Annotated in this window: 100 protein-coding genes, 6 tRNA genes and 3 pseudogenes (2 of these 109 cut by a window edge); 80 read left to right on the plus strand and 29 right to left on the minus strand. The window is 43.0% G+C overall.

All coding sequences use genetic code 11. From position 1 onward, the window contains the following. The 5 genes from HMPREF9446_RS18800 to HMPREF9446_RS15410 all read left to right on the plus strand — a co-directional run. A tRNA-OTHER gene (locus HMPREF9446_RS18800) sits at nucleotides 1-33 on the plus strand (it extends 82 nt beyond the left edge of the window). A 43-nt stretch (nucleotides 34-76) separates the two neighbouring features. Then, a tRNA-Leu gene (locus HMPREF9446_RS15395) sits at nucleotides 77-160 on the plus strand. A gap of 14 nt (nucleotides 161-174) precedes the next feature. Further along, nucleotides 175-247: transfer RNA gene (locus tag HMPREF9446_RS15400), tRNA-Gly, on the plus strand. 31 nt (nucleotides 248-278) lie between these two features. Further along, nucleotides 279-360 (plus strand) — tRNA-Leu (locus HMPREF9446_RS15405). Nucleotides 361-391: 31 nt separating this feature from the next. After that, nucleotides 392-464 (plus strand) — tRNA-Gly (locus HMPREF9446_RS15410). Nucleotides 465-541: 77 nt separating this feature from the next. Here the strand turns inward: HMPREF9446_RS15410 and HMPREF9446_RS15415 are convergent. Further along, nucleotides 542-1,135, minus strand: coding sequence for a DUF4923 family protein (locus HMPREF9446_RS15415; RefSeq protein WP_009126657.1), 594 nt, complete (start codon nucleotides 1,133-1,135; stop codon nucleotides 542-544). A 13-nt stretch (nucleotides 1,136-1,148) separates the two neighbouring features. Continuing rightward, nucleotides 1,149-1,754 carry a ribosome biogenesis GTP-binding protein YihA/YsxC gene (yihA, locus tag HMPREF9446_RS15420; protein ID WP_009126658.1) on the minus strand — a complete coding sequence of 202 codons (606 nt, stop codon included), beginning with the start codon at nucleotides 1,752-1,754 and terminating at the stop codon, nucleotides 1,149-1,151. 148 nt (nucleotides 1,755-1,902) lie between these two features. Between yihA and recR the strand changes: the two genes are divergently transcribed. From recR to HMPREF9446_RS15435, 3 genes are read left to right on the plus strand one after another with little or no spacing between them, the layout of a single operon-like run. Then, the gene (gene recR / locus HMPREF9446_RS15425) at nucleotides 1,903-2,520 is read left to right on the plus strand and encodes a recombination mediator RecR (protein WP_009126660.1); all 618 of its coding nucleotides are present in this window, start codon (nucleotides 1,903-1,905) and stop codon (nucleotides 2,518-2,520) included. 50 nt (nucleotides 2,521-2,570) lie between these two features. Then, on the plus strand, nucleotides 2,571-3,017 hold the full coding sequence (locus HMPREF9446_RS15430; RefSeq protein ID WP_039969793.1) for a hypothetical protein: 447 nt from the start codon (nucleotides 2,571-2,573) through the stop codon (nucleotides 3,015-3,017). A 35-nt stretch (nucleotides 3,018-3,052) separates the two neighbouring features. Next, nucleotides 3,053-3,583 carry a GNAT family N-acetyltransferase gene (locus HMPREF9446_RS15435; protein WP_009126662.1) on the plus strand — a complete coding sequence of 177 codons (531 nt, stop codon included), beginning with the start codon at nucleotides 3,053-3,055 and terminating at the stop codon, nucleotides 3,581-3,583. On the opposite strand, the gene HMPREF9446_RS15440 is transcribed toward HMPREF9446_RS15435, so the two are convergent. Together HMPREF9446_RS15440 and HMPREF9446_RS15445 are read right to left on the minus strand one after the other, a co-directional pair. Continuing rightward, nucleotides 3,584-4,177, minus strand: a complete 594-nt coding sequence (locus tag HMPREF9446_RS15440) for a YqgE/AlgH family protein (RefSeq protein ID WP_009126663.1) — start codon at nucleotides 4,175-4,177, stop codon at nucleotides 3,584-3,586. Nucleotides 4,178-4,375: 198 nt separating this feature from the next. Then, on the minus strand, nucleotides 4,376-5,692 hold the full coding sequence (locus tag HMPREF9446_RS15445; protein WP_009126665.1) for an aminotransferase class I/II-fold pyridoxal phosphate-dependent enzyme: 1,317 nt from the start codon (nucleotides 5,690-5,692) through the stop codon (nucleotides 4,376-4,378). Between the two features lie 166 nt (nucleotides 5,693-5,858). Here HMPREF9446_RS15445 and HMPREF9446_RS15450 point away from each other — a divergent pair. After that, nucleotides 5,859-5,932: transfer RNA gene (locus tag HMPREF9446_RS15450), tRNA-Asp, on the plus strand. 97 nt (nucleotides 5,933-6,029) lie between these two features. Here HMPREF9446_RS15450 and HMPREF9446_RS15455 read toward each other — a convergent pair. The 10 genes from HMPREF9446_RS15455 to HMPREF9446_RS15500 form a co-directional block, all read right to left on the minus strand. Next, nucleotides 6,030-6,923, minus strand: coding sequence for an energy transducer TonB (locus HMPREF9446_RS15455; protein ID WP_009126666.1), 894 nt, complete (start codon nucleotides 6,921-6,923; stop codon nucleotides 6,030-6,032). Further along, entirely contained in the window at nucleotides 6,920-7,987 is a 1,068-nt protein-coding gene (locus HMPREF9446_RS15460) for an immunoglobulin-like domain-containing protein (protein WP_009126667.1), read from the minus strand. Before HMPREF9446_RS15460 ends, HMPREF9446_RS15455 begins: the two co-directional genes overlap by 4 nt. 1 nt (nucleotide 7,988) lies before the next feature. After that, nucleotides 7,989-8,426, minus strand: a complete 438-nt coding sequence (locus HMPREF9446_RS18480; protein ID WP_009126668.1) for a hypothetical protein — start codon at nucleotides 8,424-8,426, stop codon at nucleotides 7,989-7,991. A gap of 210 nt (nucleotides 8,427-8,636) precedes the next feature. After that, nucleotides 8,637-9,083, minus strand: coding sequence for a hypothetical protein (locus HMPREF9446_RS19225; protein WP_009126669.1), 447 nt, complete (start codon nucleotides 9,081-9,083; stop codon nucleotides 8,637-8,639). Between the two features lie 121 nt (nucleotides 9,084-9,204). Further along, nucleotides 9,205-10,551, minus strand: coding sequence for a MobV family relaxase (gene mobV, locus HMPREF9446_RS15475; RefSeq protein WP_009126671.1), 1,347 nt, complete (start codon nucleotides 10,549-10,551; stop codon nucleotides 9,205-9,207). Between the two features lie 183 nt (nucleotides 10,552-10,734). Beyond that, the gene (locus tag HMPREF9446_RS15480; protein ID WP_009126672.1) at nucleotides 10,735-11,703 is read right to left on the minus strand and encodes a toprim domain-containing protein; all 969 of its coding nucleotides are present in this window, start codon (nucleotides 11,701-11,703) and stop codon (nucleotides 10,735-10,737) included. Nucleotides 11,704-11,908: 205 nt separating this feature from the next. Then, the gene (locus HMPREF9446_RS15485; RefSeq protein ID WP_009126674.1) at nucleotides 11,909-12,979 is read right to left on the minus strand and encodes an AAA family ATPase; all 1,071 of its coding nucleotides are present in this window, start codon (nucleotides 12,977-12,979) and stop codon (nucleotides 11,909-11,911) included. Between the two features lie 11 nt (nucleotides 12,980-12,990). Then, nucleotides 12,991-13,299, minus strand: coding sequence for a DUF3853 family protein (locus HMPREF9446_RS15490; RefSeq protein WP_007759946.1), 309 nt, complete (start codon nucleotides 13,297-13,299; stop codon nucleotides 12,991-12,993). 220 nt (nucleotides 13,300-13,519) lie between these two features. Then, on the minus strand, nucleotides 13,520-14,548 hold the full coding sequence (locus tag HMPREF9446_RS15495) for a hypothetical protein (RefSeq protein WP_009126676.1): 1,029 nt from the start codon (nucleotides 14,546-14,548) through the stop codon (nucleotides 13,520-13,522). Between the two features lie 10 nt (nucleotides 14,549-14,558). Continuing rightward, nucleotides 14,559-15,845 (minus strand): site-specific integrase, encoded by a 1,287-nt coding sequence (locus HMPREF9446_RS15500; protein ID WP_009126677.1) that lies wholly within the window; start codon nucleotides 15,843-15,845, stop codon nucleotides 14,559-14,561. A 292-nt stretch (nucleotides 15,846-16,137) separates the two neighbouring features. Here HMPREF9446_RS15500 and HMPREF9446_RS19330 point away from each other — a divergent pair, with 292 nt between their 5' ends. The 7 genes and pseudogenes from HMPREF9446_RS19330 (at nucleotide 16,138) to HMPREF9446_RS15540 (ending at nucleotide 22,331) form a co-directional block, all read left to right on the plus strand. Continuing rightward, nucleotides 16,138-16,269 carry a hypothetical protein gene (locus tag HMPREF9446_RS19330; RefSeq protein ID WP_262360208.1) on the plus strand — a complete coding sequence of 44 codons (132 nt, stop codon included), beginning with the start codon at nucleotides 16,138-16,140 and terminating at the stop codon, nucleotides 16,267-16,269. A 60-nt stretch (nucleotides 16,270-16,329) separates the two neighbouring features. Next, nucleotides 16,330-16,863 carry a Pvc16 family protein gene (locus HMPREF9446_RS15510; RefSeq protein ID WP_009126679.1) on the plus strand — a complete coding sequence of 178 codons (534 nt, stop codon included), beginning with the start codon at nucleotides 16,330-16,332 and terminating at the stop codon, nucleotides 16,861-16,863. A 14-nt stretch (nucleotides 16,864-16,877) separates the two neighbouring features. Next, a complete protein-coding gene (locus HMPREF9446_RS15515; RefSeq protein ID WP_039969798.1) occupies nucleotides 16,878-17,756 on the plus strand; it encodes a hypothetical protein in 879 nt (292 codons plus the stop codon). 122 nt (nucleotides 17,757-17,878) lie between these two features. Continuing rightward, nucleotides 17,879-18,364 (plus strand): fimbrillin family protein, encoded by a 486-nt coding sequence (locus HMPREF9446_RS15520; protein WP_148345848.1) that lies wholly within the window; start codon nucleotides 17,879-17,881, stop codon nucleotides 18,362-18,364. 195 nt (nucleotides 18,365-18,559) lie between these two features. Then, a pseudogene (locus HMPREF9446_RS15530) lies at nucleotides 18,560-18,889 on the plus strand (TOTE conflict system archaeo-eukaryotic primase domain-containing protein); the annotation flags it as partial. 438 nt (nucleotides 18,890-19,327) lie between these two features. Then, entirely contained in the window at nucleotides 19,328-20,893 is a 1,566-nt protein-coding gene (locus HMPREF9446_RS15535; protein ID WP_009126685.1) for an AAA family ATPase, read from the plus strand. Further along, nucleotides 20,880-22,331, plus strand: coding sequence for a vWA domain-containing protein (locus HMPREF9446_RS15540; RefSeq protein WP_009126686.1), 1,452 nt, complete (start codon nucleotides 20,880-20,882; stop codon nucleotides 22,329-22,331). The genes HMPREF9446_RS15535 and HMPREF9446_RS15540 overlap by 14 nt, the downstream gene beginning before the upstream one ends. Nucleotides 22,332-22,338: 7 nt before the next feature. On the opposite strand, the gene HMPREF9446_RS15545 is transcribed toward HMPREF9446_RS15540, so the two are convergent. The 4 genes from HMPREF9446_RS15545 to cdd all read right to left on the minus strand — a co-directional run bounded on the left by HMPREF9446_RS15545 (nucleotide 22,339) and on the right by cdd (nucleotide 26,660). After that, complete coding sequence (locus tag HMPREF9446_RS15545; RefSeq protein WP_039969834.1) at nucleotides 22,339-23,742, minus strand: aldo/keto reductase; 1,404 nt, start codon at nucleotides 23,740-23,742, stop codon at nucleotides 22,339-22,341. Between the two features lie 40 nt (nucleotides 23,743-23,782). Next, nucleotides 23,783-25,282 carry a 4Fe-4S binding protein gene (locus HMPREF9446_RS15550; RefSeq protein WP_009126688.1) on the minus strand — a complete coding sequence of 500 codons (1,500 nt, stop codon included), beginning with the start codon at nucleotides 25,280-25,282 and terminating at the stop codon, nucleotides 23,783-23,785. Between the two features lie 26 nt (nucleotides 25,283-25,308). Further along, on the minus strand, nucleotides 25,309-25,848 hold the full coding sequence (locus HMPREF9446_RS15555; protein WP_009126689.1) for a flavodoxin family protein: 540 nt from the start codon (nucleotides 25,846-25,848) through the stop codon (nucleotides 25,309-25,311). A gap of 302 nt (nucleotides 25,849-26,150) precedes the next feature. After that, a complete protein-coding gene (gene cdd, locus HMPREF9446_RS15560) occupies nucleotides 26,151-26,660 on the minus strand; it encodes a cytidine deaminase (protein ID WP_262360212.1) in 510 nt (169 codons plus the stop codon). A gap of 920 nt (nucleotides 26,661-27,580) precedes the next feature. Here cdd and HMPREF9446_RS15565 point away from each other — a divergent pair. From HMPREF9446_RS15565 to HMPREF9446_RS18815, 25 genes are all read left to right on the plus strand, one after another. Next, on the plus strand, nucleotides 27,581-28,114 hold the full coding sequence (locus tag HMPREF9446_RS15565; protein ID WP_009126692.1) for a UpxY family transcription antiterminator: 534 nt from the start codon (nucleotides 27,581-27,583) through the stop codon (nucleotides 28,112-28,114). Between the two features lie 117 nt (nucleotides 28,115-28,231). Then, nucleotides 28,232-28,711, plus strand: coding sequence for a UpxZ family transcription anti-terminator antagonist (locus tag HMPREF9446_RS15570; RefSeq protein ID WP_009126694.1), 480 nt, complete (start codon nucleotides 28,232-28,234; stop codon nucleotides 28,709-28,711). Between the two features lie 46 nt (nucleotides 28,712-28,757). Further along, nucleotides 28,758-29,723: a Gfo/Idh/MocA family oxidoreductase gene (locus tag HMPREF9446_RS15575; RefSeq protein WP_009126695.1), complete on the plus strand. Its 966-nt coding sequence runs from the start codon at nucleotides 28,758-28,760 to the stop codon at nucleotides 29,721-29,723. Nucleotides 29,724-29,745: 22 nt separating this feature from the next. Then, on the plus strand, nucleotides 29,746-30,882 hold the full coding sequence (locus HMPREF9446_RS15580) for a DegT/DnrJ/EryC1/StrS family aminotransferase (protein ID WP_009126696.1): 1,137 nt from the start codon (nucleotides 29,746-29,748) through the stop codon (nucleotides 30,880-30,882). A 6-nt stretch (nucleotides 30,883-30,888) separates the two neighbouring features. Continuing rightward, nucleotides 30,889-31,461, plus strand: coding sequence for an acyltransferase (locus tag HMPREF9446_RS15585; RefSeq protein WP_009126697.1), 573 nt, complete (start codon nucleotides 30,889-30,891; stop codon nucleotides 31,459-31,461). A gap of 37 nt (nucleotides 31,462-31,498) precedes the next feature. Beyond that, nucleotides 31,499-32,788 (plus strand): nucleotide sugar dehydrogenase, encoded by a 1,290-nt coding sequence (locus HMPREF9446_RS15590; RefSeq protein ID WP_009126698.1) that lies wholly within the window; start codon nucleotides 31,499-31,501, stop codon nucleotides 32,786-32,788. A gap of 10 nt (nucleotides 32,789-32,798) precedes the next feature. Further along, on the plus strand, nucleotides 32,799-33,752 hold the full coding sequence (locus tag HMPREF9446_RS15595; protein ID WP_009126699.1) for an NAD-dependent epimerase/dehydratase family protein: 954 nt from the start codon (nucleotides 32,799-32,801) through the stop codon (nucleotides 33,750-33,752). Further along, complete coding sequence (locus HMPREF9446_RS15600; protein WP_009126700.1) at nucleotides 33,752-34,858, plus strand: DegT/DnrJ/EryC1/StrS family aminotransferase; 1,107 nt, start codon at nucleotides 33,752-33,754, stop codon at nucleotides 34,856-34,858. Before HMPREF9446_RS15595 ends, HMPREF9446_RS15600 begins: the two co-directional genes overlap by 1 nt. Further along, entirely contained in the window at nucleotides 34,846-35,733 is an 888-nt protein-coding gene (locus HMPREF9446_RS15605) for an NAD-dependent epimerase/dehydratase family protein (protein WP_009126701.1), read from the plus strand. The genes HMPREF9446_RS15600 and HMPREF9446_RS15605 overlap by 13 nt, the downstream gene beginning before the upstream one ends. Then, on the plus strand, nucleotides 35,711-36,382 hold the full coding sequence (locus HMPREF9446_RS15610; RefSeq protein ID WP_009126702.1) for a metallophosphoesterase family protein: 672 nt from the start codon (nucleotides 35,711-35,713) through the stop codon (nucleotides 36,380-36,382). Before HMPREF9446_RS15605 ends, HMPREF9446_RS15610 begins: the two co-directional genes overlap by 23 nt. A 1-nt stretch (nucleotide 36,383) precedes the next feature. Next, on the plus strand, nucleotides 36,384-37,451 hold the full coding sequence (locus HMPREF9446_RS15615; protein WP_009126703.1) for an ATP-grasp domain-containing protein: 1,068 nt from the start codon (nucleotides 36,384-36,386) through the stop codon (nucleotides 37,449-37,451). A gap of 5 nt (nucleotides 37,452-37,456) precedes the next feature. Continuing rightward, nucleotides 37,457-38,641, plus strand: a complete 1,185-nt coding sequence (locus HMPREF9446_RS15620) for a glycosyltransferase (protein ID WP_039969804.1) — start codon at nucleotides 37,457-37,459, stop codon at nucleotides 38,639-38,641. Continuing rightward, the gene (locus tag HMPREF9446_RS15625; protein WP_039969805.1) at nucleotides 38,641-40,092 is read left to right on the plus strand and encodes a lipopolysaccharide biosynthesis protein; all 1,452 of its coding nucleotides are present in this window, start codon (nucleotides 38,641-38,643) and stop codon (nucleotides 40,090-40,092) included. Before HMPREF9446_RS15620 ends, HMPREF9446_RS15625 begins: the two co-directional genes overlap by 1 nt. Further along, the gene (locus tag HMPREF9446_RS15630) at nucleotides 40,089-41,387 is read left to right on the plus strand and encodes a glycosyltransferase family protein (protein WP_009126706.1); all 1,299 of its coding nucleotides are present in this window, start codon (nucleotides 40,089-40,091) and stop codon (nucleotides 41,385-41,387) included. Before HMPREF9446_RS15625 ends, HMPREF9446_RS15630 begins: the two co-directional genes overlap by 4 nt. Next, nucleotides 41,371-42,315, plus strand: coding sequence for a glycosyltransferase (locus HMPREF9446_RS15635; protein WP_009126707.1), 945 nt, complete (start codon nucleotides 41,371-41,373; stop codon nucleotides 42,313-42,315). Before HMPREF9446_RS15630 ends, HMPREF9446_RS15635 begins: the two co-directional genes overlap by 17 nt. A gap of 5 nt (nucleotides 42,316-42,320) precedes the next feature. Next, entirely contained in the window at nucleotides 42,321-43,304 is a 984-nt protein-coding gene (locus HMPREF9446_RS15640; protein ID WP_087943588.1) for a glycosyltransferase family 2 protein, read from the plus strand. Then, nucleotides 43,301-44,461 carry an O-antigen ligase family protein gene (locus tag HMPREF9446_RS15645; RefSeq protein ID WP_009126709.1) on the plus strand — a complete coding sequence of 387 codons (1,161 nt, stop codon included), beginning with the start codon at nucleotides 43,301-43,303 and terminating at the stop codon, nucleotides 44,459-44,461. The genes HMPREF9446_RS15640 and HMPREF9446_RS15645 overlap by 4 nt, the downstream gene beginning before the upstream one ends. Continuing rightward, nucleotides 44,458-45,273 carry a glycosyltransferase gene (locus HMPREF9446_RS15650; protein ID WP_009126710.1) on the plus strand — a complete coding sequence of 272 codons (816 nt, stop codon included), beginning with the start codon at nucleotides 44,458-44,460 and terminating at the stop codon, nucleotides 45,271-45,273. Before HMPREF9446_RS15645 ends, HMPREF9446_RS15650 begins: the two co-directional genes overlap by 4 nt. 263 nt (nucleotides 45,274-45,536) lie before the next feature. Beyond that, nucleotides 45,537-45,695 (plus strand): hypothetical protein, encoded by a 159-nt coding sequence (locus HMPREF9446_RS18810; RefSeq protein ID WP_009126711.1) that lies wholly within the window; start codon nucleotides 45,537-45,539, stop codon nucleotides 45,693-45,695. A gap of 6 nt (nucleotides 45,696-45,701) precedes the next feature. Continuing rightward, the gene (locus tag HMPREF9446_RS15655) at nucleotides 45,702-46,235 is read left to right on the plus strand and encodes a GNAT family protein (RefSeq protein WP_009126712.1); all 534 of its coding nucleotides are present in this window, start codon (nucleotides 45,702-45,704) and stop codon (nucleotides 46,233-46,235) included. Between the two features lie 15 nt (nucleotides 46,236-46,250). Further along, a complete protein-coding gene (locus HMPREF9446_RS15660) occupies nucleotides 46,251-49,148 on the plus strand; it encodes an FAD-binding and (Fe-S)-binding domain-containing protein (protein WP_009126713.1) in 2,898 nt (965 codons plus the stop codon). Nucleotides 49,149-49,177: 29 nt separating this feature from the next. Continuing rightward, nucleotides 49,178-50,398: a DegT/DnrJ/EryC1/StrS family aminotransferase gene (locus tag HMPREF9446_RS15665; RefSeq protein WP_009126714.1), complete on the plus strand. Its 1,221-nt coding sequence runs from the start codon at nucleotides 49,178-49,180 to the stop codon at nucleotides 50,396-50,398. Further along, nucleotides 50,398-50,985: a sugar transferase gene (locus HMPREF9446_RS15670; protein ID WP_039969840.1), complete on the plus strand. Its 588-nt coding sequence runs from the start codon at nucleotides 50,398-50,400 to the stop codon at nucleotides 50,983-50,985. Before HMPREF9446_RS15665 ends, HMPREF9446_RS15670 begins: the two co-directional genes overlap by 1 nt. Before the next feature lie 482 nt (nucleotides 50,986-51,467). Further along, complete coding sequence (locus HMPREF9446_RS15675) at nucleotides 51,468-51,968, plus strand: HU family DNA-binding protein (protein ID WP_039969809.1); 501 nt, start codon at nucleotides 51,468-51,470, stop codon at nucleotides 51,966-51,968. Between the two features lie 83 nt (nucleotides 51,969-52,051). Next, nucleotides 52,052-52,144 (plus strand): smalltalk protein, encoded by a 93-nt coding sequence (locus HMPREF9446_RS18815; RefSeq protein WP_157243336.1) that lies wholly within the window; start codon nucleotides 52,052-52,054, stop codon nucleotides 52,142-52,144. 77 nt (nucleotides 52,145-52,221) lie between these two features. Here the strand turns inward: HMPREF9446_RS18815 and uvrB are convergent, their stop codons facing one another. Further along, nucleotides 52,222-54,279 (minus strand): excinuclease ABC subunit UvrB, encoded by a 2,058-nt coding sequence (uvrB, locus tag HMPREF9446_RS15680; protein WP_009126717.1) that lies wholly within the window; start codon nucleotides 54,277-54,279, stop codon nucleotides 52,222-52,224. Between the two features lie 195 nt (nucleotides 54,280-54,474). On the opposite strand from uvrB, the gene HMPREF9446_RS15685 reads away from it, so the two are divergent. From HMPREF9446_RS15685 to HMPREF9446_RS15730, 10 genes are all read left to right on the plus strand, one after another. Then, a complete protein-coding gene (locus HMPREF9446_RS15685; RefSeq protein WP_009126719.1) occupies nucleotides 54,475-55,773 on the plus strand; it encodes a phenylacetate--CoA ligase family protein in 1,299 nt (432 codons plus the stop codon). A 21-nt stretch (nucleotides 55,774-55,794) separates the two neighbouring features. Next, complete coding sequence (locus HMPREF9446_RS15690) at nucleotides 55,795-56,220, plus strand: amino acid-binding protein (RefSeq protein ID WP_009126720.1); 426 nt, start codon at nucleotides 55,795-55,797, stop codon at nucleotides 56,218-56,220. Between the two features lie 112 nt (nucleotides 56,221-56,332). Beyond that, complete coding sequence (locus HMPREF9446_RS15695; protein ID WP_009126721.1) at nucleotides 56,333-57,136, plus strand: outer membrane protein assembly factor BamD; 804 nt, start codon at nucleotides 56,333-56,335, stop codon at nucleotides 57,134-57,136. A 54-nt stretch (nucleotides 57,137-57,190) separates the two neighbouring features. Further along, nucleotides 57,191-57,526, plus strand: coding sequence for a DNA-directed RNA polymerase subunit omega (locus HMPREF9446_RS15700; protein WP_009126722.1), 336 nt, complete (start codon nucleotides 57,191-57,193; stop codon nucleotides 57,524-57,526). After that, nucleotides 57,526-57,984 carry a DUF4293 domain-containing protein gene (locus HMPREF9446_RS15705; protein ID WP_009126723.1) on the plus strand — a complete coding sequence of 153 codons (459 nt, stop codon included), beginning with the start codon at nucleotides 57,526-57,528 and terminating at the stop codon, nucleotides 57,982-57,984. The genes HMPREF9446_RS15700 and HMPREF9446_RS15705 overlap by 1 nt, the downstream gene beginning before the upstream one ends. A gap of 392 nt (nucleotides 57,985-58,376) precedes the next feature. Continuing rightward, on the plus strand, nucleotides 58,377-58,922 hold the full coding sequence (locus tag HMPREF9446_RS15710; protein ID WP_009126724.1) for a UpxY family transcription antiterminator: 546 nt from the start codon (nucleotides 58,377-58,379) through the stop codon (nucleotides 58,920-58,922). Between the two features lie 19 nt (nucleotides 58,923-58,941). Continuing rightward, nucleotides 58,942-60,054 carry an MraY family glycosyltransferase gene (locus tag HMPREF9446_RS15715; RefSeq protein ID WP_009126725.1) on the plus strand — a complete coding sequence of 371 codons (1,113 nt, stop codon included), beginning with the start codon at nucleotides 58,942-58,944 and terminating at the stop codon, nucleotides 60,052-60,054. A gap of 2 nt (nucleotides 60,055-60,056) precedes the next feature. Continuing rightward, nucleotides 60,057-60,851 carry a polysaccharide biosynthesis/export family protein gene (locus tag HMPREF9446_RS15720; protein WP_009126726.1) on the plus strand — a complete coding sequence of 265 codons (795 nt, stop codon included), beginning with the start codon at nucleotides 60,057-60,059 and terminating at the stop codon, nucleotides 60,849-60,851. Between the two features lie 69 nt (nucleotides 60,852-60,920). Then, nucleotides 60,921-63,302, plus strand: coding sequence for a GumC family protein (locus HMPREF9446_RS15725; RefSeq protein ID WP_009126727.1), 2,382 nt, complete (start codon nucleotides 60,921-60,923; stop codon nucleotides 63,300-63,302). Nucleotides 63,303-63,316: 14 nt separating this feature from the next. Continuing rightward, nucleotides 63,317-64,042 (plus strand): tyrosine-protein phosphatase, encoded by a 726-nt coding sequence (locus tag HMPREF9446_RS15730; protein WP_039969810.1) that lies wholly within the window; start codon nucleotides 63,317-63,319, stop codon nucleotides 64,040-64,042. Here the strand turns inward: HMPREF9446_RS15730 and HMPREF9446_RS18485 are convergent. Next, nucleotides 63,957-64,187: pseudogene (locus HMPREF9446_RS18485) on the minus strand (N-acetylmuramoyl-L-alanine amidase); the annotation flags it as partial. The gene HMPREF9446_RS15730 and the pseudogene HMPREF9446_RS18485 sit on opposite strands and share 86 nt — an antisense overlap. 4 nt (nucleotides 64,188-64,191) lie before the next feature. On the opposite strand from HMPREF9446_RS18485, the pseudogene HMPREF9446_RS15735 reads away from it, so the two are divergent. From HMPREF9446_RS15735 to HMPREF9446_RS15820, 18 genes and pseudogenes are all read left to right on the plus strand, one after another. Continuing rightward, nucleotides 64,192-64,491: pseudogene (locus HMPREF9446_RS15735) on the plus strand (hypothetical protein); the annotation flags it as partial. A gap of 177 nt (nucleotides 64,492-64,668) precedes the next feature. Then, nucleotides 64,669-65,058 carry a hypothetical protein gene (locus HMPREF9446_RS15740; protein ID WP_009126731.1) on the plus strand — a complete coding sequence of 130 codons (390 nt, stop codon included), beginning with the start codon at nucleotides 64,669-64,671 and terminating at the stop codon, nucleotides 65,056-65,058. A gap of 49 nt (nucleotides 65,059-65,107) precedes the next feature. Then, nucleotides 65,108-66,322: a UDP-N-acetyl-D-mannosamine dehydrogenase gene (gene wecC, locus HMPREF9446_RS15745; protein ID WP_039969811.1), complete on the plus strand. Its 1,215-nt coding sequence runs from the start codon at nucleotides 65,108-65,110 to the stop codon at nucleotides 66,320-66,322. After that, nucleotides 66,322-67,443: a glycosyltransferase family 4 protein gene (locus HMPREF9446_RS15750; protein WP_009126733.1), complete on the plus strand. Its 1,122-nt coding sequence runs from the start codon at nucleotides 66,322-66,324 to the stop codon at nucleotides 67,441-67,443. The genes wecC and HMPREF9446_RS15750 overlap by 1 nt, the downstream gene beginning before the upstream one ends. A 33-nt stretch (nucleotides 67,444-67,476) precedes the next feature. Next, nucleotides 67,477-68,799, plus strand: a complete 1,323-nt coding sequence (locus HMPREF9446_RS15755) for a hypothetical protein (protein WP_009126734.1) — start codon at nucleotides 67,477-67,479, stop codon at nucleotides 68,797-68,799. Nucleotides 68,800-68,822: 23 nt separating this feature from the next. Continuing rightward, nucleotides 68,823-69,890: an alpha-1,2-fucosyltransferase gene (locus HMPREF9446_RS15760; protein ID WP_009126735.1), complete on the plus strand. Its 1,068-nt coding sequence runs from the start codon at nucleotides 68,823-68,825 to the stop codon at nucleotides 69,888-69,890. Between the two features lie 110 nt (nucleotides 69,891-70,000). After that, nucleotides 70,001-71,296, plus strand: coding sequence for a lipopolysaccharide biosynthesis protein (locus tag HMPREF9446_RS15765; protein ID WP_157243337.1), 1,296 nt, complete (start codon nucleotides 70,001-70,003; stop codon nucleotides 71,294-71,296). Between the two features lie 79 nt (nucleotides 71,297-71,375). Then, entirely contained in the window at nucleotides 71,376-72,017 is a 642-nt protein-coding gene (locus HMPREF9446_RS15770; protein ID WP_039969813.1) for a DapH/DapD/GlmU-related protein, read from the plus strand. 16 nt (nucleotides 72,018-72,033) lie between these two features. Beyond that, nucleotides 72,034-73,092: a glycosyltransferase family 4 protein gene (locus HMPREF9446_RS15775; protein ID WP_009126738.1), complete on the plus strand. Its 1,059-nt coding sequence runs from the start codon at nucleotides 72,034-72,036 to the stop codon at nucleotides 73,090-73,092. Between the two features lie 18 nt (nucleotides 73,093-73,110). Continuing rightward, the gene (locus HMPREF9446_RS15780; RefSeq protein WP_009126739.1) at nucleotides 73,111-74,178 is read left to right on the plus strand and encodes a glycosyltransferase family 4 protein; all 1,068 of its coding nucleotides are present in this window, start codon (nucleotides 73,111-73,113) and stop codon (nucleotides 74,176-74,178) included. A gap of 17 nt (nucleotides 74,179-74,195) precedes the next feature. Then, nucleotides 74,196-75,587, plus strand: coding sequence for a phenylacetate--CoA ligase family protein (locus tag HMPREF9446_RS15785; protein WP_245532294.1), 1,392 nt, complete (start codon nucleotides 74,196-74,198; stop codon nucleotides 75,585-75,587). Between the two features lie 132 nt (nucleotides 75,588-75,719). Then, complete coding sequence (locus tag HMPREF9446_RS15790; protein ID WP_216593949.1) at nucleotides 75,720-76,757, plus strand: hypothetical protein; 1,038 nt, start codon at nucleotides 75,720-75,722, stop codon at nucleotides 76,755-76,757. After that, nucleotides 76,750-77,748: a glycosyltransferase family 4 protein gene (locus HMPREF9446_RS15795; protein WP_009126742.1), complete on the plus strand. Its 999-nt coding sequence runs from the start codon at nucleotides 76,750-76,752 to the stop codon at nucleotides 77,746-77,748. Before HMPREF9446_RS15790 ends, HMPREF9446_RS15795 begins: the two co-directional genes overlap by 8 nt. 48 nt (nucleotides 77,749-77,796) lie before the next feature. Then, nucleotides 77,797-78,495, plus strand: coding sequence for a WecB/TagA/CpsF family glycosyltransferase (locus HMPREF9446_RS15800; protein WP_009126743.1), 699 nt, complete (start codon nucleotides 77,797-77,799; stop codon nucleotides 78,493-78,495). A gap of 6 nt (nucleotides 78,496-78,501) precedes the next feature. Continuing rightward, the gene (wecB, locus tag HMPREF9446_RS15805) at nucleotides 78,502-79,662 is read left to right on the plus strand and encodes a non-hydrolyzing UDP-N-acetylglucosamine 2-epimerase (RefSeq protein ID WP_009126744.1); all 1,161 of its coding nucleotides are present in this window, start codon (nucleotides 78,502-78,504) and stop codon (nucleotides 79,660-79,662) included. 8 nt (nucleotides 79,663-79,670) lie between these two features. Then, the gene (locus HMPREF9446_RS15810) at nucleotides 79,671-80,567 is read left to right on the plus strand and encodes a YjbH domain-containing protein (RefSeq protein ID WP_009126745.1); all 897 of its coding nucleotides are present in this window, start codon (nucleotides 79,671-79,673) and stop codon (nucleotides 80,565-80,567) included. Next, nucleotides 80,564-81,355 carry a YjbH domain-containing protein gene (locus HMPREF9446_RS15815; RefSeq protein WP_009126746.1) on the plus strand — a complete coding sequence of 264 codons (792 nt, stop codon included), beginning with the start codon at nucleotides 80,564-80,566 and terminating at the stop codon, nucleotides 81,353-81,355. Before HMPREF9446_RS15810 ends, HMPREF9446_RS15815 begins: the two co-directional genes overlap by 4 nt. Before the next feature lie 70 nt (nucleotides 81,356-81,425). Continuing rightward, entirely contained in the window at nucleotides 81,426-82,862 is a 1,437-nt protein-coding gene (locus HMPREF9446_RS15820; RefSeq protein ID WP_009126747.1) for a carboxypeptidase-like regulatory domain-containing protein, read from the plus strand. A gap of 67 nt (nucleotides 82,863-82,929) precedes the next feature. Here HMPREF9446_RS15820 and HMPREF9446_RS15825 read toward each other — a convergent pair whose 3' ends face one another. Together HMPREF9446_RS15825 and HMPREF9446_RS15830 are read right to left on the minus strand one after the other, a co-directional pair. Continuing rightward, complete coding sequence (locus HMPREF9446_RS15825; protein WP_009126748.1) at nucleotides 82,930-83,628, minus strand: porin family protein; 699 nt, start codon at nucleotides 83,626-83,628, stop codon at nucleotides 82,930-82,932. 56 nt (nucleotides 83,629-83,684) lie between these two features. Next, nucleotides 83,685-85,469: a LysM peptidoglycan-binding domain-containing protein gene (locus HMPREF9446_RS15830; RefSeq protein ID WP_009126749.1), complete on the minus strand. Its 1,785-nt coding sequence runs from the start codon at nucleotides 85,467-85,469 to the stop codon at nucleotides 83,685-83,687. A gap of 220 nt (nucleotides 85,470-85,689) precedes the next feature. On the opposite strand from HMPREF9446_RS15830, the gene uvrA reads away from it, so the two are divergent. The 3 genes from uvrA to HMPREF9446_RS15845 all read left to right on the plus strand — a co-directional run bounded on the left by uvrA (nucleotide 85,690) and on the right by HMPREF9446_RS15845 (nucleotide 90,604). Continuing rightward, on the plus strand, nucleotides 85,690-88,521 hold the full coding sequence (uvrA, locus tag HMPREF9446_RS15835; protein WP_009126750.1) for an excinuclease ABC subunit UvrA: 2,832 nt from the start codon (nucleotides 85,690-85,692) through the stop codon (nucleotides 88,519-88,521). A 5-nt stretch (nucleotides 88,522-88,526) separates the two neighbouring features. Further along, complete coding sequence (gene ybaK / locus HMPREF9446_RS15840) at nucleotides 88,527-89,000, plus strand: Cys-tRNA(Pro) deacylase (protein ID WP_009126751.1); 474 nt, start codon at nucleotides 88,527-88,529, stop codon at nucleotides 88,998-89,000. Nucleotides 89,001-89,080: 80 nt separating this feature from the next. Further along, nucleotides 89,081-90,604: a peptide MFS transporter gene (locus tag HMPREF9446_RS15845; RefSeq protein WP_009126752.1), complete on the plus strand. Its 1,524-nt coding sequence runs from the start codon at nucleotides 89,081-89,083 to the stop codon at nucleotides 90,602-90,604. Nucleotides 90,605-90,675: 71 nt separating this feature from the next. Here HMPREF9446_RS15845 and HMPREF9446_RS15850 read toward each other — a convergent pair whose 3' ends face one another. Next, nucleotides 90,676-91,173 carry a GNAT family N-acetyltransferase gene (locus tag HMPREF9446_RS15850; protein WP_009126753.1) on the minus strand — a complete coding sequence of 166 codons (498 nt, stop codon included), beginning with the start codon at nucleotides 91,171-91,173 and terminating at the stop codon, nucleotides 90,676-90,678. Between the two features lie 172 nt (nucleotides 91,174-91,345). Here HMPREF9446_RS15850 and HMPREF9446_RS15855 point away from each other — a divergent pair, with 172 nt between their 5' ends. Then, nucleotides 91,346-92,434, plus strand: a complete 1,089-nt coding sequence (locus HMPREF9446_RS15855) for a sialate O-acetylesterase (protein WP_009126754.1) — start codon at nucleotides 91,346-91,348, stop codon at nucleotides 92,432-92,434. On the opposite strand, the gene HMPREF9446_RS15860 is transcribed toward HMPREF9446_RS15855, so the two are convergent. Continuing rightward, nucleotides 92,369-93,577 (minus strand): ROK family transcriptional regulator, encoded by a 1,209-nt coding sequence (locus tag HMPREF9446_RS15860; RefSeq protein ID WP_009126755.1) that lies wholly within the window; start codon nucleotides 93,575-93,577, stop codon nucleotides 92,369-92,371. The two genes, HMPREF9446_RS15855 and HMPREF9446_RS15860, sit on opposite strands and share 66 nt — an antisense overlap. 253 nt (nucleotides 93,578-93,830) lie before the next feature. On the opposite strand from HMPREF9446_RS15860, the gene HMPREF9446_RS15865 reads away from it, so the two are divergent. From HMPREF9446_RS15865 to HMPREF9446_RS15880, 4 genes are read left to right on the plus strand one after another with little or no spacing between them, the layout of a single operon-like run. Continuing rightward, the gene (locus HMPREF9446_RS15865; protein WP_009126756.1) at nucleotides 93,831-94,748 is read left to right on the plus strand and encodes a dihydrodipicolinate synthase family protein; all 918 of its coding nucleotides are present in this window, start codon (nucleotides 93,831-93,833) and stop codon (nucleotides 94,746-94,748) included. A gap of 5 nt (nucleotides 94,749-94,753) precedes the next feature. After that, nucleotides 94,754-95,941, plus strand: coding sequence for an AGE family epimerase/isomerase (locus HMPREF9446_RS15870; RefSeq protein ID WP_039969817.1), 1,188 nt, complete (start codon nucleotides 94,754-94,756; stop codon nucleotides 95,939-95,941). Nucleotides 95,942-95,961: 20 nt separating this feature from the next. Beyond that, nucleotides 95,962-97,197, plus strand: a complete 1,236-nt coding sequence (locus tag HMPREF9446_RS15875; RefSeq protein WP_009126758.1) for an MFS transporter — start codon at nucleotides 95,962-95,964, stop codon at nucleotides 97,195-97,197. A gap of 13 nt (nucleotides 97,198-97,210) precedes the next feature. Then, complete coding sequence (locus HMPREF9446_RS15880; protein WP_039969850.1) at nucleotides 97,211-97,657, plus strand: YhcH/YjgK/YiaL family protein; 447 nt, start codon at nucleotides 97,211-97,213, stop codon at nucleotides 97,655-97,657. Between the two features lie 278 nt (nucleotides 97,658-97,935). On the opposite strand, the gene HMPREF9446_RS15885 is transcribed toward HMPREF9446_RS15880, so the two are convergent. From HMPREF9446_RS15885 to HMPREF9446_RS15900, 4 genes are all read right to left on the minus strand, one after another. After that, entirely contained in the window at nucleotides 97,936-99,948 is a 2,013-nt protein-coding gene (locus HMPREF9446_RS15885; RefSeq protein ID WP_009126760.1) for a family 20 glycosylhydrolase, read from the minus strand. 204 nt (nucleotides 99,949-100,152) lie between these two features. Next, a complete protein-coding gene (nanU, locus tag HMPREF9446_RS15890) occupies nucleotides 100,153-101,721 on the minus strand; it encodes a SusD family outer membrane lipoprotein NanU (protein ID WP_009126761.1) in 1,569 nt (522 codons plus the stop codon). Between the two features lie 26 nt (nucleotides 101,722-101,747). Then, a complete protein-coding gene (locus tag HMPREF9446_RS15895; RefSeq protein ID WP_009126762.1) occupies nucleotides 101,748-105,026 on the minus strand; it encodes a SusC/RagA family TonB-linked outer membrane protein in 3,279 nt (1,092 codons plus the stop codon). Between the two features lie 83 nt (nucleotides 105,027-105,109). Then, a complete protein-coding gene (locus HMPREF9446_RS15900; protein WP_148345852.1) occupies nucleotides 105,110-106,594 on the minus strand; it encodes an alpha-L-fucosidase in 1,485 nt (494 codons plus the stop codon). 758 nt (nucleotides 106,595-107,352) lie between these two features. Between HMPREF9446_RS15900 and HMPREF9446_RS15910 the strand changes: the two genes are divergently transcribed. Both HMPREF9446_RS15910 and HMPREF9446_RS15915 read left to right on the plus strand, forming a co-directional pair. Then, entirely contained in the window at nucleotides 107,353-110,757 is a 3,405-nt protein-coding gene (locus HMPREF9446_RS15910) for a SusC/RagA family TonB-linked outer membrane protein (RefSeq protein ID WP_009126765.1), read from the plus strand. A 22-nt stretch (nucleotides 110,758-110,779) separates the two neighbouring features. Beyond that, entirely contained in the window at nucleotides 110,780-112,405 is a 1,626-nt protein-coding gene (locus tag HMPREF9446_RS15915; protein WP_039969819.1) for a RagB/SusD family nutrient uptake outer membrane protein, read from the plus strand. Between the two features lie 123 nt (nucleotides 112,406-112,528). Here HMPREF9446_RS15915 and HMPREF9446_RS15920 read toward each other — a convergent pair whose 3' ends face one another. Next, the gene (locus HMPREF9446_RS15920; protein ID WP_009126767.1) at nucleotides 112,529-114,592 is read right to left on the minus strand and encodes a GDSL-type esterase/lipase family protein; all 2,064 of its coding nucleotides are present in this window, start codon (nucleotides 114,590-114,592) and stop codon (nucleotides 112,529-112,531) included. A gap of 167 nt (nucleotides 114,593-114,759) precedes the next feature. Between HMPREF9446_RS15920 and HMPREF9446_RS15925 the strand changes: the two genes are divergently transcribed. Continuing rightward, nucleotides 114,760-115,343, plus strand: the 5' end (the start) of a protein-coding gene (locus HMPREF9446_RS15925) for a beta-mannosidase (protein ID WP_009126768.1). 1,981 nt of this gene lie beyond the right edge of the window; 584 of the gene's 2,565 nt are visible here — the first part of the coding sequence; its start codon is at nucleotides 114,760-114,762; its stop codon lies off the right edge, out of view.

Genomic DNA, 115,343 nt, shown 5'->3' on the forward strand with positions numbered 1-115,343 from the left:
AGAGGCATGCAGGTTCGAGTCCTGTTCTGGGCACAGGTAAAACAGTCGGTTCTTTGATTTTTTGAGTATATATGATGGAGAGGTGGCGGAATTGGTAGACGCGCTACTTTGAGGGGGTAGTGACAATTATGTCGTGGGAGTTCGAGTCTCCTTCTCTTCACATAATGATAGAATGCGGAAATAGCTCAGTTGGTAGAGCATAACCTTGCCAAGGTTAGGGTCGCGAGTTCGAGTCTCGTTTTCCGCTCTTTTGGAATCTATAATACGATGGCAGTAATGCCCAGGTGGCGGAATTGGTAGACGCGCACGTTTCAGGTGCGTGTGTCGAGAGGCATGCAGGTTCGAGTCCTGTTCTGGGCACTTTCTCTTTGTAAAAAGAGTGCCATCATTTGCGGAAATAGCTCAGTTGGTAGAGCATAACCTTGCCAAGGTTAGGGTCGCGAGTTCGAGTCTCGTTTTCCGCTCTTTCTCTTATTTTTTATTTGAGGCAAAAAGCCCCGCAGGTGAATCACCTGCGGGGCTTTTTGTGTTTCGTCGGTTATTATTTCCGTAAGGAAAATCCAAGCATCATGCCGTCGTAGCTGTCGGCCAGCGAGCCTATGGACTTTAAGGTAGCATTGCTGCTTTTGCTGGAAAGAAAAGTTATCAGTTTCAATAGCTTGTCCGATTCGAATAATAAATCCATATTGTCGGAAGTACAGTTCATTTTGGCGTTCATCCCTATCAGCTTTGCGAATTTCAGGTTCACCTTATGGGTAGATGCGTTGTAGGAATAGCTTCCTTTCATGTTTTTTTGTCCCAGCTTTGCACAGAAAGTGCTGTCGGCATTGAAAGTAAACGTCATCTGTCCGGCTCTGATTCCCACTTTTGCCAGTTGTTCGTCCAGTTTCTTCTCTGCGGTGGTGGCGGCGACGGCGCCTCCTGCTTTCTGTAGAAGGTTGTCTGATTCAAACTCAATGGCGGAACCTGTAAAGGACCATGTGCCTGTCATATCGGCGGTGTTTTTTCCCGTTACGGCATTGACGGCTTTCTCAATGTTCCCTTTGTTGAACAAATCTTTAAGGGATTGTGCCTGACTATTGGTGGTCATAAACACGGCAGCGACGAACAACTGCCAGAAAATAAATCTCTTCATTGTTTAATTGGTTTTACTTACTGTTCAGTTCTTTATTTATTTTTTCAATATAGTCTAATAACTCCTTACGTCCCATACGGTTTTCGGAAGAGGTGACGAAGTAGGGGGGGAGCTCCTCCCATTGTTCATGCAGCTTCTTGAGGTACAGGTTGATATGGGTATTCAGTCTGCCGCCTTTCAACTTGTCGGCTTTGGTGAATACTATGGAAAAAGGAATGCCGTTTTCGCCCAGCCACTCTATAAAGTCAAGGTCAATAGCCTGTGGGTCCAGGCGGCTGTCAATCAGAACAAAGAGATTGGTCATTTGTTTGCGCCGGAGTATGTAGCTCTCAATGATGCGTTGAATCTGTTCCTGGCCTTTTTGTCCTCGTTTGGCATATCCATAGCCGGGCAGATCGACAAGATACCAGTTCTTGTTGATAAGGAAATGGTTGATGAGCATGGTCTTTCCCGGTGTGGAAGAAGTCATGGCGAGTCCTTTACGCCCTGTCAGCATATTGATGAGGCTGGATTTTCCTACGTTTGAGCGTCCGATGAAGGCATATTCTGGAAACGTACCTGCGGGACATTTCTCTACGTCTGTGTTGCTGATGACGAATTCAGCGTTTGATATTTCCATCTGTTATGTCAATTAAATAGTTTGTTTTACGTTGTAAATAAAGCAAATAGCATTTTATTGCCTGCGCAAAGGTAATACTTATTTCAAAAACTTCATCCATAATGCGGAATTCTGTTTATCTTTGTCCACCAATAGGAAGTTTTTAGATATGAATGGACAATATCCCTCGATATTATTGGAGAAGGCGGTGAGTGAGTTTGCCAAATTGCCCGGTATAGGACGTAAGACTGCCATGAGGCTGGTACTTCATCTGTTGCGTCAAGATACGGCGGTGGTAGAGGCTTTCGGTAATGCCATCGTTACATTGAAGCATGAGGTGAAGTACTGTAAAGTATGCCATAACATCTCGGATACGGAGACATGCCGCATCTGTTCCAATCCGCAACGTGATTCTTCCGTGGTCTGTGTGGTAGAGAATATACGTGATGTCATGGCCGTGGAGGCCACCCAGCAGTTTCGTGGGTTATACCATGTGTTGGGAGGCGTTATATCTCCGATGGATGGGATAGGCCCCGGCGATTTGCAGATAGAAAGTCTTGTGCAGCGGGTTTCTTCCGGAGATATAAAAGAGGTGATACTTGCTTTGAGCACTACTATGGAAGGAGATACCACTAACTTCTATATTTATCGGAAACTGGAAAAGTTGGGTGTGAAGCTTTCTGTTATAGCCCGTGGCATTTCTGTCGGCGATGAATTGGAATATGCCGATGAAATTACCCTCGGACGAAGTATTGTTAACCGTACTCCTTTTACGGGAGTGACGTAGTGAGAGGCGGTAGCCTCAAATATCAATTGGACAAATCTCATTTAAATAAGATGGAACAACAAATAAAACAAGCCGCAAAGCGGACGCGGACTTCTTTCGCCTATTTCTGGGTGTTACCTATTCTTCTTGTCATATTGGGGGAGACCGGAGGTGCATGGGTGGGTGTCTATGCTGATGATGTACGTGCTACTTATTTTGCCGAAACGCTGACTATTCTGTTGACGGCCTCTTGTGTGCCCGTTTCCTTGAAACTCTTTTCATGGGTCCTTACAAAAAAAATAGACGTTGTGAGCATTTCACAGGCTCTCAGACTTTATGCCTTTTGGAGTGGTGTACGGTTGGCATTGCTGGCTGTGCCGGTGTTGGCAGGCTTCTTTACCTATTATATGATGTTGAGCAATAAGGGAGTGCTCTGCGCATTGATTGCCCTGACAGCCTCCCTGTTCTGTTTTCCTAGTGAGGAACGTTTGCGTAAGGAGCTGCATATCAATAAATAAGAATAAAAAATACTTGTACTGAACTGATTGTAAATATGAATACACCATATTTTATGGGTGAGTGTCTGCACCTCCGTGCAATGGAGCCGGAAGATCTTGAGATAATGTATGCCATGGAGAACGATCCCCGGACTTGGGACGTAACCAATTTCAATGTGCCTTATTCTAAATTTGTGCTCAGACAATATATAGAGAATTCGCAGTGTGACATGTTTGCTGACCGCCAGCTCCGTATGATGATTGAGCGCCGGGAAGATGCTGCTGTAGTAGGGACGATAGATATAACGGATTTTGCTCCTTTGCATTCACGGGGAGAAGTAGGTATCGCAGTCCGGAAGGAATACCAGGGTAATGGTTATGCCAAGGAGGCATTGAAACTTTTGTGTGACTACGCATTCGGCTTTCTTTTTTTGCGGCAGCTTACTGCACATGTTGCCACAGACAATGAAGTGAGTGTGCAACTGTTCAAATCCTGTGGCTTCAGCGAGTGTGGTCTGCTGAAAGAGTGGTGGTGTGTAGGTGGAAAGTTCAAGGATGTGGTCTTACTGCAGCGGCTTCGCGAATAATCAGTTCAATGCCGGTATTTGGGGGAAGCGTGACCACAGTTCGTATTTGCTTCCCAATCTTCCGAGTGAATTCTTCCAAAGTTCTGTACCGGCATTTTCATTCATAATGGTATCCTTGCTTTCTGTGCTTACCAGCCAAGTGTTTTCTTCAAGTTCTCGGTGTAGTTGTTCATATTCCCAACCGGAATAGCCTAGGAAGAAGCGTATTTTACCTTTTATGGGATTTCCCTGTAATATGTACTCTTTTATAGCGTTGAAATCACCATTCAGATAGAGCCCGTTGGAGATGGGGAGAGAGTCGGTTATACCCTCCAGCGTGTGCAGGTAAAATAAGGTGTCTGTACTTAGCGGCCCGCCTTTATATATAGGTATGTTCTCTTGGTAGTTGAAATCCTGTAATATATCATTCAAGAATAAGGGTAGGGGCTTGTTCAGCACTAATCCCATTGTTCCTTCTTTGGTATGATCTACAAGCAGGATTACGGAACGTCCAAATATGTGATCACACAGAAACGGCTCGGAAATTAAGATTTTCCCTTGAGCAGGAACTATATGATTAGTTTCTATTTTGAATATGTCCGTATTGCTATACATGCCACTAATATACAAAAGATTTAGTGAAAGACAAATTATATCTCTTGTTTTTCACCTAAAAAGGCTCTTTCTTAACTATTGGGGGAGATAGGACCTGAATCTGCAGCTTACGGCTATGGGCTGTGACGACCTCAATAAAAATACCGGTATCCCAATTGTGGCGGGATACCGGTATGGGCAAGTGAGATTCTGTCTCTTTTATTTTGTGGGATGATTTTCTGCAAAAACGGCCATGCGCTCGTCCAGTTGCGCATATTGATGGTCTTGGATGAAGGAGGTGCAGGCACGCAAACCTTCCTGATGGCTGCCGGTGGTTACCAATGAAATGGCGCTTACCCCATAATACATCAATTCTTTGGCAAGCTCTCCACTCGTCATGCCCGGATAGCCGATGGTAAAATAGAAACCGTCTGCCACAGGTTCGCCCAGATCGTTATCATATACCAGATGGAAACCATGACGCAGGAAGATTTCTTTCAGGCGGCGGGCACGTTCACCATAGACTTTCACTTCGTCAAGAAAATTATATTTTCCTTCATTGGCAGCTTTCAGCATGGCGGCAAGTGCATATTGCGCAGAGTGGCTTGTACCGGAAGAAAGTGCATAAAGTATGCGGTGAATGAATACGGTTCCGAATGTACCGCCTCCATACCGTTTTGTCAGTCCCGGGTAGGCACGGTGGTAAAGCTTGTCGGAGATGCAACTCACGCCAATGCGCTGTCCGGCATAGCTGAAAGCTTTGGAACCGGAAATAAGTAGTACATAGAGGTCTGTATAGTGTGCCACGGAAGGTTGGTAAGGTGCTTCGAACGGTTTACTCAAATCTTGACGGAAGTCCATGGCGAAATAAGCAAGATCTTCCAATACGATAACGTCATATTGAGTGGCGAGTTCGCCGATAATGCGCAGTTCTTCCTCTTTCAGGCAAATCCAGCTGGGATTATTGGGATTTGAGTAAACAATGGCCGAGATATTTCCTTTTTTGAGATAGCTTTCCAACTTTTCCTTCAATTTCTCACCGCGGTAATCATAAACATCAAATGTTTCATACTTCTGTCCCATAACTGCCAACTGTTGCTTTTGCACAGGAAAACCGGGATCAATAAAGAGAATTGTATCTTTTTCCCCGTCGCATTGGCTGCAAGTAAGGAAAGAAGCGAAGGTGCCTTGCATGGATCCAGTAACGGGTACGCAACCTTCGGGAGCAATTTCCACATTGATAAAAGCTTTGATAAAACGGGAGGCTTCTTCTTTTAATGCAGGCAATCCATTGATGTCGGGGTAGAGGCTGGCAATACCGTTCTGCAGAGCTTTGACCTCTGCTTCCACACCTACTGCAGAAGGTGGAAGTCCGGGTACGCCCATTTCCATTTTGATAAATTCTACACCTGAGGCTGCTTCTGCATTGGCTGCAATGGCTTTAACTTCGCGGATAGTAGCTTTGGAAAAGTCTGCTATATTGAATTTTTCAATGGTTTCATCGATTAATTTACGTTCAATTGGGGTATTTTTCATGTTTCTTGCTTTTAAAATTCTTATGCAAAGGTAATATAAATCTCTTATAATCAACCTATGTTAAAAAAAAGATGATTTTTTTTCTTCTTAACTGTTGCAGATATAAAAAAAATGCCTACCTTTGCAACCGCAATCGAGAGAGATAGCAATGATAAAATGAAATAATGGTGCGTTAGTTCAGTTGGTTAGAATACATGCCTGTCACGCATGGGGTCACGGGTTCGAGTCCCGTACGCACCGCAATAAATATTGATAATCAACAATTTACAAATTTAGCACCCAGTTTTACACCCGATAATGTAAAATTGGGTATTTTGTTTTATTTAAGATACCTTACTTACTCTGTCACACTGCGAGAGGAATTGCAATTTTCGAATATTATCGGAATAGTCCAAATAGTATCTTTATATTCGCCTTTTTCACGATGATGTATTGTTGGTATCCATCTTGGCATATTCCTGATTATTCGTATCACTTCTTCATCCAACTCTTGTACTCCACATCCTTTTATAGTTTTTGCTTCTTTTATTTCTCCGTATGAATCAATATGTAATTTGTACACTCCTTTGGCTTTTTGCTGTTTACCTAATAAACTGGCATCATACGTAAGATTTTGGTAAATATAATTTTGAGCCGACCATAGTTTTCCGTCTTGAAAACTCGCTTGTTCTTCCCATTCCACGAAACAATGCTTTAACTTTTCTTCCGCTATGCTGTCAGTCATTACTCTATCTCTATACCGCTGTGGCAAGAATGGGACATACACCGTATAAAGACATTCTATTCGCTTGCCGTTTTTATCCCGGCATGGTAAACAGTGGGGAAGTTCTCGGATAAGCCTAATAACTTCCTTGTCAAAGTCTTTATGGACTGTCGCTAAAATATTAATTGCGCGCGGCAAACCTAATGTGTCAAGAGAGAACATGGCTACAGAATATCCGGCTTGGTTCTTGCTCAATAAATGTGCAGGGTATTTCATTTGAGAAACAAAGTATCCTTCCAAATCATAATTCCATTTTGCCCATTTGGGAGCTTCTATGATTGATAAATCTTTAATAGGCTCTCCCGTTATTTTAGCTATACCGAGGTTCCAAATGTTCTCTTTACGCCATAGGCTGTCTAAATAGGCTTCTTGATTTTTATAATAAGAAGCGCTATCTATTTTATTCTCTTGCCCTTTTAAAACGGTAAAAGAAATTAATATTAATAATAGAAGTAATAAATATTTCATTGATTGTCAAGTTTAAGAACGGTTGGAATCGTATATCTAACTGCTTTTTTCGCTTCTTGTTGGTTGTCGGTTAGACGAAATTCGGTCATCATTAGAACATCACGGCGTGATATTGTGCCGGCATAGAACATTACTTCATAGAAGAAACGATAACGTCCCGATTTGTTAGGATGAATATTGGGATAAAGATTTGCTGTAAATAAACGGTGCTCACCAGGAAATACCGTGTAACCTATATCTACAGCTGCATCATTGATGGGCAGTTCACGCCAAGTGCCATTTTTGTCTTCATAAGTAATAAAATAGTGCTCGCCACACATTATTTCTTCATCTCCTTGGTTCAACAGAATGAAAGAAGCTGTAGATGAATTGGTGGAGTAAACGGAATATTCCGGATGTAGGGAAACTCCGAGTGTGTCAGTTATGCCAATGCGCTCGTTTATTATTGGTTGTTCCGGTCCTTCAAAGCGAATGGCGGGAGAGTCCATGAGTTTTTTCCGAAAAGCTTGCCTGGCTTCAGGAGTATTTAGGATGAAGCGGACATTAACGTATTGCAGTCTCATACCCCAGCCAACCATATTCTCTTTCAGATTCTCGTCTGTTAGAACTTCATATCGATGATTTAACTCATCTAAAATACTTTTGAGTTGTTTTTGTGAGTAATTGTTTTCGGTTATCTGTTCAAGTCGGAAAGCCTTGCTTTTTGCCGCTACCTCCAATATCTGTCTCGCTTGTACGGTATCGCCTTTCACTTGGAATACCAGTGTAGAACCATCAAAGAACATACCTTCCAAAAAAGAAGGACAACGAGAACTACCGATAAAATTTCCTATAATATTTGGCATATCTCCATACACTTTGCTTAATGATTCAATGATTTGCCATCCGACAGTTTGGTCAACAGTTCCTTTATCAGAAGTGTTTTTTGCAAAAGTAGATACATCCTCTTTCAATTCTGTATTTGTTACAGAATCCGAAACACATTCAATATTTGACTTTTGTGCTTTGTTTACACATCCTGTAAAAGAACAAAATAAAACACAGGTTAATATCTTTATTTTCATATCACCTGAAATTTAAAAGGTTTTCGAAATATTTGTCGTCAATACGAACGACTTTATATTTTACGCCATTCCGTACCTTTTCTCTAATTCGATTATTCCAAGAGTTCATTTCTTTTACTCTCATATCAAAGGCTTCTTCTGACACATTTATTTCCTTTCCACTTGAAATATTACAAGTTATAATACCAGCTTCGTCCATGGAACAATGTTTGTAAAAACGATACATCACAGCCATCATTTTGTAAAGATGCGCTTTTTCATCTTGTTTAGAATAAAAGGTTGCTTGTGTCATTTCTTCAGGAATAACATCAATAAACTCGTTGCTTTCAACATACTCTTTTACTGTTTTAATGGAAGACTGATTTGTTACAACTTGGCTACTATTACAGCTACATATTCCCAACCAAATCAGTGAAAGCAGAATTGATTTAAGTTTCATGGTTAATTAGAATTTGTTTAACTGCCATAAAATTATATAAAGCAATGGTATTAGCGAATAAAGAGAAATATTTAACTCTTTAAAGCTATTATATATTAGCGATTCGTTTTCATTTTCTTTTAAAGAAAGAATTACATTCTCAATACCTTTGGGACTTATTCTCCTCTTTTGAAGGTGTCATTCACACTCGTTTTTTTTCTTTGAGTTTCTTTATTTATAGTTTAACAAACCATTAAAATACCTCTCATCAAGACGAATAACCTTATACTTTGCACCTTCACGAATATTTTTCTCTATCATATCGTTCCAACCTTTCATATCTTTCAATCTAAATTCAAAAACTTCTTCCGAAATATTCAACTCTTTACCACAAGTAGCATTACAAGTAATAAAGCCTTTATCATCCATTGTACAATGTTTATAAAAACGATATGCAGCAGCTTTCATTTGATAATCAGCAGCCTTAATTTCTTCTTCGGACATTTTGCCTTTCTCACGTAATGAGTAGTATTCATTTGGTATTATATCAATAAACTCGTTACTTTCAATGTACTCCTTTACTGTTTTAATGGAAGACCGTTCCGTTAAAACTTGGCTACTATTACAGCTACATATGCCTAACCAAATCAGTGCAAGCAGAATTAATTTAGGATTCATGACTAATTAGAATTTGTTTAACTGCCATAAAATTATGTAAAGTAATGGTATATAGCAAATAAAGAGAAATATTTAACTCTTTAATGCTATATACTTGTTTCCATTCTATTCTGCCAAAGAATTACATTCTTAACCCTCTTTTCGGTGTATTCTCCTCTTTTTGGGTGTGGCTTACACCCAGCTTTTCTTTGAGTTCCTGAAATTTCATTTTAAACCATTCGAGTATCGGCATACCGTCAATACACAGCCGGAACTTTCCTTTCTCCTGCGGGTTCCTCTCTACGGTTGCTGTTGAGTGCTCCGTCCTGAACTTCTCGTTGTGCTCCTTCGAATAGAGCCTGCCTTTGAACCCTACGGGCTGCAGGCTGACGATTCGCCTTGTCAGTTCCTCGGTGAACCCCACTTCCCGGCATTGTTCGGCTATGGGCAGCAGTTCCGTTACGATAGGGAAATAGGTGTCTATCTGTTTCAGCCTATTGTCGTACCCTGCAATTTTCTGCTGGTAACTTCGCTCTATCCTGATTATTTCGCTGTTGTGGCGGTTCTCCATTTTTGTTTGCTCCCTCTGTTCGGCTTGTACTTGTCTTTGCAGATTGGCTATGTCTTGCTTCAAGCCCTCATTCTCCGCTTCCAGCCTCTTGACCTTGCTGCCGCCCAAAAGAGAACTTACCCCGTCCGCTATGGCTGTGGTTGCGTTCACCGCCGCCCCCTTCATCTTCTGCACGTTGATTTCTCCCTTGAGCTTTTTCAGTTTCTTCTGCGCTTCCTCTTCCAGCCCCAGCAGGGTTTCTATGTTCTCCTGCAGGCTGTCCTGTTGCTCTACCAGTTCCTTGTAGTATTGCATGGTGGAGATGTGTTTTGCCAGTGAACCGTCTATTCCTCTTTGCAAGCCATATTTGCTCATGGCTTGTGCATAGGTGTCCTGATAGTGTTTCAGCTTGTGCCTTGCCATGACGTCATCAGCACACAGCCGTACATCCTGTGGGCTCTTCTTTCTGTATTTTTTCTTCCCGTTCTGCTCATCTTGTTTGGCTTTCCTGCGTTCTCCCGTCACTATCGGTACGATAGTGGCGTGTATGTGCGGTGTCTTCTCGTCCATGTGCAGGACTGCCGATACGAGGTTCTGCTCCCCGTATGTTTCCCACAGCCATTTCAGGTTGTCGTTGCACCAGCCGTCAAGTCGTCCGTCCGCTTCCATTTGTTTCATGTCCTTGTTGCTTCCGGTGAGCAGCACCCGGATTGCCTTCACCTGGTTGGTGCCCACCTTGCGTCTGATACCTGCCGTTTCTATCCGGTGCGCTATCGCCTGCGTGCGGTTCTTCACTCCTTCGGGAAACTGCACCAGTTCCCGGTTCAGGTGCGTGCGCATTCTGTCCGCGTTCTTCGGGTGGACGGTGCGCTCTATGTGTGTGGACATTGCGCCGTCCGCACCCTTTGCCTTTTCCAAATGCAAAACTGCATATCCCATAACTGTAATACATTTTTTCGGTTAATACTTCCCCTGCCTTGCTCCCATGCCGCATGGCTCCGGGGTTTCAAAAGGGGCAGCGTCCCTTTTGCTCATTGGGGCTTTTTTAGCGATGCGTGCATTGCGTGAAGAAAAAGCCCTAATAAGCTATGGCTTTTTCAAAGCCTTCCGTTGGCTGTACGGTTACATCCTGATACCTTTGTTTTTCTTTTTCGGTTGCTCTTCCTGCCGTTGTCCTTTCTCCGGCTCCGGTTTCTGCTGCTGATGTTCGGATTGTCCGCTTTGCTTACCCCGCAGGAAGTCGTTCAGGTCGTTGTAGCCTCCGTATATGTGCGATGCGTCCCGTATGCGCAGCCCGTATTCCTCCCGCAGTTCCTGAACGGCTTCCATTCCCGCCTTGTCGTTGTCAAGAAAACAATGGATGCGTCCGTAATCGCCCAAAGGTCGGATTGCTTTGGATAGGTTGGAAGTCGAGTTCAGCACGATGTAGTCCTGCCCGTTAAGGTCGGGGCGTTCGGGACACCTTTCCAGCCGCAGGGTAAGGAAGGAGAGGTAGTCCATGAAGCCCTCGAAGAGGTAGCAGGTCTCCTTCGGCTGTTCCTGCCGTATGTGGGTGATGTCCTTCGGTGCGATGCACCCCTTGAAGAACTTGTTGCGTATCTCGTAGCCTCCCGAACGGTTGGGGAAGCCGACGGCAAAGTAGGGTTTGCCGTCGGTCAGATAGCGCACCTCCCTGCATTCTCTTTTTGCCAGTTCCGTATTTATTCCCCTCTGCCGCAGATAGGACAATAGGGCGGGGGAAGAAAGCGGCACCACCTCCAACTGTTGGAAGCTCGGTTTTGAGAGTGCCTGCTTGCCAAAAGAAAAGGAGACCGGGCGCACGCCGGGTGCCTGTTCTGCTATCCGTTCCAAAAGGTAGGGCAGGCTGTCGGACGCGTAGAGCTCCCGCGCCAGTGCGATGATGTTGCCACCCTTGCCCGCGCCAAAATCATACCATAGGTTGCGTTCGGTGTTCACCTTGAAGGACGGTTCTTGTTCGTCCCTGAACGGTGACTTGTACCATAGGCTGTTTCCCTGCCGTCTTACCGGGTTGTAGCCCAAACTGTGCAGATATTCCTCTATGCGTATCTGCTTCGCTTCATTCGTATTCATGTAGGTTTCTGTTTAAGTGGATATTGTTTTTTCTTTTCGCCCGTACCTTTCCGTATATTACGGGCTGTATCCACTTTACTTTACTTCCGTATATATATGGTACGGGAATAAAGTAAAGTGCTTTTATCAGCAACCGGAACACTTCACTTTACTCTGACATATATATATACCCTGACTAAAGTAAAGTGGTTTCCGGTCTGTGCCGCTAATAGTGGAAGTCGGGGTTGAAAGTGTATTTCCTGCCGTTCTCCTGCACTATCATCCGCTTGCTTTTGAGTACGGTGATGAGTTTTACCACCTTGTTGTCTCCAAGCGTGACACCGACAGAGGCGTATGCTTCCTGCAAGGCTTCCGCAAGTTCCTGATAGCCGTATTCGTCTTTCAGGGTGAACGCCGCTTCCAGTGCGATGCGGTGCTGCCGCTCGGTGATGTCCTTGTACGGGTCGAACTTCTCCCTGTTTCCTTTTGTCTCATCCTTGTCCTTGAACTGGTAGTCTTCCAGCAGTTCGGGCAATGCTTCCTCATTGATGCGGAATGCGAACGGTTCGAAGTCCACCGCCCTGATATGTGCGGTTTTGACCGTACTTATGTCGGGATTCTTGCTGTCCTTCTCCACTTGCAGCACCGTTTCCGCCTTGTTGCTTAGCTCGGTTCCGATGTGCCCCCTTGCGTTCTCGTCCCCCTTGTTCTGGTGCAGTATGGTATGGATGTGGATGTTCCTTTCCCCCGTCCATGTCATCAGCAGGGAGATTACCTTCGTGGATTCGCCGGGGCTGTTGATGTCGTACACCATGTCCCGTATTCCGTCGATGATTACCAGCCCGACGTTTTCAGTCCGGTAGATTGCCTCCTTCACGATTGCTATGCGCTCTTCAGGCGTGTATTTCCGCAGGACGAGGAACTCGAGGTTCTCATGGTTGCTGCCTGTCGGCAGTCCCGCCATGCGCAGGCTGCGCCTTGCCACTTTCGCACAGTGGTAGGAGCTCTGTTCGGTGTCCACATAGAGTATTTTCCGCTTGTTTTCGGGCAGTTCCGCCGTATAGTTCAGTACCGTCCCGTTTTTCAGCGCAGCCGCCACGATTGCGGAGACGTTGAATGTTTTCTTGCTTTTGGCTTTTCCGATTGACGCGCTGAAGTTTCCCAGCGTGCCGATGACGGAGCCCTGCACTTTCAGGATTTCAGGTGCCTGCTCATAGTCTTCCGAAAGGTCAAGCCGCGAGGCATGCCATAGGATTATCGCCTCTTCGGGCGTGATGTTTCTTTCCTTGTTTTCCATATGGCACCTCCCTATCTGCGTCCCCCGCTTTTACGTCCTGCCAGTTCCAGTGCCATGTCCGCATCGACGATGATTTTGCGCCCTATCTGCGTAATGGCTCTGTCTATCCTCCCGCTTTTCTTGATGCGGTTTGCAGTGGGTATGCTGCACCCGAACAGCCGGGCTATGCCGCCTATCCCGTACACGTATTTCTTGTCCTTGTCGGCTGCTGGCTGGGCTGGCTTCGTTTCGCTTCCCTGCAAGGCATGGCGGTTCAGGAATATGAACTCTTCGCCCGTCATCTGCCATACGGGCTTTGATAAAAGGTCTCTAATTTCCATATCAGAATGAAATTAACGTTTGTACTGCAAGCCTGCGCATGGGCTTTTTACCTCGTTCGAACAGTGCAAAGTTAGTTCCGGGTATGGGTGGTAAGGATGTGGATAGCGTGATTGGGGTATCACGCTATCTTGTTAAATATCAGAAAGTAATAAAAAGTGGTAGAATTTATTTTGAGTGGTAAAAGTGGTCGTGTCGTGGAATGTCGGGACATATCACCGGCTATCGGAATATTGACCGCATTTCCTTAGCAAATTCCTTATTGCTGTCACTGGGAAAATCGGAAACGGGCTCTTTGTATTTTGACTTGTAGTATGTATCGTCTATTCCCAGCAGGTTCATGATGTCCTCTTTCCATTTTTCTCTGTCCGGTTTGGGTAGCGTTTCACCCATAAGAAAAATGAGATAGCATACACGTGCCTTCTCCCTCGGTCTTATTTTCAGTCTGCCTTCGTATGGTTGCAGGTTCATGTTGGCGTAGAAGTCCAGTTCGGAAACGGCTTCGAACTGTTCACCGTTGCATTTCTCATAAATGGCTGACAGCAGTCGCATGGGGAAATAGGTGGGCGGGCTTGCCGGAGTGGTACCGGATGCGAACATTTCCTTTTCTTCCCCTTCCTTTTTCTTTTGGTCGGTCAGGTATTTTTCAAGGATTGCCAATAGTGAGCCTCCCAGCCTGCAAATGTCCCCGCAGCGGTTTTGCAGGCATTGCAGGGCTTCCCGCCTTGCCTGCTCCTTCTGCCTGTACAGTTCATCCAGCTTGGCTTTCTCCTTGTCGTGTTCCCGTTTGCACCGTTCGTACCTTCTTTCCAGCAGTTCCTCTTCCTGACGGTCGTGTTTCCTGAAACCTACCGCCTCCAAAGAACCATTCGCTTTCATGAGTTCCCGGTAATATCCGTTTGTGACTTTCATCTGTCTGTCAATACCCCAGTCAAAACGGCTTTCATGCTGTCGGCAGACATATTCGGTATCGAGACGGTCAAAAAACTCCTTGCAGGCATTGTAAGTCGAGATGTTGCTCTCAATCTCACGTTTCAGACTGTTCAGGAGTACGGAATAGTGTGTGGCGTCCATTTCAAGCATGAGGCTGATAAGTGCCGCCTCAAAGGTCTGCGTGTCTCCGTACTCTCTGTAAAAATCGGAAATGAACTGTTGTTTCTCAAAAGAGAAACTGCCACCGGACATTATTTCGGTGTATATCTTGTTGAGTTTGCCGTAGCGGGGTATCATTGATGTTATTCTTTCGTCCATAGTGTGATAGTTACAGTTGGTTGAATTTGCTCATTGCGTTCGCCTTCACGTCATCGGCTATGTCTATGTAGGGCTTCATCGCCTTGTAGTCGCTGTGCCCCGTCCATTTCATCACCACTTGTGCGGGAATACCGAGCGCAAGCGCGTTGCAGATGAATGTCCGTCTTCCGGCATGGGTACCCAGCAGCGCGTATTTGGGCGTAATGGTGTCTATACGCTCGCTGCCTTTATAGTAGGTTTCGCTTACCGGTTCGCTGATTTCCGCAAGTTCCCCCAGTTCTTTCAGGTAGTTGTTCATCTTTTGGTTGCTGATGACCGGGAGCGCCTTGTGCCCTTCAAACTCCACGTCCTTGTATTTGTCAAGTATCGCCCTGCTGTGGTTGTTCAGTTCGATGACAAGGCGGTCAGCAGTCTTTACGGTGGTGATTTCTATATACCCGTCCCGAATGTCGCTCCGTTTGAGGTTGTACACGTCAGAATAGCGCAGCCCGCTGAAACAGCAGAACAGAAAGACGTCCCTTACCCGTTCGAGATATTGCTTGGTCGGGGGTATCTTGTAGTCTTTCAGCTTGTTCAGTTCTTCCCATGTGAGGAATATCACCTTCTTTTGGACGCTTTTCAGCTTCGGGTTGAAGCTCTCGTAGGCGTTGTTCATGCAGTACCCTTTCTTGGTGCACCACCGCAGGAACCATTTCAGATAGGCTATCTGCTTCATGGTGGACGTGTTGCGCAAGCCTTCCACGTCCTTGAGGAAATTCACGTAGCTTGTCAGCTTAGGTTCGTCCAGTGCCTCGAAAGTCAGTTCCTTGTCGAACTTCTCAAGGTGTTTCTTTACTGCGGCGAACTTCTCATAGGTGGCGTCAGACCAGCCGTTCTGTGTGCCGCACTCCCTGATGAACTCCCTGAATACCTCCATAGGTGCGAACGTCAGGGGCTTCCGTTGTTCCTCTTCCCTTTTTTCGCTGTGCAGGTTGTTGAAAGCCTCCTTCACTTGTGCGGTGGTCGGCATGGTTCCCTGAACTTCGAACTCCTTGAAGATGTTCTGTATCTCTGTGTAGTAGCGCAGCAGGTCGGTGTTGATTTCGGATGCGCTTTGTTTCAGTTTGTTGGTGCAGCCCGGCTTTACACGCTGCTTGTCGGCGTCCCATTTGGCTGCATCGATGCGGTAGCCCGTTGTAAACTCGATGCGCTGGCTGGCAAATATCACACGCATACGGATAGGCACATTCTCTACGATTGGTACGCCGTTCTTCTTACGGCTCTCCAAAGAAAAGATGATGTTTCTCTTGATATTCATATTCGGGTGTAATTAAATTAGCACCCAAATATACACCCAATTATTGAGATAGCAAAAGATTTTGAGTGATATTTTACGATATATATCAATTGTAATAAGCTGTTTATTAGTAAATAGTTACGAGTTTATGATATTTTGTAAAATCGTAGGTTAAAGTACCGTACGCACCGCGAAAGCAAATAGCAAATAAAGGCAAAGCTCTGAAATTCAAGGATTTCAGAGCTTTTTCTTTTTCTCCGTTTCGGCAAAAAATAGTAGTTTTAGGCAGTAAACAATAAAAATTATAAGCTATATGAAACAAAACATTTTTCTGTATTGCCTCGGTCTGTTCGTCCTTGCCTCTCAAAGGAGAAAATACGATGGTCTCCTCAGAGAAGAGCGCATTGTACAATGTTACCGGAACAACCATCACCATACGGGGTGACGGCAAACTGACAGCTAAGGGTGGGTATAACGTATTAAAAAAGGAAAATAAACAAAGAAAATGATAAGACGCATCCTGACATACTACGCCGAGCGGCTGGACGAATATCTCTCCCGGCTGCACCACCAGCCCGAAGGCTTGGCGGAAGTCGGATTCATCGGCAACAGTGCGGACGAAAGACTCTGCAAACTGATTGTCTCGCTGGTCAACATCGAACGCGAAACATCGGGAGGCATCTCATCCGGCATCAGCCGGAGCGGTACGGGCTATGTGCAGACTTATCCGCCGCTGCTGAGCCTTGACCTGATGCTTGCAGCCGTTTATGATGACAGGCAGTACGCCCAATCGCTGTCCGTACTGAATGAAACACTGCTTTTTGCCCAGTCACATCCCTTCTTCGAGCTGGACGGACAGCGATATACAGTGGAACTCGTAATGCTGTCAGCCCAAGATACCAACAACATTTGGACCACACTGAGCGGACAATATTATCCATCGGTGATGTGCAAATTGCGCCGGCTTGTAGTGGATGCAAATGAAGCCTCCGGCAGTGGAGGCATTGCCCGGGAACCGTCAGTCAATATATTAAAATAGAAAGGAGAAAACAGATGAGTCGATATATACCTATAGCCATCATACGCATCGAACACACTTACTACGATTCGTTTATGAACCGCAATGTGATTCTGGAGCCGACATCCGATACCCGAAAGCTGATGAGACAACGGGGAGTGATGTTCGTGCCCACCGGCACGAACGAATGGCAATGGGCGATGCCCGATGATGCGCCGGGCTTTATGGATGATGATGTGCTGGAGGTATCCATGAGAGTGAAAGATCCCTATTTCCTGCAACAGATAGAGAGCAAGGGGTATGAGCCGGGAAGCCTTTACCTTTTCAGCATAGAAAACGGTGTGGTGGAAGTGAATGCCGATTATGTCTGGAAAAAGGAAACGAAGGAACAAAGACTGAAAAACGAGTTCTGCCACATGAAACTGGAACCGGTAAAGTCGGCACCGGAGAGACTGCAAAGACTCCATACGAAGATGGAACAACTGGAAAAGGAAGGCGACGGGAAAGAAACCGGGAAGCGGTTGGAAGCCGTAAAGCAAGAAATCAAGGAGCTGCAGGAAATCTGTTGCCCGAAGTTCACCCTCCGGTTTTCTTCACCTGCATATTATTGGGAATATCTGTGCATATTTAAGGATGAAAATGACATGCGCGGAGAAAAACTCAGCCTGCGAACCAGCGGTGACAAAGTGGCTTTCGGGCTGCCGGAAAAGTACGAGAAAAAAGAACTGGGTACCAATGTCTGGAGAATTGTTTCTACAGAGCGGATCATGCTGAAAAAGCAGTACCAAGTTCCAATCCTGCTTTACATCGGTACGCGGGTAGAAAGCCGGTTCATCTCACCCCCGCAACCGGGAAAGTTCCTGTCGGACTCTCCGCATACATTGAGAGAGATATGCTATATTAACGGACAATAATTGAGATTTTGACAACAATAAGTCCGGGAGTGCCCACGGTGCAGATTGGAGGGTAGGAATTTGATAACAAAAATAATATAAAAAAGACAAGGATATGAACAAGATTGTATCAAATATGATTTTTGGGGCGGCACTTGGTGCTTACCTCCTGTACGCAGGACGATGAACCGGGTGGCGACATCCTGCCTGAAGGCAAGTACCCCTTGCAGATAAGCGGCATCACTCTCGGCGCGGAAGTGAGCGAACAGCTGTGGAGTGCCGATGCCCCGCAGACACGAGTGTCGGAAAGCAAGGATCGGAACAGCAGCGTATGGCAGGATGGTGACCGGATACGTGTCGGCATCAAGGGGTATGCGGATAATGACAGCCGGATATATGAAATTCAGGTTTCGGACAATAAGGAGATAACCGTATCCCCATCCACCGATGGTCCCATCTATTGGAAAGATAAACAGACAAGCAAGGTGCGTGCCCGGTATCCTGCCGATGGTAATGTGGATTTGAGCAAACAAACCAAAAGTAATGGCCTTGCCTACGCCCTCTATGCCGAAACTGAAAACGACGTGGATTACAACATGACTGACATTAACCTTCCTTTCAAGTGTTGATTGGGAATCTGGAACGTGCCCTCACAATCATATTTGTAATAATAGGCCAATACGAAGCGGTCGGTTTTATTATAGCGGCAAAGTCCATACTAAGATTCAAAGACACGGACACCGCAAAAACGGAGTATGTCCTTGCCGGGACATTCCTAAGTTTCGGCATAGCACTTCTCTGCGGACTGTTGGCGGCAAAATGAAATGGAAAACCTTAAAGAAAAATACGACACGCTTGTCAAGAAGTATGATACCTTGCTTGCCGAAAACGAAGAGTTGAAATCAATTCTTCTGCAACATGGTATTGCATATTCCGACAAGAAGATTTCAGATGAGACGTCTGTGTTCTCTTCCGTCATGTTCCCTCCTGTCAATTTCTCTCTACATGATAAAATTGAGTTGTTCCGTAATTTCTTTAGAGGGCGTGAGGATGCCTTTGCCCGAAGATGGTTCAGCAAGACAACCGAAAAGGGCGGTTATCAGCCGGTCTGTATCAACGAATGGCGCAGGGGTGTTTGTGACAAGAAAAAATACATATCCCTCCCATAGAATATCAGGACAGCATACGGACCGGTAGCAATCTACTGGCTGTATGCTGTTTTCTTTTTTTTATTGTACCGACTTTTCCGTATTCTCGGTCGCTCCTGGTTCACTCTTTGCACTCCTTTCTTTCAAAGTTTTTAATTCATCACAAAGTTAAATTTATTTTCGGCTACAAATCTAAGGTCAGTCGCTTGTTTTCGCTGCCATCGGCCTCCATTGTACAGACGTGAAAAGGAAAAGGTTTTCGGGCTGAAATCGCAGAGTTGCGGCAGAGGGAATTTGTCCCCAGTCGCATGGCTCTGCGTTTCATGTTTATATTTGTTGCTCTAAAATTTCTACAAAAGAAACTAAAATAAAAGCAAACCGTTATCCAACCAACTCAATTTCTATTTTCTATCTTTGCACTTTCTCAATAAATACAATCTAACAGTGAATACTAAAGGAACTGAAATCACGCAGCGTATCCGGCTGCTGTTATCCGAAATGAATCGTGGAGTCTATGAGAAAGAGACCGAGATAAGTTTGTCCTTACTGGCCGCTCTGGCAGGCGAGAGCATCCTGCTCCTGGGTCCTCCGGGAGTAGCTAAATCCATGGTGGCACGTCGGTTGAAAGAAGCTTTTGTCAATGCTGAGGCTTTTGAATATCTGATGTCCCGCTTTTCTACTCCCGATGAAATATTTGGTCCGGTAAGTATCAGCCGCCTTAAAGAGTCCGATAAATACGAACGGGTGACGGAGGGATACTTGCCCACGGCAGATGTCGTTTTTCTGGATGAAATATGGAAAGCAGGACCGGCTATACAGAATACGTTACTGACGGTGATCAATGAGAAACTTTTCCGCAATGGGGATAAAGAATTGAAACTGCCTTTGAAACTGTTGGTGGCGGCAAGTAATGAACTGCCTGCCCAGGGAGAAGGCTTGGAGGCTTTGTGGGACCGTTTCCTGATTCGTGTCATCTGTACGTGTGTCAAGGAAGAAGAAGAGTTTTATAAGATGCTTTTGGATGATGACAATGAACGGGAAAGAAGAAGTCTTGAAGGGCAGATTTCTGACGAGGAATATGCCGGATGGCAAAAAGAAATAGGCAAAGTCACGGTATCACCGGAAGTCTTGCCGTGCATCACGGCCATCCGTAAAGCCTTGACGAGTGTGGAGATGCAAGACACCGAAATACGTAGGAACATATATGTCAGTGACCGACGATGGAAGAATATTGTCCGGCTGTTGAAAGCTTCCGCTTTTATACATGGGCGTAAGGAAGTGTGTATCATAGATTTGCTTCCTATCTACCATTGTTTGTGGAGCGAGCCGGATGAATGTGCCGAAGTCCGTCAGATTGTTATCCGGGCCTTGTTCGTTCTTTATGTAAAAGAAATAGCTTCCATAACTACCTCTTTGAAATCCGATTTGAAGGTCAGCCGGGTACGGGAGGCGTTGGACAAGGCGCGATTGAACGGAGACCGCCGTGACGATGACCTTCTGATAACGGATCATTTTTATTATCAGGTGGAGAATCATGGTACAGGCAACACCTACATCTTCATTGTAGATTATAAGAATATGAAAGAATACCATCCCAAAGATACGCCTACCATAGGCGTGATGTACCTTGACCCCTTGAATCCGAAGCGGACGATTATCCGTGCCTTCTCCGACACCGGCCGGATGAAAGAGCAGAAAATGGAACGTGTCACGCTTTACCGGGACGACAGGCATCTTTATATAAACGGAGTACGTTTTCCGATGAGACGTCTGAAGAGGGGAGAGGAACAACAGCTATGCTTTGGAAATCTTTCTGTTACAGACAGGGACTATGAAACGGAATTGGAAACAGTTTCTGCCCGGATAGACAAGCTGGTGAAGGATCTGTCAGACAATATCTTTGTTTCTGAGGATGACAAGAAAAGTGTGAGTGAATATGCTGCTACCCTCCGCAAGGAGATAGCCTGGGCACGTGTTGATGTACGAAAGTTAAGATATGGCGATGAGTAGCGGCAGGTATGATTCGGGATTCTACGTGCAGGTGTTGGACAGGTATGTCGAAACCGGCGAATGTGCGGAAACGGATAGTGAACCGTTGTATGCCTATCTGCTTTCCGTGATGAACGAACCGATGGTCAGGCTCCAGGTATTGAATGATGAAATCTGTGCCCGGATCTTTTATGATACCATGGTCCAGTTTATTCAGTTGAATTTGGAAAAGGAAAAATATAATCTGCAGAAAAGCCAGTCGGAACGGAATGAGATGAGACTGGTGTTGGAATGGTCGGTACAGAAGCGTAAAGATGGTTGGCAGGCTTTGTTGCAGAAGATTGCCGACAAATATGCAGGTTATGGCTTTGAACAGCGTTTTTACCGGGGGCAGTTTGGCTGTGAAGGGAAGTATGCCGACGACGATGTCTGGGAAAAGATGGTGGATGATTGGGAAGAGGCTTTCCGCAGAAAACAGGAAGAGCAGAAAGAGAATGAAATAGAGTTGCGTAAAGATGCTTTGGAACGCAGACTTCAGGCTAATCTGAAAGAAATTCCGGAGTACCTCCGGCGGAATCATATAGAGAAGGATGAATTCATGCAGGCATGGGGGATGATGAGCGGGATGTGGAATACGATAGACTTTGAACGGATACGCAAGATTGTCCGTATCCAGAGAAATTATCCGGAGATTGTGAAAGTGGCGCATAAGATGGGGCGCATTGCCGATGACGAGGGAAAAGACCGGATACATGTCAAGGAGGGGGATACTTATCAATTGGAACATTCGTCCAGATGTGATATAATGGGGATTACCGTAGGAAATGATTTGAATGCATTGCTGCCTATGGAACTGGCGCACTGTGCCGATGATGATCTGGAAGATTTGTTTGTCTATAAGTATCTGACCCGTAAGCTTCAGACTTTCCGTTACAAATCAGAGATCATGCACCCTGCCCGGTGTCTGGAAACCAAGCTTGCCCGGCGCAAAGGGCCGATGATTGTCTGTCTGGACACCTCCGGCAGCATGGCGGGAAAGCCGGAAAAGATAGCGCATTCCTTATTGATAAAACTCTTGGAGATTGCCGACAGGCAGCAGCGCAACTGTTTCCTCATAGCCTTTTCCGTCTCTGTCAATCCCATTGATATCAGAAAGGACCGCGCACGTTTGCTCGAGTTTTTTTCAAAGACGGCTTGCGGGGATACGGATGCTACCTGTATGCTGAAAACAACTCTCCGGCTGCTCCGGTCTTCCAAAGACTATATGAATGCCGATGTCCTGTGGATTAGTGACTTTAAGATACCGTTACTGTCTCCGGCCTTAACAGGTAAGATACAGGAATACCGGGAGGCAGATACACATTTCTACGGCTTGCAACTGGGCATGGCTGAGAATGAATGGGCACCTTTCTTCGACCGTGTCTATAGGGTCGATTACACTCCCTCCCGGCATTATTGATGTTTCTTTAGAGTCGCTCTTGTTTCAAGTCTTCTACAAACCGGTCTATTTCCTGTAACTTTTTAGGAATATCTATACCTTGCGGGCAGTGTGGAGTGCATTGGTTGCACCCTGTGCAATGGCTTGCCTGGCGTAGCCGGGGTACACTGCGGTCATAGCCGATGAGGAATGCACGCCGTGCTTCCCGGTAGTTTTCGTCCTGGCTGCTTTGGGGGACATTGCCTTCGTTGATGCAACGGTTGTAGTGCAGCAGAATGGCGGGAATATCCAGCCCATAAGGACAAGGCATACAATATTTGCAGTCGTTACACGGAACAGTGGGGTATCTGAGCATCTTTTGTGCGGTATCTTCCAGTAAGGCAAGTTCTTCTTCCGTACAGGGTTCGAGCGGAGAAAAAGTGCGGAGATTATCTTGCAGATGCTCCATGTACGTCATTCCGCTCAGTACTGTCAGTACATTGGGGAATGTCCCGGCAAAGCGGAAAGCCCAGGACGCCACACTGTCTTGCGGACGGCGCTGCTTCAGGCGCGCCATCAGATGGTCATTCAGTTTGGAGAGCCGTCCGCCAAGCAACGGCTCCATGATGACGGCGGGGATGCCGCGTTTTACCAGTTCGCCGTACAGGTATTCGGCATCCGTGTTGCGGGTATTTACTTCCTTGGCATGCTTCCAATCCACGTAATTGAGTTGGATTTGCACAAAATCCCATTTCAGTTCGTCGTGCCGGGAGAGTAGGTAATCAAAAACTTCGATGTCACCGTGGTATGAGAAACCAAGGTTGCGGATGCGCCCGGCTTCGCGTTCTTTCAGAAGAAAATCCAGCATGCCGTTGTCCAGATAGCGGCTGTGGAGGGCTTCCATGCCGCCCATGCCGATACCGTGCAGTAGCAGGTAGTCCAGGTAATCTACCTGTAGGTCACGGAAAGAACGGTGATACATGGCAAGCGATTCTTCCTGGCTATGGGTACTGGGGCTGAAATTGGACAATTTGGTTGCCAGAAAGAATTTTTCACGCGGGTGGCGTTTCAGTGCAATTCCTGTGGCACGTTCCGACAGACCTTGTACGTATGCCGGGGAAGTATCAAAATAGTTCACTCCGTGTGCAATGGCATAGTCTATCAGTTCGTTTACTGCTTCTTGGTCTATCTCGTCTCCGCTACCGTCGGATTTGGTGCGGGTGGGCCAGCGCATACATCCGTATCCCAGCAGGGAGACTTTGTCACCCGTCGTAGGATTGGTGCGATATACCATCTTGTCAGTAGGTATTTCACCGAGTGCAGCCGCTTCACTGCCGGAGTTCGGTTTCCTGCTGGAACAGCCATATAATGCAGCGGCAGAAGCAAACGTACCGGCACCGGCAATTTTTAAGAAATCCCGGCGGTTTATCTTATCCTTATGATTCTTTTCCATGGTTATCTTATCTACTTTTATGATGCTGTTTTGGGATATGTCATACTGTCCTGTGCATCTTGTGTCCTTCCACATAAATTGCACTGAATGGTCTTGACGGGCAAAGATTTTCGCATGCTCCGCAACCTATGCAGCGTTCGGTATTCACTACGGGAATTTTGATGGACTGCTCGTTCTTTGGATTGGAAGGTACCATTTGTATGGCACCGGCGGGACAATGCCGTGCGCAGTTTCCGCAATCCACATGATCGGTCACACAGATGCAGTTCTCTTTAATCCAGACCGCATGCCCTATCTGGATAGCCGATTTGTCTGCTTTCGTGATAGGATGTATGGCGCCTGCCGGACAAACTTCTGAACATTTGGTACATTCGGGGCGGCAATATCCACGTTCATAGGACATTTCAGGTTGCATGAGTTTCATCAGATTCCCCGAAGGGCGAAGCACTTGGTTGGGGCATACCGATACACAAAGCTGGCATGCCGTACAGTGCTGTGCGAAATTGCGTGCACTTAATGAGCCCGGAGGAGTGATCTGTACGGCACGTTCGGGAATTTTTTTTTCCTCGATAACGGCGAGTCCTCCGTCCACCTTCTTTTCCTGTGCCTTTACGGCTGCCGTGGCTGCCAGCAGGGCTGTGGTGGAAAGGAAAGCGCGGCGGGTATCATTGATTTGCTCTGCAGTGACGGATGTACCTTTTGCAGTAGTTGGTTCCGGATTCGGTCTGCGCCGTGTATAAGTGATGGCACCCTGTCTGCATTTATTAATACAATCCATGCAGGCCACGCAACGGCTATAGTCTATTTCGTGTGCTTTGGAGTCGATGCATGAAGCTTTGCAGTTGCGGGCACAAAGTCCGCAACCGTTGCACTTCGCAGTGTCTATCACTGGTTTGAAGAGGGAATATTTGGACAGAAAACCAAGGACGGTACCCACCGGACAGATGGTGTTACAATAGGTACGTCCTCCACGTGCGGCAAGTATTATGAGGATAACAGCTGTCATCCCGGCAATGGCGAGAGTAGGAAGACTCTTTATCCATATCTCTGTTTCATAGAATGCATAACTGCCGGCGCGTTCCGCCAGATAGGCCAGACCATTGTTTGCCCATTGGTAAACCGGTGCGAAAAATCCTGAAGCTATACGTCCATATGCGCTGTAAGGCGCCAGCAAGGCAACAAAAGAACCTAATCCGCCGATGATGGCAAGCAGGAATATGCCAAGCATACAGTAACGCAACCATGTCAGTGCAGGTGAGTAGCGGAAACGGTTCTTCTTCCGTTTCCCCGACAGCCAGGAAATAATGTCTTGAAATACACCGAGCGGGCAAATTACGGAACAATAGACGCGTCCGCATACCAGGGTCAAGATTACCAGCAAGAGGATGATACCTATATTTAGTCCCAGCACAGCCGGCAGGAATTGTATCTTTGCCATCCAGCCGAACCAAGTATGCAATGCTCCCGTAAAATCCAAGAACAGCAACGTGATGAGTACAAAGAAAACGATGGCCAATGTCAGTCTGATAGTACGTAGCATAATAAGTACAGTTTGAGTTTTATGTCCTATATTCCCTTACCCATTTCGTATGCCTCTTTCATGGCAGGTTTGTCGTTGATTTCGCCTGCTTTCCATGCACCTACGCCATAGATAACGCCGCATTCTTTGGGGGTTTCCAGGCAATCGAGGAACCCACGGAAACCATCGATGGTACGTTCCATCATGGGGACACTCTCTTCGGCAGCCGCAACGATGAAATAAAACTCTTTGTTCTTTATTTCAAGATAACGGGCACAGCAACGGTCAATCAGTGTTTTCATCTGGGCACTCATGGTGTAGAAATATACGGGGGTTGCCATGACAATGACATCTGAGGTAATCATCTTTTCCACTACTTCGTTGGCGTCATCCTTCTGTGGGCAAGGTTTATTGTACATGCTGCAAACGCTACATCCGGTGCAGTAATTGATGTGCTTGTCTTTCAGGAATATCTTTTCAACCTGATTTCCTGCTTCTTGTGCACCGTGCATAAATTCATCGCACAGAGTGTCGGAGTTTCCGTTCCGGCGGGGACTGGAGGAGAGAATCAATACTTTTTTAGCCATAATACGTCTTTATTTGTTAGGTTTCTTACTGAATTATGTTGTGTTATCGGCACTAGCCGTTTTCCTGTTGCAAAAATACAGAGTTTGAATCTGAGTTCTTGTATATGAATTACAGATATTTTTACCAATTTTACAGATAAGTTGTTTCAGTATGGTGAGGTTATCACGCCAAGATTTCCTTATCCGGATAGGTATGGCTAAGGTCTTTGATAATGATGCTCATCTGGAATGTTTGTCTTTACTTGGATATTCTCATCGGTGACACTTATTAAGTTAGCGGGTGCAAAGACAGCATTCCTTTTTTATTCCATGGCAGATGCATTGAAAGAAAGTGGTAGCAATGCTCCCACATTTTTTAATTCATAGATACCCTTTTGGCCGAATAATAAGATGCGCATAGGATGTTTGAAACGGTTCTCTGTTTCCATCATAACCTGGCGGCAGGCACCGCAAGGAGGAATGGGGTCTTCTAGGTATTCTCCCCGTTCGTTACGGGCGGCTATGGCAAGTGTATCTACAGCCTGGTCGGGATAGCGGGAATTGGCATAGAACAGGGTAGTGCGTTCTGCGCAAAGTCCGGACGGGTATGCGGCATTTTCCTGGTTGCTTCCAGTGACAATGGTCTTGTCTGCTAGGCGGGCGGCTGCACCTACCGAAAAGTGGGAGTAGGGGGCATAGCTCCGTTGGGTTGCTTCGCAGGCGGCATTCACCAGCTCTCGATCTTCACGGTTCAGTTCTTCATACTCGTATATCTTGAGGGTAATCCGGATGTTCAGCTCTTTCATGGGGTAAAGAATTATATGATGATTAATGTCACAAAGATAGAAAAGATTATGTAAAGTTGGAAGGTAAAGGCATAAAAAAGGAGTTAATCGTTTATTTTGGCTCTTTTTTGTTTCTCCATTTTTGGGCTTTTAATGGTTTGTAATTATTTGATTATCAGATATGTAAAAAGGGCTACACCATTTGCCCCGGATGGCTACACCCTTTTATGCTTAGGGCTACACCATCCGGGCGGAAGGGTGTAGCCCTTTCGTCCGTTTGCTGACGGTGGCAAAATCAGTACCTTTCCGTGTCTCTGCCTATCCCGCCAGCAGCTTTTCCCTTACTATGGAGGTGTGCGCTACCGTATTTCTTTTTCTTCTGCTCTGTTTATCAGATTGATAGGACTTTCTTCTCAGTTGGTTCTTGTTGACTTTTGTCTTTTTCTAATGGACTCCATTGTCTAAATAGTTTATGAATTTAATAAATATTTATTGGTTAAAAGATTTAAATATTATAAAAATGGAGTGGAAAACAGAAATTGTTAGAGGATAAAAAGAGAAATAGTTTTGTAAGTGGCTGTAGGGTAATGGATTATGACGTTTTTTAAACGTACGTTTAATGGACGCCTATTTTATGGCATTGGAAGATTGCCCTATGAGGCTAAAAATAAAAACTTATTAACTGATTATAGGTGTATGCTATTTTGTTGTGAATCAAAATAATATAGGTAAATCTGGATATGCTTTGAAATATTTATCATCAAATATTTTGTCAATACAAAAAACGCCTTTATCTTTGCGTCCATTAAACGTACGTCTATTGAACGCTTTTATTTATCTAATCTTCTTGTTCATAGTACGTTATACATGCTCGAATGATACAATCGGTTTGAAAGGGAGAAATGTCTCGTTCAAACCGCGAAGCGCACCCGGAACTAAAGTAATATCCTTGATTTTATTCATAACAAGTGATTGATACACAGAAATATTGGTTTGCAGCCCGTACCCGTGACAAGCAAGAATTTGCAATCCGAAATTCTCTTGAAAAGCTAAAAGTGGAAGAAAATCTGGATATTGACTGCTATCTTCCTACCCGGAGCGTAATAACCCAGTTGAAGTATCGCCGGAAGCGGAGTGAAGTGCCTGTCATTCGCAACTTGATTTTTGTCCGTGCCACGAAACAGACAGCCTGTGACCTTTCCAATGTCTATGGTGTGCAGCTTTTCTACATGAAAGACCTTTTTTCCCATTCCATGCTTGTTGTCCCCAATAAGCAGATGGAGGATTTCATGTTTGTCATGGACTTGAATCCTGACGGGGTGAGTTTCGACAACGAGCCTCTTGTTGTCGGTCATAAGGTCAAGGTTGTTAAAGGTGATTTCTGTGGAATTGAGGGTGAAGTTGCTACAGAAGCCAACAAAACTTATGTGGTCATTCGTATTAAAGGCATTTTGTCCGCCAGTGTCAAAGTGCCCAAATCCTATCTGAAGATAATTAAATAGTATCTGTCACTTTAATACCAGTGAATTAAGCAGGTTAATTTTATCCATAATACTCTGTTATCCTGAGCTTGTTGCAGGATCTTCTTCCTTTCTGTAATTTAAAAAACTTAATATACAATGAATTCCTTATTATTACGTGCTTTGGAACTTCAAGAAGCAGCTCATAAGCTTATGCATCTTGGTACAGACGGTACCCCCATTTACTCAGATGATTTTAGCCGACTGAACAAGGAACTGCTTCTGAAATCCGATTCTCTCTATTCTTTCAAAGGTTCTGATATCGATGAAGAAGCCCATCTTTGTCTTGCCCTTTTGATGGGTTATAACGCCACTATTTATGATAATGGGGACAAGGAGCAAAAGAAACAAGCAGTTATAGAACGTATTTGTGAGGTATTGGAACAACTTCCGGCTTCTCTTCTTAAAGTCCGTCTGTTGACTTATTGTTATGGGGAGGTTTATGAAGAATCCATGCTTCAGGAAGCGCATTCTATTATTGATAGTTGGGATAAGAATACACTGACTTTCGATCAGATGGAGATTATTGGAGAACTGAAGAATATAGAAGAGAATCCTTATCCGTTTGAGGAAGTTTAGTAATATATATCATTACGTAGAGTTTTAATATTTACAATTATAATCAATGAAAAATTTTGTATTAATCGGAGCAGCGGGTTACATTGCTCCCCGTCATTTGCGTGCCATTAAGGACACCGGAAACCGCTTGGTTGCGGCTTATGACACATTTGACAGTGTCGGTATTATGGATAGCTTTTTTCCGGAAGCTTCTTTTTTTGTAGAACATGAATTATTTGATCGTCATTGTACAAAATTGAAAGGTACTGACAAACAAGTTGATTATGTATCTATTTGTACCCCTAATTATCTTCATGATGCACACATGCGCTATGGGTTGCGTTTGGGGGCTGATGTGATTTGTGAAAAGCCTTTGGTCTTGAATCCTTGGAATGTGGATGCCTTGGAAGAAGTGGAGAAAGAAACCGGACACCATATTTATACAATACTTCAACTTCGTCTGCACCAGTCTATTATTGATTTGAAGAAGAAGATAGAGAATGGCCCTAAGGACAAAATTTATGATGTGGACTTGACGTATATAACTTCACGTGGTAACTGGTACTATACAAGCTGGAAAGGAGATGTACATAAGAGTGGGGGAATCGCGACCAATATCGGCGTGCATTTTTATGATATGCTTTCATGGGTATTTGGTCCTGTAAATAAGAATATAGTACATGTATATACACACGACCGTGCAGCAGGCTATCTGGAGTTGGAAAGAGCGCGTGTCCGTTATTTTTTGAGCATTAACTCTGATAATCTTCCTGAAAATGCAGTACAAGGAGAGAAGCTTACTTATCGCACAATCAATATTGATGGTGAAGAATTTGAATTCAGCAAAGGTTTTACGGAATTGCACACTGAAAGCTATAAGGATATTCTTGCCGGTAAAGGTTTTGGTATTGAGGATGCGCGTAATGCAATCAATATCGTGTATGATATTCGTCATGCAGACCCCATCGGTTTGAAAGGTGACTACCATCCTTTGGCAAAACTGCCTTTAGCAAAACATCCATTTGGGTGGTAAATGATTCTTGCTGTAGAATTAAATGATTATGGATATGAAACTTCAAATGGTTGACCTTCATGGCCAATATTTAAAGATAAAAGAAGAAGTGGATGCAGGTATTCGGCAAGTCATTGAAGCTTCTGCTTTTATCAATGGTCCTCAAGTGAAGGAGTTTGCTTCCAATCTGGCAACATACTCTGGCTGTAAACATGTAATAACTTGCGGCAATGGTACGGATGCTCTTCAAATAGCATTGATGGCTTTAGGTTTAAAGCCGGGTGATGAGGTTATAGTACCTGCATTCACGTATGTTGCCTCTGCGGAGGTGATTGGGCTTTTGGGCTTGACTCCTGTTATGGTGGATGTGGATTATGCTACTTTTAATGTAACTGTTGCCAATTTGGAAAAGGCGGTCAGTCCAAAAACAAAGGCTGTTATTCCGGTGCATCTTTTTGGCCAGTCTTGCGATATGGAGCCTATCATGCAATTTGCAGAAAAACACCACTTGTATGTTGTGGAAGACAATGCACAAGCTATTGGTGCCGTATATACTTTTTCTGATGGAACCAAGAAGCATACCGGTACTATCGGTCATGTAGGATGTACTTCTTTCTTTCCTTCAAAGAACTTAGGCTGCTACGGTGACGGGGGAGCCATATTTACCAATGATGATGCATTGGCCGAACAACTTCGTATGATAGCCAATCATGGCCAGCGGATAAAATATCATCATGCGGTTATCGGATGCAATTCACGTCTGGATACTGTTCAGGCAGCTGTCTTGAATGCTAAATTGGAACATCTGGATGAGTATTGCCATGCCCGTTATGAAGCGGCCCGGTATTACACTTCTCATTTGAAGGATGTGCAAGGTATTATCACACCGGATGAATTGCCTCAGAGCACTCATGTCTATCATCAATATACTTTAAAAGTATTGAATGGCAAGCGTGACGCTTTGAAGCAACATTTGGCAGATTCCGGCATTCCCAGTATGATTTATTATCCGTTGCCTTTACAGCAGCAGGAAGCTTTTCAGGGAATAACACGCGCTGCGGAGTCTTTGGATAATGCCGAAAAGTTGGCATATTCAGTTCTTTCCCTTCCTGTTCATACCGAACTGACTGCTGAGCAGCAGGATTTGGTCATTAATAGCATAAAAGATTTCTTTAAATAAATATCTATGCAAGATTTTTTTGCTCATGAAACAGCAACCATTGATGATGGTTGCCGGATTGGTGCGGGTACAAAGATATGGCACTATAGTCATATCATGTCCGGATGTGTGCTTGGAGAAAGATGCAATATCGGCCAGAATGTGGTAATTTCTCCGGATGTGGTATTGGGAAATAATGTAAAGGTTCAAAATAACGTGTCGGTATATACCGGTGTAACGTGTGAAGATGATGTTTTCTTAGGCCCTTCTTGTGTCTTTACCAATGTTACCAATCCTCGCAGTGCTATCAATCGTAAGTCCGAGTATGCCAAAACCCATGTTGGCAAAGGTGCCACTATTGGTGCCAATGCTACCATAGTTTGTGGACACGATATTGGCAGATATGCATTTATCGGTGCCGGTGCGGTAGTTACTAAAACTGTTCCTGCTTATGCTTTATTGGTTGGAAATCCTGCACGTCAGATTGGTTGGATGAGTGAATACGGGCATAGGCTGGACTTTGATAAAGAGGGGGTTGCAGTCTGTCCGGAGAGTAAGGAACGTTATCAGTTGAAAGAAAGTAAATTGGTTAAACTTTAATTTCTAATTCTTTAATTTTAATTCTATTCTGAAAGTTATGTATAATAAGTTAGTAAATAAAGAGGCTAAACTGGCATTGGTCGGTTTAGGTTATGTCGGTTTGCCCATCGCTCTGGAATTTGCAAAGAAGATTTCGGTAATTGGTTTTGATATCAATGAGTCACGTTTGGCAAAGATGCGCGAGGGGATTGATCCTTGTGGGGAACTGGATGGTTCAGCCTTTGAAAATGTGGATATAGAGTTCACGTCTTCTATCGAAAAGCTGAAAGAAGCTTCTTTTTTCATAGTAGCGGTTCCTACTCCTATTGATAAATACAATAAACCAGATTTGACTCCGTTGTTAGGTGCTTCCCGTTCAGTGGCTAAGGCGTTGAAGCCGGGTGATTATGTTGTCTATGAATCTACAGTCTATCCAGGATGTACGGAAGACGATTGCCTCCCTATTTTGGAGGAGGTAAGTGGCTTAAAAGCCGGTATAGACTTTAAATACGGTTATTCTCCGGAGCGTATCAATCCGGGAGAAAAGGTGCATACATTACCCAATACAATCAAGATCGTTTCCGGTTGTGATCCTGAAGCTTTGGATGTTGTTGCTAAAGTATATGAACTTGTTGTAAAGCCGGGTGTTCATCGTGCGCCGAATGTAAAAGTCGCTGAAGCAGCGAAGATTATTGAGAATACCCAGCGTGATGTCAATATTGCTTTGATGAATGAGCTTTCCATTATTTTCAGTCGTATAGGTATCAATACGTACGATGTGTTGGAAGCTGCCGGAACTAAATGGAATTTCTTGAAGTTCTATCCGGGTCTGGTTGGAGGACACTGTATCGGTGTTGACCCTTATTATTTGGTTCAGAAAGCCAGCGAGTTGAAATATCATTGCCAGATTATCAGTGCAGGTCGTTATATTAACGATAGTATGGGCGGATATATTGCTAAGAAACTTGTAAAGCGTTTGATATCATTGGGCAAAGGCGTGCTTGGTGCCCGTGTTCTTGTGATGGGGGTTACATTTAAAGAGAATGTAGCAGATATCCGTAATTCAAAAGTTGTTGATATTATTAATGAACTGAAGGACTTTGGTTGCGATGTAGATGTGGTTGACCCGTATGCGGATAGCGACGAAGTGCAAAAAGAATACGGTTTCCACTTGGTGGAAAAGCCGCGAGATAATTATGATGCTGTGGTTGTGGCTGTGGCCCATGATGAATACAAAAACTTGGATGATAAATACTTCAAAGGTATGACGTATGATCATGCGGTGCTTGTAGATATCAAAGGAATGTATAGAGATAAAATTCATAGTTTGAAATATTGGAGTCTATAAAAAAGAATTTATGATAACAAATAAGAAAATTTTTATTACAGGTGGTGCTGGTTTTATAGCAAACCGTTTAATTTCATTACTGGTTGACAATAATAAAATTGTTGTATATGATAATTTTCATAGAGATACTTTAAGCTATACTGAATATGCTAATCATCCTAATCTATCGGTAGTAAAAGGAGATGTGTTGGATTATGCGTTATTGGAAAAAAGTATGGCAGGAGCAAATATTGTAGTGCATGCGGCTGCTATTGCTGGGATAGATACTGTCATAAAGAGTCCGACAAATACAATGCGTGTTAATATGATTGGTACAGCTAATGTTTTGGAAGCTGCCAGAGTAAATAATGTATCCGATCGGGTAATTGACTTTTCAACTTCGGAAGTTTTTGGGAGCCATGCTTTTAAATCAACGGAGGACACAGAAACTGTAGCAGGTAGTGCGGGGGAAGCTCGTTGGACTTACGCTGTAAGTAAATTAGCTGGTGAACATTTAGCAATGGCTTATTATAAAGAGTTTAATTTGCCGGTATGTTCTGTACGTCCTTTTAATGTATATGGTCCAGGACAAACAGGAGAAGGAGCTATTCAGATTTTTATTAAGAGGGCGTTGAAAAATGAAGATATCTATATTTATGGAGATGGAAACCAAATTCGTGCTTGGTGTTTCGTTGATGATTTTGTTGCCTGTCTTCAGAAATGTATTGAAGATTCCAAAGCCATAGGAGAATCTTTTAATATTGGAAATTCAAGAGCAGTGCTGACAACTTATGGGTTAGCTCAAACAGTATGTAGAGTACTTGGCTCTTCAAGTAAAATAATCTTTAAACCGGCATTGTCAGCCGATATTGAATTAAGAATACCTTCTGTTGAGAAAGCTTTTGAAAAATTGGGATTTAAAGCTCAGGTTAATGTTGAGGAAGGTATTCTAAAAACAGCAGAATGGATAAAAAATAATTTGTAATGATAAAGCTATCTAAACCCTATATTACCGATCAATGCATTAGTAACGTTGTTGAAGTATTACGCTCAGGCAATTTAGTACAAGGGCAATTTGTAAACCAACTTGAGAATGATGTAAAATCATATTTAGGAGTGAAACACGCTTTTGCAGTTTCGAGTGGCACGGCCGCTTTACATTTAGCGTTGATAGCATTGGGTATTGGCCCGGGAGATGAAGTCATTGTCCCGGCTTTTACATTTCCTGCTACGGCTAATGTTGTGGAGTTAGTAGGTGCTACAACAGTTTTAGTTGACATCAATTTAGATGATTTTTGTATTGATACATCTAAGATAGAGCAGGCTATTACCCCTAAAACAAAGGCAATAATGCCTGTTCATGAGTTTGGGCAGGCTGCTAAAATGGATGATATCATTCAGTTGGCTCAGAAGTACAATTTGAATATCGTAGAAGATGCAGCGTGTGCTTTAGGAGCAGAATTTGGTTCAAAAAAAGTGGGTACTTTTGGAGAGTTAGGGTGCTTTAGTTTGCATCCAAGAAAAGCAATTACGTCAGGTGAAGGTGGAATATTAGTTACTAATAAAGATGACATTGCTGAAAAAGTTGCTATGTATAGGAATCATGGTATTGTATATAAGGATTCAAAATTAGACTTTGAAGTAGCTGGTCTTAATTATAGATTGACTGACTTTCAGGCGGCATTGTGCATTCCACAATTAGAAATGCTTACTGAATTAATTGAATGTCGGATAAAGCAGGCTAATTTTTATAATGATTTTTTAGGGTGTACTTCTAATATAAAAACGCCGGTTGTTTTTGATAATCGCAAGATGGTTTTTCAAACTTATCACATATTATTGTCTGATGATATAAATCGAGATTTGTTGATAGCTACTTTAAAAGAACATGAAATAGAAGTTAATTTTGGTGCGCAGGCTTTAAATGCTTTAAAGTATTATTCAAATAAATATAGTTATAAATATTCGGATTGTCCTAATGCATTTAGAGCTAGAGTACAAGGATTGGCATTACCTTTGGGAATGCATTTAAATGATGCAGATATCAAGTATATTTCAAGTACAATAAAAAAGGTGTTATGCAAATATTAGTAACAGGAGCTGGTGGATTAATAGGTGCTGAAATTGTAAATTTACTAAAAAAAAACGGTTATAAAATTACAGCTCTTGTTCGAAAAATGGGAGCGATAGATGCTGATTGTACTTACATTTTAGGTGATTTGCTGAAACAAACATTGGATGAACTATTAGGGGATTTTGCTCCGGATGTTATCGTTCATTGTGCTGCTGAGATTCCAGCTTCAGGGAAGAGCGATTCTGAAGTTGGAGTTCATAATAGATTGATAGATGATAATGTACTTAATTGGGCTTTAAAGAAGAAAATTCGGGTCATATATATATCTAGTATTAGTGTTTATGGATATATAACAGGGCAAACTTGTCATGAAGAAGATGTATCTTCTGTTTTAACAGATTATGCCAGAAATAAAATAGCAACAGAAAAAGCTGTTTTATCACGGGACGATGTCAATGTATGTTTGAGGATTTCTTCTCCATATGGAAGATTGCAAAAGCACAATACTGTGATGAAGATATTTGTTCGGAATGCAATAACCGGCAATAATCTTTTGGTTTATGGAGAAGGAAACCGTATGCAAGACTTTATTCATGTATATGATATTGCTCGGGCAGTCAAACTTGCTATAGAAAAACAAGTTAGTGGAGTTTATAATATTGTTTCAGGGGCTCCTATATCTATGATTGATTTAGCTCATAAAGTCACTCTTTTATTGAATCAATCTATTGATATAAAATATTCCTCTCTGCAGGATTTGCAAGAGGATTATAGAGGATTTTTCTCTAATGAGAAAGCAAGGCTTGCTTTAGGATGGTCTCCTGTAGTAACTTTGGATGAAGGTATTTTTGATTTAGCTAAAGGAATAAATGAAGATAGTAGTAATATCTGATATACATTCAAATATTGATTATTTAAGGAAATGTATGTTTTTCATCCAAAAGGAAAGACCAGATAAGATAATCTGTCTAGGTGATATTGTAGGCTATTTTGATCAACCCAAACAGGTGTTTGATTTTTTAATGAATAAACATGTTCACTGCTTATGTGGCAATCATGAAGCAATGCTGTTGGACAGATTGCTAATAGATGAAAAAAAGGAAGAGATATATCAGATAAAAAAACAACGTAACTTGTTTACATCAGATGAGATATCGATAATTTCTACATGGCTACCATTTTACACACTTTTTACTGATAATATTAAGATTCTATGTGTTCATGGAACTCCATGGAATCCTCTTTTAGGATACGGTTATAAGGATAGCCAATCAATTCTAAATTATGTTTCTCATGATTTCGATTATGTTTTTATGGGACATACCCATCATCCATATATAATGCAACAATCTTGTGGAACACTTGTAAATGTGGGGTCATGTGGGTTACCAAGGGATATCGGCAATATGCCTAGCTATTCTTTGTTGAACACCCAAACAAAAGAATGCTATATTAAACGTGTTTGTATAGATATAGACGAATGTTGTTTTGATAAAACAAGGATACATTCGTCGGTTATTGAATGCTTAAAAAGAAAATAAAATGAATGATGTTAGAATATTTGTAACAGGTGTTGGAGGTGGCGGAGGTGGAGAGCAGATTTTAAAAGCTCTACGCTTATCATTGTTGAATTATTACATTGTAGGAGGAGATATTACTCCCTATTCAAAAGGATTGTATATGGTTGATAAAGCATATATATTACCTCCTGCCTTATCTTCTGATTATCTGGATGTTTTGTTAAATATATGTACAAAAGAGAATATACAAGCTCTTTTTACAGGTAGTGAACCGGAGTTGAAAATAGTAAGCAAAAATCGATGTCTATTTGAAAATATTGGAGTTAAACTATTTATAAATCCGGAATCTGTCATTGATATATGTTTGGATAAGTTTCAGACTATGAATTGGTTTAAGGATAATGGCTTTTCTTTTCCTAAAACCATAACGGTAAACTGTTTTGATGATTTGGAGTTGGTGGATTTCTTTCCGGTAGTGTTGAAACCATCTGTCGGTGGTGGTGGCTCTACTAATACTTTTATTGCTCAGGATAGAAAAGAATTAGATTTATTTGCATCTTATTTATTGCATATTTACTCTCAATTTATTATTCAAGAATATGTAGGTAATGCAAATGGAGAATATACTGTGGGGGTCTTAAGCGATATGGAGGGTAATTTGATAAATTCTATTGCTGTGAAAAAGAATATTCTTGGAGGTTTAAGCAATCGGTTGAAAGTCAAAAGTAAATTTAATGATGAGCTTTTGGTAATTAGTAATGGTATATCTCAAGGGGAAATTGGCAAATTCCCTATTGTCACACAACAGTGTGAACTTGTGGCTCAAAAATTAGGGAGTACTAGTGCAATTAATATACAATGTCGTTTGGTTGATGATAAATGTTATATTTTTGAAATTAATCCAAGATTTTCAGGGACAACCTCCTTGCGTGCAATGGTTGGCTATAATGAGCCGGATGTATTGATACGTAAATATATTTTAGGAGAACATATTACTCCTAATTTCCCATATAAAGAAGGGTATATTTCTCGTGGTTTAGATGAGTTGTTTATTACCCCCTCTATGGCAGATAAGGTTAACCGTATGTGAATAAAATGGGAAAGAAGATTATAATAGGAATAACTGAAATAGCCAACTTTATTAATGATTATGCAATTGCATTAAGAACTGCGGGCTATGAAGTTGGTACTATTGTTTGTGGCTCAAATAAATATTATATTGGCAATCAATATTCTTATAAAATACAGGAGGACATACCTAAGTGGATTTCTCGTATCAAATATGTGAGAGGAGCCGTAAAAAAAATATGGTATTATATCCAATCGTCAGCATTCTTTTTTTCTTTTCTGTTTAGGTATCATGTTTTTGTTTATGTTTGGAAAACTTCTTATTTGCCTTTGCATTTGGATTTGTTTATATTAAGATTGTTGGGGAAAAAAGTTGTTGTTTTGCATTGTGGAAGTGATGTGAGATTTCGACCTATACAATATCAAGTTGGAAAACAATTGGGGCAGAATGATATTTTGCATAATATATCACTGGAGAAGAGAAAAAAATACTTTGATGAAGGAGCCTGTTTTAGAGATACTTTTTTTTATCAAAAAGTTTCAGAATGGTCTGGAGCTATAGTGTTATCTCAACGTAATCAAGCAACTTTTGGTCGTAACTATCATTTTGCTCGTTTTCCCATATGTCGCTTAATAAATGCTCCACGCAGAACAAATGATGTTGTTAAAATCGTTCATGCTCCAACTAATAGTATTTTTAAACGTTCGGATATTGTAAAAGGAGCTATTGATATTTTAAACAAACGTTGTCCCCAGTTATTTGAATTTGAGTTGATAGAAGGAAAATCTAATTCTTATGTTTTGGAAATTTTACAACGAACAGATATTGTAATAGATCAACCATCGGATTGGATTGGGCATCTTGGAGGAGAAGCATTGGCAGCTGGGTGCGTTGTATTAGGTGGAAATAATATAAGTTATGAAGATGGGGCACCTATGGATTCACCTGTTATACAATTTATAGCGGATGCAAAATCATTAGCAAATAAATTGCAATATATAATAGAGCATAAGGAGGTACGCCAATCTATAATGGAACAATCTTATTATTTTTGGGAGAAATACTACTCATTTGATGCTTTTAATATATGGTTTGATTATTTATTAAAAAAACAAATTAGTTTGATTTCATCTAATGTAGATTATAAAAGACTGCTATTGCGTGCAGCAGAAAATAACATGCAAAAAAATGTGATAAATGTTTTTTATTAATGAGCTCTTTTTCTGGTATTAAATCATTATTATCTGATAGCCTCATATATGGTATATCCGATGCATTATCTAGGATGTTATCAATATTTTTAGTTCCGTTATATACAGCAGTTTTGTTACCTTCCGACTATGGTATTATGGGATTAATTACGAGTGGATACAGCCTATTATTATTAGTTGTCAATTTAAATTTAGATAATTCAGCTGCTCGTTGGTTTTATGATACGGATGATGTTTATGACAGAAAGTTTACAATAAGTACTTGGCTATGGTTTTATTTGGGTGCGGCATTAGGAATAAGTATTATACTTTTGTTCTTTTCTGATGATATAGCTTGTATTTTGTTAGATGATGTAAATATTGGATTTTTAGTTAAGATAGTAGCTGTAACTATTCCTCTTTCTACATGCAGTACTGTTTTAATGAAACTTTTTCGATTTGAAAGAAAGCCCAAAAGGGTGATGGCCTTTAGTTTATTCCAGAGCTTATTAATGATAGCTCTAAATTGTTATTTGGTTTTATATCTTAGAGAGGGGTTACAAGGCATATATTTATCTCAATTAGTTACATTTTTGATAACTTTTTTTATCTCAATATATTTGTTAAGAAAGTGGTTGATTTCTCCTTTTAAAATGTCTTTGCAAAGACTAAAAGAAATGTTGAAATTTAGTTTGCCTCTTTTCCCTGCCAGTATAGCTTATTGGACTATAAATTTATCGGGTCTTTTTTTTCTAAATAAATATTGTGATAAATCAGAAGTTGGTTTATATCAAATTGGGACATCTTTTGCTTCTGCTGTAGCTTTGATAACTGGAGCTTTTCAATCAGCATGGGGACCATTTGCATATTCTATATATAAAAAAGAAGATTCAGGTAGGATATTTTCTCAAGTAGCTAATCTTTATATTGTAGGAATAGGATTTATTTGTATGCTTTTAGGGGTCTTTGCTTTTGATATTTTACAGATATTTACAAATAGTAACTATTATTCTGCATCTTGGGTTATTGCTATATTGGCGTATAACTATTTTTTTATAGGATTATCTTATATAGCGAGTTTGGGTGCAGGTATTGCAAAGAATAATAAAGCTTATGGTATGATTATGCTTATCTCTGCCTGTTTGTTGATATGTCTGAATGTTATATTAGTTCCAATATATGGGAAAGTTGGGTCTGCTATTGCTACTTGTATTTCGCAAGCAGTTATTCCTGTTTATATGTTTTATAAGTCTCAAAAGCTTTATTTTATACCTTATAAGTTAACTAAATCAATAGTTGTTTTTATCATATTGGTTGTGCTAATGTGTATAGGTGGAAATATCTATTTATCAAATTGGTGGGTGCAAATAGGGTATAAAGTTATTATTGCTATTTGTGGAGTGTTTATCATCGGCAAAGCATATCCTATAATATTTATCAATATATTAAAAGTAGGCAATTTATTCAAATGAAGATATTAATATGCAGCAGATATTTTGCACCACAAAATACGATTGGTGCTGTAAGACCTACGATGTTTGCAAAGTATCTGTCACAGTTCGGACATGAAGTTACTGTTATTACGGAGAAAGTAGCTGATAATAATGCTTACATAAATTATTCTTTTGAAGTAATTGAAGTAGAAGGTTATAAATTGGCAACAAATATTAAGCAGAAACGTGTCAATAAAACTCAAAGTAATGTTTTTGAGAATAAAGAACAGTGTAAAATAAAGAAATTATATATTGATTTTCGTCGGTTTACTGTAGGAAATTTACTCGATTTTCTATGGTTTAAGAAGGTAAAACATTGTATTGGTGAGAGAATGCAAGGAAAGCATTATGATATAGTCTTTTCTTCATATGGTCCTTTATCTTCTTTTTATATTGGGCAATATATATATAAGAAAAACATTGCGGATTTTTGGGTTTCTGATATGAGAGATTTAATGATCAATTATTTGACCCCTATAATTTATTATCCTCTTTTTAAATATTATCTATATTCGATGCAAAAACATGCGAGTAAAATAACAGTTGTTTCTCAAGGGCAGAAGAACATATTGAAATCATTCTTCAGATATAAATATATAGATGATAATATAGTGGTTATATATAATGGTTTTACAAGAATATTTAGAAATCATAATTTCGGAGATAATACTTTGCGTTTGATATATACAGGTACATTGTATGCTCATAAAAGTGATATGAGTATATTGTTTAAAGCAATATGGGATTTGTTTATAGAAGATAAAATTGATATAAACAAAATTCAAATACATTATGCTGGTGCGGATGAAGAAAGATTGAAAAGTTTGGCTGTAAAATATAATTTACAAAGAATCGTGTTTGGACATGGGCTTATATCGAGAAATGATTCTTTTTTGTTACAAGAAACGGCTGATATTCTTTTAGTATGTTCGTGGAATCTGAAAAATGAGCAAGGTATATTAACAGGGAAATTTTTGGAATATTTGCCTATGCAAAGACCTATTATTGCAATGATTACAGGAGATTCTCCCAAGGCGGAATTAACTTCATTAATAGATGAGTTAAAAGTTGGAATATCATGTGAGTATGTTAATTATGAATCTGATTTATTGCGATTAAAAAATTTTATTCTTTCTGCTTATGAGGAAAAGCAGAAAAACGGCAAGGTTAGTTATCATGGCGATGTTGATAACTTGAAACAGTTTGACTATTATTATTTAACAAAAAAACTAGAAAAGCTTTTTACTGAGGTTGCTTATGGAAGGAATAATTGATTTGAGTATTATTATACCCGTATATAATGTAGAGAGATATCTAGTAAAATGTTTAGATTCTATTTATGCTATTAGAAATATTAATTTTGAAGTTATTATAGTTAATGATGGTTCTACTGATAGTTCTAGTGCGATAATACAACACTATTGCTCTTTATTTCCTCAAAAAACGATTGTTATAAATAAAGAAAACGGTGGCTTGTCATCTGCAAGAAATGCTGGTTTAAAAGAAGCTCAAGGAAGTTACATTGCTTTTATTGATAGTGATGATTTTATTGATTCTGATAAAATAGTATCTGTATTGACTAATGCAAAGGAAATGCAATTGGATATAATTTTTGGAGATTATATTTATTGTGATGAAAAATCATGTATATTATTGACTTCTAAAAGATACTCTATGAATCACATGAAAGCATATCAAGTTTATAATGGACTGGAGTATTGGGAGAATGCTTTAAATAAAGATCAAATAAGTGTTGAAGCATGTTTCCAGTTATATAATTTGTCATTTTTGAGAAAATATAATTTGTTATTTAAAGAAGGAATATATCATGAAGATTTTTTATTTTCATATTATTGTATTTTTTATGCAAAAAAAGTCATGTATGTTCCTATTGCTTATTACTATTATAGGCAGAGACCAGGGTCTATAATGTCTTCTGCAGAGTTGCATTATATGAAACAACTACATAAACTTAAAATAATAAATGAACTATTGAACTTTAAAAAAAATCATCTGTTGGAATTGTATAGTTGGGATACTGTTCTTCTGGCAACATATTTTGATGTAGTACGTAGAGGAAAAATTAAAAATGACAGCTTGTGTTTTTCACTCAATGAATGTAAAAAAATAACAATTATCTCGCGCTTAAAAAAAATATTGCTTCCCTTTTTGGGCTTATTTGCTAAAAATGTTAATATTTAGATTGAATGAGTGAATACCAAGTAAAATATTCATGTATTATTCCATGTTATAATGCATGTAAAACGATTGGCCGTTGCATAAAATCTTTGTGCATACAAAATAATACAAATTTTGAAGTTATTTTTGTTGATGACTGCTCTTCAGACGATACTATTGGATGTATAAAAAAAAATCAAGTAATGTTACCTGTTAGTTCTACACTATTATCAATAAAACAAAATGGAGGACCCGGCATTGCTCGTAATATAGGTATAAATAATGCAAATGGAGAATATTTGGTTTTTATGGATAGTGATGATTGGTATGAATCAGATTTTTTTAATATCATAGACAAGGAATTAAAGGATAATGATGTAGATGTATTATTTTTTAATTTTTATCATGCTACTGTTAGTGGAAAGAAAAAAAAAGCAGGAGGATGCTCTTCAGGTATGTTGGAATCTAAAGAATGGTATATTGCAAATTCTCCAGATAGCTTATGCAGATGTGTATTTAGAAGGAAACTTTTTGTGCAAATTTCGATACCTGCTATTTATAATGGTGAAGATCTTGCTGTTATTCCACTATTGTTTTCTCGTGCAGATAAAATAAAATATTTGAATCAATATTTATATAACTATTGTTATACTCCAAAATCATTATCTAATTCCAATGGGGATAAAATCGTATTGTCTTTAATAAAAGCTAATAATATAATAGAAGATACTATAGGAAAACAATACATGAATGAGTGTGAATTTCTTGGTATAAAGAATGTATTATACTCAGCTGTTTTTGTTTCGTTGCGTAGTAATTTTAGTAAAAAAGATATAGAAAATATAATTGCACAATTTCAGAATAAATTCCCTTTGTGGTATAAAAATCAATATATTTCAATTTTACCTTTTTACAAGAAATTTTTTTTATGGTGCGTAAAACATAATAAATTAACTGTTTTGAATATTTATTCCGTTTTTCATTCTTTTTTGTTGAAAATTAATCTTGCATGAATTTGTTGAAAATAGAAAAACCAAAATTTTTAACTATTTGCTTCTGCATGACAATGCTGTTTGTTTATTCTGTAAATGAACGATATTTTAGTATTGGAAATTATTTCTACTTTCCTGTTATGGTACTTCTGGTTGGTAGTTATAACTTGTTATCAAGCTATGGCAGAAATAGTTGGAAAATATTTATTGGTGATTTTAAGATTCCACTAACTATATTATATGTTTTAACATCAGTTTTTGTATTTCAAAAGGAATATAAATCAGATGTCGTTTTTTCCTATATATTGCTATTAGGAATGTTTTATGTAATGACGTTATCTAAGTTGAATGAAATTGATGTAAAATGGATTATGTATTCATTTATTCTTTCAGGGTTGGTTTTAGCAATTTTGTTGTTATCTCAAATGCGACTGGCTCGCTTAGATTTACTTCGTTTTACTGTTTTTTATTCGGAGTCTGATTTTTATGATGTGAATTTTTTAGGTGGATATATAGCTATACCAGCATTGTTGAGTTTTTATAAGGGCTGGGTAAAAAAAAATAGTTGTGGCGTAATTTTATATAAAATTGCCACAACTATAATGATAATTGCCGTTTTGTTGACAGGAAGTAGAGGAGCAATGCTGGGTTTTTTAGTAGGAGTCGGTATTCTATTAATGAATCGTAAGATGATTCTTCAAGGATTATTTTTGGCGGGTTTATTCGTGTTACTTACTCCTTTATTACCGGATTTTCTTTATGAAAGACTTTTTGAAAATTCTTATGATGATGGTAGTAATAGTCAAAGAATAGAAGATTGGATGGCTGGGCTTAATGCCTTTGTTAAATCTCCTCTTTTAGGGAATGGCTTTGATTGGCCGGAAGATATTATATATAGAGAATTACGCTTAAAGTTAACAGCTCATAATACATATATTACATTTTTGATGCATTTTGGGATTATTGGGATTGGATTTTTATTGTCTATTTTTTATCCAATGGTTGTAGTTATAGTGAGAAATAAGAATATGCGTGGACTTTTAGCAATGCTTGCCTCGTTATTATTTATAAGTATCATGATAGAAGCTACGTTAAGTATTATTTTTTATATTCCATTAATTGTTATATGGATATTGTATAATTATAAGAAAAATAATATATATAATACTGTAATATGAAAAGTAATGAGGTAGCTGTTTTAATGTCTTTATATAAAGGGGATAGATTGAAATTTGTGATTCAATCTATTCAGTCTATTTTGGAACAAACATATGTAGATTTTGATTTGTATATTTATATTGATGGAGTTGTTGATAAGCCTGTCTATGATTATGTAAATAGTTTAGATGATAGTAGGATAAACATTCTTGTGTCTTCCTTTAACTCTGGATTGGCTTTTGCGATGAATTCATTGTTGCGTATAATTCGTGATAGAGGGTATAAGTATTTTTTCAGAATGGATGCAGATGATATTGCCTTACCAAATCGTTTTGAGAAGCAAATAGCGTTTATGGAATCTAATGTAGATATAGATTGTGCTGGTTGTTGGGCTGTTGAAATACAGGAAGATGGAAGTGATTTTTTTTTAAAACGAATGCCTCAAAATCATGATCAATGTTTAGCGCTTTTTAGGAGGCGTGATTGTGTGATACACCCATCGGTTATATTTCGTTATACATATTTTGAAAAAGTTCCTTTTTATCCAGAAGATACATATTTTGGAGAAGATACCATGATGTGGGCTATGGGATTCAAAGCAGGATGTCGTTTTGCAAATTTACCAGAATGTTTGTTGAAATTCAGATTAGATAGAAATTTTTTTCAACGAAGAAGAGGATGGAAACATGCAAAGTCTATATTAGTTCTTAGAATGCGTGTAAATAAGATGTTGGAGTTTGGCCTGAAAGAGAATCTTTATGCCATTTTATATGCAATAGCAAAGATGATGCCTACCAGACTTCTTTCTATAATCTATAGAAAATTGCGTTAATTGTTTTAGTGTTAAAAACGATAACTATGCTTGCTTCTTTAACTAATTGCTCAGAAGCAATCAAACAATGATAGAAGATACGTATGCTCTATTTGTGGATGCTCCTAAAACGGGGTTTGAAAATAGACTTTATGGAAATGGAGATGCCGGAAACAAGGTATTGGAAACATTGCAGATGTAGTCATAAAATAAAAAAAGTCTTGGCATACACTATTACTCGGAAAAAAATAGTAACTTTGTATTGAACTTAATAATTTATAGTTATGTCAAAGCCCATAGCGCCAACACCTCCATTAAAGGGTAAAGCTGCATTAGATTTTATTGCAGAGTTGGAAAAAGATAAAAAAGCACCTGCTGAGGAGAAGAAACGTGTGAAAGAAGGTGCCAAACGTATTAGAGAAATGTTGACTTTCAGCTTCTAAAGAGATATGAAAGAAGGTACTCGTGTCATTAGGTTATCGCAAGATTATACATTTAAAACCTTTGATTGCGGAAATCCGGATTTGAATGATTTTCTACTTCAAGATGCGAAAGAATATGATAAACGTTTACTTTCTGTGACGTATATATTGGAAACGGAGGAAGATATTGTCGCCTATTTTTCGGTTTCTAATGATAAAATAGCTATTCCGGATAGCGATAAGGCGACTTGGAGAAAAATAAAGGCTTTATTTCCTCATCGAAAACACAGAAGTGATTATCCTGCTGTAAAAATAGGGCGTTTTGCTGTTTCTTTGAAATATCAACATACCCAAATAGGCACAGACATTCTGGATTTTATCAAAGACATGTTTATTACTAATAATCGAACAGGCTGTTCCTTTGTTACCGTGGATGCATTGAAATCTGCTCTCCCTTTCTATTTGAAAAATAACTTCTTGTTTTTAGACAAGGCAATGGCTGCTGATGATACGCAGGAAACTTATTTACTGTATTACAATTTGGCTCAGTTGTTGGATTAATCAATTCTTAAAACTTTGGATTTTACAGATATTATAGGCTGTGAAGTAAAGACTGATTTACTTCATCGCATCCTTTATTCTACCGATGCTTCTGCATATAGGGAGACACCTCTTGCCGTAGCATTTCCTAAAGATGAAACAGATGTACAGGAGATTGTACGTTACGCTTCCAGAAATCATATTAATTTGATTCCCCGTGCAGGAGGTACATCTCTTGCGGGGCAGGTAGTCGGGAAAGGACTGGTAGTGGATATTACCAAATATATGAATCATATTTTGGAAATAAACCCGGAGGAACGTTGGGTTAGGGTACAACCCGGAGTGGTATTGGATGAGTTAAATCTTTATTGTAAACCATACGGACTGTTTTTCGGTCCTGAAACCTCCACATCCAATCGTTGTTGTTTGGGAGGAATGGTCGGTAATAATTCATGTGGTTCTCATTCATTGGTATATGGCAGTACACGTGATCATCTGTTGGAGGCAAAAGTCATATTAAGTGATGGCTCTGAGGCTCTTTTGAAAGGGATGTCCCCTAAGGAAGTTGATAGCATACGTGCAGGAGCTTCATTGGAAAGTTCTATTTATGACCGGATGATAACGTTGTTGTCAAACAAGGAAAATCAGAAAGAAATCGTAGAGAACTATCCTGATGCCTCTTTACGCAGAAGGAACTCCGGATATGCCATCGATGAATTATTGCATTCAGATTATTTTGACTCTAATAGTCAGGAACCGTTCAATTTGTGTAAATTGCTGGCTGGTTCAGAAGGTACATTGGCTTTTGTTACTGAACTAAAATTGCGTTTAGTACCTCTGCCACCAACAGAAAAAGCTGTGGTATGTGTGCATTGTTCAACTTTGGAGGAAGCATTTGTTGCCAATCTTGTGGTATTGAAGCATAATCCTGTAGCCATTGAGTTAATGGATAGCACAATTTTGGAATTAAGTAAACGGAACATATCACAAAACAAGAACAGATTCTTTGTTCAGGGAGATCCGGCTGCCATACTTATTATAGAGTTAGCGGAAAACACTCGTATAGAGGTAGATAAAAAGGCTGATGAAATAGAGGCTGATTTAAAGGCACATCATTACGGAACTCATTATCCACGTGTCTATGGAAAAGATATCAGTCGTGTCTGGAGTCTGAGAAAAGCCGGATTGGGGCTACTTTCCGGAATGCCGGGGAGTGCTAAACCTGTATCTGTCATAGAAGATACGGCTGTGGCTCCACATCGTCTTCCGGCATATATTGCCGATATGAAGGAGATGCTTGACGGTTATGGGCTGAGCTGTGTATATCATGCTCATATCAGTACCGGAGAATTGCACCTTCGTCCTGTGTTGAATTTGAAAGAAAAAAAAGACCGGAAATTATTCCGTACTGTAGCTACCAAAACAGCTGAATTAGTAAGGAAGCATAGAGGCTCTTTGAGTGGTGAGCATGGAGACGGGCGCTTGCGTGGCGAATTTATTCCTTTATTATTAGGTCAAAAAGTGTATAGCCTTTTGAAAGAGGTAAAAGAAATATGGGACTCTCCGCATATTTTTAATATGGGTAAAATTGTGGATACTCCTCCGATGGATGCTGATTTGCGTTATGAACAACAGGATTTAGGTGTCAATACTTATTTTGATTATTCTCGTCAAAAAGGGTGGTTGTGTGCCATTGAACAATGCAATGGTTCTGGGGATTGTCGTAAATCGGACTTGTTTGGCGGTACAATGTGTCCCACCTATCGTGCAACAAGAGATGAAAAAAATACGACTCGTGCTCGTGCCAATACTTTGCGTGAACTTCTGATACATCCGTTGCAGAAAGATATTTTTAATCAGGAAGAGATATTGATTGTCTTGGATACATGTGTCTCTTGTAAGGCATGTAAATCGGAATGTCCCTCGAATGTGGATATGGCACGTTTTAAAGCAGAATACCTGCAACATCATTATGATAGTGCCCATATACCACTGCGTTCGCGTTTGGTTGCCAACTTGACAAGTATGCAGAAGATGGGTATGGCAGTACCATGGCTCTATAATGCGGTAATCTCAAATGTATTTACGTCTTCATTCATTAAACGGATATTGAAGTTTGCTCCTCAACGTTCTATTCCGAGGCTGTATAAAATGACTTTACGAAGTTGGATGATAAAGCATCCTGATAATAATATCCATGATAGAGGTAAGGTATATCTGTTTGCCGATGAATTTACCAATTATATGGATGTGGAGATTGGCATAAAATTCATAAAGCTATTACGTGCTCTGGGATATGAGGTTGTTATTCCTGAGCATATAGAAAGTGGACGTACGGAACTATCTAAAGGGTTTCTGAAGAAAGCTAAGGTGATAGCTGAGAAAAATGTAGCGCTGCTTAAAGAAATTATATCAGAGGAAACTCCATTGGTAGGTATAGAGCCTTCATGTATATTGTCTTTCAGGGATGAATATCCGGATCTGGTAAATGAAAATATCCAGGGAGATGCCCGTAAAATGGCAGCTAACTGCTTGTTGTATGACGAGTTTATTGTCAGGGAAATCCATAAAGGAAATATTTCACAGGAGCAATTTACAGAACTGCCTCTACATATAAAATTGCACGGACATTGCCATCAGAAGTCATTGGCTTCTATCGAGCCTTCAAAAGAGATGCTTTCTTTACCGAAAAATTATCAAGTAGATGTTATTCCGTCCGGTTGCTGTGGCATGGCCGGGGCTTTTGGTTATGAAAAGGAACATTATGCTTTATCTATGCAAATAGGGGAGCAGGTATTGTTTCCTGCAATTAGGGAAGCTGGAGAGGAGGTCTGTATATCTGCTCCCGGAACAAGTTGCAGGCAACAAATAAAGGATGGTACAGGAAAGCAGGCTTATCATCCTATAGAGATTTTATACAACGCCCTTCAATAGAATTTTTTTCTTTTAAATATATATTAATCATGAAAATACCATTTTCACCTCCTTACATTGACGACACTGTCATCAATGAGGTGGTTGATTCATTGCGTTCCGGCTGGATTACTTCCGGTCCGAAAGTAAAAGCCTTGGAAGAAGAAATAAAGCTTTTTTCCAATGCAAAGGAAGTTCTGTGTGTGAATTCATGGACATCCGGAGCTATTATGATGCTCCGTTGGCTGGGTGTTCAGCCTGAGGATGAAGTGATAGTGCCGGCTTATACATACAGTGCTACAGCTCTGGCGGTGCTTCATGCCGGTGCAAAACCGGTTATGGTGGATTCGGGAAAAGATTTCAATATCTCTGTAGAAGCCATTCGTAAAGCTATTACTTATAGGACAAAAGCTATAATACCTGTTGATATAGCTGGATTCCCTTGTGATTATGAGTGTATCATGGACTTGGTGAATGAACCGGATATCCGTAATCAGTTTCAAGCAACATCACCGGTGCAGGAGAGGTTAGGGCGTGTTTTAGTGATGAATGATGCCGCACATTCATTGGGGGCATATTACAACAAGAAGCAAAGAACTGGTTGTGAAACGGATATTGCTATTTTTTCACTTCACGCAGTCAAGAATGTAACGACTGCAGAGGGTGGAGCTATCTGCTTGAATCTGCCTGCTCCGTTTGACAATGCAGAGTTGTATAAAGAATTGCGTATGATGAGCTTGAATTGTCAGACTAAAGATGCTTTTTCTAAATCGAAGGCTGGCGGTTGGCGCTATGATATTGTCGGTTTAGGCATGAAGATCAATATGGCGGATGTGAATGCCGCTATCGGGTTGGCGCAGATAAGGGAATATCCGGAATTGCTTAAAGAACGTAAAAGGGTATTCAATACTTATTCTGAAGCTTTTGCTGATTGTGATTGGGCCATTGTCCCCCCATCAGTAGATGGTGAAAAGGAAAGTTCTTATCATATTTATGCATTAAGGATTAAAGATTTTACGGAAGAACAGCGTGATCGTATGATTGATGAAATAGCAAAGTTTGAAGTTGCCGTAAATGTACATTTCATTCCGATGCCGATGCTTTCTTTTTTCAAATCTTTGGGGTATGATATGAAGAATTATCCTCAAGCATATAAGAATTTTAAAGGGGAAATTTCATTGCCTATTTATCCTCAGCTTGATGAAGAAAAATTGAACTTCATTATCAACGCTGTAAAGTCTGCATATAAAATAGTAGTAAATATCCAATGATGATTCGTTTTTTTGATTTTATCTTTTCTCTTTTGGGCATAATCCTGCTTTCTCCTGCATTTTTCATTCTATATTTCGCTATCCGGTTGGAAAGTAAAGGCGGTGGATTCTATAAACAATTACGGGTAGGTCTCAATGATAGGGATTTTTATGTTTATAAGTTCCGTTCGATGCGAATCGGTGCAGATAAGCAGGGGTTGATTACCATCGGAGGCCGTGACCCTCGCATAACGCGTATAGGTTATTTTATCCGGAAATATAAACTGGATGAGCTTCCCCAACTTTTTAATGTATTGAAAGGGGATATGAGTTTGGTGGGACCTCGTCCTGAAGTACGGAAGTATGTGGATTTATATACGGATGAGCAGCGTAAGGTACTTTCAGTGCGTCCCGGCATAACAGACTATGCTTCAATAGAGTATGTCGATGAGGATACTATACTTGGACAGGCCGATGATGCAGATAAAGCGTATATAGAACAGATTTTGCCGGATAAGATACGGTATAACATGAAGTATATTAATCATCGGTCGGTAAAAGAATACTTCAAAATCATCTTCTTGACAATATGGAGTATCATACGCTGAAAAAACGATTGTGTATGATTATAAAATGGTTGTTTATTCCTTATTATATTCATAGGACAAAATGATATTTGAAGAGCCGTTTTTGAAGAAATTCGTTAACGGCTCTTATCTTTTGTGAATCTGTTTTTGCTTGGATGGCAAATAGATAGATGTGATTATTAGGATATTTCAAAATCAAGATATTCTAATAAAGTGTGAAGTAAAAAGTACAACAGAAATAATTGATATGCTGAAATGCTTTAAGAGTACATCTTTAAACAAAATACATTGAAAGATGCGATATATATCTAAAGCAATACTGTAAAAGAGTATTCTGTTTACGTTAATGTGTTGATTTGTATTTGTTTATAACTTTTCTCAGAAAAACAGTTTTCAACCTCTCTTTTTCTTTGGTGATACAGATTTAAGTCCGCATCTTTGCATCGTTGATCAACGAAACGTGTGAATTAAAAAACGAATTTAAATCTCTAAAGAAAAAAAATATGAGTGTAATTTTCAGAACGGTAGAGAGGCCGTCGGACCCTCGGGTAGAAAACTCTCCGAAGAAATTCTTTCCTCAAATCGTAACATTGGGACAAAGTGTGAATCTGGCATTTATCGCGCAAAAGATGCAGGATACGTCTTCTCTGTCTATTGGTGATATCAAGAGCACCATGCAGAACTTTGTGGAGAAGCTGAAGGAACAGCTGTTGGAAGGAAAGACCGTAAACATTTCCGGACTGGGTGTCTTTATGCTGGCCGCTAAGTCGAAAGGGGCGGACTTGGCCAAAGATATTACCGCCAAGAGTGTGGAAAGCGTACGTATCTGTTTTCAGGCCAATAAGGAACTGAAGATAACGAAGACCGCTACCCGTGCCGGTGAAAAACTGGATTTGATAAGTCTGGATGACTATCTGAAAGGAAAGACAACTACAGATGAAGGATCCGGCGACAATTCCGGTGGTGGTTCTGACGGGGATGAAAACGAGAATCCGTTGGGATAAAGCCTGACCCCTAATCCCTTTTCGAAAGAGTGGGGACGGAGGTCACGCCATTATGTAACATCTAAAAACTTTATTATTGCTTTATGAAGAAAACGTGGAATTTGATTTTGAAAATTGTGATTGCTGTGGCAAGTGCCGTGGTTGGGGTGATTAGCGGACAAGCAATGAACCTTTGACCAAACCGCTACATTACAAGATAACCCCATACAGCAATCATTGAATGTAGCATGTAAGCCGCTTTCGGAGAAATCCGTCAGCGGCTTTTTTCTTTCAGTAACTCTTCCATTTTCAGAACTTCGTCACGATATTGGGCGGCCTCAATAAAATCGAGTTTCTTGGCTGCTTCCTGCATCAATTTTCGGGTACGCTCGATACTCTTTTCTAATTGTGCACGGCTCATGTACTGTACAATCGGGTCGGCGGCAACGGAGGATGCCGTTTCTTGCTCGATGTAAGGACGTGGTGCGATTGAGGCTTTGTCTTTGCTGCCCATGGCGTCGGCAGATGCATCCCCGGTGGCAAATACATTGAGATTCTTCGCTTTCTTGATTTGTTGGGGGGTGATGCCGTGCTCCTCGTTATACTTAAGCTGCTTCTCGCGCCGGCGATTGGTCTCGTCAATGGTAAGCTGCATGCTTTCCGTGATTCTGTCGGCATACATGATGACCATGCCGTTTACATTACGGGCGGCACGTCCGGCAGTCTGTGTCAGTGAACGGTGGGAACGGAGGAATCCCTCTTTGTCCGCATCAAGAATGGCGACAAGAGAAACTTCCGGCAGATCGAGTCCTTCACGCAACAGGTTGACCCCGACAAGCACGTCGTACTCGCCTTCGCGGAGATCACTCATGATCTTGACACGTTCCAGAGTATCGACGTCGCTGTGGATATAGTTACATTTTACATTATTGTTCAACAGGTATTCCGTAAGCTCCTCTGCCATACGTTTGGTAAGGGTAGTGACAAGAGTACGTTCGTTCTTTTCAATACGTACCTGGATTTCTTCCATTAAATCGTCTATCTGGTTGTGGCTTGGACGGACTTCGATGATGGGGTCGAGCAGCCCGGTAGGCCGGATGACCTGTTCGACGACGATTCCTTCGGACTGTATTAATTCATAATCTGCCGGAGTGGCGCTGACATAAATCACTTGTTTGGCCATTTCCTCGAACTCCTCGAACTTCAACGGACGGTTGTCCATAGCGGCAGGCAGACGGAAACCATATTCCACAAGGTTGACCTTACGGGCACGGTCACCGCCATACATGGCACGTATCTGCGGGACACTGACATGGCTTTCGTCAATTACAATCAGAAAATCATCAGGGAAGAAATCCAGCAGGCAATAAGGACGGGTACCGGCTGCACGACCGTCAAAATAGCGCGAATAGTTCTCAATGCCGGAGCAGTGGCCTAATTCGCGTATCATTTCCATGTCGTAGGTCACCCGTTCCTGCAAGCGCTTGGCCTCCAGTGGACGGCCTTCATTTTCAAACCATTGTACCTGTTTGTGCAAGTCGTCTTCTATTTCATGGATGGCACGCAGGGTAGCTTCCTTGGTAGTCATGAAAAGATTGGCAGGGTAAATCTTGTAGCTGTCGAACTTGGCAATGGTTACACCGCTGACCGGATCCACTTCCTCTATGCTGTCTATCTCGTCTCCCCAGAAAACAATGCGGAGCAGGTTGTCTGCATACGCCAGGTAGATATCGACCGTATCGCCTTTGACGCGGAAATTCCCGCGGTTGAGGTCGATGTCGTTGCGGACGTAAAGGCTATCTACCAGCCGGCGCAGGAAAACGTTACGGCTGAAGTTCTTTCCCTGCTGCACTTCGATGACATTGTTGTAGAAGTCCGACGGATTGCCCATGCCATAGATGCACGATACGGAGGAAACCACCACGACGTCTTTCCTGCCGGAGAGTAGGGAGGAGGTGGCTGCCAGGCGCAGTTTGTCTATTTCGTCATTGATGGCGAGATCTTTCTCTATATAGGTATCCGAAGACGGCAGGTAGGCTTCGGGCTGGTAATAATCATAATAGGATACATAGTATTCTACGGCATTGTTGGGAAAGAAACCTTTGAACTCACTGTATAGCTGGGCGGCCAATGTTTTGTTATGGCTCAATATCAGGGTAGGTTTGTTGATGTTGGCAATGACATTGGCGATGGTAAAGGTTTTTCCGGAACCGGTGACACCGAGCAGGGTCTGTGCGGGAAGTCCTTCACGAACGCCTTCTGTGAGCTGTGCGATAGCCTCCGGTTGGTCGCCCGTAGGCTTATAGGCGGATGTTAATTCAAATTTGTTCATTTTCTCTTCTTACGGTTGGCAATATTCGGTAAAATCTTTGAGATAAACAAAATTATTTCTTTACTTTGCAGCAAAGATAATGCAAACCGAGAGCAGAATAAAATGAACTTGTTCCTTTTTTATGCCGAGGTGCAGCTTATCTTCGCTTTTTGTAAAGATAGGTAATAACCATTAATAAATAATACAACGAAGAACATGATTTGGAATGAAAGCATCGAATGCATGGATCGCGAAAGCCTTCGTAAAATTCAGGGCATTCGTCTTAAAAAGACTGTGGAGCGTGTATATCACGATACCCCTTTCTACCGTAAAAAAATGCAGGAACTGGGTATTACGCCCGATGATATCAACAGTATAGACGACATTGTAAAACTTCCCTTTACGACAAAATATGATCTCCGGGATAACTACCCTTTCGGGCTTTGTGCCGTTCCCATGAGCCAGATAGTGCGTATTCATGCATCTTCGGGTACTACGGGAAAACCGACTGTCGTGGGTTACACACGTAAGGATCTTTCTGTTTGGGCAGAGTGCTTGTCGCGTGCTTTTACCGCATACGGTGCCGGACGTTCGGACATTTTCCAGATATCATACGGCTACGGGCTTTTTACCGGTGGCTTGGGAGCCCATGCGGGAGCCGAGAATATAGGCGCTTCCGTAATTCCGATGTCCAGCGGCAACACGGAGAAACAGATAACATTGATGCATGATTTTGGCTCTACGGTACTTTGTTGCACGCCTTCGTACGCTCTCTATCTGGCAGATGCGATTAAGGATTCCGGTTATCCCCGTGAGGAGTTCAGGTTGAAAGCCGGTGCTTTCGGTGCCGAGCCGTGGACGGAAAATATGCGCCGGGATATCGAGACCAAGTTGGGTATCAAGGCATACGATATTTACGGGTTGAGTGAGATTGCCGGTCCCGGTGTGGGATATGAGTGTGAATGCCAGCATGGTACGCACCTCAATGAAGACCATTATTTCCCTGAAATTGTGGATCCGAAAACATTGGAGCCTGTAGCTCCCGGTGAAACGGGAGAGCTTGTCTTTACCCACTTGACGAAAGAAGGCATGCCCTTGCTGCGTTACCGTACCAAGGACCTTACCGCCTTGCATTATGATAAATGTCCCTGTGGACGTACGCTGGTCCGCATGGACCGTATCTTGGGCCGTAGCGACGACATGCTTATCATCCGTGGGGTGAATGTATTCCCGACCCAGATAGAGTCTGTCATTCTTGAAATGCCGGAATTTGAACCCCACTATCTCCTCATCGTTGACCGCAAGAACAATACCGATACGATGGAACTGCAGGTTGAAGTCCGTCCGGAATACTATTCCGATGAAATCAACAAGATGCTGGCTTTGAAGAAGAAGCTTGTAGCCCGTTTGCAGAGCGTGCTCGGCCTGGGTGTAGATGTCCGGCTTGTGGAGCCGCGCAGCATTGAGCGAAGCGTAGGTAAGGCTAAACGTGTAATCGATAACCGGAAGATTTAATAATTTAGAATTCATATAACTATGGTAGCAAAACAACTTTCCATTTTTTTAGAGAACAAGTCGGGCCGCCTCACGGAAGTGACCGAAGTGCTTGCGAAAGAAGGGGTCAACCTTTCTGCTCTCTGTATTGCCGAGAATGCTGATTTCGGTATTCTCCGTGGTATTGTTTCTGAACCTGATAAAGCTTATAAGGCCTTGAAAGATAATCATTTTGCCGTAAATGTGACCGATGTGGTGGGAATCAGCTGTCCCAATATTCCCGGTTCATTGGCAAAGGTGCTCCGTTTCCTTTCGGATGAGGGGGTGTTTATTGAATATATGTATTCTTTTGCCAACGGCGAGACGGCCAATGTCATTATCCGTCCCAATGATATGGAAAATTGCATCCGTGTATTGACGGAAAAGAAAGTGGATTTGCTGGCTGCAAGTGATTTGTACAAACTTTGACCGGTTTGTCGATAATAAGCCTCAGTTCGTCTGCTTTTTGAAAAATTAAGGTTCGTATCGTTGCTTTATTCGATACGAACCTCTATCTTTGCGCATTATTTGAACAAAAGTAATGAAGAAAAACATCTTAATAACTCTGCTTGCGGCAATGCTGCTCTCCTCGTGTGGAGAATATAACAAGTTGCTGAAAAGCACGGATTACGAATACAAGTATGAAGCGGCCAAGACGTACTTTGCAAAAGGACAGTACAATCGTGCTGCAACTTTGCTTAATGAACTGATTGCCATTCTCAAAGGTACTGATAAGGCTGAAGAGTCCCTCTATATGCTGGGTATGAGTTACTACAACCAGAAAGACTATCAAACTGCAGCGCAGACATTTATCCAATATTACAATGTTTATCCCCGTGGCACGTTTACCGAACTGGCACGTTTCCATGCCGGAAAAGCTTTGTATCTGGATACTCCGGAACCACGTCTTGACCAGTCGGGCACTTATAGTGCTATCCAGCAGTTGCAGATGTTTATGGAGTACTTCCCGCAGAGCGCCAAGAAAGAGGAAGCCCAGAACATGATTTTTGCATTGCAGGACAAGCTGGTGATGAAGGAATATCTTTCAGCCAAATTGTATTATAATTTAGGAAATTACTTGGGCAACAACTATCAGGCTTGTGTCATTACAGCCCAGAATGCTCTGAAAGACTACCCTTATACCAATTTGCGTGAAGACCTTTCCATCTTGGTTTTGCGTGCCAAATATGAATTGGCCGTATATAGTGTGGAAGAAAAGAAGCCGGAACGCTACCGTGAAGCTGTAGATGAATACTACGCTTTCAAGAACGAATTCCCTGAAAGCAAGTATAGCAAAGAAGCCGAACGTATTTTTAAGGAATCGCAGAAGATTCTGAAAGACTAAAGTTTTAAAGAGAATTTATATCGATATAGAGAATTAAATTTAGATAGAAAATTTATGGATTACAGAAAGACAAATGCTCCTGCCACTACGGTGACCCGTGATATGATGGAGTTGTGTGAGGATACCGGTAATGTGTATGAAAGCGTGGCTATCATTGGAAAGCGTGCCAACCAGATCAGCGTTGAGATAAAGAATGACCTTTCCAAGAAACTGGCCGAGTTTGCCTCTTACAATGACAACTTGGAAGAAGTGTTCGAGAACCGGGAGCAAATAGAGATTTCCCGCTATTATGAAAAATTGCCGAAACCTACTTTGATTGCCACTCAGGAGTATATTGAGGGTAAGATTTACTATCGTAACCCGGCTAAGGAAAAAGAGAAATTGCAGTAATGATACAACGTATTCAATCCGTTTATTTATTGGTGGTGACTGTTCTGCTGGTTGTTGCTATGTGCATGCCTGTGGGGTTGTTCATCGGAGCGGACGGAATCACGGAAAATGTTTTTAAGCCGTTGGGGGTATCCATGGCTGACGGAAGTTTCCAGTCAACATGGGGACTATTCGGCATATTGCTGCTGAGTGCGATTATTGCATTCTGTACTATTTTCTTGTTCCGTAACCGTATGTTGCAGGTACGCATGACAATTTTCAGCAGCATTTTGCTGATAGGCTATTATATCGCCTTTGCTGCGTTCATGTTCGTGCTGAAAAGTGATTTCGAAGCTATGACTTTCAAGCTGGGGTGGGCCCTTTGCTTGCCGGCTGTGTCAATTATCCTGAATTACTTGGCTTTCCGTGCCATTTACCGGGATGAATTAATGGTGAAAGCGGCGGATAGATTGAGATAATGATATTCAGACATAAAAAATCAGGCCATGCGTCCGTTCAAGACGCATGGCCTGATTTTTATATATAGGTAGTCCACGATTTCTTGCATTGTATTCTCCCTATAACCAATGTTTTGCATTTTTACATTTACTTAATTAGGTAAATAAATAGTATTAAATTGTATTATTTTCGTTATTTGGTGTATCTTTGTGCCGTATTTGTATTGCCTCCTAAGTAGGTGCGATACAGATATAGGGGTTATAGATGTTTTTTCTTGGGGTCAGGAAAAACTCTACATTTCGTAAATAAGCAAACAAACAGACGAATTAACCTTGCATGCTGTACAGTGAATCCGGAAAAGATTCGCATGTGCAGGAATGAGAGGTATGCCCTTTGGGCAAGCATCAACTTCATGGATTATAACGTACCAACTTTGCATTGGTATGCTTTTAAGGTTTTCTATAACAAAGTCTTCGAGATAGAGGAGCTGTTGAAGAAAGACGGTATAGAGACCTTCATTCCCTGCGAAACGGTTATCGTGGAGCGTGGGGAAGTGAAGAAAAGCATATGCAAGCCGGTAATCGCCTCCCTTTTGTTTTTCCGTTCTACCGAACAGCAAGCACTGCACCAACAGCAATGTCTGCTCGAACGCGTCATTCTGTACACCCGGCTTGTGGGCTGGCAGAAACTGCCGTTCGCCATTCCCGAACGGGAGATGAACCTGTTCATGCTGGTAGCCACTTCCGGTGAGCAGGGGCTTGAGTACTTGTGCGACAGTCCCAGGGACTATCGCATAGGTCAGCACGTCAGTGTTATCGACGGGCCGTTCAAGGGAGCGGAGGGTTACATACACCGCATTAAGGGCAACCGCCGGCTGATTGTGGCGATAGAAGGCGTATGCGCCGTAGCCACTGCCTACATTCCCCAATGTTTTCTCCGGAATATCGAAACAGACTAAAAAAAACATACCCGATAACATGATATACAATCTTGAACTGGGAGTGGCATTCCTTGCAGGATGCCTGTTCAGTGCCATGGTGATTCCCCGGATATCGCTGGTGGCGTTCAAACTGCGACTGTTTGACCCGATGAACTCACGGAAAATACATACGGAGTGCATTCCCCGTCTGGGCGGAGTCGCTTTCTTTCCTTGCATCATCGTGGCGGTATCGCTCACCATCGTCTTCCACAGCCTTTGCCTGGACGACGACTTGTTCGGCGGGGAACTGACCATCCGTTTCCTCGCCCTGTGCAGCGCTCTTTTCATCCTCTATCTGATGGGGGTGATGGACGATCTGGTAGGCGTGCGCTACCGTTCCAAGTTCGTGGTGCAGACGCTTTGCGGGCTTCTGATGGCCTTTGCCGGATGCTACTTCAACAACCTTTACGGACTGTTCGGCATCCATGAGATTCCTGGCTATGTGGGAATACCGTTCACGGTGCTCATCATCGTCTATATCCTGAACGCGGTGAACCTGATAGACGGCATCGACGGGCTGGCGTCGGGACTGGGCATGATAGCGTTCCTGGCATTCGGCTGCCTGTTCGTGTACCTGCACCGGTGGATGTACGCGTTGCTGGCGTTTGCCTCTTTGGGAGTGCTGGTGCCGTTCTTCTACTACAACGTGTTCGGGCAGACGCGCCGCGGGCGCAAGCTGTTTATGGGCGACACCGGCTCGTTGACCATCGGCATGCTGCTGGCGGTGATGGCTATCCGGCTTAGCATGTTCGATCCCGTCAAGGAACGGTTGCTTCCCGGCAGCATTGTGGTAGCGTTCTCCTTCCTCATGGTGCCCATGCTGGACGTGGTGCGGGTGGTGCTTCACCGCATGCGCAAACGCAAGCCGCTGTTCTCACCCGACAAGAACCACATCCACCATAAGTTCATGGCGCTGGGCATGCCGCAACACCGTGCCATGCTTTGCATTGTGGGCATTGCCGTAGGCTTTACGGTGCTCAACGTATGCGCCATCCATTACCTTTCCGTCACCGTGCTGTTTCTGCTGAACGTGGCGGCATGGACGGTGATGCACTTCTGCATTACCGGCAAGATACTGAAAAACAACCGTAAAAATCACATTAAAGACTGAATATGAAGAAGCTTTTTCTATGCCTGTTCTTCTTTGGCATGCTGCTCGCTTCGTGCGGCACCTCGAAGAAGATAGTTTATTTCCAGGACGTGGAGGTCAACCGTCCCGAATCCATGGAAGCCGTGCGGGACATCAGCGTGCAGCCCAAGGATCAGATTTCCATCCTGGTGTCCAGCAAGGATCCGCAGCTGGCGGCACTGTTCAACTTGCCCCGCGTGCAGTACAGGGCGGGTGCCGGTGCGCTGTTGAGCGGCAGTTACAGCGGCGAGGTGTCCGGCTACACGCTGGACGAGCAGGGCGCCATCGACTTCCCCGTACTGGGGAGGCTTGTCGTGGCGGGCATGACCAGAAGCGGGATAGCCGGGATGATAAAGCGGCGGCTGACGGAGGAACATCTGGTGAACGATCCCGTGGTTACGGTGGAGTTCATGAACCTTTACTTTTCCGTGCTGGGCGAAGTGAAGTCACCGGGCAAGTACGACATCACCAAAGACCGTATTTCCCTGCTTGAAGCCCTCAGCATGGCGGGAGACCTCACCATCTATGGCAAGCGGGACGCCATCTACGTGATCCGCGAGGAGAACGGGGAGCGTGTCACGTACCGGGTGGACATCCGCTCGCGCGAGTTTTTCCGTTCGCCCGTCTATAACCTCAAGCAGAACGACGTGGTGTATGTGCAGCCCAACAAGGTGCGTGCCGGCCAGTCCACTATCAACGAAAACAGCGTGAAGTCCGTTTCTTTGTGGATCAGCATCGGATCGTTCATCTCGTCGCTGGGCGTACTGCTGTTCAAGTAGAGCGTCCGCACACCTTTAGATTATTTACCCTCTTATTCTTCAACTGTTACTATTTCTTCAACTGTTACTATGATCGAAAATAAAAATGCCGTGGGCAAGCCTGCCGACGACTTCATACGCATACAAGACCTTGGGAGCATGTTCGTGCCCCGGTGGCGCTGGTTTGCCCTCTCCTTGGCCGTCGCCTTGTCCGCGGCGGCGCTCTACTTGCTCAGAACTCCCGCCATTTATACCCGCCATGCTGCCATCCTGGTGAAGGACGACTCCAAGGGAGGAGCCACTTCCGGAAGCATGGGCGAGTTCGCGGACTTCGGATTGTTCAAGTCCAACACCAACATCAACAACGAACTGCTGACGCTTGCCTCGCCCACGCTGATGACCGAGGTGGTGAAGCGGCTGGGGCTGGACGAGACCTATACCGTGCGCCGCGGACTGAGGAGGGTGGAATTGTACCGTTCCGCTCCGGTGGCAGTCCGCTTTTGCGGCAAGGCAGAACGTCCCGTTGCCTTCGATCTTGAACTGACTTCAAGGAACGATTTCCTGCTGTCCGGTTTTAAAGTGGAAGGCGAGGAGACGGGCGAGACCTTTTCGGGCAAAACGGGCGACACCCTGCGCACCTCGGTGGGCACGTTGCTCATCGACGCCACGCCCTACGCCACGGACGACTTTATGGGCACGTCCATACACTACGGCAAGCAGAGCGTGCAGGCGGTCACCGATTATTACACCGGAGCCTTGCGCGCCGAACTGGGCAACGAGGACGCCACCATCATCAACCTCAGCATAGATGACTCCTCCGTCTGGAAGGCGGAGGATATCCTGAATACCTTGATAGAGGTATATAATGAATATTGGATCAGGGACAAGAACCAGATTGCCGTCAGCACCTCGCAGTTCATCGGCGACCGTCTGGGCGTGATAGAGAACGAACTGGGACACGTGGACGCGAACATCGCAGGCTACAAGAGCGAGCATCTGCTGCCCGACGTGCAGGCGGCTTCCAGCCTCTACCTGATGCAGTCGGCCGAGAACAAGAAAGAACTGCTGGCGCTGAACAACCAGCTCTCCACCGCCCGTTACATCCGCGGCGAGCTGAACGGCAAGGGTCTGACCCAACTGTTGCCCGCCAATTCGGACATCGGCAACAGCCATATCGAGAGCTTGATAGGGGAGTATAACGCCCAGGTGCTGGAGCGCAACCGCCTGGCGGCGAACAGCAGCGAGAAGAATCCTCTGGTAGTGGATCTCACCGCTTCCTTGCGCAACCTGCACCACACCGTCGTGCAGTCGGTGGACAATCTGATTGTCTCGCTGGACACGCAGTTACAGAGCGTCCGCCGCCGGGAAGCCGCCACTACGGGGCAGCTGGCGTCCAATCCCGACCAGGCCCGCTACCTGCTCTCCGTGGAGCGGCAGCAGAAGGTGAAAGAGCAACTCTACCTCTACCTGTTGCAGAAGCGGGAGGAGAACGAACTTTCGCAGGCGTTCACCGCCTACAATACCCGCATCATCACCGCTCCGCGCGGCAGCCTGCTGCCCACCGCCCCCCGCAAGTTCAACATCCTGCTGGCGGCGTTCGCCGTCGGCCTGCTGCTTCCGGCGGTGCTTATCTTCATGAAGGAGAACATGAACACCAAGGTGCGCGGGCGCAAGGATTTGGAAGGGGTGACCGTGCCGTTCATCGGCGAGATACCGCTTTTTGTCCGCAGGCAAAAGAAATGGTTCGGGAAAGCGCCCGAAACGAACACGATTGTCGTGAAGGAGGGCAGCCGGGACATCATCAACGAGGCGTTCCGTGTGCTGCGCACCAACCTGGAGTTCATGACGGATAAGGGCGGCCGGTCCAACGTCATTGTCTTCACCTCGTTCAATCCGGGAAGCGGCAAGTCCTTCCTGGCCATGAACATATCCGTCAGCCTTGCCATCAAGGGAAAGAAGGTGCTGGTGGTGGACGGTGACTTGCGGCACGCTTCCGCTTCCGCCTACATCGGCTCCCCCAAAGTGGGGCTGAGCGATTATCTGAACGGACGGGTGGCGCATCTGGACAACATCATTGTGAAAGACCCGGAACGGAAGCTTCCGGACGTGCTGCCTGTGGGCACCATTCCTCCGAACCCTACCGAACTGCTGTTTGACGAACGCCTGAGGCAGGTGATAGACACCGTGAGGACGCAATATGACTATGTGCTGATTGACTGTCCGCCCGTAGAATTGGTGGCCGACACGCAGATCATCGAACAGTTGGCGGACCGAACCGTCTTTGTGGTGCGTGCCGGACTGCTGGAGCGGAGTATGCTGGCTGAGCTGGAGAATATCTACAGCGAGAAGAAATACAAGAACATGTCGATGATCCTGAACGCCACCATCGGAGGGGGAGGCCGCTACGGTTACAGCTATGGCTACCGGTATGGGTATCATTACGGTTACGGATATCACTATGGTTCAAATTAAAAAGATATTTCCCTGTGTGGCCGTTCAGAAGACATAGTACGCTGGAGGAGAGCGGCATTTTCCGCGGATTCACCGACTGGCACTGCCATATTCTGCCGGGGGTGGACGACGGTGTGCGGACGATGGACGAATCGCTGGAGGCTCTGCGCCTGTACGAAGAATGCGGAGTGGAATCCGTGTGGCTCACGCCGCACGTCATGGAAGACATCCCCAATACGACGGCGCGTCTGCGGGAGCGTTTCGCCGAGCTGCGTACGGTCTATCAGGGGACGGTGAAACTGCATCTGGCTGCCGAGAATATGCTGGATACACTGTTTGAGGAACGGCTGGAAGCGGATGACCTGCTTCCTATCGGAGAGAAGGGCGACTGCCTGTTGGTGGAAACCTCTTGTTTCAATCCGCCTATGGGGCTGCTTTCCCTGTTGAAGCGCATCCTGTCGAAAGGCTATTATCCGCTGCTGGCGCACCCCGAACGCTACCAGTATATGGATGGGCCGGACTACCGGGCGCTGAAGGAAGCAGGCATCGCCTTCCAGCTGAACCTTCCCTCTTTGGCGGGCATGTATGGCAGAGCAGTGCAGAAAAAGGCCGCATCCCTGCTGAAGGCAGGGATGTACGACCTGACAGGAAGCGACTTGCACGCCGCTTCCGTTTTCACCGCATTGCTCCGGGCGAGGATTGACAGTCGAAGCAGGGACAGGCTTTGGGTACACTTCCGGGCATGTCCCGATGCCCCCTGACCTGCGCCTGCGGAAAAAGCTTCAGCAGCTTCAGGATGAGCGCCTCCAGCTGTTGCCGCTGTTCCGGAGTGCGTGTGTCGGCAGGATGCCCGTCCGCGTCCAGTCCGCCTTCATAGCAGATGCCGATGGAGCAGCGGTTGAAGGGCCCTATTGAGAAATTTTGTATGTCCAACCAAGTTCCTTATAACCTATTTTCCAAATGGTACAAGGATACCCGGAAGAAGATAATTCCTGTTCAGGTTTTGGGTGCTCCCTCAGCGGAAGCAGAAATGCCGGAAAGTCCTTCGCCGCTCCCGGAACAAAAGTCCGAATCGGCTCCTCGGCTTTCTTGTCATACTGAACTTCGAATCCTGGTGGATATCCGCATGAGCAATGGCGTTCATATCAGTCAGAAAAATTTAAGCTACGAAGGTTTGAAAAGAATTGAAGGAACGGGAGGAGACTCCTAAACCTTTTGAAGACCCATATTCAGATATGACCCCTGACGAAAAATCAAAAATGATAATAGCGCTGATGGTTGCCCGTGAGCGGGACGCTGAACAAAACAGCATATGGTTGTATAAAGTTCCCAGAGACCAAGATGCCCCACATGAATACAGAAAAAATTCTTGAAAGACAGTTGATAAATGGAAAGAGAAAATAAGAATATGAACCACAAACCAGAGATAGAGATAAAAATATACGGCGGTACGAATATGATAGCCCCCGTGGCTACTACCGCTGTTCAGAACTTTTATGGCGACCGGTTTGCTGAGGTCGCCTTGCATGCCGAAGGTTTTGACGCTTCCGGTTTGTCTGACGCCTCCGAAGTTCCGGTAGGCTTCGGCCCTTCCGGGAATCCGGACGATTCCGGGGACTTTGAGAGCCTGAGTGATACCGAATGCCAGCTTTTCACCTATGTGCCCGACGTGAAGAAAGTGCGCGAGTACGTGCGCCTGCTTGGCGACTGCGCCACCGCCCACGACCTTGCCGGCGTGGTAGGCATCAAGGTGGACAACGTGAGGCAGCGGAGGTGACAGGGACATCCATGTCCGACGAACAGAATACAAACAGAAATACAGGAAAATGAGAGCATGTTTTATGGGACTGGGCTATATCGGCCTTCCCACAGCCATTGTTGCCGCCATGCACGGCATCGAAGTGACGGGAGTTGACATCAACCCCCAAGTGGTGGAAATGACCAATGCCGGAAGGCTCCACATCATCGAACCGGGCCTGGAGGAGATGCTTCGGGAAGCGGTGAAGGCCGGAACGCTGAAAGCCTCCGCTACGCCCGAAACGAGTGACGCCTACTTTATGGTGGTTCCTACCCCGTTCAAGGGAAACCACGAGCCGGACGTGAGCTACGTGGAAGCTGCCACCCGCAGCGTCCTTCCACTGCTGAAAGCGGGTGACTTGTATGTCATTGAATCGACCTCGCCCGTGGGGACGACCGAGGCCATGACCCATATCATTTTTACCGAACGTCCCGAACTGAAAGATAAAATCTATATTGCCTATTGTCCCGAGCGTGTATTGCCCGGTAATGTCATTTACGAGTTGGTGCACAATGACCGTGTTATCGGTGGTATCAATCCCGAATCTACCGAAAAGGCTATTGAGTTTTACTCGTGTTTTGTACAGGGCACTTTGCATAAGACAAATTGCCGCACCGCCGAGATGTGCAAGCTGACGGAAAATTCCTCGCGTGATATTCAGATAGCCTTTGCCAACGAGCTTTCGTTGATTTGTGACAAAGCCGGTATCAATGTATGGGAACTTATCGCTCTTGCCAACAAGCACCCGCGCGTCAACATCCTGCAACCGGGATGCGGTGTGGGTGGTCATTGCATCGCCGTTGACCCATACTTCATTACAGCCGACTTTCCGGCTGAATCGAGGCTGATTGCCGATGCCCGCGAGATAAACAACTACAAATCGTTTTGGTGTGCGGAGAAAGTGAAGAATGCCATTTTGGAATTTGAATTGAAGCATCATCGTAAACCTACGGTTGCCATGATGGGGCTGGCCTTCAAGCCGGATATTGATGATTTAAGGGAGAGCCCTGCCAAATACATTGTCACGAAGGTGATGCAAAGTTGCGATAATGCTGATATCCTCGTGGTGGAACCGAATGTGAAGGAACACAAAGTGTTTAAGCTAACGGATTACAGGGAGGCCTACGAACAGGCGGATGTGGTGGTGTTCTTGACGGCGCACAGTCCGTTCAGGGAACTGCCGTGGAGGGAGGACAAGGTGATGCTGGACTTTTGTAATTATCAACTAAAATATAAACAATAATGACTATCCTTCATATTATGGGAATGCATTCCACCAAATTTGGTGGCTTAGAACGTTTTTTATTAGAATTAATGAAAAAAAATCCCAGTGACAAGTTTGTTTTTGCATATAATAGTTTACCTCAATCCCTCGAATTTACCAATAAAGTAAGAAGTAATGGTGGACGGATTATAGTACTTAACACGACGGGAATTAATATTATAAAAAATCTATTCCAATTCACTATACTTTGTTTTAAACTAAAGCCCCAGGTAATACACTTCCATTTTGAGTTTAGTTATTTACTTTACGCTCCAATAGCCAGATTAATAGGAGTCAAACGAATAATAAAAACAATGCATAGTTGCTTGACTACTAATAATTCAAAACAAATTACATCTAAAAAACAATTCTCTATTCGTTATAGAATATGTACTTTAAATGGTTTACTTTATCGTATTTTTGATTATCACGTTTTTGTCTCAGAATATACCCGTAAACAGTTCATTAATATTTATGGTAATTCGCCGCACCTAAAACAGATCTATTTAGGTATAGAGCCTTGCCCCATTCTATCATTTTCAGAAAAAGAAAAAATACGTAGAGAATTAAAAATTGCGGATGGACAAATAGTAATAGCAACTACACTTTTTGCTCTATGGATAAAGGGGACTGATGTACTTATTAATGCGATCCCTTTTATTAAAAGCGATCATATAACAGTAGTAATTATCGGCATGGATGAACAACTTCCCTTTACTAAAAAGATGCATATATTATCAGATTCTCTGGGTATAGCACATCATCTCCGTTGGACAGGAGTTACAGACCGGGTATATCGCTATTTATCCATAGCAGATATCTATGTACAACCCTCACGTACAGAAGCTTTATCGTTATCTGCATGTGAAGCAATGTCACTCGGCATTCCTGTGATAGCAGCCAATGTAGGTGGATTGCCGGAGTTGACATCACAGCTCTTTGAAGTTGGTGATAGCAAAACCCTCGCTACTATGATTAATGACTTAATATCCGATTCTGATAAACGGAAAAGTCTTGGAGAAAAGTCTTATGAAGATTTTAAGCATAAATTCACAATCAGCACAGGGGCTGAAAAATATACCAATCTATATTGCATCTAAGTAATGTAAATAGTATTGGAAATCATGTAATTTATGGATTTTGTATTCTTGTTATTAGGGATCATCTGTTTGCATAAAAACAAGCAAGCTTGGTCATTCACTATATTTATTGGTTTGTTGACAAGCTATTATCAAATGGGGTCGAATCTCTCTGATTTCATAGTGCCTCACAACGTCAGTGATACAGGACTGCTACTCATGTTGTATATGCTGTTTTATGGTTATTCGCGGAAGGTAATTTATTCATATCCTGTATTAAAGCAATTGTTTTGGTCCATATTCTGCTTTAGTGTTTTTTTGACGATTGCTGTTTTATACGATTATGCCGGAGGTATGGATGCTATTTCTATTATTCAAAGTACTCGGCATTGGTTGCTGCTATTACTTGCCGTACCATTACTGAGATACTATCCGGTGGGTGCATTTGAAAAGACAATCAGATATATGCTGTATGTTTCTCTATTCGCTACGGTTCTTATTTTGCTTGACCATTATGCCGGGACCCGCCTGTTAGACCATGGAGGAGGTATCTTTATTTCTAACAGAGGACTCATATTTCAGCGTGGAGCTATCCCCACTACTTACTGCGTATTCTATATCCTTTTGCTGCTTACCGGATATTTTAAAGACATCAGGAAAAGTTGGAGTTACTTGTTCGTAGGGATTCTTTTACTTTCAATACTTACCTCCATGATACGTAGCATGCTTTTTTCCGTAGTGTTGGGGATTGTTATAGTTTTGCATGCTTCCGGTAAGCTTCGTTTGTCGAGCTTAGGTCAAGTCTTAATCGGATTATTCCTTTTTGGGGGAGTCGTTTTGTCGGATTCCGGGCTGAAGGAACGAATCTTGAATGGGATTAACGAAGTGAATACATTGTCCTTGTCATCTTCTTCTGTTAAAAAAGAGAAGGGTAATATGACCTTCCGTTTGGATCTTTTGGAAGAACGTTTCAATTATGTTTCCAAGAGATGGGACAGGTCTTTATTCGGGATAGGTAGCGTGAAAGAGAATGATTTTCCTACTACTTTTAAGATAGGGTTGTACAATGGATACCGCACTACCCAATTGGATACAGGTGACATAGCTTGGGCATTATTCATTTTGCGTTTAGGCATCCTCGGTACTTGCTTGTTTTTAATTTTTTGGGGAAAAATGACTCTGTTGTTTCAAAGGTGCCCTTCTGCCTTAGGCTTGGGAGGATGGGTATATTTGGTGGTCAGTTTCTTGATAGCATTTTGCGGAACAACTGTTAGCCAAGGCGGATTTTGGTTTTTTATGGTTATGCTACTTTGTGTCTGTTATCATTCGGACGGTGAAGAAACATGTGATAAAGAAAAAGATGAAAATTTATATTGAGTAATACAAAAAATGAAGGATAGATGAAAGTAGTACATATAGAGTCTGGGTTGGGAAATCAGATGCTAAGCTATTGTGAGTATTTGGCGTTGAAGAAAATACATCCCAGCGAAGATATTTACATTGAAAATGTTGTTTATGATATTCCCGAGTGTAATGAGGTTATCAGTCAGTGGAACGGATACGAACTGGAACGTATCTTCGGCATAAAGGCTCCTAATATACGCCAACTATTCACAGCGGAACAGTGGCAAGGAATAATGGAGGAAATACGTGCTTCAAAATTTTGGGAAAAGAATTGGAATTATCCGGTATATATCACGCAGGCTTTGTGTAATGCCGGTTTGGATATACGCAATATTCGCGGTGATTTTGAGAGCAACACAAAAAGCCAAAATATCAGTCTGAAGCAAAAAGGGATATTGTTTTATAAGAAACACTTCAACGACACTTTGTTGGGTGAGTTCATAAAGCGTACCTATTATTCTTTTCGTAAAGACTTCATGTTATCCCTCCGGAATCATCGTAAAGAGATATTTTATGAAGGCACTGATAACATATTTACAGGACAGTGGGGAGCTCTGAAGTCTGTAGGCAATGGTATGGAACAGATAGAAGATGAAGTTAGGCAAGTGTTTAAGTTTCCGGAATTTACCGATCCCGGGAATATTGAAATGGCTCGCCTGCTGGACGATTGCCAATCGGTGGCCATTCATGCTCGTCGGGGGGATATGTTGGGATGCAATGGATATTGTTATAAGTACGGTTATTTTCGCCGGGCTGTGAAACATATCAAACGTAAGGTTGAAAATCCGGTATTTGTGTTCTTTACTAACCCCGGAAGTGTAGAGTGGTGCAAGGAGAATGGAAGAATTTTTGGACTTAATTATGCCAAGGATAAGGTACTGTTCGTTGATTGGAACACCGGACAGGAAAGTTATCGTGATATGCAGTTGATGGGACATTGCAAACATGCTATTATTACCATTAGTTCGTTTGGCTGGTGGGGGGCATTTTTTATCACTAATCCAGGTAAAATAACCATCACTCCCAAACAAGAAATAGGAACAAATACTACTTACCATTGCTGAGAGAAGATTTTAAATTTTAAAAGATGGATTATATCAAAAAAAAACTATTCAATTTTTTACCAGTTCTGGCCAGAAACAAATTTGAAAACTCCAGTGAAAGAACCCGGGAATTGATAAAGAATGTGGGACTTTCGCTTGCCATGAAATGCGCTACGGTTTTTGCTTCGTTCTTATTGGTCCCGATGACTATCAACTATGTGAACCCTACCCAATATGGCATCTGGCTCACTTTATCATCCATCATTACCTGGATCTATTTTTTTGATTTAGGACTGGGCAACGGCTTTCGCAATCGGTTTGCAGAAGCAAAAGCCAAAGGGGATATTTTGCTAGCCCGCCAGTTGGTGAGTACTACTTACTTTGCCATAGGCATGATTGTAGTTCCCGTCTGCGCCTTGGCATTATTGGCAAATGTCTACATCGATTGGGCGGGAATTTTGAAAGTGCCAACCGGTTATCAAGAAGAACTGCAGAAGATTTTCGCAATAGTACTGACCTTTACCTGCATGAACATGGTGGCCAATATATTCAGTTCGTTGCTCGCTGCCGATCAAAAGACCGGTTATGCCGCTGTAATCTCGGCCATAGGGCAATACTTGTCTCTATTGGTGATCTTTATATTAACTCATGTGTCAGAAGGCAGTTTAATGAATTTAGCCTTGTTTTATTCGGGAATACCTTGCTTGGTCATGATTGCTGCATCTGTGGTTATGTACAAATCATATTATAAGAAGTATCGCCCGAGTTTTTATTTGATAAAGTTTCGGTTGATACAGGACATCTTAAAGTTAGGCTCTCATTTTTTCATTATCTATATATGCCTCATCGCCATTTTTCAAGTGATTAATGTAGTAATTTCAAGAGAGATTGGGGCTGTGGGAGTGACGCAGTATAATATAACCAACCGGTACTTTGGCATCATGCTTATGCTGCTTAACATGATAGTAGTACCGTTGTGGTCGTCGTTTACAGACGCTTATGCCAGAAAGGATTTCTCATGGATGAAGTCCATGGCTTTGCGGATGCAAAAATGTTGGATGATTTCAGCCGGAATGGGATTGCTACTGCTACTACTGTCTCCATTGTTTTATAGAATCTGGATTGGCGACAGCGTAGAGATGCCTGCTGCTATTTCAATAGCGATGTTTTTCCTTGTAGTATGCCAGTCTTTAGGCAGCATTTTTATGCATATGATAAACGGGCTGGGAACCATCAGGATACAAATGATTACTTACATTCTATTTGCACTATTGGCTTGGCCATTGTTTACGGTATCTGCCCGAATGTTTGGACTGGTAGGAATCATAGCGATTCCTTGCACCGTGTATTTTGTGCAGGGACTATTAGGAAAAATCCAATTAGGGAAAATCATCAATCAGAAAGCTACCGGAATCTGGTTGAAATAGGCAGATAAAACTACACCTAATTAAATAATAGATGGATACGCACCGTTCCCAATACAGGTTGAAAAAAAAATCGCTTAATATGAATAAAATCTTAAACTTTTTCTTTCGAGGAATTAATTGGGTTGTATCTTGGAAATCATTCAAGGTATTACCTTATATCAATCGGATGAAGCTGTGCGCCTATGGGATAGAACATGGCTCAAACTGCAGGCTGATAGGGCACTGCAAGATTATAGTAGGCATGCATTCACATGTTTCTATAGGTAACAACTTCCGACTGGTTTCTTCCAATAGTTTTCCACTTAGTACACATAAATCATGTATCGCTGTACCGGAAGGAGCGACCTTGAAAATAGGTAATGATTGTGGCATGTCATCCCCCATTATTCGAGTCAGAAAATGTATAATAATTGGAAACAATGTTAATTTAGGAGGAGGGGTGATATTATTAGACACAGACTCCCATTCTTTGAACTATCTGGACAGGCGTATAGGGGCTATCGATATGGCAAACCGAGTTGATAAAGAAATCGTAATAGATGATGATGTGCTGATAGGAGCTAACAGCATCATCCTGAAAGGCGTTCATATCGGCGCTCGCTCGGTAATAGGGGCTGGCAGTGTAGTGACGAAGAGTATTCCATCTGATTGCATTGCTGCAGGCAATCCTGCACGAGTCATCAGAAAGATAAATCAAGATAATGAAGCTACAATCATATAAAAAGTAGCATAATTAAATGAAGATAGTACATTGCATTTGGAGTTTCCACACCGGAGGTGCGGAAACTATGCTCGTCGATATAGCCAACGAACAGGCGAAGACACAGAACGTAACCATTATTATAGTCAACGATTCTTATCAGAAATATTTAATAGATAAACTTTCGCCGAAAGTAAAAGTTATCTTTATTCATAGAAATCCCGGCAGCCGTTCCTTATGGCCTATAATCAAACTGAATTGGACTTTGATGAAATTGCTGCCGGATGTGGTACACATGCACAATGCCATGTTGCCCCAAATAATTTTTTCTTTTGCAAGTCGTGGACTGTTTTTGACAGTCCACGCCTTACACATCTCATTGAGATGTGTAAGGCGTGGGCTAAAACTGATAGCAATCTCAGAAGCTGTAAAAGAAGATGTTTTAAGCAGAGGCAATTATGACATCATTACTATACCGAATGGTATAAATGTTGATGCCATAGCCAAGAAAGATATGCCTCCTGCTATTCAAGACGGGAAAATGAGAATAATACAAGTGGGACGCTTGGAAGCTTCAAAAAAAGGACAAGACATCTTGATTAATGCTGTTGCTGTTTTACAAAACCGTGGAGTTAATAATATAGACGTAGATTTTATAGGGACTGGAGAGTCGGAAATGAGCCTGAAACAATTGTCTGAAGAAAAAGGTGTAACCGATAAGATACATTTCTTGGGACTTCGTGACAGAGATTACATCTACAGTCATCTAAAAGATTATGACTTAATGTGCCACCCTTCCCGTTACGAAGGATTCGGATTGACCGTTGCTGAGGGTATGGCGGCAATGTTACCCGTATTGGTGTCTAATGAAGGCGGTCCTTTTGAAATTATTAATTATGGGGAATTTGGAACTGCCTTCAAGATGGAAAATGTTGAGGATTGTGCAGATAAAATAGAGTATATATATAAAAATTACAATGATGTTTCAAAACTTATACCCATAGCATACAAGCATATTCATGAGCAATATTCTGTGGAGGGTATGGTGAAAAATTATATTAAGATTTATAAAGATGAGTTAGACGAAAAACAGTAAAAAACATTTTTAAATAAAATGAGACATAAGAAAATAATATTCTTTGGTGGTGTAGGATCACCCACTGCATTTGGTGGTGAACTCACAAAGAATAAGGAAATGATTGCTCGATTGGATGAATTAGGGTGCAATGTTACTGTAATTGATTCGTTCAGGGCAAGAAGCAATAAAATGAAACTTGCCAAAATACTGCTACGTTTCTTTGGCTGTGTACTATGGTACCCGAAAGCGACATTCATCTTTTCTACTTCATTTGGTAATATTTATCCGCTATTCAAGATTTTGTACCGGTTACCTGTCAAGCTACATATTGTATATTGGGTGATAGGAGGAACTTTTGCAGAACGAATATCTGAAGGTGTCTATTCATCCAAGTACATGAAGTTGATACACCTTTTTATTGTGGAGGGTATGAAAATGAAGAAAAGAATGATAGAATTGGGCTTCAATAATATATGCTATAAACCTAATTTTAAGTCAGTTGGTGTTTTACCGAAAATACAAAAAAACAATGATGGGAGGATTTATTTTATTTTTCTCTCACGTATTGTTCCTGACAAGGGATGTCGCTATATTTTGCAATGTGTTAACCGTTTAAACAAGTCGGGACTTTCAGATAAATATGTCGTGGATTTCTACGGAAATATGGCTGAAGAATATCGGTTGGAGTTTGAAAAGGAAGTAGATAGTGCCGTCAATGTGAGTTACTATGGTAGTCTCAAACTCCAGGATAACAATAATTACAAGATATTAGCTCACTACCATTATATGTTGTTCCCTACTTACTGGTTCGGTGAAGGTTTCCCTGGTGTGGTGATTGACGCTTACAAGGCCGGGGTTCCTATCATAGGATCAGATTGGAACTTAAATCCCGAATTTATTAATGACGGTGTAACTGGCATTGTCGTGCCAACTCATTCACCGGAAAAGCTATACAAAGCGATGAAAGATGTAATATCAGGGAAGTATGATAATGAAAATATGTCAGAAAATTGTCAGAAAGTAGTTCTGAAATATGACACTAAGAACGTAATAGACAATGATTTACTTGATATCATAACACAAGATGTTAAACGGACATTTTAATTCATAATTATAGTAAAATGAAATTATCAAGATTAAGAATACTATTTTTCTTGCATTATCATAAAATGAATTTAGCTGATTATTTAAAAACAGGAATATCCAAATGGCCTAATTGGCTTAACCTCTTATTACTCCATTGCAATATCTTTGGAAAATATGCTTATGGGACAGGATATGTAAAAGTCATAAAGCATATCGATGAGGCAGATTGGGAAAAGCAATTGCTGGAAATGGTGAACTATGCTATTGAACATGTGCAATATTATCGCAAACGCTATGGTGGCTTACGTGTGAATACGCTCGCAGAGTTTAAGGAAAAAATCAGGTTTATTGACAAGAAAGAAGTAATGGAACATTGGGAGGAGTTTGTTGTCGATAACATTGACTGGAGCAAATGTGTAACAGGAACAACTGGAGGCACAAGCGGTAAGCCTATGAAATTAGTAATTCCTAAAAACCGCTATATACATTCGTTAGCCTTTTGGCATAAAGAATTGAAATGGTATGGATGGAACTATGATACCCGGGTAGTCATTCGCAATCACAAATTAGAAAAAGGGCGCGATTATATGGTAAATCCTATCCTGAAGGAGTTTATTTTTGATGCTTTCAGGATGGATGCTGACTACGCAAAAAGAGTATGGCAAATAATGCGGAAACATCATATTAGATATATACATGCCTACCCTTCAGCAGTCTATCAATTTCTAAAATACTGTACCAATCAGAATTTGGACACTTCTTTCATAAAGTTATGTATCTTAACCTCGGAAGGCGTGACGGATGAACAGCGCCATTTTATAGAAAAAGAATTATATATCCCTATTTATGCTTCATATGGTCATAGTGAGAAGCTGATTATGGCAGGTAGCTGTCCCGGCTCTGAATATTATCATATTGAGCCATGCTATGGTTATTGTGAGTTGCTTGATGATAATGGTAAGATTATTAGTGAAAAGAACAAGCAAGGAGAATTAGTTGGTACTACTTTTATCAATAAATATTTTCCGTTAATACGCTATCGAACAGGAGATATTTCTTCTTATGTTGACCATCACTGCCCAATACATAAAGAAGAGTATAGGTTGCTAAGTGGCATTTGGGGACATTGGGACAAATCTGTTATATATAGAAAAGATGGTGGATATACTTCACTAACAGCACTGAATTTACACTCTGAAATATACGAGCATATTGATGGCTTGCAATATATCCAAGAGAAAAAAGGAGAATTAATTGTGTTGATTATTCCTAATACCAAATATACAGATACTGATACTCGGTTCCTCAAAAGCCATTTTGAAAGTGCATTAGGAGAGGATGCCAGAGTAGAGCTTAAATATGTTAACAAACTTATTATTCAATCAAATGGCAAATTTTTACCATTGATTAGTAAAATAACCACTTGATTTACTTTTTATCTTATGTTCCCTCAAGTAAATGAAATGCTGTATGGACTGGAAACGTGGTTGAAATCACAAGATTATAACTATATAGAATGTAATCACGTACCCGAACATTTATTAGGCAATAATCGCAAAATGAATGTATTATTGCGGACATTCTTTAGATTATGTCCCTATAATCTAAGAAATATGAAACGTCCTCCAAATGGATTATATCCGATAACTCCACAAAGTAATGTCGCTCTATTGAAAGCTTATGCGATATCGAATAATAAGGAAATCATAGGAAAACTTTATAGACGAATGTTATTATTGCGTTCACATAAAACAAAGAACTTTGCATTGAAACAAGGTATCACAATAGCAATCAGTCTTTATGAGAATTCTGCCGATGATCCGACACCATTGAACACCGTTTGGTTCGGGCAATTTTTACTGGAAGAACATTCCGGAGAAATACCGGAGACGGAGAAAAAAGAGTTGCTTTATTCCATCGCAACTTATCTTATTGAAGAATTAGGGTACATAGATCATAAGGAGCAAGGTGTCTATTTCTATTATGGCCCCACATTGAAGAAAGAAGTTTATAATGCCAGTGCCATCATTAGTGCATTTTTGATAAAGTTGGGGGTAAAATACGGAAATAATACTTTTGTGAAATTAGGACAAAGAGGAATACAATATGTCTGCCATAAACAGAACGAGGACGGAAGCTGGTTTTATGCAGGAAAACCTTCACGTGCTACCATTGATTGTTTTCATCAGTCTTATATTCTGCAAGCTATCTGTTCGGTAAAGCAATATCTTCCTTTTGATGCAAGTGTAGTTATAAATAAAGGAATTATTTATTATAAAACTCTTTTTATTGAGGGTAAAGGCTATATCCGTCCCGTCCGCTACGATAAACGTTATACACCATACAACACTTGGCTATTTGTGAAAGTAGACGGACGGGATGTAGCGGAGGCATTGGTATTCTTTACTAAATATGTGCCTGACAAGGAAATGGTGCAAAAACTTCTGAGATATACTTACGATAAATTCTATACTAAGAAAAAGGGGTATATGGTACCTGAAATATTTGTTTACGGTAAAAATAGAATTCCTTATATTGAATTTCAGGCTTGGTTTCTATATGCTTTTCAAATCGTAAAGCAATATTACAATGAATAATACAATAAAGATAATATCTGTATATCCCAATTTTTTAAATAAAGGCGGGGCACAGGATGTAGCTTTGCAATTGGCAGAAAAACTGAATGAAGAAGTAATGCCAGTGGTCTTAACTGAAACTCATTTTGCAGAGATTGTACCTGATTATTGGAATAGGGCCAAGTTTGTTTCATTTGGATGGAAAGCAGTCCGCGAATTGGCAAATGATAATACCGTTTTTCTTTCCCATCATCGTAAAAGCACATCATTACTATTGCTTTTTAGCTTTTTATTACGAAAGAAATTACACATTGTTCATGTAGCACATAATACATTTAATAATCTGCGTTTTTTTAGTTTCTTTCCCAAAACAGTTGTAGCAGTATCTAATGGAGTGAAAGAAAATTTAATAAATTATTTCCATGTACCGGCTTCGCACATTATAGTTGTATTTAACGGGATAAAGGATTTTCGTAATGACAGGAATGTAAAGGCTGATAAAAGCGAAATCCATATATTGTTGTCAGGAAGAATATGCACAGTAAAACAGCAGGTGGAAATTGTAAGGCAGACAAGAGGAAAACTTGCAGCACATATACATATATTCTTTGCCGGAACAGGAAGTGATTTAGAAGTTCTGAAAAAAGAGATAGAAAATGAATCACAGTATCACTATATCGGGTTTGTCGATATAGAGGAGAATTTGAACCGATATGATTATGTATGTTTATTTTCGCAGAAAGAAGGATTGGGCTTGTCTCTTATAGAAGGCTGTATGTTTGGAAAACCTCTGATTACAAACAATCTTTCTGCCGTACTTGATGTAAACGAAGCCGGGGAAACAGGTTTTGTATTTCCTGATTTCGGTTCGCTTATTCAAGGATTGAATAATTTGCCAATGCCGTATAGTGAAGAATACAGAAAGTTATCTTTAAATGCCAGATTAAAATACGAAAAAGTGTTTACGGAAGAGAGAATGATAAAGAAATACAAAGAAATAATATTTGCATAAAATAGCTCACCCAGAAACAAGTCGTAAAAACAAACTGACTAAATAATCATGAATAAAGTCTCATTAAACGGAGTTGATGTTTTCCCTTTCATCTCCGAAGAACAATTATTGCACTATATGGATATGCATAAAGGCATCCTTGTAGCCATCAATGCGGAAAAGATACTACACGCTACGGAGCAGACACGTGCCATCATAAACCGCAATATAGCTTACTGCGACGGGGCGGGTGCACAAATAGCACTCAAACAAAAGGGATATAAATGCGCTTGTAAAGTGCCGGGCTGCGAACTTTGGCTGAAAATAGTAGCACGTTTCTATCGAGAAAAGACCTTCTATTTAGTAGGCAGTAAACCGCAAGTAATAGAGGAGGCTGTAGAAAAACTCTGCCGGGAGTATAAAGCTATCCGCATTGTAGGCTATCGGGACGGCTATATCAAGACAGAAGAAGAAAAGCAAAATTTAATAGACGATATTGTGGAGAAGTGTCCGGATGTGGTGTTCGTAGCTATGGGGTCGCCCAAGCAGGAACTGCTTATGGAAGAGATACGGCAACGGCATAATGCCATCTTCCAAGGATTAGGCGGCAGTTTTGATGTATATACGGGACATGTACAACGTGCTCCGGCATGGTGGGTGGAACATAATCTGGAATTTGCCTACCGGCTGATAAAAGAACCGAAAAGAATAAAACGGCAGATTCATCTGGTAAAATACGTCTGGTGGTTGATTTGTAAAAAATTATAATGGCAAATGAAAAAAGTAATGCTTGTTTTTGGTACACGTCCCGAAGCTATCAAAATGGCTCCGTTGGTGAAAGAATTCCAAAAGCAGAAAGAACGGGTGGAAACGGTGGTATGCGTAACCGGACAGCACCGGGAAATGCTGGATCAAGTGCTGGAGATATTCGGCATCAAGCCGGACTATGACTTGAATATCATGAAGCAGGGGCAAGACCTGTATGACGTGACGGCAAGGGTGTTGACAGGAATGCGTGACGTGCTGAAAGAAGAAAGGCCGGATGTGGTGCTGGTACATGGAGACACCACGACTTCAACCGCTGCCGCACTATCGGCTTTTTACCTGCAAATTCCGGTGGCACATGTGGAAGCCGGACTGCGCACGCATGACATCTATAGTCCGTGGCCGGAAGAAATGAACCGTCTGCTGACAGGACGGTTGGCGACTTACCATTTTTCTCCAACACCGTTAAGCAGGACTAACCTGATGAGGGAAGCGGTGGATTCCAGTCGAATAATGGTGACCGGTAATACGGTGATTGATGCCTTATATTGGGTGGTAAGGAAAATGAAGGAAGAAAAAGAGTTGGGTGTGCGTCTGGACAAGGAACTGAAGGAGGCAGGATATGATAGTAGCCGTTTGGACACCGGCAGGAGATTGGTATTGATAACCGGGCACCGCAGAGAGAATTTCGGGGATGGATTTATCTGTATGTGCCGTGCCATCAAGGCGTTGGCAGGAAAATACCCGGAGGTGGACTTTGTCTATCCGATGCACCTGAATCCGAATGTACGTAAACCGATTCATGAAGTTTTCGGAGAGGATTTATCCGGTCTTCGAAATCTGTTTTTTATTGAGCCGTTGGAATACTTGAGCTTTGTCTGTCTGATGGAGAAAAGCTGCATGGTACTGACAGATAGCGGCGGCATTCAGGAGGAAGCACCTGGATTGGGAAAACCGGTATTGGTGATGCGTGATACGACCGAGCGTCCGGAGGCACTGGAGGCCGGAACAGTGAAACTGGTAGGCACGGACTATGACAAGATAGTGGATGGGGTTTCCGTGTTGCTGGATGATGAAGGTGTATACGAAAAAATGAGCGAAGCGGTGAATCCATACGGGGACGGACAGGCTTGCGCACGTATAGTAAATGCATTGCTGCATAGGATATAAGGCTGGATATGGAGTGGAATAAAAAAATAATTCTGTTGGCGGCTGGAATGCTTGTCGGTATGCCGGCATTGCGTTCACAGGAAATGGTGAAGCCGAAAGTGGAAATCTTTGCCGGAGCTGAACTGCATTACCAAGATCTTTTTTATGGTAAGATTTATGAAGTGCTGGTGAACTTGACTCCCGGCGTGAAGTGGAATATGGGCCGGCAGTGGAAATTGGCGGGACAAGCCATTGTACCGGTCTATAACGATTATGGTGGCCGTTACAAAAAGGTTCGTCTGAATATGGCGGTGCTTTCTAAAGAATGGGACTGGAACGGAAGCCAGTTCTTGAAAATAAGTGGGGGGCTGTTCGGAAGGGAGCGTTATGGGCTGGATCTTAAATGGATGTATCCTGTGAACCGTTGGCTGGCAATAGACGCGCAGGCGGGAATAACGGGATTCTGTTCCATGGCTGTTGATTGGGAATGTAGCAAGATGGAACGGGTGACCGGACAAGCGGGTATGAACGTTTATCTGGAAAAGGTGAATACGGAGTTCCGTTTGCATGGTGGACGGTATATTTATGAAGATTATGGCGTGATGGCTGAAGTTATGCGCCACTTCAGACATTGCACGGTAGGAGTATATGCACAGTATAGTGACAAGGGCAAGGAAAATGGGGGATTCAAAGTGGTGATGATGATTCCGCCTTACAAGCGGAAGGCAAGAAAGGTGCAGGTACGTCCGGCTTCCAATTTCCGCCTGACGTATGACATCATGGCTCTGGTATATGATATGAAGATGTACACTACCGATCCGGAAGAGAACGAAAGGGAGGGCCACTTTGACCGTAGTTGCCTGCAATGGGGAGCCAACCGGATGTCACCGGACTTTAGCGTTAAGGAAGGAGGTGGAGGGGAATGAGAAAGGAAGAACGGGGAATAGGAATTTTTAGGTGGTTGTTTCTTTGGGGATTTCTGCTTACTGGAACCTTTTCTGCTCCTGCACAGCAATATACAGGCATGAGCGGGCTGATTCATGTGCCCAGTGCGGATATGGATGATGCCGGTGAAATTCGTGTAGGGGCGCATTTCCTGAATAAGGAGTTCTTGCCGGATGCGGGTTTCAATCCTTTGGGCAGAGGAAAATATCATACTACAAACCATTATTTAAGCATCACTCCCTTTTCGTGGATTGAGTTAGGATATACTTGCACCTTGCAAAAAGGATTGAAGAACGGCAATAAGGATGATATCGGTTTTTATCATAAAGACCGTTATTTTTCCGTGAAAATCAGACCCGTTAAAGAAGATAAATGGTGGCCGGGCATTGCTGTAGGAAGCAATGATCCCGTCACGACAGACAATAATGCTCATGAAACCGGTCTGCCGGAAAAAAACAAGAATCAGATATTCGGAAATGTTTATGTTGCCGCCACCAAACATCTTGACATAGAAGGACACTGCATTGGTTTCCATCTGGCTTACCGCAAATGGAAGCGCAGTTGCAACCGCAAATGGAACGGTCCCGTGGGAGGCATCACCTTCCGGCCGTCCTTCCTGAAAAGCCTGCGTGCCATTGCCGAATATACCGGCAACGAGGTCAATATCGGAGCCGACTGCCTGTTATGGAAACATTTATTGTTGCAGGCTTCCTTGCAGAACGGCAAGTATTTCTCCGGGGGCGTTTGCCTTCAAATGAATCTGTTCTGAAAAATAAAAATGATGGACGGCAAGTCTATTTCATCAAATTCAATTATTAATTTATTAAAAAGAAGAAAACATGAAAATGAATTCAGTTTTTAAGAAGTGGAGTCTTTTGACTTTTGTTGCGGCAGCAACAACTTTGGGATGCTTATCCTGCAGTGATAAGGATCAGGAGAGGGTGGAGCCGCCTGTTGTGGAAACCGTGGTTCACAGCATCAGCGGCATGGTGCTGACACCCGCGGAGGCAGCCATTGGAGGTGCCAAGTTAGTGGTGGCTATTGACGGGAAAACTTTGGAAGCGACTACCGATGCGCAAGGCAAGTTTGCGCTCGAGGACTTGGCGACAGCCGGTACCTATGCCTTTGTTTTTACGGCTGATGGACGAATTGATGCTACTGCGGAGGTAGTGATTGCCGACGACAAGAAATCGCACAATGAAAGCATTACCGTGGTGATGGACAAAAAACCTGTGGAGCAAGAGGTGACCGAGGAGGTGAAAGTGGAGCACACCACTGACGAGGATGCCCAAAAGGCTGCCGATGAGGCCACGCAACAGGAAAATGCCACCGAAGACGCCAAAGCCGACTTGGCGAACGTGACTAAAGAACAGATAGTCCAGACCAAGGAAGAAGTGAAGGTGGAAGCTACCACCGAAGTGGCAACGGAAGATGCGGAAGCTGCCGTAAAGGTGGAGGTGGCCATTCCTGCTCAGACTGTGATGTACGTCAAGGATGATGCGGGTAAAGTGGTGGAAGCCCCCAAGAATCTGGCGATCAGTATAGCGCCGGTGGCGAATGTGGCTTCAGCAGAAGATAATACGGCTACCTCGCCGGCAGCGGCTCCCGCCGTGGCAACTGTGGTTTGCGGTCCCGACGGTCTTCACTTTGCCACTCCCATTGAATTGACGGTTGCCAATCCGATGGGGGACGAAAGTTTTGAAGGTGCCTCACTCTATTATCTCAACCCGAAAACCAACCTGTGGGAAAAGGAAACGGCAGAGGTAAAACTGACAGAGAACGGTTACAAGACTGAGGTCACTCACTTCTCCGCATACTCGGTAAAACTTCCGGGTATTACTCCGAAAATAACAGATGCCACTGAAAAACTGTCTGTCGAAGGGGTTGATAACACGACCGGATCGAAAACTCTGACGAAAGTGGAGATTCCTTATTCCATAAAGCAAGGAGTGGAGGTCAGTGACATCAAAGCGGCGTGTACCGCACAAGGTCTGTCGGATATAAGTTTCCGCATGATTAAGAACATTGTGGCCAATCGTATGGGCGCAACCACGGTCAGTACCGAAGAGAAAACTTATAAAACTGGTATGGACTTGCTGGTAGGTCAAGGCATTCGTGTCGTATCTGCCTCGCAGACTGTGACCGGTTATACTTGGAACTTTAAGGTGGTTACGTTGTCGGGAGTTAAAACGGTGACAGTTACCGCCAAGAAATATGGTGCCGCAAGCATACAGGTTCAAGGTTACAGCAAAGATCACACAGGAGGTTCCAACTGATTCTTATCTCAGCAAATCTGGTTTATGATGAAAAATGGTGCTTACCGGCAACGGTAAACACCATTTTTTATTTCTTTAAATCGAAAAGATAAGTGATTTTTGCTGTAATTATCCCATGGGCGGAACGGGAAAAATAATCTTTCTTGGTACTGTTGTAAAAGTCGGACAAGGCGTAATAATATCTTCCCTCTACGAGGAAGTTTCCCGCTTTGGTACGTAGTTCTATGCCTGCGCCTCCAGTGATACCGTAATCAAATTTATTGTCGATAGGCTTTCCGTGCTGTTCTGTAACAATATTCGCACCGTTTGCAATCACTTCTTCCCAGTTGCCGTCTATTTTTTCGCTGTCACTTAACAAAAAGCCTATTTGCGGTCCGGCATGGATGAAGAATTGCAGTCCGCGATCCTTGCCGAATGCCAAATGTGCCAGGAAGGGGATATCTATATAATTCATGGTGCGGGTATAGCTGATGGTGGGATAGTCTTGATAATACTCGTCCCAGCCATGTTGTGAGAAGTTTACCTCGATCTGTGCACCGCAAATCATGCTGAAATACTTTTCTGAGATATAGCGTGCCGTGACTCCGCCATTGATACCCATCAGGTTCTTTTGTTTTACGGAAGGGGAAAAGCTGACGCTGTTCAGGTTGATGCCGCCATTGATGCCGACTGCAAAGTTATGGCGTTGTTCGCCCACCTGCGCATATGCAGGCAGCGTGCATGCACTTGCCAGTAAAGCTGTTCCTATAATTGTTTTCAGTTTCATCTTTCTTGGTTGAATTACAGATTATGAATTACGGATGTACGGATCTTTGTTTCGTGTTAGTCAAAATCCAGTTTGACCAGCTCGTAATTTTTGGTGAAGCGTACGAAGAATACCTTCTTGTTGATAAAGCCTCCCCAGTTGTTTACCCGTTGGAACTTGAAGCCGGTCTGGATAGGGGTCAGGTTCAGTCCTTGCATGTTCTTTTCAAACTCGGAGCCATAACGTGACAAGCCTTTCAAGAAGAAATAGCCGGTGTCGAAACCGAGCATGCCATATTTGGGATAACGCTCATCCATATCCTTGCCATACCACCTGCGGTAGTTTTTGGTAAAGTTGATGGCAGCCGGCAGCAGATTGTTGGTATAGAAAGAGGAATAGAAATAAGTGTCCAGTTCGAAGAATGCCTCTATATGGTCCTTGGTATAGGTTTGCCATTTCGGATAGCCGAACAGGTGAACGCGGCTTTCCGGCTGGTCGCGGACCAACAGTGTGAGCTGTGGAAGGATCTTGATCAAGGTCAGGTTACTGTCGGAGGTCGGTATGAAGATATTCTCGCGGTCAGCACTCAATACAGCCTTCAAGGATTCTACCGTGGCATCTTCTTTCAGACTCTTCATTGGAATGGAACGGTTGCGCAATTCATCTTTCAATCCTTTGATGAATTCAACTTTGTCTTTGGTTTCCTGGCTTGCCTCGATAAAGATAACATTGGCGTTGGGGAACTGGCGTACAAAATGGTCATACACCTCTGAATACAAGTATGACTGGGGCGTATTGATCTGGTAAACGGAAGGATTACGGAATACCGTATTGTCCTTGGATGTAAATGGAATTACCAGGCGGATGTCATTCTTCTTTGCGAAATCGGACAGTGGCTTGATGTGTTGTTGGTACAGGGGGCCAAAGATGATATCCATATCCTTCATCTCGCTCTTGCCGAGTATGCCGTTCAAAGAGGCAGTTTCCGGACCGGAATTATAGGTATATAGATCGATGGAGGTGCCCGTGCGCTTCAGACTATCTACTGCCATGAGGAAACCTTCGTAATATTCTACCATACGTGCTGATTCTCCTTTGGGAACACCGTCCAGGAAGGGGAGGATGATAGCTGCCTTTATGGTACTGAAACGTTCCGCCTTCTTTTTGTTTTCGCGGAACAGCTCGCTGTCCGTTGGTATGTCTTGCGGCTGTGTGCTTGGTTGGGGTTGTGCCGAAGGGTAGGGAATACACAGGAAGCTTCCCTTTTTTATTTTATTCTCGCCCTTCAGTTCCGGATTGGCGGCAATCAGTTCAGCTTCGCTGATACCATATTCACGGCTGATGCTGAATACGGTTTCTTTCCGTTTCACTTTGTGCATGTCACGGCAGCGGGATTGTACAGGGGCGGGTATGTTGCTGTTGTTCGCCACGGATTTGTTGTTGGACGCTTCGGTGGTTGCAACGGCTTCAGTGGAAGAAGGAATCCGGATAACTTGCCCGATACGGAAATTCTCGGCACTCAGCCCGGGATTGGCGTCACAGATGGCTTTGGCGGATACGTTGTATTTCACGGTCAGACGGTAGAGGGTTTCACCGGCTTCAATGGTATGGAACGTTTCTTTTTCCGTATTGGCGGCTCCGCGCGGAATGCGGAGTGTTCGGCCGATATATATTTTCTCGTCGCTTCCGGGATTCAGCTTTATGATATCCGATTGGTTGATGCCATACATGCTCGCGATGGAATAGAGGCTTTGTCCTTTCTCAATAGTATGCAGAAAATAAGATTGATTTTCTTGTGCTGCACCATAGCTGCATGCCCCGGCAAGCAACAAGGAGCAGATGATACGGTTAATCTTTTTCATTCAATAATCGTTGGTTTATGTTTACAATTTCCCAAAGTAGCTGCAAAGTTAAGAATATTGTGTCATTTTAGCCAACGTATTGCGTTAAGAAATAATATTGTGCATTTTAAAACCGAAAAATAACTCTTTTCGGCTGATATTCGGGGGGAAACCGTTATTTTTGCAATTACGTTTTGTAGAAACATCATGAGATTAGAGGAAAAAGGATAGAAAATTAGATATGCAAGAAGAAACAGAATATATCAATGTCTATGGTGCGCGCGTGCACAATCTGAAAAATATCGATGCGGAAATTCCCCGCAACAGTCTTACGGTCATTACCGGACTTAGCGGAAGCGGTAAGTCTTCTTTGGCATTCGATACGATTTTTGCTGAAGGCCAGCGGCGCTATATTGAAACATTTTCGGCATACGCCCGTAATTTCCTGGGCAACTTGGAGCGTCCTGATGTCGATAAGATTACGGGATTGAGTCCGGTAATATCCATAGAACAGAAAACGACCAATAAAAATCCGCGTTCTACGGTGGGGACAACCACGGAGGTGTACGACTACTTGCGTTTGTTATATGCCCGTGCCGGTGAGGCTTATTCCTATCTTTCAGGCGAAAAGATGGTGAAATACACCGAAGAACAGATTTTGGATCTCATATTGAAGGATTATCAGGGAAAGCGTATTTATATCCTGGCTCCATTGGTACGCAGCCGTAAAGGTCATTATAAAGAGCTTTTTGAACAAGTCCGTAAAAAGGGATACCTCTATGTCCGTGTGGACGGTGATGTACGTGAAGCGTTGCCGGGCATGAAACTCGACCGTTATAAGAATCACGATGTGGAAGTGGTGATAGACAAACTGGTAGTGACCGATAAGGATGATGTGCGTTTGAAAAACAGTGTAGCCACGGCCATGAGACAGGGTGACGGGCTGTTGATGATATTGGATGCGCAGACAGACAGTGTACGTCATTATAGCAAGCGGCTGATGTGTCCTGTTACGGGACTCTCTTATCGTGAACCGGCGCCTCATAATTTCTCCTTTAATTCTCCGCAGGGTGCGTGTCCCAAATGTAAAGGTCTGGGGATGGTCAATCAGATTGACATTGAAAAGGTGATTCCCGACCGTGACCTTTCCATTGCCGAGGGAGCTGTCGTCCCGTTAGGAAAATACAAGAACAGTATGATATTCTGGCAAATAGCCGCTTTGCTGGAAAAATATGAAGCAACGTTAAAAACTCCCATAAAAGAGTTGCCGGATGATGCCATTGAGGAGATTCTCTATGGTTCTGACGAACGCATCAAGATTAAAAGTTCTTTGATCGGTACTTCTTCCGACTACTTCGTCACGTTTGAGGGGGTGGTGAAATATATTCAGATGTTACAGGAGAAGGATGCTTCCGCTACTGCGCAAAAGTGGGCGGAGCAGTTTGCAAAGACTGCCGTCTGCCCCGAATGCCACGGTGCCAAACTGAACAGGGAGGCTCTTTCGTTCCGCGTCCATGACAAGAACATTTATGAATTGGCTTCTATGGATATCAGCGAATTGTATGATTGGCTGGTAAATGTAGATCAGTATCTTTCCGGTAAGCAGGAGCAGATTGCTGCTGAAATCCTGAAGGAAATACGTACCCGTCTTAAGTTCTTGTTGGATGTGGGGTTGGATTACCTTTCATTGAACCGCAGTGCCGTCAGCCTTTCCGGTGGCGAGAGCCAGCGTATCCGTCTGGCTACACAAATCGGGTCGCAATTGGTAAATGTGCTTTATATTCTGGATGAGCCGAGCATCGGTTTGCATCAGCGTGATAACCAGCGGCTCATCCATTCATTGAAAGAGTTGCGTGATATCGGTAACTCGGTCATTGTGGTGGAGCATGACAAGGATATGATGCTCGCCGCCGATTATGTCATAGACATGGGCCCCAAGGCCGGACGCCTGGGAGGAGAAGTCGTGTTTGCGGGTACTCCCCAGGAAATGCTCCGTACACACACGTTGACCTCCCGGTACCTTAATGGCGAACGGGCCATTGAAGTTCCCGCCAAGCGCCGCGAAGGCAATGGCCATAGCTTGTGGTTGCGTGGGGCGAAAGGCAATAATCTTAAGAATGTAGATGTGGAGTTTCCTTTAGGGAAACTGATTTGTGTGACAGGGGTCTCCGGTAGCGGCAAGTCCACTCTTATCAACGAAACATTGCAGCCTATACTATCGCAGAAGTTCTATCGCTCTTTGCAGGATCCGTTGGAGTATGACAGCATCGAAGGACTGGAATATATAGATAAGGTAGTGAATGTGGACCAGTCTCCTTTAGGCCGTACGCCACGTTCCAATCCGGCTACTTATACGGGAGTGTTCTCTGATATCCGTAATTTGTTTGTCGGTCTGCCCGAAGCCAAAATACGCGGATATAAGCCGGGGCGTTTCTCATTTAATGTCAGTGGCGGACGTTGTGAAGCCTGTCAGGGGAATGGTTACAAGACCATTGAGATGAATTTTCTTCCCGATGTATATGTGCCTTGTGAGGTCTGTCACGGCAAACGTTACAACCGGGAAACATTGGAAGTGCGCTTCAAGGGAAAATCCATTGCCGATGTACTGGATATGACCATCAACCGTGCGGTGGAATTCTTCGAGAATGTTCCTCAGATTCTGAATAAGATTAAGGTCATTCAGGAAGTCGGCCTGGGATATATTAAATTGGGACAATCTTCCACCACGCTTTCCGGCGGTGAAAGCCAGCGTGTGAAACTTGCCACGGAACTTTCCAAACGTGATACGGGGAAAACGCTCTATATACTTGATGAGCCCACCACAGGCCTGCATTTTGAAGATATCCGTGTGTTGATGAATGTGTTGAACAAACTGGTGGACAAGGGGAACACCGTTATTGTCATCGAACATAATCTTGATGTCATCAAGATGGCGGATTATATCATCGATATGGGGCCTGAAGGAGGCAAGGGAGGGGGAGAGCTTCTTTCTTGCGGAACGCCCGAACAAGTTGCCAAGAGTAAAAAAGGTTATACGCCGAAATTCCTGCGTGAGGAATTGAATATAAAATAGAACTGATGAAAATCAATAAAACGAATGCAGCGAGGCTTTTGGATAAAGCTAAGATTGCCTATGAACTCATTCCTTATGAGTTTGATGAGAGTGATTTGAGTGCGGTACATGTAGCCGCCAGTTTGAATGAGGATATAAATTGTGTTTTCAAGACTTTGATACTTCACGGGGACAAAAACGGATATTTTGTCTGTGTGATTCCCGGTGAGCATGAAGTGGATTTGAAGATGGCAGCCAAAGTGTCCGGAAATAAAAAATGTGACCTTATCCCTATGAAGGAACTGCTTCCTTTGACTGGATATATCCGGGGAGGCTGTTCTCCTGTCGGTATGAAAAAGCCTTTCCCTACGTATATTCATGAAACGTGCCTCCAATTCCCGTTTATTTATATCAGTGCGGGTCAACGCGGGCTCCAGCTTAAATTAGATCCAAAAGATCTGATAAAAGAGGTACGTGCGGAAGTTTGTGCGCTTTTTTAAAGGAATGTGCCTTGAAAAGTATATATTTGCAAAAAATATAAAGAAATCAATCTAATTACTAATATCTAATATCAAAAATTATGTTCGAAGGACAACCTAAGGGACTTTATGCCTTGGCGCTTGCCAATACAGGAGAGCGTTTTGGTTATTACACAATGTTGGCAGTGTTTGTGCTGTTTTTAAAAGCAAATTTCGGTTTGTCACCGACTGTAGCAGGAAATATCTATGGTGCATTTTTGGCTATGGTCTATTTCTTGCCATTTATCGGTGGTATTCTTGCCGATAAGTTTGGCTATGGCAAAATGGTGACTATCGGTATCGTCGCCATGTTTATGGGGTATGTATTGCTTGCTGTTCCGGCAGGCACAGGCACGATAGGCATGATTTGCATGGTAGGTGCCTTGCTGGTTATCAGTACCGGTACAGGACTTTTCAAGGGTAATTTGCAGGTGATGGTAGGTAATCTTTATGACTCCCCCGAATATGCCTCAAGGCGTGACTCTGCTTTCAGTATCTTCTACATGGCTATCAATATCGGTGCTTTGTTTGCGCCGTCATGTGCAGTAGGCATTATGGACTATGCTCAAAAAAGCCTGGGAGTGAGTGTCAATGACTCTTATCATTTTGCTTTCGGTGTGGCATGTGTTTCGCTTATCGTTTCCATGATTATTTATTATTCTTTCCGCAGTACTTTTAAGCACGTGGAAGGTGGTACAAAACAGGTTGCCGAGAACAAGGCATCGGTTGCGGAAGAACTTTCTCCTGCTGAGACCAAAGATCGTATCGTGGCTCTTTGTCTGGTATTTGCCGTGGTTATTTTCTTCTGGATGGCTTTCCATCAGAATGGTCTGACCCTTACTTTCTTTGCTGATGAATTTACAGCAAAAAGTTCTTCGGGTGTAGAGAGCATGATGTTTACCGTGTGGAATCTGGTGGCAGTTATCTTTATTGTATATGCTTTGTTTTCATTGTTCCAAAGCAAGAACGGACGCACGAAACTTATCTCGGGTCTGGTGATTCTGGCTGCTGTAGCTTTCTTGGTTTACAGATATACGATACTACCGGAATCTACCGCAGTAGATGCTCCCATCTTCCAGCAGTTCAATCCATTTTATGTAGTGGCTCTCACTCCTGTCTCTATGGGTATCTTCGGTTGGCTGGCTTCTAAAGGCAAGGAACCAAGTGCACCCCGTAAAATCGGGCTTGGCATGTTGGTAGCGGCTTGTGGTTACATTGTAATGATTGTAGCTTCTTTAGGATTGCTTTCTCCTAATGAACAGAAAGTAGCCCTTGAAGCCGGTACGGCCTCGTTTGTGTCACCTGATTGGTTGGTTTCCACTTATCTTGTCCTGACGTTTGGCGAACTTCTGCTTTCTCCTATGGGTATTTCTTTCGTATCGAAAGTAGCTCCTCCCAAGTATAAGGGTATGATGATGGGAGGATGGTTTGTGGCTACCGCCATTGGCAACTATCTCACATCTGTGGCTTCTGCTTTGTGGGGCGACCTGCCGCTTTACGTGGTATGGGGAGTATTGGTCGCTCTCTGTCTGTTATCCGCTCTCTTCATCTTCTCCGTGATGAAGCGTCTGGAAAAAGTGGCATAAGTCTTTAACTTGAAGAATATAAAAAAATGAAAGCCGTGCAATTGAACGCACGGCTTTCATTTTTTCAGTGCTTATATTTCTATCCCCATTATATAATCATTCATATAATATCCGTTTCCAATCGGGAAATCTCCTTCTCTCAACTTCTTCATCCCCATGTGTTCATAGAACTGTAATGCTTTGTTGTGTCGGTTCACGTTTAGTTCCATCAGGCATGGGCCGGGATGTATCTCCTTGATATACTTGATTGCCTCCCGAAACAGGAAACTGCCGCAATGTGCCCCTTGATAGTAGGGGAGTACATAGATTTTTTGCAGATGGAATACATTTTCCTCTTGTGGTTGTACGGATACATATCCCGCAGCTTCACATTCTTCATAGGCAAGAAGGTAAACGTGTCCTTCTTCTTCCATTTGTTTGCGGATGTTGTCTAAAGAATACATCCATTCCATCATGTAGTCAATTTGTTCTGGAGCAAGAATATCCCGGTAAGTTACAGGGAATATCTGTTGTGCCAGTTTTTGTATTAATCCGCAATCAGCGGTTGTTGCTTTTCTGATAGTAAACATATCGGTTGTATTTATATATTGTTTGTACAAAGTTAATATATTGTACTATTTCGCCAACGTATTGTGCTAAGAAATAATAGTGTGCATTTAAGAAGAAAAACAAATCAGAGTTCGCTTTTTTTTGTATTTTTGCGGCATATATTAAAATATAAGATAAATAAAGCCTTTGGTTATGAAGAAACTTAAGAAACTGGCAGCCGCTATTGTGATATTGTCGCTTTCGCCTCTTTGTATGGCTCAACGGTGCAATCGCACTGCAAATCCTGTTGTCCTTACGGATGATGAAGTTCCTGTCTTTATTACAATCGGACAGTCGAATGCAGACGGTTCGGCTTTTGCCGATGCCGGGGAAGACCGTAGATTGAGTGCCTGGTATGATAATCCTGATTCCAATCCCGGATTGATGAAGATATGGTACCGTAGCTGTTATATTGTCAACCAGTCTGATGGTGCACGTTGGGTTTTCGATGGTACTACCGAGGATGTAGCTCCCGGATGGCTCAATCTGTATTATAAAAACGACAATCTGAATGGAAGGACCATGATGAACATGATTCACGGATACGGGACGTGGAGTGCCGGTGCGGCCGGCCGTCGGGGTATGGAAGGTGAGTTCGGCATGCATTTCCAGCAAGCTTTTCCCGGCAAGGAGCTTTACATTATTAAATTGGGATGTTCGGGATCTCAAATTGAAACTTGGGCATCTTCTTCCGACAGCCATAACTGGGATTATTTCTATGAGAACCTTTATAAGCCCGCCATCAACGATTTGCTGAGTAAGGGCAAGAAGCCTCGTCTGGCCGGTATTTGGTGGATGCAGGGAGAAGGCAACGGCGCAGATTCTAAAGAGCATTATCTGCCTTTGCTGAAAGCGCTTATCAATAAATGTCGTACCCGGCTTGGATTTCCGGATGCGCATATTTATATTGGCCATATAGTAAAGCCGGGGGAGAGTTTGACTAACCCTGCGGCTTCAGTACAGTATGGGCAGGGAGTGCGTGACGCGCAAGATGCGGTCGTTAACCCGGAAGATGAAAATTTCATTCCGAATGTCTCTGTTATAGATGCCAAGGACAGTCCTTTTGACAAGGATAATCTGCATTGGGGGCACGTTGGTATCAATAAAATAGGCAAAAAGATTGCGGCTGAAGTAATATCAGCCGGCAATCGTGGAGAATGGGCCGTTTTCTGCCTGTCAGCATTCAAAGGTTCTGCTGCGTGCCAACATGCAGGCACCGATGACTCCGGCCTTGCTCTTTAGTTTGGAGAGGGCAATGGTGGAGTCTTGACTTACTAGATTGAGCGAGTATTTGCGGACAGCACTCTTTATGGGTTGCAGTATGTAATCGCCCGTCTGTGAGATGGTTCCGCCAATAATGACCAATTCCGGGTTGAAGAGGTTTATCAGCCCGGCTATTTGCTTTCCTAATTTCTGGCCTATTTCCTCGATGATTTCAATGCACAGAAGATCTTCTTTATTGATGGCATCTATAATTTCATCCAATGTAAGAATATTTTCTGTGTCTTTGGCTCTATGCGAAAGTATAGACTCTTCTCCGTTGGCTATACGTTCCAGCAGGATGCGGTGCAATGCGGAACCTGACGCTTCTGTTTCCAGGCAACCTTTCTTTCCGCAATGGCACATTATTTCATTGTTGAATGCCGGCATGTGTCCCAGCTCGCCGGAAAAACCGGACTTTCCGGTATATATCTCGCTGTTGATGATGATGCCTATACCCAGTCCCCAGCTCATGTTGACGAAAAGTATGTTTTTTTCTCCATGTATGTTTCCCTGCAGAAATTCTCCATAGGTCATGGCACGTGTGTCATTGTCAATGGTGACGGTACATCCTATCTTTTCGGCTATGACTTCGGCAAGGGGACGTTCTTCAAAGTTGAACCAACTGTGGCTGTAGCCCGATTCGGGGTTTACCCTTCCGGAGATGTTGATGTTTACGTTGAGTATCTTCTCTTTTTCGATATCGACTCTTTTAATGAATTTGGCTATCAGTTTACATAAATCATCCAGACCTGCAGGAGTGTTTCTGCAATGATAGGGGATATCCATTTTTAAGTCCACCATGTCTCCCTTGAAGTTCATCAGTCCTATATTGATGGCAAAACGTTTGATATCCACACCAATGAAATAGCCGGATTCGGCATCCAGCCCATACAGGCTGGGACGGCGTCCGCTGTTCGTGCCTTGTTTGCCGTATTCGTGGATATATCCCTCTTCGCACATCTCATTGATGAACTTGGTAACGGTAGGAACGCTCAAGTCCAGTTCCTTGGATAAACTGGTAATGGTTGACGGTCCATTATATATATAATAAGTAATAATCTTTTTTTTGACTAAAGCATTTTTGGTACCTATCTTTATTTCTTCTAGCAAATTTGGCTTCATATTGACTTAGATATATTATTAACAACTAATTTGTTACAAAAATAGGGAATGTCTTTGATAAACCCTTCTTTTGGCTTGTGAATTTATGTTATAGATGTGTTGATGCCACTTTTTTTACCCTTATAGTACACTTCTTATATCTGAATCGTGTAAAATACAGACTTTGTTTATAAAATATTTTAGTAAATGTATCGTTTTTAATAAAAATGATTATCTTTGCATCAGAATATTAATCTTAAATAGAATATTGGAAATGGAAAAGATTATTGGATTAATCAATGCACCTTTCACTCCGTTTTATGAAAATGGGGAAGTGAATTATGAGCCTATTGAAGCTTATGCTCAAATGTTGGTAAAAAATGGCCTGAAAGGCGTGTTTATCAATGGTTCTTCCGGTGAAGGCTATATGCTGACGGATGAGGAACGTATGAAGTTGGCCGAACGTTGGGTGGAAGTGGCACCTGAAGGCTTTAAGGTGATTGTGCATGTAGGTAGCTGTTGCGTGAAGTCCAGTCGTAAACTTGCCGAACATGCACAGAAAATCGGTGCGTGGGGAATTGGCGCTATGGCACCTCCTTTCCCGAAAGTAGGTCGTGTGGAAGAGCTGGTAAAGTATTGTGAAGAGATAGCTTGCGGTGCTCCCGAACTTCCTTTCTATTATTATCATATCCCGGCATTCAACGGTGCTTTCCTGTCCATGGTGGCATTTTTGGAAGCGGTAGATGGTCGTATTCCTAATTTTGCCGGAATTAAATACACTTTTGAGAGCATGTACGAATACAACCAATGCCGTTTGTATAAGAATGGCAAGTACGATATGCTGCACGGACAGGATGAAACCATTCTTCCTTGCCTTGCCATGGGTGGAGCACAAGGCGGTATCGGTGGCACTACCAACTATAATGGCGTAAATCTGGTAGGCATCATTGATGCATGGAAAGCCGGTGACTTGGAAAAGGCGCGCGAATTGCAGAACTTTTCTCAGGAGGTGATTAATGTGATTTGCCATTTCCGCGGTAATATTGTGGGAGGCAAGCGCATCATGAAACTGATAGGTTTGGATTTAGGTAAAAACCGCACCCCGTTCCAGAATATGACAGACGAGGAAGAGGTACGCATGAAAGCTGAACTGGAAGCTATTCATTTCTTTGAACGTTGCAATAAATTCTGATAGTTATGGACTCGACAACACACTATTTGCAAATGTGGGCTGATTCCTATCGGCAAGATCTGGTAGGGAATATCATGCCTTTTTGGTTGAAGTATGGGTTAGATGGCAAACATGGTGGAGTTTATACGTGTGTCAACCGGGATGGTTCATTGATGGATACTACCAAGTCTGTCTGGTTTCAGGGACGTTTTGGTTTCATTGCGGCTTTTGCCTATAATAATATAGAAAAGAATCCTGAATGGCTGGCGGCTTCCAAGAGTTGTATTGACTTTATCGAGAAACATTGTTTCGATAAGGACGGCCGTATGTTTTTTGAGGTAAAGGAAGACGGCACCCCGCTGCGTAAGCGCCGTTATGTCTTTTCAGAATCCTTTGCTGCCATTGCCATGTCAGAATATGCTTTGGCATCCGGTGACCACAGCTATGCGGAAAAGGCACTTGCGTTATTTAAGCGCATACAGCATTTTATTGCTACTCCGGGTATTCTGGAACCTAAGTATTTGGACACATTAGAGGCGCAAGGGCATTCTGTCACGATGATTCTTATCAATACCGCTTCGCGCATTCGTGCCGTTATTGACGATAAAGATTTAATCCGGCAGATAGATGATTCCATCGCTACTTTGAGCAAATATTTCATTCATCCGGAATTTAAGGCTTTGCTTGAAATGGTGGGTCCCAACGGAGAGTTTATCGATACCTGCAACGGTCGTGTCATCAATCCCGGACATTGCATCGAGACCTCCTGGTTCATCCTTGAAGAAGCCAAATACCGTAATTGGGACGCAGGGCTGGTGAAACTTGCCCTTACCATTCTCGACTGGTCGTGGGAGTGGGGTTGGGACAAGGAGTTCGGCGGGATTATCAATTTCCGTGATTGCCGTAACTTGCCTTGCCAGGACTATTCGCAGGACATGAAGTTCTGGTGGCCGCAAACCGAGGCAATCATTGCCACTCTTTATGCATATCAGGCTACCGGAGACAAGAAGTATCTGGAGATGCATAAGCAGATCAGCGACTGGACGTATGCCCACTTCCCCGATAAGGAATATGGTGAGTGGTATGGCTACCTTCATCGTGACGGGACTGTGGCACAGCCTGCTAAAGGTAATATATTCAAGGGTCCTTTCCATATCCCCCGCATGATGGTGAAGGGTTATATGCTATGTCGTGAATTAATTTCGGAAGAATAAGACCTTAGTTTAAATAAAATATGAAAAATACAAAAATCTATCCTTGGATAGTAGTCGCTCTCTTGTGGGTGGTGGCTCTGCTCAACTATATGGACAGGCAGATGCTCTCCACCATGCAGGAGGCTATGAAAGTGGATATTGTAGAACTGGGCAAAGCGGAAGCTTTCGGGGCACTGATGGCGGTATTCTTATGGATTTACGGATTCATGAGCCCGGTTGCAGGAGTTGTGGCAGACCGCGTCAGTCGTAAGTGGCTGATAGTCGGCAGTTTGTTTGTCTGGTCTGCGGTTACCTATTTGATGGGGTATGCTGATTCTTTCCAGGAGCTATACTGGCTTCGCGCCTTTATGGGTATCAGTGAAGCGCTCTATATACCTTCTGCTTTGTCTTTGATTGCCGACTGGCATCAGGATAAATCTCGTTCCTTAGCCATTGGCATTCACATGACAGGTCTTTACGTAGGACAAGCTATCGGTGGCTTTGGCGCTACGGTGGCGGCAGCTTTCTCATGGCATACGGCTTTTCATTGGTTCGGTATTATTGGAATCATTTATTCCATCGTGTTGCTGTTGTTCTTGCACGAGAATCCTGAGCGTATGAAAATTGCCAAGTTACAGCCTGCTGCCGGTGAAAAGAAGTCCTCAATGCTTGGCGGTTTATCTGTTGTGCTGTCAAACTGGGCTTTCTGGGTAATATTGTTCTATTTTGCCGCGCCCAGCCTTCCGGGATGGGCCACAAAAAACTGGTTGCCTACTCTTTTCGCTGAAAGTTTAAATATCCCAATGGCGGAAGCCGGGCCAATATCTACTATTACCATTGCCATTTCTTCCTTTATAGGGGTACTTGTCGGTGGTGTGATGTCCGACCGCTGGGTACAGAAAAACATTCGCGGACGTGTATATACGGGAGCCATTGGTTTGGGAATGACTATTCCTTCGCTGTTGTTGCTTGGTATGGGACATAGTTTTGTCAGCGTAGTGGGTGCCGGACTGTTGTTTGGTATAGGTTATGGTATTTTTGATGCCAACAATATGCCTATCCTCTGTCAGTTTGTTTCGGCCAAACACCGTGGCACGGCATACGGTATCATGAATATGACCGGAGTTTTTGCCGGTGCTGCCGTTACCCACTTGTTGGGACGGTGGACCGACGGTGGTAATCTGGGTATGGGATTTGCCATGCTGAGTGGCGTTGTGCTGGTGGCATTGGCGCTTCAACTTTATTTCCTGCGCCCGAAAACGGATAATCTGGAATAATAGAAAAACAATGATGATTGTATCCAATTTACAAAACAGTCAACGGGTGGAGGGACTTCACCCGTTGTTCAAGACACTTTTTGATTATGTAAAGTCTCATGACTTGCTGCACGCAGATTTAGGACGTATCGAGATAAAGGGTGATGAACTTTTTATCAACAATGTGAATCCCGAATGTGTGGTTGCCGAGAAGCAGGTGCTGGAACTGCACCGTGACTATATTGACGTACATATATTGTTGGAGGGTGCCGAAAGAATAGGGTGGAAAGCCATCGAAGACCTTACCGATGAAGTGAAGCCTTATGAAAAAGAAGGGGATTGTGCCCTTTATTCTGACACTCCGACTACTTTCGTCGATCTACTCCCCGGTCAATTTATGATTGTTTATCCCGAAGATCCTCATGCACCGGTTATCGGTGAAGGCAAGATACGTAAGCTGATTGCAAAAGTGAAGCTTTAACGGTTTGGGTTGTAGTAGGCAGGCTGTTCTCTTTTTTTTAAGTAGAACAGCCTGCTTTTTTATTGAGCAGGCTGAGTTTTCTTGATATTTAGGTTTCCCTTATTGCCGGTATCATAAAGCAAGGAGGTGTGTCAAAATAAAGATTTAGAACACAACTTACGCAACCCCTGCTTTTTAATGACTACTGATAATCAACGATTATCAGATTCGCTTTTTTGCGTAATTTGTGTAATTTGCGTTCTTTTATCAGTTTTGACACACCTCCTTGTCTTTCCTCCTTATTTCAGAAGTTTCTTCTGTGGTGAGTATATCAGTCCTTCTACCGCATTTTCTCCGTCGAGAGTGACAAAGACGGTGGTAAACATCCATTTGGTCAGTCTGACTTCCGGATTGGAGAACTTGCCAATAGGCAGTTTCAAGAACACCTTGTTCCAGCCCTTGTTGAGATGGACTTTGATAGGGGGACGTGCCACGCAGTTTTCATTGCCCAGAGCTATCTCATTGCTTCTTTTCCGATGAGTGGCGGTCCATACCGGAGGCATTACCTCTTTACCGTTAATCCAGATTCGGCTTCCTTTGTAGTCCCATTTTCCCTGCAAGGGAGGAAGATCCATTTCAGAACGTCCGTAGTTCTGGAATTCCGCCCACAAGCCTATTTCCTGCTCTTTCGGAGAGTAAACCCACGTATAGGCGTATGCGGTATGATTTTCCTGGGGGGCTTTGTAGAAAGTCGGAACTAACTTTCCCCATACATGACGCAGGTAGATACCTGCGCCGATGGCTTCGCGGGTTTTGTATTCCTTGCCTTCGTAAAAGTAAGTGTCTTTTAGTTCCTCTTCGGGAGGGAACACCTTGGCCAAGTCGCCTCCGTTGGGAAATGCGTCCGTAATGTTCCACTTCACGTTGGTCTGCTTCACGTATGCAAAAGGATATCCTTTGAAAGTATATCTCTTGTGCCAAAGCATGCGCTTTTCAAAGTCCGCGAAAGCCTTGAACTCCTCCGAGTCTTCGCCCGGCAGAATGGTACCGTTCTTGTCGAAATATTCCGTTCCGCCTCCCAGCCATGCGCGTTCTGCAATGGCAAGCATGTTGGGGTAGAAGTGGTTTTCCAGGATGATGTTCCGTTCCGGTTCTACCAGACGGTCGTTCCAGATGGCAAGTATGGTTCCGGCTATGTCGTCACTGCCTTGTTCCACATTATAAATCTTGCTGTTATACAGGCCTATGATATCACCGAATGTATCGAAGTGGTTCAGATAATGGAAGCGGGAGTCAATGGCAGGGATACCCGGCTGTGCCTTTCCCCTGAAACTCCATAGATGGGTCATGTCTATTTCGCCCGGCTTGTAGTTCCATCCCGGATTCCAGGAAATTACCTTTTTGCCTTTGGAGCGGACAAATTCTATCATCTCGGGCACGAAGCTCATGTTGGTGAACTTCACTTCATCGGTACCTATGTGTAGATAAGGCACATCAAAGGTCTCACAGACCTCTTCTACCAGTAATTTCAGGATTTTCATGCCTTCAGGGCTTTGCATGTCGTGTCTGAAGGCACGTATAAATGCTGCACTATGTCCGGGCATGTCAATTTCCGGAATCAGCGTCATTCCATGTCTCTTGCTGAAATCCACCAGTTCACGGGCTTCCTCAAGGGTATAGTATTTGCCCGGCATACGGGTGGTGTTCACGCTGTCGTTCAGCATCGGAAATATTTTACTCTCCAGCCGCCAGGACTGGTTTTCCGTCAGGTGAAAGTGGAACACATTGATTTTGAATCGGGACAATATCTCAATCTCCTTTTTCAGTTCTTCAACGGAGATATAGCTCCGCCCTACGTCCTGCATGAAACCGCGTACACGGAAAGCGGGCCAGTCGGTAATCTCGCAACCTTTTATCAGGCTGCTTTTTCCCTTCCGGACTTGTAGTTGACGCAGGGTTTGCAATGCCCAATACGCTCCCTGCTCCGTAACGGCTTCCACTTTTATCCGGTTGGCGGTTACTGTCAGTTTATAGGCTTCACCGGCATTTAGAGTAACTCCCGGCAATTTATCCACCAGGCAGACTTCTATGGTACGGGATGCCTTTTCTTTGACTTGTCCGCCCGCCTCCTCGACAAATGCCGTATAATCATCGGCATGTACCGGGGTAACAAGACGTACATCGCCCAGTTTATACCACTTTCCGGTATAGTTCACATGTTGCGGCTTAGGCAGCAAATTTATTTCTGAAGCTTGAACGACAGATGCGCTCAACAACAGCCCCCATAAAATTATATATATTATTCTGTGCATCGTTTATATTAATATAATGTTTGATTCCTTTCTGAATTCAGCCCTGCTTTATTCTATCGAATATCTCAGAACATTTCACATGGCTTTCATAAAAGAAGAGCTCTTCTGGTAATAAAATTCAGAAGAGCTCCAACTTATTGTTTTATCTTGTCAATCTTTTAAAGCTCAATGTCTATTTTATAACACGGCCCAAAGATAGTGAAATTATTCGTAACCCGGAGTTTGTTCCAAGTCATCATTATTCGTCAATGTGTTGGCATCAATCGGCCATAACAGTCTGTTCTCTTCTGCCAGTGAATATTGATGCACATACTTCCATCCCAGCATACGGATGTCATACCAACGCTTTCCTTCGAAAAGGAACTCGCGGAGACGTTCTTTCAGAACGGCTTCTATTGCGCCTGCGTTGTCCGGTTTCATCCACTTGTTGTCTGCATAGAATTCTGTGTCGTTATCATTGGGATATGCCACTTTATCCTTATTTGCTTCGAAGTATGCCTTTCCGTAGGCGCGTTCACGTACGGCATTGATTTCGGCAGTAGGATCTTCACCCAACAAAGCTTTCGCCATGGCAAGCTGCAACAAACAGTCGGCATAACGGTAGATGGGGAAATCATCCAGATAACTGCGTTGAGAACCGCCTTCCAGCATGGTGCCTTGATACTTGTAAGCAATAGGACCGAAATAAGTTACTTTATCGTCCTTTTTCGTGTACATTGCCTTCAATGAAGTTGCCCAGCGTGTGTCGTCATCACGGAAACCTTTCCAGTAGAATGCTTTCTGTACTTGCAGGCGGGTCAGACCGTTCAATTGTGCATCGGGTGTTCCTACAAATGAGTTACCGTTTTCATCACAATATACTTTCGTCATTTTATCCTGCGCCGGCATTAGGTTACCACCATATCCGCCACCCCACAAGCTATATTCATCTTTGCCGTTATGAATGGTAAAGATCATTTCCTTGTTCTTCTTGTTGGTGTAAGAGAAGACATCCTTGAAGTTGCCTACCAAGGCAACATCGGCTTTCTTCACATTTTCAAAAGCCTGTTTGGCAATACGGTAATCGGTTTCTCCACCGCCCATCTGGCTTCCGCTCCACAAGTAAACTTCACCTTTCAGCATCTGGGTAGCAGCCATGGACCAGTAATGGCGTCCTAATTTGAAAGAGTAATTGTCGCCAAATGCTTTTTCAGAATCTTCAATGTCCTTTTTAATCTGTTCCATTACAGCAGTGGCCGGTGAAACAGGTTTGGTGATATTGCTTAAATCAATATTCTGTCCCTCTGTGTAATCCAGGTAGAGAATAACGTCTCCCCAGGAGCGCAGCAAATGAAAATAATGATAAGCACGCATGGCGTGAGCTTCACCCAAATAATAATTCTTGAGATCTTCCGTCAAAACAGTCGTTTCCTTTGTTTTGGCAATCATCAGGTTCAGCTGGTTGATGTTTTTGTACATGTCAGCGTAGTTGCTGATGCCCACATTTTCTTTATTGATAGTATTAAAGGGTAAACGCTCCATACCTTGTGAAGCTTCACCGCCGATAGGGTCATCTCCGAATATATCGGCACGCGGTTCACCTAAAAGATAAAAGTTTAGACTCTTTTCGCGCAACATGGCATGCATACCTACGTTAAAAGCGCTGAAGTGGTCGGGGGTCTTCCAATATGATGTTCCTCCAATGGAGCTGGTTGGCTCAAGATCTAAGGAATCACATCTCGTAAACAACAGCATGGAAATTCCTGCCAACAAGTATGTTAATTTTTTATTCATATTTTCAATATTAAGTAGGTTTAGAATTAGAATGTTACAGATAAACCAAATAAGATGGTTCTCGGAGTAGGATAACGTCCCAAATCAACGCCGTCCCACCAGTTTCCAGCAACCGAAGCTTCCGGAGAAGTACCGCTATAACCGGTGATATACAACAAGTTCTGTCCGGTTACATACAAAGAAGCGTCTTGTATGGATGCTTTCTTTATCCATGCCTTCGGTAGGTTGTAGTTCAAGGTCAGTTCACGCAATGCCAAGTAGTCAGCTTTTTCATAGAAGCGCGAGCTGTTATTGTCTCTGCTGATACCGGCATTGTTGGAACGGGTAATGTTCTTCTTAGCCAACTGGTCGGCATAGTAGAAGGCGGGGAGGTCAGTGTCTCTATTGTCTTCTCTCCACATATCTTTCACTTCGGTAATGATATTGAAGGCACCTTGATATTGTCCTAAAGAACGGGCTGCAAGGTCATTGTACAAAGTATGTCCCAAAGCGTAGTCAAAACGTGCGGATAAAGACAAGCCCTTATAACCGAATGTAGTTGTAAAACCACCGGTTACTTTGGGAAGCATATTACCTACCACTTCGCGGTCAAGACCGTTGATTTTGTTGTCGCCATTGATGTCTTTCCAAAGGACGTCACCCGGTTCGATGGGTCTCCATCCTTTTTGGCCTTCATATTTGCTGGCAAGTCCGGGACCGTATAAGTTGGCTACCTCATCAATAAACATATTGGCATTGGCTTTCACATCATCCCAGTCTCTGAGGATACGTACCTGTCTGTAACCAATCATTTCACCCAGTTTGCCGCCTTCCTGGCGTCCACCGATCCATCGGGTTTTGTCTTTGCTACCCGGTACGGCTACTTCATAACCGCCTACACGGTTTTTATCCACACCATTATAAGGCAATGAGATAATTTTATTTGCTACAGAAGAAACATTGGCTGATACATCCCATGTAAATCCTTTAGGATTATTCAGGATATTGGCTTTTACTTCCATTTCGAAACCGGTATTACGCAATGTACCCATGTTGGTCATAAGTTCGGAAAATCCTGTATAACCGGGAAGTGCCTGCTTGGTGAGCAAGTCGTTGGTATCTCTGCTGAAGAAGTCTAAAATAAAGCCCAGTCTGTTATTCAGAAAACCGATATCCAAACCTACTTCAAGTGTCTTACTCTGTTCCCAACGCAAACCTGTATTTACAAGTGCCGAGTTATAGTAAGCGGAAGAACCACCATAGCTTTTACCGTCGTTTTTATCATAACCTACAAGATTATAAGCTCCGTAAACATCAAAGTCGCCGATACCGTTTACGTTACCGTTCACACCATAACTGATACGGGGCTTCAAATTAGAGATTACATCTGCCAATTTAGATTCTTTCCAGAAGTTCTCTTCCATGATGTTCCAACCGAAAGATACACCGGGGAAGAAACCCCAACGATTGTCCTTCAAACGGGAGATACCGTCATAGCGGGCTACGAACGAGAACAGATATTTCATGTTGTAGTTGTAGTTGGCGCGGCCAAATCCGGAAAGGATGCGATAACCGGTCTTGTCAGTAGAAGTATAAGTACGGGTAGCTCCTACATTTAGAGTTGGGATATCATCATTCGGAGAGTTGTCGGTCTTGGCTTCAAAAGTGAATTTGTCATAAGTGTAGTACTCGCCACCCAACATCACGTCCACATTATGCTTTTCGGCGAAAGTCTTTGTGTAATTCAGTGTAGTGTTGAGCTGCAGCTGCGTATATCTTTGCATATAAGCTTCTGCATGGCGTGTATTGTTCGGAGTAGAAGAAGTTTGTGTATGATAACTCTTGTTGAACTTCTCTCTCTGATAATCATAGTGAAGCAATGAAGCGTTACCGGTCCATACCAATTCTTTGGGAAGGATGTCAAGGTCGAATCCGATGTTATAAGTCTGACGACGTCTTCCGTCTTTTTGTGTCAGTTTATCTCTGTAATAAGCAGGGTTACCGTCCGAAGTACCTCCACCGGAAGTCGGATTGCCCTCTTCATCCCATGGATTCCAAGTAGGACGTTGCGAACGGGTACGGTAGAACATCTGGTCTTCACCGATCCATAAGGAAGGTTTGGTTGACCAGTTGTAAGATGCTCCGGCTTTCACGTTCAAGAACGGGAAAATCTTGTATGAACCGTTCACTGATCCGTTAAAACGTTTGTAACCGGTACCGATGACCATACCGTCTTCGTGATAGTAGCCCAAGTTGGCAGCGAAAGTACCCTTGTCGTTCCCGCCCATAATATTTACATTATGCTCTTGCAGGAAAGCGCTTTCATCAAACACGGCCTTGTCCAGTTGACCGCCGTAGTCTTTATACAAAATTTGTCGACCTTCTTTTACGGGGTCATCCATAACCAACCAGCCTTCATTCTGCAAATGGGCAGTTTCCGGTGTCAGGAAGCGGATGTCGTACAGATTGTTCTTGGTTCCGTAACCTTGCTGTGACTCCAAGCCGTCTTCGTTGGTAGGATTCACTTTCTTGTATCCCGTACGGTTGTACCAGATGTAATCGCCTGCATTCAAGAATTCATAGCCCTTACGGGATAAGTTCACACCCATCTTGAACTTATAGTTCACAGTAGCTTTTCCTTCCTTTCCTTTTTTGGTTTCAACCAAAATAACACCACCGTTGGCACGTGCACCGTAGATAGCGGTAGAAGCAGCATCTTTCAATACCTGGATGGATTCGATGTCACCCGGGTTAAGATCGTTCATACTGTCGCGTATCACGCCATCTACAATAATCAACGCATTGTTATTGCTACCTGTAATGGTAGCACCGCCACGCAGCGTGATTTGGGGTTCTGCACCCGGTTGTCCGCTGACGTTGATTACGCGCAAACCGGTAACCGAACCTTGCAAAGCCTGAGCCGCATTACTGAAAGCTGCATTTTCAAGCACCGCATCGTCCATCTTGGAAATGGCGGTAGTCAAGGTCGCGCGTTTCTGTGAGCCGCCATAACCGGTTACCACCACTTCGTCCAACATTTCAGAATCCTCTTTCATGACAATGTTGAACACATTTTGAGCACCTACTTTGATAACCTGCTCTTTATAACCAATAAAACTAATACGGATGCTTGCATTTTCGGGTACAGTCAGCGTAAACTTACCGTCAATGTCCGTAATGGTTCCGTTGGTTGTTCCCACCTGCAATACACTGGCTCCGATAACCGGTCCCATAGGATCGACTACCGTACCTGTGATTGTCTTTGTCTGTGCCATTAAGTTCAATGACATCAACACACCTAATAAGAAAAAAATTTTTCTCTTCATAGACATAGATTAAATTAACAATTAATAATTAATAAAAATACCATAAGTAAAGATTAAAATAAAAGGTTATAAAAATCGTGAAATCATTCCACATTTTCCAATTTCAATGTCCAGGCATAATGGCATGGAACCTCATTATAAGAGATGACAGGCACCTCTATCACAAGATTCTTACCGTTCTGTTTCCATTGCAATTTTTTGTCATATCCTAACATGGTAACTTTAGTCTTTCTGGTAGATTGGACATCCTTCAATATGACTTTTCCCTCCGGCAATTTAGGTAAAATGGCATATACGCTATTTTCTTTGGCTGTAAAGAAAATTTCCTTTACGGCATATCCGGGATCCGGATCTACGGTCTGTTTCAAGATAGAGTTCCCGCCCACATAGTGCTTGCTCTTGTCTTTCCAGTTCCTGTCGCCCTTGGACCACTGTTCGGTCTGCTTCCAGGCATGCGTGCCGTAAATGGCCTCACCGTTCACCTTCAGCCATTCTCCCATTTGCAATAAACGTTCCTGCATAATAGGGGGGATTTTTCCGCTTCCGTTAGGGCCGATGCCCAACAGCAGGTTACCACCTTTGCTCACGATATTCACCAAAGTAAGGATCAATCCTTGCGGGCTGGAATAATCTTCCACATCCTCATTTAAATTGTATGAGAAAGAAAATCCCATGCCGCGGCATTCTTCCCACGGTTTGTCACCGGGCATAGCATGGGTGCTGTATTCACGTGTGTAATAGTCGCCGTGCTTCTTCCCGTCTGTAAAACGTGCCCAACGGTCGTTCAATACAATGGTGTTTTTTACAGGAGATTCTGAATAGATCCATTGGAAAAGTTTCTTTGTCTGCCAGATTGAATCACTGTAGTTGTCAGGGCCGTCAGACCAGAGCAAGTCGGGATGATAGCTGTTCACAAGGTCCTTTACTTGAGGAATGAAATGGCGGGATACATAAAGATCCAGCAATTCCGGTTTATATAGCGGGCTTTCCCACTCTCTGCATGAGATGTAGAACCCTACCTTTATATCCGTCTTGCGGAGTGCATCGGTATATTCCTTTACGAGGTCACGTTTCGGACCCACTTCTACACTATTCCAAGGTCTTCCGTAATCTCTGGAAGCTTCCTTGCTGGGCCACAATGCGTAACCGTCGTGATGCTTGGTCGTGAGAACGATATACTTGGCTCCTGCTTTTTCAAAGAGCTTGGCCCAGGCATCCGCGTCATAGTCAAGTGCTTTGAACTTCCGCGCAAATTCATTATAATTAAAATCTTCGCCATACATCTTGGTATGGTAGTCATAGATTTCGGTTCCGGTGAAGTCACCGTTACCAAATAGTTTCTTGTTGTCCAACCAATATTTGTACCATTCCTGATAGGTTCCCTTAGGTGACCACATAGGCACAGAGTAGATTCCCCAATGGATAAAAATACCGAATTTGGCATCTTTAAACCATGATGGAGTAGGACGGCTGTCCAACGATTCCCATGTTTGCTCATAGGTCTTGTCTTGTGCACTTGCTCCCATCATCAAGAACAGTGCTGCAAATACTAACATTGCTTTCTTCATCATATTATTTTTTATAAAGGGTTCCTTGTGGTTTTAGTTGGTTGTATTACTCTGTTTGTTCTACCGTTCTTGTTTTTTGTGAGTAAAATCTTGACTATATTGGTCTTTCTCCGGGTTGGCAATACGGAGATTGGTCATTGCATGAACTGCTATTGTAGGGCTGTCCCTTAGGAAAAGTTGCATTTGGGCAGGTTGAGGTCTTTTTGGCATAGCTGTATTTATCATTATAATAATAAGGTTAACTATATACGTCTCATAAGTACTCTTAGAACTAACTTTATCAGCGCATTTCAAGAAGAAAAGGAGTGAAAATGATGGTTGCGTTACTTCAGCAACAATCGTTTATTATATATAAGGTATAAAAGAATCTGTTGTTCTACCCTAATAATTATTGGTGATTGAGGCGATGTGAAGCCATTTTATCCATTTTGATAAAGGTATTCTACCATCCGATAATTTAAATAAAAAGATTTTTGGTTTCCTATTTCCCTGCTTTTATTAGAAAAATACGGGGATATGATATTTAGAAAAATAAAAAAACGGGGTAATTAAAAAATAATTTTATTAAATGTGCGTTATTAATAAAATTATTACTATTTTTGTCGCGGATATCAAAGCCTCTTTGTGTATATAGTTCTAAGAGAACTTATTGCTTTGATGCTAAAATCCTTTGGTAATAAAATGAATAAGAAAAATTAGGTGTTTTATTATAAACCTTAAATTACATTATTATATTTAAACAATTTCGAACAGTCAGCATGTTCTTGCTCTTGTTGGGAGGTTTTACAGGAGTTGTATGTGCTGCAAGCCCTGACGTAGCAGGGGTTTATGCCACGCAACAGAGTGGTGTTTGTAAAGGTACAGTCAACGATGCTCTTGGGCCTGTTATCGGTGCCTCTGTGGTAGTAAAAGGAACTACCAATGGTGTTATTACCGACATTGACGGTAACTTCTCTTTGTCCGATGTAAAGGAAGGTGACATTATCCAAATTTCATTTGTGGGTTACAAAACGGTAGAACAGGTATGGAATGGAAAACCGCTTACTGTTACTTTGGAGGAAGATTCTGAAGTGTTGGATGAAGTAGTGATTACGGCATACGGTGGTAAGCAACTTCGTTCTAAGGTGACTAACTCTATTTCTAAAGTAAAGGAAGATGTGCTGACCAGTGGTTCGCATACCAATGCGGCACAGGCCTTGTCCGGTGCTGTTTCCGGTTTGCGTGTGCAGCAGACTTCAGGTAATCCGGGTGAAGTGCCTACTATGGTGCTCCGTGGTGGTACAAATCTTGACGGTACAGGCTCTCCGCTAATTATTGTGGACGGACAGGTACGTAATAATTTAGGTGACATCAACTCCGAAGACATTGAGTCTATGGAGGTGATGAAAGATGCCGGCGCCACAGCTATCTATGGTGCCCGTGCCAATAATGGTGTCGTTTTGATTACTACCAAGCGTGGTAAGGAAGGTTTTAGTGAAATCCGTTTCAAAACGAAAATTGGTATTAACCAGTTCCGCAGTAACTATAAATATCTTAATGCCGGTGATTATCTTTATTGGTTCCGCAAGGCGGTACAGAATTCCGCACAGTTCGTAAATGTGGACGGCAAATATTATGGATCTACTGATATGAGTTCTTTAAGTGCCGCCCAACCTTATGGTACAGGTAATGTTTACTTTAACAATGACGGTACTGTGGCAGACGGTAACTTGAATGGCAATGCTGTTTGGAGTACTATGAAGTATTCAGATGATTTGGCTTTTTTGTTGCAAAAGGGTTGGAAGACCATGATTGATCCTGTTTATGGCGATAAGTTGATTTATAAGGACTTCAGCATGTCTGATACTAATATCGAGGACAACGCTTTGAATCAGGACTACAACCTTAGCCTGACCGGTGGAAATGAAAAGGGCAATTACTACATGAACTTAGGTTACAATGATACGAAGGGTAATGCCAAGGGTAACTGGTACAAGCGTTTCTCCGCTACGTTGAATACGGATTATAAGATTCGTAAATGGTTGACTTCCAAATCGTCAGTATCTTATACAAGATCTACATGGTTCGACCTCTACGATGGCAAACAGATGATGGACGATTATACCGACAACGAAATGCTTAAAATGGATTTTGCCAATTATTTCAGCCGTGCCTTGAGTTTGCCTCCCACTTTCCGTGGCACAAATGAGAACGGTGAATATTTGTATGGTCTGCGTTGGGACTATAGCGATACCATTTCCGACAATAACCTGAACCAGTACGAACGTGACAATGTCAGTAACAAACTGAATCTGAATCAAGCGTTTGTGTTTGATATCACAGACGGGCTGGAACTGAAGGTGAGTGGTACTTTATATCGCTACGAAAAATCTTATGATTCTTTCAATAAGGACTTGTATCCACGTATGGGCACGGTGAATACTCTGCGCGAAGCTTTCGCCATGAAAGACCTTTATACGGAACAGACGTATAACGCTGTATTGAACTATAATAAGCAGCTGACCGAAGAGCATTATGTATCTGCTATGTTGGGAGCTGAATATTACGACCAGTATCGTACCGGTTTCAGTGCGTACGGTAACGGTGCTCCTACCGATGAGTTTGGTGACTTGGCCTTGACAAAACCGGAAAGCCGCAAGATTGACTCTTGGCATCAGCGTCAGCGCATCATGTCTTTCTTCGGCCGTTTAAATTATGACTATATGAGCAAGTATTTGGTTTCATTTGTGATGCGTCGTGATGGCTATTCCAAATTGTTGGGCGATAATCGTTGGGGGGTGTTCCCCGGTGTGTCTGCCGGTTGGGTCTTCAGCAAGGAAAAGTTTATGGAGTCTCTTCAACAGGTTGTTTCATTTGCTAAATTGCGTTCCAGCTATGGTTTGAACGGTAATGTTTCGGGTATCGGTGCCTACGATCTGCAGGGTGGATATGAGACTTATAAATATGCCGGACAAGTAGGTAACTTGCTGGGTAAAATTCCTAATCCTAACTTGCGTTGGGAAAAGTCACATACTTTTGAAGTAGGTGTAGATTTGGGCTTCCTGAACAATAAGTATATGTTGAACGCCACGTTCTACAACCGTCGTACAAAAGATAAGTTTGCCGATATTGTCTTGCCTTCACACTCAGGTATCGAAAAGTTTAAGACCAATAACGGTGAAATACAGAACCAAGGTATCGAATTGGACTTGACAGCACGCATTATTGACCAGAAAGACTGGAAATTCAATGTAAATGCCAATATGGCTTGGAATAAGAATAAAATTATTTCATTGCCTAACAATGGACTGGACAGAAACAGACAGGAAGCGTTCGAAGTCTATACGGGAAAGAAATTGCCGGACGGCTCATGGGAAAAAGCATGGGTAGGAGGATATCAGGAAGGCGGATGCTGGGGTGATGTCTATGGCTTTAAAGCTGAAGGTATTTACCGTGACTGGGATGACGTCAAGAATTCCGGTATCAAAAAAGATATCTCAAGTCCTAATAACAGTGGTCGTCAGATTACTTTGCTGGGTCCTGATGAATGGAATAAACTGACCGATGAGGAAAAGAAAAACACAGGTGCCGGTGGTTATCTGCCTATTCAGCCGGGTGATGTGAAATGGAAAGACGTGAATGGAGACGGTATTATCGATGACTTTGATAAAGTGAAATTAGGCAATAAACTGCCGAAAGTAACAGGTGGTATCACGTTGAACCTTTCATGGAAAGATCTGACTTTGAGTAGTCGCATGGACTATGCTTTGGGACATACTGTAATCGATACAAAGACTCCGTGGATTATGGGTGCTGCACAAGGTTCCTATAATACCATTGACTTGAGCAAGGATACTTGGACTCCGGAGAATCCAAACGCAAAATATCCTACATATGTATGGGCCGACCAGTTCGGTAAGCGTAATTATTGTCGTGACAATAACAGTTTGTTTATTTACAAAGGCGACTATTTGGCATTCCGTGAAGTTACTTTAAGCTACAAAGTGCCTGAAAATTTCATTGCCAAAGCCGGTGTGAAGACTTGCGAACTTTCTATGACAGTTCAGAATTTAGGCTATCTGACCGCGGCAAAAACTATGTTTTCACCGGAATACGGTGCTAATTCTTGGGGTGGTTACTCCCTGCCTCGTTCTATCGTATTCGGTCTGAATGTTAGTTTCTAACCTTTAAATGATTAATAATAAAATGAAGAAGATTTTATATACACTATGCTTGATGGCAGCTCCGCTGTTCTTCCAGGCATGCGATAATCTTGATTTGTCGCCCATTGATTATTCCGGTTCTGAAAATTTCTGGCAGAACGAGGCCCAGGTAAACAGCTTTATGCTGGGATTGCATAATCATCTCCGTTCGCAATTTGTGGCAGATGCCTTTAAATTGGGCGAAACCCGTGGCGAAACCTTGAAAAAAGGAACGAACAGCTGTGGCTCTTCTTCCAGTTACAGTAACTTGATTGCCAATGAAATTTCTGAAAGCAACCCTCAAACGTCAAATTGGAATGGATTTTACGGTAAATTGTTACAAGTGAACCACATGATTGAACAACTGGAAGGAGCTTGTACATTCCTGGATGATAACAGCCGTAACTATTATAAAGGGATAGCTTATGGACTCCGTTCTTATTATTATTTCTGGCTTTACCGTACTTATGGAGGTGTACCTTTGGAATTGACCGTGAAAGTGACAAATGGTAGCATCAGTGCTCCTGATCTTTATCTGAAGCGTGCTACAGCGGAAGCCACGCTGCAACAAATCAAAGATGATGTGGAAGCTTCGCTTACCGCTTTTGGACAGACGAATAAAACGACTCCCAGTTATTATTTTTGGAGTAAATCGGCTTCTTTGATGTTGAAGGCGGAAATTTATTTGTGGTCTGCCAAGGTAAAGACGGATGATCCTGAAACTCCCCATACTCCTGGTGGTGTTGCTGATCTGAATATAGCTAAGAGTGCATTGAGTGAGGTGATAGGTAAGTATTCATTGGAAAGTGATTTTTCCAAACTGTTCAAGGAAGAAGGCAAAGGCAATAACAATGAAGTTATTCTGGCGCTTTATCTGGATAAGGACGAGTATGTCAACCGTAACCATTTCCGTACTTTCTTCTATCACATGAACTTCGCAGGAAACAATCAGGTAGATGCTGACGGTAATGATATTACTGACCCGCTGGACTTGAAGGGTGAAGGTCTGCTATACAATGAATGGAGTGAAAGTTTTGTGACATCCTTTGATAAGAAAGACTTGCGTCGTGCAGCTACCTTCTATGAATATTATTCCAAGGGTGACGGTACTCCTGATAATCCCGGTGGTAAACATGGATGTGCCATGTTGAAATACTTTGGCCAAAATGTAGATGGTACCCATTATTTTGATCCGGATATTATTCTCTATCGTTATGCTGATGCGATATTGATGATGGCTGAGATTGAAAACGGACTGGGTGGTGATTGCGCTAAGTATATTAACGATATTCGCCAGCGTGCCTATGGCGCCAATTATGATGCTGCGGTTACTTATGCCAACGGTACTTATGCCGAGAATGAATTGGCGATTTTGAAGGAGCGTGACAAAGAGTTTGTTGGAGAAGGTAAACGTTGGTTCGACTTGCTTCGTATGCATGATGCCAATAAAGGACCGTTGGTCTTTTCTGTAGAAGCAGCTTACTTGCAAGGTGACGAAACCGGTGCTATTCTGGATAAAGCTACTGAAAGCTATCGTGTATTGTGGCCCATTGAACGTTCTTTGATGAGTAATGACCCTGAATTGGAGCAAACCGTGAATTATCCGACAGCTACAGACAGTGCAAAATAAATCTATTCTGAAGGGCTACACCCTTTTGCCCGGAGGGTGTAGCCCTGACAGGCAAAGGGTGTAGCCTTAAAGTGTAAAGGGTGTAGCCCTTTTTTTCTGTTGATATGGGAAAGGATGAATATGCTATTCTGTCCGGAAAGTGGAAGCAGGTAATCCCGTCTTGTTCACTAAGTTGGCGCGAGTAAACGGTTGCCAGCCGTAGCGCACGTAGCGTGGATTCTTGATGCTTTTGTTATAGACCTTCAGGCGGTTTCCTTCTACCTCGGCAACGGCGGGTTCAAACAATCCGTCAATTTCCGCCACCTCAAAAGTGCGCAGAGGCTGACCGTCGGCGCTGTGCAATCCTTCACCATAGTCGAATGTCAGATATGCTGCACCATTACGGAACTCCACGTTGCGGTACAGAGGACCTGACGGTACCACTTGCTTGTGTCCGTAGGTGCGGTTCAGTGCCCAATGTCCCAACCGTTCGCCGATTGGTTTCTTATTGCGGGGATGCACGTCCAGAGAATCTCCATGGTCACTGGAAACCGCCATGCCTGTCGCCCGGATATCCTCCATCATTTTCCGTTGGCTGTCACGGAACCATGGCCATGAAGGGCGGTCTATGCTGGAAAGCTGCACATAGTAGAAAGGTAGCTGCTCGTCATTCCAGTTCCTGCGCCAGCTATCTACAAGTAGATGGAACAGCTTTTCGTGTGTGGTGAGATTATGTGCGTTTGATTCTCCCTGGTACCAGATGATGCCTTTTATGGGGAAACTCTCCAAGGGACGGATGCCTGCCTCATAGAGGTAACAAGGTTCGTAGGGATGACGTTGCTCTTTGTAACTGGATTTTTTGATGTTCAATGCAGCACGGCCACGTACCCAGTCCTGGATAAAATCATTGCCGGTCCATTGTTTCAGTATGGCAGGAAATCGGTATTCCAATGTACTCCGGTCTATCCATGCTTCCGTAGGAGAGCCTCCTATGGCATTACAAATCAGTCCGACAGGTACTTGCAGACTGTCACGTAGCATTTTGCCGAAGTAGTAGGCTATGGCAGAGAAGTTGCGTGCCGTCTCGGGAGTGGCAGCTTCCCATTGGGTGCCTTTGTAGTATTGAAGGTGGTTCAGGGAATCGAGCACAGATACCGGCCATTCCACGGCGTGGGTAAGCCATCGGCCTTTCATGTCAAACAACCGCAGTTGGCTGTCTTTGGCGGCAGGTATGTCTTTTGAGGCGGTAGTGGCGGCTTTCAGCATGAATTCCATGTTGGATTGTCCCGAGCAGAGCCATACTTCGCCTGCCAATACGTCCTTATATAATAAGGTGGTTTTCCCGTCTGTAACAGTCAAGGTGTATGGGCCGCCTGCGGACAGAGGAGCCAATGTCACCTGCCAGTGCCCGTCACTGCCTGCCCGTGCGGTCTTTTTCTGTCCGGCTATGCTGACTTTCACTTTGGCGTCGGCATTGGCCATTCCTTTGATTTGCAAAGGACGGTCACGCTGAAGTACCATTCGGTCCGTATAAGTCATAGGCATCTGTAAACCTCCGTAATCACCGGTAATGGCAGAATAAACCGTTTGTGCCAATATTCCGGCACCTTCCGGATTGGGATGAACGGCGTCCGGTAGCATGAAAGGGTAAGGATACAGGGGCTGCTCGAAATCGGTCAGTTGTACATTGGCTACGTGTGCCACGGTCTCTATGGCTTGTTGTATTTCTCCGCGCCAGTCGCGTGTGCCCGATTCGAAACGCGGATGGCGGTCGGCGATGGGAGTCAGTTTGGCAATGATGATCCTGCAGTCCGGTTTCGCTGTCCGGAAGCTGTCAATCAATGCCAGATAGTCCCGGATAAACTCGTCCCTGTAGTTTGGCCAGTCGCGTGGGTCGGTATCATTGATCCCTAAGTGGATCACTACGATGTCACCGGCAAATGCCATCGCTTTCCGATACTCTTCCTGTTGCATGTAGGGGCGGTGTCCCCTGTTCAGCAGGGTGGCTCCTGATTTGCCGAAATTTCCCACCTGGTATGCGTCGCCCAGCATTTGTTGCAATCGTGCCGGATAGGCTTGTGTCTCACGTTCGGGTAACGTGTAACCATAAGTGATGCTGTTTCCTACGCATGCCACCTTCGTACGCTTCTGAGCCGAAGCATGCAAAGCAAGCAGCATGAGCAATGAATAAAGAATGATTTTTTTCATGGTATCTTTGTTTGAGTTTGTTATTATGGTGCAAAGTTAGCAAAAAGTAATAGATAAAATGAGAATATTTAATTATATACACCGTATAAACTAAAAAAATATATTAATTAAAAATGCATATTACATATATATATTGTATATTTGCAGAAAATCCTTTATCTAAGAACATGAAAAGTAAACTTCTGTACGTTTTTATTACTTGCTTTAGTCTGCTGTATGTCCGGGCTAATGACACTTCCGAAACTATAATCTTGAACCGGGGATGGATGTTCGCGCAGTCGGGAACCGATAAATGGCTGCCTGCCACCGTGCCGGGTACTGTACATCAGGATCTGTTGAACCATGAACTGCTCCCTGATCCTTTCTTCGGAACCAATGAGAAAAAAATCCAATGGGTAGAGAATGAGGATTGGGAATACAAGACCACATTCACCGTGACCGGAGAACAACTTTCGCGGGGAGCCGCCATGATGACTTTTGAAGGGCTTGACACGTATGCGGACGTTTATCTTAACGGTGCATTGTTGCTGAAGTCGGACAATATGTTTGTCGGTTATTCCGTCTCGGTGAAAGAGGTGCTCCGCCAAGGAGAAAACAAACTGCATGTCTTTTTCCGTTCACCTGTCAAGGAGACATTGCCGCAATGGGCGTCGAACGGATTTGACTATCCGGCGGACAATGACCATTCAGACAAGAAACTCAGTGTATTTACCCGAAAGGCTCCTTACAGCTACGGCTGGGACTGGGGAAT

This window comes from Bacteroides fluxus YIT 12057 (genome assembly GCF_000195635.1).
GTDB lineage: Bacteria > Bacteroidota > Bacteroidia > Bacteroidales > Bacteroidaceae > Bacteroides > Bacteroides fluxus.

Excerpts from the sequence above, each read along its gene's own strand:
- HMPREF9446_RS15500 (WP_009126677.1), bottom strand. The coding sequence starts at position 15,845 with ATGAATATCAAGAGAAACATCATCTTTTCTTTGGAGAGCCGTAAGAAG.
- HMPREF9446_RS15760 (WP_009126735.1), top strand. The coding sequence starts at position 68,823 with ATGAAAGTAGTACATATAGAGTCTGGGTTGGGAAATCAGATGCTAAGC.
- HMPREF9446_RS15700 (WP_009126722.1), top strand. The coding sequence starts at position 57,191 with ATGGATTACAGAAAGACAAATGCTCCTGCCACTACGGTGACCCGTGAT.
- HMPREF9446_RS15485 (WP_009126674.1), bottom strand. The coding sequence starts at position 12,979 with ATGGAAAACAAGGAAAGAAACATCACGCCCGAAGAGGCGATAATCCTA.
- HMPREF9446_RS15710 (WP_009126724.1), top strand. The coding sequence starts at position 58,377 with ATGGATTATAACGTACCAACTTTGCATTGGTATGCTTTTAAGGTTTTC.
- wecB (WP_009126744.1), top strand. The coding sequence starts at position 78,502 with ATGAAAAAAGTAATGCTTGTTTTTGGTACACGTCCCGAAGCTATCAAA.
- HMPREF9446_RS15550 (WP_009126688.1), bottom strand. The coding sequence starts at position 25,282 with ATGCTACGTACTATCAGACTGACATTGGCCATCGTTTTCTTTGTACTC.
- HMPREF9446_RS15880 (WP_039969850.1), top strand. The coding sequence starts at position 97,211 with ATGATTGTATCCAATTTACAAAACAGTCAACGGGTGGAGGGACTTCAC.
- HMPREF9446_RS15915 (WP_039969819.1), top strand. The coding sequence starts at position 110,780 with ATGAAGAAGATTTTATATACACTATGCTTGATGGCAGCTCCGCTGTTC.
- HMPREF9446_RS15445 (WP_009126665.1), bottom strand. The coding sequence starts at position 5,692 with ATGAAAAATACCCCAATTGAACGTAAATTAATCGATGAAACCATTGAA.
- HMPREF9446_RS15740 (WP_009126731.1), top strand. The coding sequence starts at position 64,669 with ATGGAAAGAGAAAATAAGAATATGAACCACAAACCAGAGATAGAGATA.
- HMPREF9446_RS15545 (WP_039969834.1), bottom strand. The coding sequence starts at position 23,742 with ATGGAAAAGAATCATAAGGATAAGATAAACCGCCGGGATTTCTTAAAA.
- uvrB (WP_009126717.1), bottom strand. The coding sequence starts at position 54,279 with ATGAACAAATTTGAATTAACATCCGCCTATAAGCCTACGGGCGACCAA.
- HMPREF9446_RS15620 (WP_039969804.1), top strand. The coding sequence starts at position 37,457 with ATGGGAAAGAAGATTATAATAGGAATAACTGAAATAGCCAACTTTATT.
- HMPREF9446_RS15720 (WP_009126726.1), top strand. The coding sequence starts at position 60,057 with ATGAAGAAGCTTTTTCTATGCCTGTTCTTCTTTGGCATGCTGCTCGCT.
- HMPREF9446_RS15800 (WP_009126743.1), top strand. The coding sequence starts at position 77,797 with ATGAATAAAGTCTCATTAAACGGAGTTGATGTTTTCCCTTTCATCTCC.
- HMPREF9446_RS15770 (WP_039969813.1), top strand. The coding sequence starts at position 71,376 with ATGAATAAAATCTTAAACTTTTTCTTTCGAGGAATTAATTGGGTTGTA.
- HMPREF9446_RS15555 (WP_009126689.1), bottom strand. The coding sequence starts at position 25,848 with ATGGCTAAAAAAGTATTGATTCTCTCCTCCAGTCCCCGCCGGAACGGA.
- HMPREF9446_RS15480 (WP_009126672.1), bottom strand. The coding sequence starts at position 11,703 with ATGAATACGAATGAAGCGAAGCAGATACGCATAGAGGAATATCTGCAC.
- HMPREF9446_RS15690 (WP_009126720.1), top strand. The coding sequence starts at position 55,795 with ATGGTAGCAAAACAACTTTCCATTTTTTTAGAGAACAAGTCGGGCCGC.
- HMPREF9446_RS15885 (WP_009126760.1), bottom strand. The coding sequence starts at position 99,948 with ATGCACAGAATAATATATATAATTTTATGGGGGCTGTTGTTGAGCGCA.
- HMPREF9446_RS15655 (WP_009126712.1), top strand. The coding sequence starts at position 45,702 with ATGAAAGAAGGTACTCGTGTCATTAGGTTATCGCAAGATTATACATTT.
- HMPREF9446_RS15900 (WP_148345852.1), bottom strand. The coding sequence starts at position 106,594 with ATGAAGAAAGCAATGTTAGTATTTGCAGCACTGTTCTTGATGATGGGA.
- HMPREF9446_RS15870 (WP_039969817.1), top strand. The coding sequence starts at position 94,754 with ATGGACTCGACAACACACTATTTGCAAATGTGGGCTGATTCCTATCGG.
- HMPREF9446_RS19330 (WP_262360208.1), top strand. The coding sequence starts at position 16,138 with ATGAAACAAAACATTTTTCTGTATTGCCTCGGTCTGTTCGTCCTTGCC.
- HMPREF9446_RS15875 (WP_009126758.1), top strand. The coding sequence starts at position 95,962 with ATGAAAAATACAAAAATCTATCCTTGGATAGTAGTCGCTCTCTTGTGG.
- HMPREF9446_RS15415 (WP_009126657.1), bottom strand. The coding sequence starts at position 1,135 with ATGAAGAGATTTATTTTCTGGCAGTTGTTCGTCGCTGCCGTGTTTATG.
- ybaK (WP_009126751.1), top strand. The coding sequence starts at position 88,527 with ATGAAAATCAATAAAACGAATGCAGCGAGGCTTTTGGATAAAGCTAAG.
- HMPREF9446_RS18480 (WP_009126668.1), bottom strand. The coding sequence starts at position 8,426 with ATGAAACTTAAATCAATTCTGCTTTCACTGATTTGGTTGGGAATATGT.
- HMPREF9446_RS15490 (WP_007759946.1), bottom strand. The coding sequence starts at position 13,299 with ATGGAAATTAGAGACCTTTTATCAAAGCCCGTATGGCAGATGACGGGC.
- HMPREF9446_RS15830 (WP_009126749.1), bottom strand. The coding sequence starts at position 85,469 with ATGAAAAAGATTAACCGTATCATCTGCTCCTTGTTGCTTGCCGGGGCA.
- HMPREF9446_RS15635 (WP_009126707.1), top strand. The coding sequence starts at position 41,371 with ATGGAAGGAATAATTGATTTGAGTATTATTATACCCGTATATAATGTA.
- HMPREF9446_RS15795 (WP_009126742.1), top strand. The coding sequence starts at position 76,750 with ATGAATAATACAATAAAGATAATATCTGTATATCCCAATTTTTTAAAT.
- HMPREF9446_RS15650 (WP_009126710.1), top strand. The coding sequence starts at position 44,458 with ATGAAAAGTAATGAGGTAGCTGTTTTAATGTCTTTATATAAAGGGGAT.
- HMPREF9446_RS15540 (WP_009126686.1), top strand. The coding sequence starts at position 20,880 with ATGGCGATGAGTAGCGGCAGGTATGATTCGGGATTCTACGTGCAGGTG.
- HMPREF9446_RS18810 (WP_009126711.1), top strand. The coding sequence starts at position 45,537 with ATGTCAAAGCCCATAGCGCCAACACCTCCATTAAAGGGTAAAGCTGCA.
- HMPREF9446_RS15845 (WP_009126752.1), top strand. The coding sequence starts at position 89,081 with ATGTTCGAAGGACAACCTAAGGGACTTTATGCCTTGGCGCTTGCCAAT.
- HMPREF9446_RS15605 (WP_009126701.1), top strand. The coding sequence starts at position 34,846 with ATGCAAATATTAGTAACAGGAGCTGGTGGATTAATAGGTGCTGAAATT.
- nanU (WP_009126761.1), bottom strand. The coding sequence starts at position 101,721 with ATGAATAAAAAATTAACATACTTGTTGGCAGGAATTTCCATGCTGTTG.
- wecC (WP_039969811.1), top strand. The coding sequence starts at position 65,108 with ATGAGAGCATGTTTTATGGGACTGGGCTATATCGGCCTTCCCACAGCC.
- HMPREF9446_RS15585 (WP_009126697.1), top strand. The coding sequence starts at position 30,889 with ATGCAAGATTTTTTTGCTCATGAAACAGCAACCATTGATGATGGTTGC.
- yihA (WP_009126658.1), bottom strand. The coding sequence starts at position 1,754 with ATGGAAATATCAAACGCTGAATTCGTCATCAGCAACACAGACGTAGAG.
- HMPREF9446_RS15570 (WP_009126694.1), top strand. The coding sequence starts at position 28,232 with ATGAATTCCTTATTATTACGTGCTTTGGAACTTCAAGAAGCAGCTCAT.
- HMPREF9446_RS15590 (WP_009126698.1), top strand. The coding sequence starts at position 31,499 with ATGTATAATAAGTTAGTAAATAAAGAGGCTAAACTGGCATTGGTCGGT.
- uvrA (WP_009126750.1), top strand. The coding sequence starts at position 85,690 with ATGCAAGAAGAAACAGAATATATCAATGTCTATGGTGCGCGCGTGCAC.
- HMPREF9446_RS15435 (WP_009126662.1), top strand. The coding sequence starts at position 3,053 with ATGAATACACCATATTTTATGGGTGAGTGTCTGCACCTCCGTGCAATG.
- HMPREF9446_RS15645 (WP_009126709.1), top strand. The coding sequence starts at position 43,301 with ATGAATTTGTTGAAAATAGAAAAACCAAAATTTTTAACTATTTGCTTC.
- HMPREF9446_RS15920 (WP_009126767.1), bottom strand. The coding sequence starts at position 114,592 with ATGAAAAAAATCATTCTTTATTCATTGCTCATGCTGCTTGCTTTGCAT.
- HMPREF9446_RS19225 (WP_009126669.1), bottom strand. The coding sequence starts at position 9,083 with ATGAATCCTAAATTAATTCTGCTTGCACTGATTTGGTTAGGCATATGT.
- HMPREF9446_RS15675 (WP_039969809.1), top strand. The coding sequence starts at position 51,468 with ATGAGTGTAATTTTCAGAACGGTAGAGAGGCCGTCGGACCCTCGGGTA.
- HMPREF9446_RS15510 (WP_009126679.1), top strand. The coding sequence starts at position 16,330 with ATGATAAGACGCATCCTGACATACTACGCCGAGCGGCTGGACGAATAT.
- HMPREF9446_RS15460 (WP_009126667.1), bottom strand. The coding sequence starts at position 7,987 with ATGAAAATAAAGATATTAACCTGTGTTTTATTTTGTTCTTTTACAGGA.
- HMPREF9446_RS15610 (WP_009126702.1), top strand. The coding sequence starts at position 35,711 with ATGAAGATAGTAGTAATATCTGATATACATTCAAATATTGATTATTTA.
- HMPREF9446_RS18815 (WP_157243336.1), top strand. The coding sequence starts at position 52,052 with ATGAAGAAAACGTGGAATTTGATTTTGAAAATTGTGATTGCTGTGGCA.
- HMPREF9446_RS15580 (WP_009126696.1), top strand. The coding sequence starts at position 29,746 with ATGATTATGGATATGAAACTTCAAATGGTTGACCTTCATGGCCAATAT.
- HMPREF9446_RS15595 (WP_009126699.1), top strand. The coding sequence starts at position 32,799 with ATGATAACAAATAAGAAAATTTTTATTACAGGTGGTGCTGGTTTTATA.
- HMPREF9446_RS15495 (WP_009126676.1), bottom strand. The coding sequence starts at position 14,548 with ATGGACGAAAGAATAACATCAATGATACCCCGCTACGGCAAACTCAAC.
- HMPREF9446_RS15825 (WP_009126748.1), bottom strand. The coding sequence starts at position 83,628 with ATGAAACTGAAAACAATTATAGGAACAGCTTTACTGGCAAGTGCATGC.
- HMPREF9446_RS15665 (WP_009126714.1), top strand. The coding sequence starts at position 49,178 with ATGAAAATACCATTTTCACCTCCTTACATTGACGACACTGTCATCAAT.
- HMPREF9446_RS15855 (WP_009126754.1), top strand. The coding sequence starts at position 91,346 with ATGAAGAAACTTAAGAAACTGGCAGCCGCTATTGTGATATTGTCGCTT.
- HMPREF9446_RS15790 (WP_216593949.1), top strand. The coding sequence starts at position 75,720 with ATGAATGTATTATTGCGGACATTCTTTAGATTATGTCCCTATAATCTA.
- HMPREF9446_RS15630 (WP_009126706.1), top strand. The coding sequence starts at position 40,089 with ATGAAGATATTAATATGCAGCAGATATTTTGCACCACAAAATACGATT.
- HMPREF9446_RS15750 (WP_009126733.1), top strand. The coding sequence starts at position 66,322 with ATGACTATCCTTCATATTATGGGAATGCATTCCACCAAATTTGGTGGC.
- HMPREF9446_RS15820 (WP_009126747.1), top strand. The coding sequence starts at position 81,426 with ATGAAAATGAATTCAGTTTTTAAGAAGTGGAGTCTTTTGACTTTTGTT.
- mobV (WP_009126671.1), bottom strand. The coding sequence starts at position 10,551 with ATGGGATATGCAGTTTTGCATTTGGAAAAGGCAAAGGGTGCGGACGGC.
- HMPREF9446_RS15860 (WP_009126755.1), bottom strand. The coding sequence starts at position 93,577 with ATGAAGCCAAATTTGCTAGAAGAAATAAAGATAGGTACCAAAAATGCT.
- HMPREF9446_RS15600 (WP_009126700.1), top strand. The coding sequence starts at position 33,752 with ATGATAAAGCTATCTAAACCCTATATTACCGATCAATGCATTAGTAAC.
- HMPREF9446_RS15705 (WP_009126723.1), top strand. The coding sequence starts at position 57,526 with ATGATACAACGTATTCAATCCGTTTATTTATTGGTGGTGACTGTTCTG.
- HMPREF9446_RS15910 (WP_009126765.1), top strand. The coding sequence starts at position 107,353 with ATGTTCTTGCTCTTGTTGGGAGGTTTTACAGGAGTTGTATGTGCTGCA.
- HMPREF9446_RS15515 (WP_039969798.1), top strand. The coding sequence starts at position 16,878 with ATGAGTCGATATATACCTATAGCCATCATACGCATCGAACACACTTAC.
- HMPREF9446_RS15785 (WP_245532294.1), top strand. The coding sequence starts at position 74,196 with ATGAAATTATCAAGATTAAGAATACTATTTTTCTTGCATTATCATAAA.
- HMPREF9446_RS15440 (WP_009126663.1), bottom strand. The coding sequence starts at position 4,177 with ATGTATAGCAATACGGACATATTCAAAATAGAAACTAATCATATAGTT.
- HMPREF9446_RS15615 (WP_009126703.1), top strand. The coding sequence starts at position 36,384 with ATGAATGATGTTAGAATATTTGTAACAGGTGTTGGAGGTGGCGGAGGT.
- HMPREF9446_RS15810 (WP_009126745.1), top strand. The coding sequence starts at position 79,671 with ATGGAGTGGAATAAAAAAATAATTCTGTTGGCGGCTGGAATGCTTGTC.
- HMPREF9446_RS15640 (WP_087943588.1), top strand. The coding sequence starts at position 42,321 with ATGAGTGAATACCAAGTAAAATATTCATGTATTATTCCATGTTATAAT.
- HMPREF9446_RS15695 (WP_009126721.1), top strand. The coding sequence starts at position 56,333 with ATGAAGAAAAACATCTTAATAACTCTGCTTGCGGCAATGCTGCTCTCC.
- HMPREF9446_RS15775 (WP_009126738.1), top strand. The coding sequence starts at position 72,034 with ATGAAGATAGTACATTGCATTTGGAGTTTCCACACCGGAGGTGCGGAA.
- recR (WP_009126660.1), top strand. The coding sequence starts at position 1,903 with ATGAATGGACAATATCCCTCGATATTATTGGAGAAGGCGGTGAGTGAG.
- HMPREF9446_RS15755 (WP_009126734.1), top strand. The coding sequence starts at position 67,477 with ATGGATTTTGTATTCTTGTTATTAGGGATCATCTGTTTGCATAAAAAC.
- HMPREF9446_RS15670 (WP_039969840.1), top strand. The coding sequence starts at position 50,398 with ATGATTCGTTTTTTTGATTTTATCTTTTCTCTTTTGGGCATAATCCTG.
- HMPREF9446_RS15725 (WP_009126727.1), top strand. The coding sequence starts at position 60,921 with ATGATCGAAAATAAAAATGCCGTGGGCAAGCCTGCCGACGACTTCATA.
- HMPREF9446_RS15455 (WP_009126666.1), bottom strand. The coding sequence starts at position 6,923 with ATGAAATATTTATTACTTCTATTATTAATATTAATTTCTTTTACCGTT.
- HMPREF9446_RS15625 (WP_039969805.1), top strand. The coding sequence starts at position 38,641 with ATGAGCTCTTTTTCTGGTATTAAATCATTATTATCTGATAGCCTCATA.
- HMPREF9446_RS15715 (WP_009126725.1), top strand. The coding sequence starts at position 58,942 with ATGATATACAATCTTGAACTGGGAGTGGCATTCCTTGCAGGATGCCTG.
- HMPREF9446_RS15780 (WP_009126739.1), top strand. The coding sequence starts at position 73,111 with ATGAGACATAAGAAAATAATATTCTTTGGTGGTGTAGGATCACCCACT.
- HMPREF9446_RS15430 (WP_039969793.1), top strand. The coding sequence starts at position 2,571 with ATGGAACAACAAATAAAACAAGCCGCAAAGCGGACGCGGACTTCTTTC.
- HMPREF9446_RS15815 (WP_009126746.1), top strand. The coding sequence starts at position 80,564 with ATGAGAAAGGAAGAACGGGGAATAGGAATTTTTAGGTGGTTGTTTCTT.
- HMPREF9446_RS15865 (WP_009126756.1), top strand. The coding sequence starts at position 93,831 with ATGGAAAAGATTATTGGATTAATCAATGCACCTTTCACTCCGTTTTAT.
- HMPREF9446_RS15685 (WP_009126719.1), top strand. The coding sequence starts at position 54,475 with ATGATTTGGAATGAAAGCATCGAATGCATGGATCGCGAAAGCCTTCGT.
- HMPREF9446_RS15895 (WP_009126762.1), bottom strand. The coding sequence starts at position 105,026 with ATGAAGAGAAAAATTTTTTTCTTATTAGGTGTGTTGATGTCATTGAAC.
- HMPREF9446_RS15850 (WP_009126753.1), bottom strand. The coding sequence starts at position 91,173 with ATGTTTACTATCAGAAAAGCAACAACCGCTGATTGCGGATTAATACAA.
- HMPREF9446_RS15575 (WP_009126695.1), top strand. The coding sequence starts at position 28,758 with ATGAAAAATTTTGTATTAATCGGAGCAGCGGGTTACATTGCTCCCCGT.